Origin of the sequence: Mesorhizobium sp. M4B.F.Ca.ET.214.01.1.1 (assembly GCF_004791545.1) — a bacterium.
Taxonomy (GTDB): domain Bacteria; phylum Pseudomonadota; class Alphaproteobacteria; order Rhizobiales; family Rhizobiaceae; genus Mesorhizobium; species Mesorhizobium abyssinicae.
On the sequence record NZ_SRUX01000010.1, the window covers coordinates 55,282 to 167,117 of the forward strand.

Genomic DNA, 111,836 nt, shown 5'->3' on the forward strand with positions numbered 1-111,836 from the left:
CCGATCTCGGTACCGCCGCGGCCGAACTGCTTGCGCAGCCTGAGACCCTTGGCGGCGTTGTCGGCGACAATTTCAGGGCAGCGGAGGTCGATCTCGTCGGGCACTGTCTTCACTCCAGTCTGGCAGCCAGGCAGGACAAGCATGCAGGAGATCTGGGTCGGTGTGCAGGCTAATTCAACGCAACCCCGCCGCCGATGCCGCGTTGGAAATGCCGGAGGGACCGTTCCGGATCGGAGACATCAGATGAAAACCCTTCTGACCGCGACCGTCGCAGCCCTGCTGGCCGGCGCGCCGGCCGCTCTGGCGCAATCGACGAACCAGGTCGCGCCCATGCTTGCCGACAGCAAGGTCGACACGCCGACCTTCGTCACCACCGTGCCCAACGCCAACGAATTCGAGATCCAGTCGATCAGGCTGGCCGAGGAGAAGGCCGCCTCCGACGACATCAAGGCCTTCGCCAGAGAGATGATCGCCGACCACACCAGGGCGGGCGAGGATTTCAAGGCGGCGCTGAGCCAGGGCCAGACCACCGCCTCGATCAAGCCCGCCGGGCCCGCGCTGCAGCCCAAGGAGCAGCAGCTGCTGGACGAGCTCAAGCGCGTCAGCGGCGAGGCGTTCGACCAGGCATACATCAAGATGCAGACCGACGCGCACCGGCAAGCGGTCGCCCTGTTCAGCACCTATGCGAAGTCCGGCGACGACCCGGCGATGAAGGAATTCGCCAAGAAGACGCTGCCGACGCTCAAGATGCACGAGAAGCACGTGAAGGAACTGGCGGTGGCGCATCAGGGGTGAGGGCCGCCGTGGACCTCGCTGTTGTTCGCCGGACGGTTCACCGGGTTTCTGAAGAGCACCTGAAGAGCATCTGGCTGGCGCCGCCCCTCATTGCCCTGCCGGGCATTTCTCCCCGTATAGTGACGGGGAGAAAGACGCTTGCGCCGGTGGTTTCGCCAATCGCCGAAGTCGCAGGAAGTGCGCCGGCGTCGCGGCCAGCTCCTTCTCCCCGTTCACGGGGAGAAGAGAGCTAATCGCCTAAGCAAAATACTCCTGCAGCGGCGTCACCTCCAGGCTCCCGGCCCGCAGCGCCGCGATCGCCTCCGCCACCGCCGCAGCACCCGACAGCGTCGTGTAATACGGCACCTTTTGCATCAGCGTCGCACGCCGCAGCGACTTGGAGTCCGACACCGCCTTCTGGCCGTCGGTGGTGTTGAAGACGATCTGGACCTGGCGGTTGCGGATGGCGTCCTCGATGTGGGGGCGGCCTTCCAGCACCTTGTTGATCTTTTCGGCCACCACGCCGTTCTCGGCGAGGAAGCGCGCGGTTCCGGAGGTGGCGAGCACCTTGAAACCCTGGCCGGCGAGGCGCTTGACGGCGGGCAGGATGCCCTTCTTGTCCTCGTCGCGCACCGACACGAACAGCGTGCCGGAGCGCGGCAGGTCGACATTGGCGCCGAGCTGGCTCTTGGCGAAGGCGAGCGCGAAGTCGCGGTCGAGGCCCATGACCTCGCCGGTCGAGCGCATTTCCGGCCCGAGCAAAATGTCGACGCCGGGGAAGCGGGCGAAGGGGAAGACGGCTTCCTTGACCGCGATATGGCCGGGGTTGCGCGGATCCGGCATCGGGCCGTAGTGGGCGAAGGCATCCTCCAGCGTCTCGCCGGCCATGATGCGGGCGGCGATCTTGGCGATCGGACGCCCGATGGTCTTGGCGACGAAGGGCACGGTGCGCGAGGCGCGCGGGTTCACTTCCAGCACATAGACCGTGCCGTCCTTGATCGCGTATTGCACGTTCATCAGGCCACCGACATTGAGCGCGCGAGCCAAGGCAGCCGTCTGGCGCTCCAGCTCGTCGACCAGGTCCGAGGGCAGGGCGTGCACCGGCAGCGAGCAGGCCGAGTCGCCCGAGTGGATGCCGGCCTCCTCGATGTGCTCCAGAATGCCAGAGACAAAGGTCGCCTTGCCGTCGCAGAGGCAGTCGACGTCGACCTCGATGGCGCCCGACAGATAGGTGTCGAACAGCAGCGGGTTTTTTCCCAGCAGCGTGTTGATCTGGCCGGTCTTGTCGTTGGGGTATTTCTGCTTGATGTCCTCCGGCACCAGGCCGGGCACGGTGTCGAGCAGGTAGGTCTGCAGCATGCCCTCGTCATGGATGATCTGCATGGCGCGGCCGCCGAGCACGTAGGACGGGCGCACCACCAGCGGGAAGCCGAGCTCGCCGGCGACGAGGCGGGCCTGCTCGACCGAATAGGCGATGCCGTTCTTCGGCTGGGTCAGGCCGAGCTTGTGCAGCAGCTTCTGGAAGCGGTCGCGGTCCTCGGCGAGGTCGATCATGTCGGGCGAGGTGCCGAGGATCGGGATGCCGGCCTTCTCCAGCGCGTCGGCCAGCTTCAGCGGCGTCTGGCCGCCGAACTGGACGATGACGCCGACCAGTTCGCCGGACGCCTGCTCGGCGCGCAGAATCTCCAGCACGTCCTCCGCCGTCAGCGGGTCGAAATAGAGCCGGTCGGAGGTGTCGTAGTCGGTCGAGACGGTCTCCGGGTTGCAGTTGACCATGATCGCCTCGTAGCCGGCGTCGCGGAGCGCAAACGCCGCGTGGCAGCAGCAATAGTCGAACTCGATGCCCTGGCCGATGCGGTTCGGGCCGCCGCCGAGGATGACGACCTTCTTGCGCGACGAAACCTGCGCCTCGTTGGCGAGGCTGCCTGCGAACGGAACCTCATAGGTCGAGTACATATAGGCGGTGGGCGAGGCGAACTCGGCGGCGCAGGTGTCGATGCGCTTGTAGACCGGATGGACGTCGAGCTTTTCTCTGACCTTCTGAACCGCTTCGGCGTCGCTCTTCGTCAAGGATCCGAGGCGAGCGTCCGAAAAACCCATCGCCTTCAGCATGCGCAAATTCTCGGCATCCTGCGGCAGGCCGTGCTCGCGCACGCGCTCCTCCATGGCGATGATGCCGGCGATCTGCTCGAGGAACCACGGGTCGATCTTGCACATGGCATGCACGTCTTCCAGCGAGGTGCCCATGCGGATCGCCTGCGCCACCATGCGCAGCCGTTCCGGCGTCGGCGTGCCGAGTGCTGCGCGAATGGCGTTGCGGTCGTCGACATGGCTGGCGGGCGCGCTGCCGTGGCCGAGGCCGGGAATCTCGATCTCGTCCAGACCCGTCAAGCCGGTCTCAAGTCCGCGCAGCGCCTTCTGCAAGGATTCCTGGAAGGTGCGGCCGATGGCCATCACCTCGCCGACCGACTTCATGGCGGTGGTCAGCACCGGCTCGGCGCCGGGGAATTTCTCGAAGGCAAAGCGCGGGATCTTCGTCACCACGTAATCGATCGACGGCTCGAACGAGGCGGGCGTGGCGCCGCCGGTGATGTCGTTCTCCAGTTCGTCCAGTGTGTAGCCGACGGCGAGCTTGGCCGCGATCTTGGCGATCGGGAAGCCGGTCGCCTTGGAGGCCAGCGCCGACGAGCGCGAGACGCGCGGGTTCATCTCGATCACCACCAGGCGGCCGTCGGCCGGGTTGACGGCGAACTGCACGTTGGAGCCGCCGGTCTCGACGCCGATCTCGCGCAGCACCGCGATCGAGGCGTTGCGCATCATCTGGTATTCCTTGTCCGTCAAGGTCAGCGCCGGCGCGACGGTGATCGAGTCCCCCGTGTGCACGCCCATCGGATCGATGTTCTCGATCGAGCAGACGATGATGCAATTGTCCGCCCGGTCGCGGACGACCTCCATCTCGTATTCCTTCCAGCCGAGCACGCTCTCCTCGATCAGCACCTCGGTGGTCGGCGAGGCGTCTAGGCCGGACTGGACGATGTCGTAGAATTCGGCGCGGTTGTAGGCGATGCCGCCGCCGGTGCCGCCCATGGTGAAGGACGGGCGGATGATGGCCGGCAGGCCGACATGGTCGAGCGCCTGGGCGGCGATCGCCATGCCATGGCTGATGTAGCGCTGCTTGCGGTCGCCTTCGCCGAGGTTCCAGCGGGTTTCCAGCGCGTCGAGCGCGGCGTCGAGATTGTCGGGGTTCTCGGCCTTCAGCGCGGCGCGCTCGGCCTCATGCGTCTTGCGGTCGGCGTTCTTGACGTCGGTGGCGTTGGCAAGCATCGACTTCGGCGTTTCCAGGCCGATCTTGCTCATCGCCTCGCGGAACAGCGCGCGGTCCTCGGCCTTGTCGATGGCATGCGCGTCGGCGCCGATCATCTCGACATTGTAGCGGTCGAGCACGCCCATGCGGCGCAAAGACAAGGCGGTGTTGAGCGCGGTCTGGCCGCCCATGGTGGGCAGCAGCGCGTCCGGCCGTTCCTTGGCGATGATCTTGGCCACCACTTCCGGCGTGATCGGCTCGATGTAGGTGGCGTCGGCCAGCTCCGGGTCGGTCATGATCGTGGCCGGGTTGGAGTTGACCAGGATGACGCGGAAGCCCTCTTCCTTCAGCGCCTTGCAGGCCTGGGTGCCGGAATAGTCGAACTCGCAGGCCTGGCCGATGACGATGGGGCCGGCCCCGATGATCAGGATCGACTTGATGTCGGTGCGTCTTGGCATGGTCTACGGGTTCCGTTCGGCGAGCGGCTTGCACGAAAAACCGGGACGGGAGGACCCGGCCGGTTGTGCTTGCGATTCTGGTATCAGGCTAGGAGGGCCTTATAGGGAAGAGTTTTGGCGGATGTAACCCCGAAAATGAGGGATTAGGGAGTAGGGGAGTAGGGGAGTAGGCAGGGTTTCAGGCGCCCAGTGCCTATTCCCTACTGCCTACTGCCTAATACCTATTCCCCCAGCGCAAGCTGGTCCGTGATCTCGAATCGCTCCGAGGTGCCGATCCGGATCATGTTGAGCGTGCCCTCGCGGGTGAAGCGGAATTCGTCTGCCGAGTCCGAACTGGCCGGGAAGCCGCCGTGGAAGGTGATGATGCGCGTGCCGCCATCCGGCCAGGCTACCGTGACGGCACTCTCGCCGCCCGTGTGCACGACGGTTACCTCGCAGCGGGTCATCGGCTGGCCGATATGGCGCGCGCAGGGGATGCCGCCGGAGGCATCGGGGGCGGGGCCGTCGGAAAGTCCTGCCGCCGATGATGTGAAGGCAAGGCCATAGGCATCCTGCATGGCCGTCCTGCCGATATCGGCGGCGGAGCGCGGCGCCGCCGGGTCAGAGCCGCCGAGGCGCGCGGTGATGTCGGCGGCCGGTGCTTCGGGGAGTTGAGGCGCGCTGGCTTCGGTCGACGGCGCGGCGGCATCATCGGGCGCCGGCGCCGGATTGTTCGGGGTCAGGTAGCGCGCGGGCGCCCAGCCACCGACGCGAGGGTTCTCGGTGTCCTCGACCTTGCACCAGGGATTGCCGTTGACTTCGTTGCAGCCGAGATTCTTCACCGCCGCCCCGCCGGGCAGGCGCGCCTGGATCTTTCCGGTCGCCGATGCGGTGGCGCGGATGTTGAGCAGGTCGTCCGGCGCGAGGCCGCTGACGATGGAAATGATGGTGCCAGGCGCGTCCTCGGCCATGGCCGGCGAGGCGGCCAGCGGCAAAGCGACGGCAATCAGTGCCTGCAGCGTCGATCGGAGCGGAACTCTGCGCTTCATCCTTCGGCCATGGGCATGCACGTTCCAAAGCGCGACCGACTCAAGCGCGCCACCTCAAGCCGAGGCGGTTATAGGAGACGATATGGCGCGATGTCATCTGAAACTTGGCGGTGACGGGGCGTGCCGCCGCTCAGTCCGGCATGAAGCCGGTTCTGAGCGCATGCGCCCATTCCGGCCGTCCCGCCTGTTCGGCCTGCCTGGCCGCGGCCTCGTGGTCGTAATCGACGGCGATGGCCTCGAAGCGGTCGGGGCGGCCCTGCTCGCCGAGTTCGACGATGCCGTAGCGCGCATGCGGCGTGCCTTGCTCGGAAACATGCGCCGGCGGCGTGTCATCGTCATAGGCGGGGCAACCGATGCTGCCGGGGTTGAAGATGACCGGGCCGCCGGGGATGCGGATCAACTCGGCGCGATGGCTGTGTCCGCACAGCACGATGCGGCAGGCGGGGTTGAGCGATTTCAGCCGCCGCCGGATCGCGGCCAGCGGCGCGCGCACCAGCTGGCCGTCGGTGATCGCATCGGCGAGATATTTCTCGTCATGGTCGGGGCGGGCGTGGAAGGCGACCACGCCGGGCAGGACCTCCAGCGTCAGCGGCAAGGCCAGCAGCGCCTCGCGCTGCAACCCCGTGAGCCGTTCCTGGGCGTAGCGGTCGGACGGCCACATCGTCTCGTCGGCGGGGTCCTGCGCCACGCGGCGGTCATGGTTGCCGCGCACGGTGGGCAGCTTGAGCGCCTGCAGCCGTTCCATCGTCTCGCGCGGCCAGAGCGGGCCGGAGACGCAGTCGCCGAGATTGACGGTGATATCGGCGCCGCCGCGATGCTTGAGGTCGTCGAGCACGGCGTCCAGCGCCAGCAAATTGCCGTGGATGTCGGCGAGAACCGCAATGCGCATCAGGCGCCGATCTCGATCTCGGCGGCGCCGACCATGGGCAGCGCCTTGTCGTCACCGGCGGCGGCAATGACACTGTCGAGCAGGCCGGGGAAGCGGCGGTCGAGGTCGTCGCGGCGCAGCGTGATCATGCGGTTGGTGCCGACCGCTTCGGTGCGGGTGACGCCGGCCTCGCGCAGCTTGGCCAGGTGATAGCTGAGGTTGGTCTTGGAGCCGAGATCGAGGAACTTGCTGCAGTTCATCGGCACGCCTTCCTTGCTCGCCAGGAAGCGTACGATGGCAAGCCTGGTCGGGTCGCCGAGCACGGCGAGCACGATCGGCAGGCTGATCTGGTCAGCATTGGGGTGAGGCAAGGTCATCCCCGGGAATTAAGCACAATCCGGGCCGATTTCAACGCGTCTCCTTCTGCGGCGGGGGCAAACGATCCGTTGATCGCGGGCTCTGTCCTGACACAGGGCTGTCAGCAGGGTTCAGCTATTTTCCCTTGGCTTCATTGACACCATGCCCTGCCATGTCCAATTGTTCAATAACTTTTGAACTAAAGGACACTCCCCCATGGACAAGCGGATCTTCTGGCTTGCGCTCGGATCGTTCGCGATCTCGACCGAAGGCTTCGTCATCTCCAGCCTTCTGCCCGACATCGCAGCCGATGCCGGCATCTCGATTCCGCTCGCCGGGTCGCTGATCACCGCTTTCGCGCTCGCCTATGCGTTCGGCACGCCGATCCTGGCCACGCTGACCGGCGAATGGGACCGTCGCCGCGTCATCCTGTGGACGCTGGTGTTCTTCGTGCTCGGCAACATCGTTGCGGCGCTGAGCTCGTCCTTCGAACTGCTGCTGATCGCACGCATCATCATGGCGCTGTCGTCCGGCCTGTTCGCCGCGACCGCGCAAGGCACGGCCGTGGCGCTGGTCGACGACCATCACCGGGCACGCGCCATCGCCGTCGTCGTCGGAGGCACCACGGTGGCGGTTGCCGTCGGCGCGCCGCTCGGCGCGCTTGTCGCGGCCGTCGCCGGCTGGCGCGGCACCTTCTTCGCCATTGCCGGGCTCGGCGCGCTGGCCGGCGCGATCCTGTGGTGGCGGCTGCCGCGCGGCATCATCGGCACCAGGCTCCCGCTCAAGGCGCGGCTGGCGGCGGCGCTTCGGCCCGGCGTGATGCCGATCCTTTTGACCACCGCCCTGGCGCTGGTCGGCGCGTTTACCGTCTTCAGCTTCATCGCGCCGCTGGCCATCCAGAGCGGCGGCTTGAGCCCGCTGGCGCTGCCCGGCATGCTGCTCGCCTTCGGCGCCGGCGCCGTCATCGGCAACATCGCCGGCGGGCAGGCCGCCGACCGCTTCGGCGCGACTCGCACCGTCGCCTGGTCGCTGGCGCTGAGCGCTGCCATGCTGGTCACCTTCTCCCTGATCCCGACCTTGCTGCCGCAGCATATCGCCGGGCCGGCGCTGATGGCGATGATGGTGCCGTGGGGCATCGTCGGCTGGGCCTTCCCTCCGGCGCAGGCGAGCCGCATCATCAAGCTCGCCCCGGACGCCGCCCCGATCGTGCTCTCGCTCAACGCCTCGGCGCTCTATCTCGGCGTGGCGCTGGGCGCGGTTGTCGGGGGCGCGGTGCTGCGCTTCGGCGTGCCGGCCGATCTCGGGCTGGTCGCGGCGGTGTTTCCGATCGTGGGCCTGGGTATCGTGCTGGCCGGTCGGGCATTGGCCCGCCCGGTCGCAATGCCGGCCGAGTAGCCGCTGCAAAGCTGGAGCATGATCCCGGAAAGTGGGAACCGGTTTTCGGAAAAGATCATGGTCCAACAAAGAATTAGATCAGGACGACGATTCAACGAAACGTCATCCTGATCTGGATTGGCGGCCGCTTCTTCAGAGCGAAGGAGCGGCCGCCGGCATTTCCAGATCGAGATCAGCCACCGCGTCCAGAGCCGCGCGCAGCTTCGCCGCCTGCTCGGCGCCGACCTTGTCCTCGAACTGCTGCTGCGCAGCGCTCCACAGCTTGATCGCCTCGCCAAGCTTGACGTTGCCCTGCGGCGTCAGCCGCACGCGCTTGACGCGGCGGTCGTCCTTGTCGGCAAAGGTCTCGACATAGCCGTCGCGGATCAGCGGCTTCAGCGTGTGCCCGAGGGCCGAGAGGTCCATGATCAGCGCCTCGGCGATGGTGCCCATTGCCGGCTCGCTGCTGACATGGATCTGAAAGAGCAGGCCGAACTGCGTGCCCTTCAGGCCCGATGGTGCCAGCGCGTCATCATAGAAGCGGCCGAGGCTCCGCGCGGCGCGCCGCAGCGTGGCGTTGTTGCAGCGGCTGAATCCTGGCTTGTGGGATTCGGTCATGTTCGCTCCTTGGCGGCGAAAAGCTGCGCCGGCCTGCCGCAAAAATAGTTTTTGCCGCCGCCGTTGACAAGATAGTGGCATATACCTATTTCGGCAAAAGTGGCATATGCCACTAATTGAAATCGGAGGTTATCGGCGGGTGACATGGTCATCATCGCCGAACCCGAGCGAAGCGAACAAAGGAACGGGACAATGAGCACGAAGGACAACAAGGGCACGGCCGTCATCACCGGGGCTTCCTCGGGCATCGGCGCGGTCTATGCCGACCGGCTGGCCGGGCAGGGCTACGACCTGGTGCTGGTGGCGCGGCGCGCCGACCGGCTGCAGGAGGTGGCGGACAGGCTGGCTTATGCCTATGGCCGCAAGGTCAAGACGATTGTCGCCGATCTAGCCGACGACAGCGACCTGCGCCGGGTCGAGCAGGCGATCGCGACGGACGAGAGCGTGACGCTGCTGATCAACAATGCCGGCATGGGCGGCATCGAGACGGTCGCCGACGCCGATGCCGACGCGGCCGAGAGCATGATCAAGGTCAATGTCGTTGCCTTGACGCGCTTGACCCGCGCGGCGCTGCCGGGGCTGCTGGCGCGCAACCACGGCGCCATCGTCAACATCGCCTCGGTGGTCGCCTACGGCATCGCGGTCGGCGGCATCTACAGCGGCACCAAGGCCTATGTCGTCAACTTCACCGAAGCGCTGCAGAAGGAGGTCGCCGGCACCGCGGTGAGGGCGCAGGTCGTGCTGCCCGGACCGATCCGCACCGAGTTCTGGGACGCCTCCGGGATCAGCCTCGACAGGATCAACCAGGACTGGGTGATGAGCGCCGACGACCTGGTCGACGCCGCCCTTGCCGGCCTTGCCCAGGGCGAGACCGTCACCGCGCCCGGACTTGCCGATCCGGCCGGTCTGGACACCTATCTCGGCGCGCGGGACCAGTTCTACGGCAGCCTGTTCGCCGGCAAGCCGGCGGCGCGCTACGCGGTCTAAGTCCCAGTCGTCTGGCGGCCAGCCTGAGTGTCTGTTCTCCCCAATTCCGGACGGAAACCGCTGCGCAAGTTCCTGGAATTGCTTAGACTGGCCGCCACATCTGCAGGATCGAGGCGGCCAGCAGCAGGCCAAGCACGATGTTGAGGGCGCGCCATTGCCGCTCGGTCTTGAGCAGCCGGGCGAGCAGCGCGCCGGCCACGCACCACAGCGACAGCGAGAACGCCGCGGCAAGGCCGAACACCGCGCCGAGCAGCAGCGCGAGCCGCAAGGGTCCGTCGGCAAGCGCTGCGAAGGATGCCGCGGCGCCCAGCCCCATCGCCCAGCCCTTGGGGTTCATCCACTGAATGCCGGCGCCACCGAAAAAGCTGTTCGGCCTGGCCATGGACACGTCGAGATTGGGCGGGCCGCTGCGGCCGATCTTGACTGCCAGCCAGATCAGATAGAGCGAACCCGCGATCTTCATCGCCAGCTGCAAGGACGGCACGGCGGCGAGCAGCCCGGCAAGCCCGGCGGCACCAGCCGCCGCCACCGTGGCCAGGCCGGCGGCGCTGCCGGCCATCAGCGGCACGGAGCGGCGAAAGCCGAACTGCGCGCCGGAGGCCGTCGACAGGGTCGTGGCGATGCCGGGCGTCGAGGTGGAGATGAGCGCGAACAGCACGAGGGGAAGGAGGGTTTCGGGCATGCAGGCTCCTTGCGCGGGAACCGACATGCTAAGGTTTGCCAGATATCAGTAAATGCAATGTTTGATATGGTTTGCATTAGCATCTATAATGCAAAAATGATCCGCAATCTCGACACCGCCTTGATCCGAACCTTCGTCACCGTCGCCGACAGGGCCAGCATGACGGCGGCGGCCAATGCGCTCAATCTGACGCAAGGCGCCGTCAGTCAGCAAATCAAGCGGCTGGAGGACGTTCTTGGCTGCAGCCTGTTCGAGCGTGACCGGCGCGGCCTGCGGCTGACCCGCGCCGGCGAGCGGCTGTTCGGCAAGGGCAAGCGCCTGCTCGCGCTCAACGACGAGATCTGGACCGAGATGGCCGGCAGCGCGGTTGCGGGGAAGGTGCGCCTCGGCGTGCCTTACGACCTTGTCGGCACGTTGCTTGCGCCGGTGCTGAAAGCCTACGCCGAAGCCCATCCGCAGGTTGAGATTTCGCTGGTTTGCGCTTCCTCGCCGGAGCTTGCGGCGGCGCTTGCGGCCGGAACGATCGATCTCGCCATCATCGAGGAACGAGCCGGCCCCACCGCCGGCGAATGCCTGCTCGTCGACCGACTGGTCTGGGTCGGAGCGAGAGGCGGCTCGGCACGCCTGAAGCGCCCGCTGCCGGTGTCGATGGTGGCCGACACCTGCGCGTTTCGTCCGTCAGTGCTCGCTGCCCTCGGCGCGCATGGGCTCGACTGGCGCACTGTGTTCGAGAACGGCAACATCGATGCCACGACCGCTACGGTCCGTTCCGACCTTGCCGTCACCACCTGGCTGGCATCGACCGTGCCCGCCGATCTCGACATCCTGTCGTCCGGTCCGGACCTTCCGGCGTTGCCGAGTTTCGCCATCAACCTGCATCTGCCGAAGCATGGCATCGAGCCCGCTGCGCGAGAGTTTGCGCGACACATCCGCGATGGGCTCGTGCGGCGGCCGGTGGCCGCTTGAGCTCGAGCAGAACTTGGGTTCCTCTCCCCCGTCGATCGGGGGAGAGGTGTCGAGCGAAGCTCGACGGAGTGGGGGTCGACCTGGGCTCGGGCGTTGTTACTTCAAGCCGGCGCCTCGCCCTTATTGAGGCGCCGCCGCGAGTTGTCAGCGAGGGTGTATTTGAGGAGCGTCTTCCCCCACTCCGTCGCTGCTCCGCAGCGCCACCTCTCCCCCCTCCGGAGGGAGAGGAAAGGTGCCAATGCCCGCCCCGCTACTTCCAGTTCCTGCGCCGCTCGAGCTCGGCATCCGACGGCTTGTCCTGAGCAAAGGAGCCAGTGCGGATCTCGCCGCCGCGCTCATACGTCGCCATGATGACGCCGGTGGTGGTGGCCTGTGACTTGACGAGCTTGAAGGCGGCCGGCATCGCATTGTCACCGAACAGCCGCTTGCCCTTGCCCAGCAGCAGCGGGAAGGTCATCAGCTTGATCTCATCGATCAGCCCGTTGGCGAGCAGCGTCTGGATCAGGTTGCCCGATCCCTGGATGAGCAGGTCGGGTCCGTCTTCCTGCTTGAGCTGCCTGAGCCTTGCGACCACATCGGACCCAAGCGGCTCGGTGTTTTCCCAGGTCAGCGAATCCGGGCGGTGCGTCGCCACATATTTGGTCGCAGGGTTGAAGGCATCTGCGATCTGATCCTTCTGGTACGGCCAATAGGCGGCGAAGATGTCGTAGGTTCGGCGGCCGAGCAGCAGGGCGAAGGGTTTGGAAAACAGTTCCTCCATGGCCACGCCCGCCACCTCGTCGAAATAGTGGAACGTCCAGCCGCCGAACTTGAAGCCGCCAACCGGATCCTCTTCCGGACCGCCGGGCGCCTGCATGACGCCGTCGAGGCTGACGAATGTGGCAGCGATGATCTTCCTCATTGGAACTCTCCCTTTTCGTGATCCGCGCCATCGGGCCGGATCTTGGCCAAGAGCGGCTCGGCGTTTCATGGAATCGCTGATCTGCTCTAAGTATTTGTTTTGACGCAATTCCGGACGGAAAACCGCTGCGCACTTTTCCTGGAATTGCTCTAAGGACGCCTGGACGGGCGTCGGCCCGACAGCGGCCGCAAAAGATTCTGCCGCTCAGCGCGCTCATCCCCGCTGCCGTCGACGCCTCGCGACGAAAACCAGACGTCGCCGATGATGGCAGTGGCGGTGCGGTCCGGCGCCTTGTCGCTGATCAGCCAGATCGAGCGGCTGCGCGCCGCCTTTTCGCGATCGGGGATTTTCGCCAAGGGGTCCGTGGTCGATGCGCCGACGCAAGGGATGAACCACGAGCCCATGAACGGGCGGCAGGCAAAGCCGGATTCCGTGCTGGTCACCAGCACGGCCAGCGCGACGCGTTCGGCAGGGCGCCATGGGAAGACCATGCGGCCGCCCGGCTTCAGCGCCTTCAGCCAGGCGGCCGGAGGCGCTGCCACGCCGGCATTGACATAGACGATGTCGGACGGCGGCAGTGGGCTCGCTACGGCATTGCCGTGGATGACCGTCACGTTGCCAAAGGCGGCGAGGTTCTCCTCGGCCCGGGCGGCAAGTGCTGCGTCAAGCTCGAAGGCGATGACCGCGCCGGGCGCGACCAGCTTCGCCAGCAGCGCGGTGTAATAGCCGGTGCCGGCGCCGATATGGGTGACGACCTCCCCTGGCTTGGGCGCGACCTTGCCGATCCACATGGCGTGCAGGATGGGCTCGCCATTGTTGATGCCCTTGTCGGCATCGAGCGCCACCAGCACGTTCTGGTAGATGTGGGAGGGATCTGCGGTCGGCGTCTCGACCCTGCCGTCACCGGCGACGACGGTCCACGGCCCCGGCCCGAGAAAGGCCTCGCGCGGCACCGTGGCGAAGGCCTCCTCGAGGCGCGGATCGGCCGAGCCGGCATGGGCGGCCATCAGTCGGGCGTAGAATTGGCGGGCCTCGGCGGTTCCGGTCATGGTGGCTTGAGAAGATAGCGCGGCCCGCGGATTTGTCGCGGTGGCGCGGGTCCCCGGGCGTGCCGCGCCTGGAGGAATTCAGGCGGCACGCCTCAAGTCGCTTGCTTTCATGCATGTCGTCGTCCCAAACCGCAGCGCACTCTTGGGCGACGTGCATTGTTCTCAGCCGAAGCCGGCGATGGTGTCGTAGAGCAGCTTGAAATTGAGCACGAGGATGACGGCAGCGACGACCCAGGCGAGCATGGCGACCGCGCGCGGGATGGCGAAATTGCCCATCTTGTTCTTGTCGGAGACGAACTGCACCAGCGGAATGACCGCGAAGGGCAACTGCATCGACAGGATCACCTGGCTGAACACCAGCAGCTGGCCGGTGCCCCTCTCGCCGTAGAGCGCGGTGACTATCACCACCGGAACGATGGCAATGCCGCGCGTCAAGAGGCGGCGGGCCCATTGCGGGATGCGCAGGCGCAGGAAGCCTTCCATGACGATCTGGCCGGCAAGCGTCGCCGTGACCGTTGAGTTGAGGCCGGAGGCGAGCAACGCCACGGCGAAAAGGATCGAGGCGATGCCGAGGCCGAGCAGCGGCGACAAGAGCTCGAAGGCCTGGCCGATCTCGGCGACGTCCTGATGGCCGGTGCCATGGAAGGCCACCGCCGAAACGATCAGGATGGAGGCGTTGACGAACAGCGCCAGGACCAGTGCGATGGTCGAGTCGGTGGTCGCCCACTTGATCGCATCGCGCTTGCCCCGGTCGGTGCGTTCATAGGCGCGGGTCTGCACGATCGAGGAGTGCAGGTAGAGATTGTGCGGCATGACGGTGGCGCCGATGATGCCGATGGCAATGTAGAGCATCGCCGGATTGGTGACGATCTCGGGCGACGGCACGAACATCGAATGCAGGATCGAGCCGACCGGCGGTGCGGCGGCGAAGATCTGGATGGCGAAACAGCCGAAGATGATGATCAGAAGTGCGATGACGAAGGCTTCGAGATAGCGGAAGCCCTTGTTCATCAGGAGCAGTACCAGGAAGGCATCGAGCGCGGCAAGCATGGCGCCGCCGATCAGCGGGATGCCGAACAGCAGCTGCAGCGCGATCGCCGTGCCGATGACCTCGGCGAGATCGCAGGCGATGATGGCCAACTCGCAGGCGATCCACAGCAGGAAGTTGACGGAGCGCGGATAGTAGGCGCGGCAGGCCTGGGCGAGGTCGCGGCCGGTGGCGATACCGAGCCGGGCGGCAAGCGCCTGCAGCAGGATCGCCATCAGGTTCGACAGCATGATGATGAACAGCAGCGTATAGCCGAACTGGGCGCCGCCGGCGAGGTCGGTTGCCCAGTTGCCCGGGTCCATATAGCCGACCGAAACCATGTAGCCCGGGCCCATGAAGGCGAACAGGCGGCGGAACCAGATGCCGGTCTGCGGCACGGTGATGGAGGCGTTGACCTCACGCAGGCTGGGCTGTTCGTCCTCGTCAGGCCGGGCAAAACGCCACGCGGATCTGGATACGGCTTCTGCGTCGGACATCAGGGATTTCCGCTGGAAAGGGTCGAGGTTGGCCCTTATCTATGCCACGGCTCAACATTATGCAATAGGCTATATTTCATTGTTTATGCTTTTGCGACGATGCCAACGGGCGGAGCGACCAGGCTCCTGACCCCGTTGCGCCTGCCGCGGAATGCAAATAAACGGCCAGACCAGCCGGGCTCCGTGCTATGACTACGGGCCCGATTCAACGTTGTTTAGAGGAGCGCGCATTGGCGCTAAGGAACAGACCGGTTCGACGCGAAGAGCCGCTTCCGGACGCCGATGTCCATTCGGAGGGCTTCCGGCAGACGCGCGAAGCGCGCCGCGGCGCGCTCGTCGAGGACTATGTCGAGCTGATCGCCGACCTCATCGAGGATGGCAACGAGGCGCGGCAGGTCGACATCGCGGCCAGGCTCGGCGTCGCCCAGCCGACGGTGGCGAAGATGCTGACCAGGCTCTGCGCCGACGGACTGGTTTCCCGGAAACCCTATCGCGGCGTGTTCCTGACCGAGGCCGGCCGCAAGGTCGCGGAGGAAAGCCGCATCCGCCACCAGACCGTGGAAGCCTTCCTGCGCTCGCTCGGCGTCAGCGCCGAGACGGCGCGCATCGACGCCGAGGGCATCGAGCACCATGTCAGCGCCGAGACGCTCGAAGCCTTCCGCAAGGCGATGATCGCGCCGCGCTGAGCCTCGTCAGCCGCCGTGCTTGGCGGGCGAAACCCCGGAACCCCGATACGTCCAGAACGTTGCTCTTCGGCGCGATAGCCGCGCCAGGGAGGAAGAGATGGGCGTTGAACAGGCACCGACCGCAAAGGGCAAGCAGGCCGCAAAGGGACTGAGACAGGCGGCGGCGAAAGACGAGCGCAAGACCGAAGCCGAGACCGGCCGTCCGCTGGAAAAGGGCGCGGCGCGTTTCGAGGAGCGCTCGAAAAGTTCCGACGGCAAGAGCGCCGGCAGCAAGCAGAAGCCTTGAAGATTCCAGCCGGCGCGTTCACTCCTCGGTGTCCTGCACCCAGCTGCGTGGATGGCCGTCGACGCGGAACTGGAAGATGAAATAGGGCGGGATGCAGGTGCCCTTGCCGGGCTTGGCCTCGGCCAGGTCTTCATAGCCGGCGGTGCAGATATAGTCCTCGCGGCAGGGATGCGTCTTGTCGCAGGCGCGCAGGCCGGCGGTCTTGGTGAATTCCCTTGTGCAATATTTGTGGTCCTTGCCGGAGCCGATGCAGTCGTTGAAGCCGGTCTTGGCGAGCCGCCCGCAACTCGCCTCGTCGGGCAGCTTGTCGCAACTGGCCTTACGCAGCATGCCGCCCGGAAAACCGCCGGTCTTCTGCTCGGGGTTGTCGTAGCGCTGGCGCGCCGCGCCATAGCCGGCAAGCTTGATCGGCGGCTTCTTGTCCCTGGCCGGGTCGATGGCGCAGGCTTTCGCCGTCGCCGGCGAGAGGCGGCAATACTGGTCGCTGCCCCATTTCGACATCCTGATCTCGCCGAACTCGACGGTGTCGCCGACCGCGGTTCCGGCCTCGCTGACGCAGGTGCCGAAGCCCGGATGGATGGCGCTTTCGTGGACGCCGGCGCAGCGCAGGCCTTCGCCGCAGGTCCAGTCCTTGAAGCTTTCATCCGTGCCGCGATAGCAGATCGAGCCCCAGCCATTGTAGAGGTCGGTGCCTTTCAGGGCGTCGGCGAATTTCGCATCCGGACGGGCGGCGAAGCCCTTGCTGAAATCGGGATGCTCGCCGGCGGCGAACTGCTCGACGATGGCCAGGCGGCGCGGCAGGTCGGCGAAGAAGACCGCCGAGCCCGGCACGAACACGGCGTTGCGCCGCGGCTCGCTGGCCGGATCGGCGCCGGTGTAGTGGAAACCGGCGATGCCGTGGGTCTGGTGGCAGCCGGTGCAGCTCATCTCGTTGAGGCGCAGATTGAAGCCGGCCACCGACTTTATGGAGCGCAGCGCGTTGCCCCTGGCGACATAGTCCTTCAGCGCCTTGTCGACGGCGGCATCATCGAGCAGGCCATAGGCGATGTTGTTTTGCGAGCGCGCCATGCCGCCAGGCGCTACCGAGACGGCGCTGGTCGCCAGGAATTTATCGTCGACGATCAGCCGGCCGCGATCGAGATCGTAGATGTTGCGGTCGGTGAGCAGCCATTTGGCGAAGGCCTGCCGGTCCGCCAGCACCGTCTTGCGGTCGATCTGGTTCTCCATCCGCGATTCCTGGAAGGTGGCGGTGGCCGGATCCCATTTGAAGATCTTCAGCAGATATTCGGCGTGGCCGCCGAAATCGCGGCGGGTCGAGGCCGACAGGCGCAGCACCTGCATGTTGAGCTCGACCCGCATGATCTGCGAGGAATTGAGCATGGCGCCCGACAGCGGGCCTTCGTCGGAGCGCAGCCAGGCCGCAAGCTGCTCGGGCGCAAGGTCCTTCCCGCCGGCCGCCAGCCAGCGCCTGGCGACGTCGGCGCAGGACCCATCGGCGGCGCGCGGGCGATCCTTGGAGGCGCGCCCCGTCGCGGCAGTCGGCTTGGCGTTGAAGACCAGGCTCATCGTCAGCGGCAGCCGCGAGGAGACCCGCTCTCCGGGCTTTTCCTCGACCGAATAGTGGAAACGGTAGATCAGCCGGATCTCGCCGCATTCGGTGTGGCCGAGATAGCCGCGATCCATGCGGTTGACGACGCCGGTGAGGTCCAGCGTCGAGCCGTTGTCGTCGATGTATTTCGGATTGAACTTCTGGCTCGTGTCCTTGGACTTGGCCAGTCCCGCGACATAGGGATCGGGACTTGCCGCGGGCTCGTCGGCGATCTCCTGCTTGACCGCATTGCGCACCGGGGTCAGCGCGCGCACCGAAAACAGGCCGCGATTGTCGACGTCGCGCGTCAGGCCGATCGCCGGGCCGAGCAGTCGGCTGATCGACAGGCCGCCGCGCTCGAGCGCCTGCAAGGTCGCGGGGTCGGTGACGGCGACGCTGGAATCGAGCGTGGCGGCAGGCGCCGCCCCAGCGCCGAAACCGGCCAATACCAGCAGAAACAGGAAACGGCCGATCGTCCGCAAGCGCCCCTCGCATCCCCTTGTCCGGCGCCATGCTACAGGCCTTGCGCCGCCCATTCCAGCGCCGGTTTGCGAGCGAAAAATGCTGTGACTTGCTGCAACCATTGGGATAATTGTTTGTTGGGTCTGATTGGCACCAGGATGCCGGCCTGGCCGTTTGGAAATTCGCATCGCGAGGAGTTGCCATGCTCTGGAGAGGCCGCCGTCAGAGTGACAATGTCGAGGACGAGCGCAGCGACACGGGTGGCAGCGGCGGATTCGGCGGCGGCAGCCCGGGCCAGTTCCGCATCCCGATCGGGGGCCGCACCGGCGGCGGCTCAAGCATCTTCATCGTCATCCTGGTTGTGCTGGCCGGCTGGTATTTCGGCTTCGATCCGTCACAGATACTGGGCGGCGGCGACAGCAGCGGCCAGATCACCGACGACAGCGGCAGCGAAGGTGGCGGCGCGGGGGCCCCGGCTTCCGACGAGATGAAGCAGTTCGTCTCGACCGTGCTTGCCGAAACCGAAGACACCTGGAAAGGCATCTTCCAGGCCAATGGCCTGACTTACGAAGATCCGAAGCTGGTGCTGTTCAGCAGCCAGATACGCTCGGCCTGCGGCTTCGCCTCGGCTGCGGCCGGACCGTTCTATTGTCCGGGTGATCACAAGGTCTACCTCGACATGACGTTCTTCCAGCAGCTCGACCAGCAGTTCGGCGCTTCCGGAGAGTTTGCCCGGGCCTATGTGATCGCGCATGAGGTCGGCCACCATGTGCAGAACCTCACCGGCATCCTGCCCAAGTTCAACAACATGCGGCAGGGGATGAGCGAGGCCGACGCCAACCACATGTCGATGCAGGTCGAACTGCAGGCCGACTGCTTCGCCGGTGTCTGGGCGCATTACACCGCGCAGAAGGGCATTTTGGAACAGGGCGACATCGAGAGCGCTCTCAATGCCGCCAAGCAGATCGGCGACGATACGCTGCAGAAGAAGATGCAGGGCTACGTGGTGCCGGAAAGCTTCAACCACGGCACATCGCAGCAGCGTCAGACCTGGCTGGCTCGTGGCTACAAGAGCGGCAAGCTCTCGGACTGCGACACGTTCAACAATCCGATCTGAGGCGGCGCATCGGGGTTCCTGCTACGGCGATCGGCATCGGCCATCGCGGCAACTGATGTCAGGATGAGGCAGTTGCCGTCGTTCCCTCATTGTTCTTGGTGGCGGGCTCGCCTATAAGGTGCACCCGCCTTTGCTGCAAGGCGGCCGAGGAGCTTGACACCATCATGATCGACCCCAAGACCGCCAGGCGGGGCCTTGCGCTCGTTTTCACGACGCTGCTGCTCGACATTATCGGCTTCGGCATCATCATGCCGGTGCTGCCGGCCTATCTGCAGGAACTGACGGGGGTCGGCGTCAGCGAGGCGGCGATCGAGGGCGGCTGGCTGTTCTTCGCCTATGCGGCGATGCAGTTCGTGTTCGCTCCCGTCATCGGCGGGTTGAGCGACCGCTTCGGACGGCGGCCGGTGCTGCTTGCCTCCGTGCTCACCTTTTCGATCGACAATCTGATCTGCGCCATCGCCTGGACCTACCCGATGCTGTTCATCGGGCGCCTGCTGGCCGGCATCTCCGGCGCCAGCTATTCGACGACCTCCGCCTTCATCGCCGACATCTCGACCGATGAGAACCGGGCGAAGAATTTCGGCCTGCTCGGCATCGCCTTTGGCGTCGGCTTCGTCATCGGCCCGGTCCTGGGTGGGCTGCTCGGCACGTTCGGGCCGCGCGTGCCGTTCTATTTTGCCGCCGGGCTTGCGTTCGTGAATTTCCTGATCGCGCTGTTCCTGCTGCCGGAGACGCTCGACGACAAGCATCGCCGCCGCTTCGAGTGGAAACGCGCCAACCCGGTAGGCACGCTCATCCAGATGCGCAACTACCACGGCATCGGCTGGATCGGCCTAGTCTTCTTCCTGATGACGCTCGGACACATGATGTACCCGGCGGTGTGGTCGTTCGTGTCCAACTATCGCTATGGCTGGAGCGAGCAACAGATCGGCTTGTCGCTCGGCGCCTTCGGCCTGTGCGGGGCGATCGTCATGGCCACCGTCCTGCCGCGCGTTATCCCGAAGCTCGGCGAGTGGAGGACGGCGGCGATCGGCCTGACCTTCACCGCGCTCAGCGCCTTCGGCTATGCCTTCGCCTCACAGGGCTGGATGATCTATGCGGTGATCGTCGTCGGCTGCCTGGAGGCACTGGCCGATCCGCCGCTGAGAAGCCTTGCCGCGGCCAAGGTGCCGCCTTCGGCGCAGGGCGAACTGCAGGGGGCGATGACGTCGATCTTCTCGATCACATCGATCATCACACCGCTGCTCTACACGGGGATCTTCTCGTGGTTCACCGGTCCGAACGCCCCGGTCGTGTTCGGCGGCGCGCCCTATCTGCTGGGTGCGGTCTTCCTCACCCTGGCGGTGATCGTCTTCGTCACGAAAGTCGCCAAGCCGACGCCGAAGGAGGTCGAGCGCATGCACGCGCAGGAGGCCGTGACCGATCCGGCTTGAGAAGTTTGATCTGCTAGGCGCGTTCGGCCAGCGCCGGCTCGCCGCGCTTCTCGCGGATGAGGTTGACGAAGCGGCGGAACAGATAGTGCGAATCCTGCGGGCCGGGCGAGGCCTCGGGGTGATGCTGGACCGAGAACACCGGACGGCCGGTGAGCGCGATGCCGCAGTTCGAGCCGTCGAACAGCGAGACATGGGTCTCCTCGACGCCTTCCGGCAGCGAGTCGGCGTCGACCGCGAAACCATGGTTCATCGAGACGATCTCGACCTTGCCGGTGGTGTGGTCCTTGACCGGATGGTTGGCGCCGTGATGGCCCTGATGCATCTTGGCGGTCCTGCCGCCCAGCGCCAGCGCCAGCATCTGGTGGCCAAGGCAAATGCCGAACACCGGGATTTCGGTCTTGAGCAGGTCCTGGATCACAGGCACCGCGTAGTCGCCGGTCGCTTCCGGATCGCCGGGACCGTTGGAGAGGAAGATGCCGTCCGGCTGCATGGCGAGGATTTCCTCGGCGCCGGTCTTGGCCGGCACAACGGTGACCTTGGCACCGAGGCCGGCGAGCAGACGCAGGATGTTGCGCTTGACGCCATAGTCGATAGCAACGACGTGCAGCGACGGCTCGGCCTGCTCGCCAAAGCCTTCGTTCCAGACCCAGGGCGTCTCGCGCCAGACGGAGGATTGCCCCGAGGTGACCTCTTTGGCGAGGTCGAGGCCGATCAGGCCCGACCAGGCGGCGGCGCGCCGCTTCAGATCGTCGAGGTCGAAGACGCCGTCCGGCGCATGCGCGATGACGGCATTGGGCATGCCCTTTTCGCGGATCAGCGCGGTCAGCGCGCGCGTGTCTATGCCCGAAAGCGCGACGATGCCGCGCTTCTTCAGCCATTGGTCGAGATGGCCAGCGGCGCGGTAGTTGGACGGGTTGGTGACATCGGCCTTGAACACGGCGCCGACGGCGCCGGCGCGGGCGGCCGGGTTGAGGTCCTCGATGTCCTCGTCATTGGTGCCGATATTGCCGATATGCGGGAAGGTGAAGGTGACGATCTGGCCGGCATAGGATGGGTCCGTGAGGATTTCCTGGTAGCCGGTGAGCGCGGTGTTGAAGCAGACTTCGGCGACCGCCGATCCGGTGGCGCCGAGGCCGCGACCCTCGATGACGGTGCCGTCGGCAAGCACCAAAAGCGCGGTCGGCTTCTCGGTATTCCAAGGGGCAGTCGTCGTCGCCATGGCGGCACTCCTGTAAGGCTGCGTTACAGCGGGTCTGGGACCAACTGCGCAGCAAACGGCGCGGAGCAGCGATTTCTGCGGCTTCCGCGCGTCAGTTCTTCTCGCTCATGCCGTTTTCCCAAAACCGCTATGCACTTTTGGGCGGCATGAACTCATTGTCTCATGCAGGACCGAGTACATAGGCGAAGGCGCCAAAGCGGTCAATGCGGTGGCCGGAAACCAGTCCCGATTTTGTTTCTCCAGCAATATCAGTGGCTTGCCTGGATTTGCTTTGCGCGCGGGGCAAAGCTATTGTCCGCGCCGTTCGAAGGAGAGAGCACGATGCGCGAAAAAATCGCCGAATCCCTGAAGAGCGCGATGAAGGCGCAGGACAAGCACCGCTTGCCCACTCTGCGGCTGATCCAGGCCGCCATCCACGACCGCGACATCGCCAATCGCGGTGCCGGCAAGCCGGCCGCGAGCGAAGAAGAGATCCTGCAGATCCTGGCCAAGATGGTGAAGCAGCGCGAGGAATCGGCGAAGGCTTTCGAGGACGGCAAGCGGCCGGAACTGGCCGCGCAGGAGCGTGGCGAGATGGAGATCATCCGCGGCTTCCTGCCGACGCAGCTCGACGATGCCGCCGTTACGGCTGCGGCACGCGAGGCGATCGCGGCGACGGGCGCCGCCAGCCAGAAGGACATGGGCAAGGTGATCGGCGCGCTGAAGCAGAAATATGCCGGCCAGATGGATTTCGGCAAGGCGAGCAGCATCGTCAAAGGGCTGTTGCAGTAACCTGCGCTCGCCCGCTTCACGGGGGAGGCGGCCTCACGACCCCTTGCAGATCGGCAGCGGCTGCGGCGGCGGCGCCGGATGGTCCTTCTTGTACTGGGCAATGATCGGCTCGAGGGTCTTCCTCGGCCAGAATTTCGGCCTGCCGATATCCTTCAGGCAGGATGCGTTCCAGTAGGCGCCCGAAGCGGAACGGCCGCCCGCCACGGCGGCGATGTCTCCCGATTCCGGATAGATGTAGAGCGTCGTCGGGTTGCCCTTGACCATCGCGATGAGCTGCGCGGCATCGGTTGCCGACCAGCTGGTGCAGCCATTGCTGCGGCCGCCGGCATAGTCCACCAGCTTGCCGAACGGCACCATGCCGTCATGGTCGGCGTAAGAGCTGTTGGGGTTCTTGCGCAGGCACATGCCGCGCAGAACCTGGGCCGCGTGGCCGCCAATCACGCGCTGCCTGGCATTGGCGGCTTCGCCTTCGCCGTCGAACTGGATGAAGGTGCGCAGGAAAGCCGTGTCCCGTCTTGCGCCGGTGCGATAGAAGCCCTTGAACGAGGTTTTCGCCTCGCGGGTCATGTAGGCGCCGCCGGCGGTCAATTCCGAATCCATCGCATTGCCGAAGTTCCTGGCGCATCGCCTGCCGTTTGAGAAATCGACGGTGCCTTTCAGGTTGCGGCCGCCGCCGTGGCCCGACGAGATCGCGTGAAACGACTGGCTGGCTTCGCAGATGATGTAGTAGCGGCGCCCCAGCACGCCGTTGCCGAGATCGCCGGGGCGCGTCGCATCCATGGCGAAGTAGCAGGGGTTGCTGACGGCGCCGGCGGCCACTTTTTTCAGGTAAAGCGCGCGCGCCCGCTCCAGAACGACCTCTGCGATCTGGCCATCGCCCTCGCCAACATGGGCCTGCAGCCAGGCCGGAATGCCGGACGGTTGCAGGGCGGCGAAAGATCGAGGCGAAGCCGTCAAGGTGACGACAATGGCAAGGAGGCTGAGGATAGCCACACCCAGCGGAACAGATCTCAACCGCACCAACTCATCCCCGTCAACGCATTGTGTCTTGCGATGAATCACCTGGAGGCGATCATAAAAGGTCTCGCGCCAATCTGCGAAACACTTCTAGTTTAGCTGCCCACCCCAAAGCCGGAATGGCATCATGGTTGAAATCGTCAAGCCAGCACTCGAACACCTGCCGTCCTACAAGGCGGCGCTGGAGCGCGGCTGGTCGCCGGACAATGTGCGGCTTGAGGAAGCGACGCGAGAGCAGCTCGCCGCCATCGAACAGGACCCGTTTGCGTTCCTCGCCGGTCTCGACGATCCCGGAGGCAGGGGGCTGCCGATCACGCTGCCGGACGGCACGACGGTGCCACGGCTGCCCGGCTTCCGGCGCTGGATCTGGGACGGCGAGGCCGCCGGCTCGATCGGCTTCCGCTGGCAGCCCGGTACGGCGGCGCTTCCCTCGCATGTTCTCGGTCATATCGGCTACGCGGTGGTGCCGTGGAAGCGAGGGCGTGGCTATGCGACCGAGGCGCTGCGGCTGATGCTCGACGAGGCGAGGGCGGTCGGCCTGCCCTTTGTCGAGATCACCGCCAAGCCGCAAAATTCGGCCTCGCACAAGGTGATCCTGGCCAATGGCGGCAGGCACGTCGGCCGCTTCTTCGAGGACGCAGCCTATGGCGGCGCCGAGAGCCTGCGCTTCCGCATCGATCTATAGCGGACGATGGCAGCCTGACGATCTGATTCAGGAGGGCGCGACAACGCGTTGTTTTGCCGTGTCTTCTGGCGCCGTGGCCGAGGCGTCGCTACTCGGCTGCCGCGGGCAGCGGCGGCGCCACGCGGCTGCGCCCTTCCCAGACTTGCGAGGCCACCGCCACGGCGACCGCGACCAGCATGGCCAGCGCGCCGACCACCGGCAGGCTACGGTAGCCGTAGCCGGCATTGAGCATGGCCGCACCCAGCGAGGCGGCGAGCGCGATGCCGACATTGAAGCCGGAGGGGATGAGCGAGGAGGCGAGATTGGAGGCGTCCGCCGTCCAGGCCAGGATGCGGGTCTGGATCGGCGCGCCGATGGCGAAGTTGAGGCCGCCCCAGATGACGATCGCAACGACCATCGGCACGGGGTAGGGGCTGACGGCATAGATGACGCCAAGCACCAGCGCCTGCAGGAGCAGCATGGTGATCAGCGACGGCATCAGCTTCCAGTCGGCCAGCTTGCCGCCGAGGAAGACGCCGATGGTTGCGCCGACGCCATTGAGCAGCAGCACCCAGGGCACCAGGCTCTCATCGAGGCCGGTGACTTCGAGCAAGGTCGGGGTGATGTAGGTGAACAGGCCGAACTGGCCGATCATCAGCATCAGCATCAGGATGAGCGAGGTCCAGACCTGCTGACGTCCCAGAACGCGGACCTCGTGCGAAAGGCTGGCGGGGCTGTTCGACGAACCCGCCGTGCGGGGCAACAAAGCAAGCATGGCGGCAATTGCCGCCACGCCCAGCGCGCCCATCACCCAGAAAGTGGCGCGCCAGCCCCAGAGGTTGCCGATCGCGGTTCCGGCCGGCACGCCGATGACGTTGGAAACGGTGAGGCCGGACAGGATGACCGCCACCGCCATGCCGCGCTTGTCTTCCGGCACGAGGCCGACGGCCACCACCATGGCGACCCCGAAATAGGCGCCGTGCGCCACGGCGACTGCAATGCGCAGAAGCAGCATCGAGGTGAAGTCAGGCGCCAGCGCGCAAGCCGCCTGGCCGATGGTGAAGGCGATGGCGAGGCCTATGAGCAGGGTCTTGCGGGAGATCGTCTTGGTGGCGAGTGCCAGCAGCGGACCGCCAACGGCAATGCCGCAGGCGTAGCCGGAGACCAGGTAACCGGCAGTAGGAATGGAAACGCCGAGGCCGCCGGCGACCTGCGGCAGCACGCCGGCGATGACGAATTCCGTGGTGCCGAAGGCAAAGGCGGCGATGAACAGGGCAATGAGAGGAAGCATGGCGCGGCAAGCGATCCCAAATGAGATGGCCTCAAACCATGGATGGGCGCCGCCGGCAATGCAGAAAATGTCGATGCCGCTTTAGCTTTTCTTGACCGGCTCAATCCGGTCGGTCAGCTGCCGATGGGGCCAGGAAGGCCGTCTTCCTGCCGTAAGGGATTTTCAGCCATGCCCGTTCATGGAGATAGTAGAGCAATGACTTGGTGACGACCTCGGTGGCGCCGATGGCGGCGGCCAGCTTGACGCTGCCCGTTACCACCAGCGAGATGATCATCGTGTCGATGGTGCCGGTGGCGCGCCAGGAAAGCGCCTTGGCGAAGCTGCGTGAATGGGTGTCCATCGCCGATCATCCTCCCAGTAGACCTCACACGATCCTTAGCCGAGAGACGAGAGGATGAGCAAAGACAAATTCTGATGGGACTGAGGTGATGTCGCCGCACCCGGTATCGACCTAGCCCGCCTTCAGCCTTGAACCGCCGAGCAGGCCACGCTCTTCCAGCACCGGATAGGCCATGGAGGCGAGCAGCGAGTTGATCTGCTTCAAGTCACGGATGGTGTCGAGGTGGATCGAGCTGGTCTCGACGCTCTTGGCGGTGCCGTCGCGCAGCCGCACGAAATGGCTGGCGCTGGTTTCCTTCTCGCGGTCGCGCAGCCGGTCCTTTTCCAGCACCAGCTGGCGGGCGGCCTCGGGGTCGCGCGAGACCAGCACGTTGAAGGCAAGGCGCGCATTGGCGAGCACCGAGGCATGGAAGGCGCTGAGCTCGCGCCAGCCTTCGGGCGTGAACTCCAGCCCCCGCTCGAGCTTCTTCCTGACATGCACCAGCATGTTGCGCACGATGATGTCGCCGACCTGCTCCAGCTTGACGCAGGCGCCGATCAATTCCTGGCAGCGCAGCGCCTCGTCCTCGCTCATCGGGTTCTTGGTGACCTTGGCCAGATAGAGCTTAATCGCCGCGTGTTTCTTGTCGACGCGGTCGTCGAGCGCGGCGAGCGCCTTGATCTTGTCGGCGTCGGCGCTCTCGTAGAGCTCGATGATGCGCTTCAGCATGATCTCGACGGTCTCGCAGACCCTCACGACCTCGCGGGTAGCGTTGGCCAGCGCCTGGCTCGGCGTATCAAGCGCGCTTTCGTTGAGCGCCGACAGTTCGACGATGTCGAGCGCCGAAGCCTGCTCCGGCTTGGCGCCGAGCGCCACGATCTTCTCCGAGGCGCGGTAGACGAGGCTGGCGAGCGGCAGGCCGGCGAGCAGGACGATCACATTGAACAGGATGTGGGCGTTGACGATCTGGTCGGGGACGCTGGCGCCGAGGAAGCCGACCGGCGGCTTCAGCGTCATGAACAGGATCAGCATGACCAGCGAGCCCATGCCGCGCATCAGCAGGTTGCCGACCGGCACGACGCGCACGCCGGGCTCGGCGTTGCGGGTGAGCAGCGGCGCGATGATCGAAGAGCCGAGATTGACGCCAAGCACCAGCACGATGCCGAGCTCGGGCGGGATGAAGCCGCGGCCAGCCAGCGTCACCAGGAGCAGGACGGCCGCGATCGAGGAATGGAACAGCCAGGTGACCAGCGCGGCAAGCAGGTAGGCGGTGACGAAATCGCCGGAGAAATAGTTGACGATCATCGGCATCAGCGTGCTCTGGCGCAGCGGTTCCGAGGCCTGGCCGATCATCTCCAGCGACAGAAGCAATAGGCCGATGCCGACCAGGATGCGACCGGACTGGCGCCAGTCGCGCCGCTCGGTGGCCATGAACATGACGGTGCCGGCGACCAGGCATACCGGGACCAGCAGCGAGAGGTCGAAGGTGAGCAGCTTGACCACCAGCGCCGAGCCGATCTCGGCGCCGCGCACGGCCAACTGGCCGGACATGCCGGAGACGATGCCGGCGCCGGCGAAGGAGCCGACCAGCAAGGTCACGGCGGTGGAGCTCTGCAGCGCGATCGAGAGGCCGCAGCCGGCCAGAACCGCCATCAGCGGATTGCGCATGGTGGCGCGCAGCCTGTGGCGCAGCGCATCGCCATAGGCGCGCTCGACGCCTGTCTTGACCATGCGGGTGGCGAACAACATCAGCGCCACGGCGCCGGCAAGATGCAGAAGGACGACGGAACCGCTCATGCGCGATCTCGCGATCCGACGGGCGCGCGCTGCGCGCGAGCCGAACCGTCGACCAGGCAATAGAGGGTGCGAATCATAGACATTTCAGAACCGAGAATACGCCGATTTACTTTAGCCGGATAATAGATTTTGACCGTCGGGCGACGGTTGGCGCACGACAGGGCGTGTCGGAAATGGATGGACGGCGATTTGGTTGCATGGCCCGCCGGCCCGGTGGCGGCATGCCGCCCGGCGCTCCCGCGCCTATCAAACGCCCCATCTGACGACGATGTTGAATTTGGCATCCTAAATGCAAGAAATCATTACATAATTGTAATTCTACCATTCAGTTTCGGTTCATCCCCGGCACCCTATTGCTTGTGCATCGACAACCAAGGAGTACCCGTGATGAAACGTCTCGTTCTTTCCGCCGTCGCCGCCTCGATGCTGGCCGTCACGTCCGTCTCGGGCCAGGCCGCGCCGCTCAATGCGCCGGTCGCGCCGCAGTCGAACTATAGCCAGGTCGACTGGCAGCAGCCCGGCAAGCACGTCGACGTGAGGAAGCGCGTCATCAAGAAGAAGGTCGTGGTGAAGCGCAGTCATTGGCGCAACGGGCAGAAGTACTCCAGCTGGAAGCGGCACCAGCCGATCCGCAATTACGGCCGTTATGGCCTGCGCCGTCCGGGCCCTGGCCAGGAGTGGATCCGCGTCGGCAACGACTATGTGCTGGTCAGCATCTTCTCCGGCATCATCTTTGGTGCCATCGCCGCGCAGTAAGCCAGCCAGCACTGAGCTGCGTTTTGAAGAAGGCGGCCGGCGACGGCCGCTTTCCTTTTGCCCTGTGGAAACCGGGCATCGTCCGTATTTGGGGTCGTGCGGTCCGGCAAGCGTGCTTATATGGACGGGAAAAGAGTTTCCCGATGCGCTTTCCGCCCGCCTTCCTCGACGAGATCCGCGACCGTGTGCCGATTTCCTCGGTCATCGGCCAGCGCGTCGCGTGGGACAGGAAGAAGACCAATGCATCGCGCGGCGACTATTGGGCCTGCTGCCCGTTCCATGGCGAGAAGAGCCCGTCCTTTCATTGCGAGGACAAGAAGGGCCGCTACCATTGCTTCGGCTGCTCGGTGTCGGGGGACCACTTCAAGTTCCTGACCGAGCTCGACGGCATGAGCTTTCCCGAGGCGGTCGAGAAGATCGCCGACATGGCCGGCGTGCCGATGCCGGTTCGCGACGAACAGGAGGAACGGCGCGAGAAGGAACGCGCCAGTCTGACCGATGTCATGGAGATGGCGACCGCCTTCTTCCAGGAGCGGTTGCAGGGGCCGGAAGGCGCAAAGGCCCGCGCCTATCTGAGGGAGCGTGGTCTGACCTCGGCGACCCAGCAGTCGTTTCGGCTGGGTTATGCGCCGGACAGCCGCAATGCGCTGAAGGAGCATCTTGCCGCCAAGGGCGTGCCGAAGGCCGATATCGAGGCCTGCGGGCTGGTGCGGCATGGCGACGACATCCCGGTCTCCTACGACTGGTTCCGCGACCGCATCATGTTTCCGATCCCGGATTCGCGTGGCAAGATCATCGCCTTTGGCGGCCGGGCGCTGGCGCCCGACGCGCTCGCCAAATACATGAACTCGCCCGATACCGAGCTCTTCCACAAAGGCAATGTGCTCTACAATTTCGCCCGCGCCCGCAAGGCACTGGCCAAGGGCGGTACGGTGATCGCGGTCGAAGGCTATATGGACGTGATCGCGCTGGCGCAGGCCGGTTTCGAGAATGCCGTGGCGCCGCTCGGCACCGCGCTCACCGAGAACCAGCTGGAGCTTCTGTGGCGCATGGCGCCGGAGCCGGTGTTGTGCTTCGACGGCGACAAGGCCGGATTGAAGGCGGCATGGCGTGCCGCCGATCTTGCGCTGCCGTCGGTACAGGCCGGGCGCTCGGCGAGTTTCGCGCTGCTGCCGGAAGGCAAGGATCCCGACGATCTGGTCAAGGCCGAGGGGCCGGACGCGTTCCGCGCGGTGCTTGCCGATGCGCGGCCGCTGGTGGACCTGTTGTGGATGCGCGAGACGGCGGGCGGCGTTTTCGACACGCCGGAGCGGCGGGCGGAACTGGGAAAGACGCTGCGTGAACTGACCAGCCGCATCCGCGACGAAAGCACGCGCTATCACTACCAGCAGGAGATGCGCGAGCGCGAACAGAGCTTCTTCGGCTCGCAGCGCGGCCCGCGGCAGGGTCGTCATGATGGCGGCCGGCCGGGGGAGCGCGGCCAGGGCAAGGCGCCCGGCGGACAGTTCGCCAAGGGCGCAAGCGGCCGCATCGCCATCACCGAGAGCCTCGGACAGTCGGCGCTGGTCAAGCGCGGCGAGGGCATGTCGGTGCGGGAGGCGACGATCATCGTGGCGCTCGTCAACCACCCGCCGCTGATCGACGAGAATTTCGCCCATGTCGAATTCCTCGACCTTGCCAATGCCGACTTGAAGAAACTGCACGCCGCGATCCTCGACGCCATGGCGCATGATGCCGCCGACGAGCGCGGCGCGGTGATCGCCACGATTGAGCGGGCCGGGTGCGGCGGCATCTGGGGGCGGGCGGTGGAACTGATCAAGCGCGCGCGGCAGTGGCCGGCGCTCGAAACCGCCGCGCTCGAGGATGCCCGCGACGCCTTCAACCAGGCGCTGCACTTGCAGCGCAGCGCGCGCACCTTACATAGAGAGCTGAAACAGGCGCAGGCAGCGCTCGACGCGGATCCCTCGGACGAAAATTTCCGGCATCTGATCGAGATTCAGGCGCAATTCAACGATGTACAGGCAACGGAAGCGCTGATCGAAGGGTTTGGCGTATCCTCGGGCAGAGTCGGGCGCGTATAGGGTCCAAACTCCGTCCAAAGAGCGAAATGGAAATGTCCCCGCGTCGAATCGACGCCTCTAAGTCGGGTAATTGATTCGCTTTTTTCATGCGAATCATGCGAGAGGCGCTTGACCTTCTGGCAGAATGGCGGAATCAGGACGATTCGAAATATTAACCCGTGCCAGGCGTCGACGGGAAAATTGAGAGATGCCGGGTACTGGTCACTGGACGGGCAAAAGGCCTGCCACAGATATCAGGGTTAATCTGGACTTAACGAGAGATGCGGTTACTGGCCCGGTGAAGAGCGTTCTGGTGCGAGCGCATCCGATTTGACCGGCACTGCAGCTTACGCGGCTCCGCTTTAAGGCCGCTTGGAGACGACAAAGAATGGCGACAAAGGAAAAGGAAGAGGTCGAGACCGAACGCGAAGGCGCCACCGATGGCCCTCTGCTCGACCTTTCCGATGATGCTGTCAAGAAGATGATTAAGGCCGCCAAGAAGCGCGGCTACGTTACGATGGACGAGCTGAACTCGGTGCTGCCTTCGGAGGAAGTGACCTCCGAGCAGATCGAGGACACGATGGCGATGCTCTCCGACATGGGCATCAATGTCGTCGAGGACGACGAGCAGGGCGAGGAGTCTGAGGCCGCCGATACGAGCGCGGACGCCGAGGAAGACGCCAACGAACTCGCCGAGCAGACCGGCACCGCCGTCGCCACCACGACCACCAAGAAGGAGCCGACCGATCGCACCGACGATCCGGTCCGCATGTATCTGCGCGAGATGGGCTCGGTCGAGCTTCTGTCGCGCGAGGGCGAAATCGCCATTGCCAAGCGCATCGAGGCCGGCCGCGAGACGATGATCGCGGGGCTCTGCGAAAGCCCGCTGACCTTCCAGGCCATCATCATCTGGCGCGATGAGCTCAACGAATCGAAGATCCTGCTGCGTGAGATCATCGACCTCGAAGCCACCTATGCCGGACCCGAAGCCAAGCAGGCGCCAGTGGTCGAGCGAATCGAGGAAGCCCCCAAGGCGGACGAAAAGCCGCGTGGCCGCTCCGCCGCTCGCGACGAGGAAGACGACATCACCAATGTCGGCGGCGACACGCGCGGGCTGGAGGAAGACGAGGACGACGAGGACGAGGCGAGCCTGTCGCTGGCGGCGATGGAAGCGGAACTGCGCCCCCAGGTGATGGAGACGCTGGACGTCATCGCCGACACCTACAAGAAGCTGCGCAAGCTGCAGGACCAGCAGGTCGAGAACAGGCTGGCCGCGGCCGGTACGCTGTCGCCCAGCCAGGACCGCCGGCTGAAGGAGCTGAAGGATCAGCTGATCAAGGCGGTGAAGTCGCTGTCGCTCAACACGGCGCGCATCGAAGCGCTGGTCGAGCAGCTCTACGACATCAACAAGCGCCTGGTGCAGAACGAGGGCAAGCTCCTGCGGCTGGCCGAAAGTTACGGTGTGCGCCGCGAGGAATTCCTCAAGGAGTATCAGGGCTCGGAGCTCGATCCGAACTGGACGCGCTCGATCGCCAACCTGACCTCGCGCGGCTGGAAGGAATTCACCAAGAACGAGAAGGACGCGATCCGCGATCTGCGTTCCGAGATCCAGAACCTCGCCACCGAAACGGCGATCTCGATCCTGGAATTCCGCAAGATCGTCAACCAGGTGCAGAAGGGCGAGCGCGAAGCGGCGATCGCCAAGAAGGAAATGGTCGAGGCCAACCTGCGCCTCGTCATCTCCATCGCCAAGAAGTACACCAACCGCGGCCTGCAGTTCCTCGACCTGATCCAGGAAGGCAATATCGGCCTGATGAAGGCGGTCGACAAATTCGAATACCGCCGTGGCTACAAGTTCTCGACCTACGCGACGTGGTGGATCCGGCAGGCGATCACCCGCTCGATCGCCGACCAGGCGCGCACCATCCGCATTCCGGTGCACATGATCGAGACGATCAACAAGATCGTGCGCACCTCGCGCCAGATGCTGCACGAGATCGGCCGCGAGCCGACGCCGGAGGAACTGGCCGAGAAGCTGGCCATGCCGCTGGAGAAGGTGCGCAAGGTGCTGAAGATCGCCAAGGAGCCGATCTCGCTCGAAACGCCGGTCGGCGACGAGGAGGATTCGCATCTCGGCGACTTCATCGAGGACAAGATGGCGATCCTGCCGATCGACGCCGCGATCCAGGCCAATCTGCGCGAAACGACGACCCGCGTGCTCGCCTCGCTGACGCCGCGCGAGGAACGCGTCCTCAGAATGCGCTTCGGCATCGGCATGAATACCGACCACACGCTGGAAGAAGTCGGCCAGCAGTTCTCGGTGACGCGCGAGCGCATCCGCCAGATCGAAGCCAAGGCGCTGCGCAAGCTCAAGCACCCGAGCCGGTCGCGCAAGCTGAGAAGCTTCCTCGACAGCTGAGGCAGGCAAGCCATCGCAATCCAAAGGGCGCCATTGGCGCCCTTTTTCATTCTGGTCGATGGCTCTGCTGCTCTTGCCCGTGACAGCTGCCAGGAGGATACTTCGCGCGTCGGATGCGTTTTCCGGGCGACAAACCGGATGCCCGCCCCGGTGGAAGGTCGATGACCCGAGCCGTGCTCCGTGGCGCCGGAGGGAGGTATGCCATGACGACTTACATCTTGCTCCTCAACTGGACCGAGCAGGGCGCAAGGAATGTGCGCGAGTCACCGAAGCGGCTCGATGCCGCCAAGAAACAGCTGGGCGAGATGGGCGGATCGTTCAAGGCGTTCTATCTGACCATGGGCGACTGCGACATGGTGGCCGTGGTCGAGGCGCCGGACGACGCGGTGATCGCGCGCTTCGCGCTGATGCTGGCGGCAGGCGGCAGTGTCAGGACACGGACCCTGAAGGCATTTCCGGAATTCGCCTATCGCGAGATCATCACTTCGCTCGGGTAGCGCTCGGCGCGTCGCGGGTCTGCGTGGCGCTGCGTCATATTGCGGGGCCGTGCCGCCTCGCCGATAGTCGCGCCATGTCGAAGCCCCTGCTGACCGTCTGGTACAACACGCGCTGCCCGGTCTGCGACGCCGGCATCGGCAGGCAGAAGCGCCGGCTTGTCGAGGCGGTCAAGGCGGGCCGGATCGAATTCCGCGACATCAATCTCGAACCGGCGGCGCTCGCCGGATACGGCGCTGCGCTGGAGGATATCCGCCGCCGCCTGCACGCCACCGACGCCGAGGGCAGGCTGCTGGTCGGCGCCGACGTCGCGATCGCGGTGTGGCGGAGGACGCCGGGCGAAGGCTGGCTGGCGGCACTGTTCGGCAATCCGGTTGCGTTGCCGCTGACGCGCTTTGCCTATGATCGCTTCGCCGATCTTCTCTACGCCTGGAACCGGCGCAAGGGCCGCTGGTAGACGACGGGCTCGCCGATGAGGGTAGGCCCGGATCCGGGTCCGGGCCTTGCCGGCTACCTGGAGGCGGGTTCGCACAGCCAGCCGACGATGCGGCGCACCACCGGCAGAACCATGATCAGCGTCGGAAACGCCACCAGCCAGGAGAGGCCCCAGGCCGTCAGCCAGACGGCCGGCAGGCCGGGCTGAAGCCCAAGGCTCTTCAGCGTCGAGATGAACGAGACGATGAAGGTCATCAACAGCGACAGCACCAGCGGAGTGAGAACAGCGGCATAGCGCGCGGGCAGTCTGCCGCGCTTGCGGGTCGTGGGCATTTGGGATTTTCCCTGAAGTGTCCGGTCGAGCGCATAGGCATCCTTTGGCCGCTTGCGGCGCAATTGCCCGGAACGACCGGGGATGGATGCGTTGCTTGACGTCAGACGCTTACGGAGCGGTCGTCGACCCTCGCGCGCCTTCTAGCGGCGGGCGTTAGCGAAATCAATCCCGCTGGTGCTGTTTTCAGATACAACGTAAGATATATCTTGACTCGACGAGGCGGCGTGCCTAATTGAGATATATCGTAAGACATAACTCAAGGAGCAATCCATGCACAGACATCATCCTTTCGGCGAGCGCGCCGAGCGCGCTTTCCTGCATATGGCCGGCAAGTTCGGCGGTCGCGGCGGCGGTTTCGGTCCGTTCGGAGCGGGCATGCGGGGCGGCGGCCGCGGCGGCCCGGGCGACATGTTCCGCGCCGGGCGCATGCTGGCCGACGGCGATCTCAAGCTGATCACGCTGTCGCTGCTGGCCGAGGCGCCGCGCCACGGCTACGACATCATCAAGGCGCTGGAGGAGCGCACCAGCGGCATCTACAGCCCGAGCCCGGGCGTGGTCTATCCGACGCTGACCTTCCTGGAAGAGGCGGGCTATGCCATCTCCTCGGCGGAGGGCAACAAGAAGGTGTTCTCGATCACCGAGGCCGGACAGGCGCATCTCGACGAGAACCGCGAGATGATCGACCACGTGCTCGACCATCTCGAACGCTTCGGCCGCAAGATGGCCAAGGCGCGCGACTGGTTCGGCTGGAACGACGATAGCGAGGAGGGCGGCCGGCATCGCGGGCGCCACGAAAAGCGCGATGCGTTCCGTGCCGTGCGCCACCGGCTGCGCGCGGCGCTCAGCGAAATCGTCGACGCGCCGGAAGACAAGCAGGCGCAGGCGATGAGCATCCTGGAAGATGCCGCCGCGGCGCTTGAAGCGCTGTCGCGCCGCTGAAGCCGCCAGCACCCCACGCAAAAAAGCCCGGAAGATCCGGGCTTTTTTCGTTGCTGGAGCCGCACGTATCTGGGACGTGCCTGCCGGCGTCATTCCTTGCCGACATATTCGCTGATCAGCTTTTCGTTGCGCGCCTTTTCGATCTTGGCGGTCGTCTCGGCGGCGACGCGCTCGTCGGTGCGGTATTTGACGAGGTTGACCAGGCTGCCGGTGAGCAAGAGCACGCCCATGCCCCAATAGCCCTTGGTCGACAGGTCGACCGGGGCGAGCCACAGCGACAGGCCAAGCATGAAATAGGCAATGCCGACCGAGATGGTATTGAACATGATGTATGTCTGATTGGCGTTCATTGTCGTTGTCCCTTTGGTTGGTGAAGTAGGTTTCGTGGATCAGTGCGTGGATTTCAGGCGCTCGAGCACGTCCTGTGCCCGGACCTTGGTCGAAGGGCCGTGGCCTGCCTCCTCCAGCTTGCCACGGATGGCTTCCTGGCTGAGGCCGGCATCGATCTCGTCGAGGATGCTGGCTTCCTCGAACGGGTCGCTGCGCTCCCGGATGCGGGCGAGCAGCGCCTCTGCCTCGTTGAGGCTGGCTGTCCGGCCGATGGAACGGTTGAGGCGGCGCTGCGCCTTCTGCTCGGCGTCGATGGCACGCGCCGAGATCATGCCCTGGTTGAGGTCGACGATGCGTCGGTGCGCCTGTTCCAGCGACAGGCGCATGCGCAAGGTCTTCTCGGTCAGGCTGCGCACGGTGGTGCGGCGGACCTCGCGTTCATTCTCCAGTTCGGCGATGGCGGAAGCGCCATCGTGGGCGAGGGCCTCGGCACCCGCGGCAAGGGCGCTGCGGGTGCGCGTCTCCAGATCGGCAATGCGGCGGTCGAGTTGGTCGAGGCTGGCCTGTTCGGCGCGCTGACGCACGATCAGCGAGGCGAGCGTCTGCTTGGCGCAGGCGAGGCCGGCTTCGGCATCGCGGATGCGCTGGGCGAGAAGATCGACGGCGAACTGGTCCTTCAGCCGGTCCTCGGCCTTGGCGCCGGCGCCGTCCAGCAATGTCCTGAGAAGACTGAGCATTTGTTCGTTCTCCCTTTTATGAACATCGTTCACAAGGGCAATGTAGCAGAAAATGAACATTGTTCAAGATGCTTTTTGAACGCTGTTCATGCAGAATGGATTATGGTAAACCGGCATCCGTTGCCGCGCCCGAGAGGCGGCGGAGATGATGCGGAGACAAGGTTTGGCACTGGACAAGGAAGAGATGAGCGAGCGCGTCATCGCCATCGCGGAGAATCTGATCGAAGCCGGCGGGGCGGAGAACCTGAAGGCCAGGACCATCGCCACCGAGGCCGGCATCGCGGTCGGCTCCATATACAATCTGTTCCGGGATATCGACGACCTGCATCGCGCCGTGAACATGCGGCTGCTCGATCGGCTGGGCGAAGCCGGCGCCGCAGCGATGGCCGAACTCAAAAAGGCGGGGGTGACCGACACGCGGCAATGCTTGCTGGCGCTGGCGCGTGCCTATGCCGGCTTCGTGGAGGCGCATCCGGCGAGCTGGCCGGCCTTGCTCGCCTTCAACCGCCGCCAGCCGGCGCATGCGGAGCCGGACGCCTATGAGGCGCGGCTCAGCGATCTGCTGCAGATCATCGCCAGGGTGCTCGCCGACGGCCGCTTCGGCCTCGACGAAAACCGCCTGCGGATCGCCGCCCGCACCTTGTGGTCAAGCGTGCATGGCATCGTCACCAGCGGCTATGCCGCGAATTCCGCCGGGCGGCAGGCGGACGAGACTTGGGAGCAGATCGAGCTCCTGGTCGCCGTCTTCATCAAGGGGCTGGAACGGGGCGGGACATTGGATCATGCTGGCGCGGCACCGTCGTGACGCCTAAATGCGATAATGAGAACCGGCGCAGGCATTTTGCGCCGAGGTGAAAGTGGAGATTTGAACCATGTCTTTTCTGAAAAAGCTTTTCGGCGGTGGCGGCGATGCGGGCGAGCCCAAGAGCGCGGCGCCGGCAAAGCAGGTCGAGCACAAGGGTTTCCTGATCAGCGCCACGCCCTACAAGGCCGATGGCCAGTACCAGACCTGCGGCGTGGTCTCGAAGGAAATCGACGGCGTGACGAAGGAACACCGCTTCATCCGCGCCGACCGTTTCGCCGGCCTGGACGATGCCGTCGACATCTCGATCAAGAAGGGCATCCAACTGGTCGACGAGCAGGGCGAGCGAATCTTCGGCTAAGACATGCTGGCGTCCCGGCGCCGACGATCGGAAATGAAGAGGGGCCAGGCGCCGATTGTCGGCGTCTGGCCCTTTCAATTTAAGAACAGCGGATGTCTACGCCGCTGCCGCAACCTGCTTGCCGGCGGTTCCGGCCACCACCGCGTTGACCTTGGCAGTCGCCTTGGCGATCGCGGCATCAACGGCGTCCGGGCCCATGCCGACGCCTTCGATGCGGATGACGTCGACATCGGTCATGCCGAGGAAGCCGAGCACGCCACGCAGATAGGGGATGGCGTGATCCATCTGCACGGCCGCGCCCTCGGAATAGATGCCGCCGGAAGCGAGCACGATATAGACCTTCTTGCCGTTGACGAGACCCTTCGGCCCGCCTTCGCCGTAGGAGAAGGTCTTGCCCGAACGGGCGACGTGATCGACCCACGACTTCAGGGTCGAGGAGATGCCGAAGTTGATGAAGCCGGTGGCGAGGATGATGGTGTCGGCGGCGAAGAGCTCGTCGAGCACCGCGTCGGAGACGCCGACGACTTCGGCCTGGCGCTGGCTGCGCGCCTCGGCGGGCGTGTAGATGCCGGTCGAATAGTCGGGATCGATATGCGGCAGCGGATTGGCGACGAGATCGCGCACGACAAGCGTGTTCGACGGATCGGCGGCAAGCAGCTTGTTGGCAAGCTCGGTGGCGATGCGGGTCGAGTGCGAGGCGGCGCCGCGCGGGCTCGAGGTGACAAGAAGAATGGGCATTGCGGGGCTCTCCAGTGGGATTGAACTGTCCCGCTGAATATGGGTCGCTCGACTCATTCGAAAAACTGGTATATTTTCTATACGATCCATCCACAAAATAGATATAACGATGCAGCCCAATCCAACGCTCGACCAGTTGCAGATCCTGGTGGCGGTTGCCGATACCGGCAGTTTCTCGGCCGCCGGCCGCAAGCTGAACCGGGCGCAATCCGTCATCAGCTATGGTATCGCCAACCTGGAGGCGCAGCTTGGGCTGAAACTGTTCGAGCGCGAGGGGACGCGCGAACCGCAACTGACCGTAGTCGGACGGGCGATGCTCGAAGATGCGCGGCGCATGATCGGCGTGCTGCAGCGTATGCGCTCGCGTGTCGACGGCCATCATCAGGGACTGGAGGCCGAAGTCGCGCTGTCTGTCGATGCGGCGCTGCCCTCGCCGGTGCTGGTGCGAGTGCTGAAGGCGTTCGAGGCGCAGTTTCCGACCGTGATGCTGCGCCTGCATATCGGCACGCTTGGTGTCATTCCCGATCATGTGCTCAGCGGGCAGGCCGACCTCGGTATCGGCGGCATGCTGGGCGAGGTCGACGTCCACCTCGTGCGCATCGGCTTCATGTCGATCGTGCTGGCCGCCGCGCCCAGCCATCCCCTGGCGCTGCTGCCGAAGCCGGTGACGCTCGAGGATGCGCGCGAACATACGCAACTCGTCGTCACCGACCAGTCCGAACGCACCAAGGGACGCGACTTCGGCGTCTTCGCCTACCGCACCTGGCGGCTGACCGATATGCGCACCAAGCATATGCTGATGCGGGAGGGGCTTGGCTGGGGAGGCCTGCCGCGCTGGCTGATCGCCGACGATCTGGCAAGCGGCAGGCTGGTGGAGCTCGACCTCGAGGTCTTCAGGGAGGCGCGTTCGCCGCTTTTTGCCATGCATCGCAATGACAGCAGCCCGAAGCCGGCTGCGGCCTGGCTGATCGACCGGTTCAAACGAGGGCTCGGCTGCTTCAACGAGATGGAGCCGGGCGTGTGGACCGAGGAGGAGCCGGAGACAGACCGTCGATCAGCGCCATGAGCACGGCGCGGTAGTCGCCGCTCGATGCTCCCGCTTCGACGGCAAGCGCGGCGCGGTCGAAGGCAGCGGCGAGCAATGCGGTCAGCGGCTCGATCGGCAGTCTTGCCATGGACTGCTCGCGCATCGCCGCGACGAGGCCTTCGCGCAGCGAGCGGTTGCCATGGCGGTTGTCGATCTCATCCATGGCGGAGCGGCCGAGCACGGCGGGCCCGTCGAGAAGCAGCAGGCGGGTGCGGCCCGGCGCCCGCATCGCCGCGAGATAGGCGTCCGAGCCGGCGATCAGCGCGTCGCGGGCAGGGAGCGATGCGGGCGAGGCGCGCTCGATCTCTTCGGCCACCGCGCCAGCCTCCTGCTCGACCACGGCGGCAAACAGCGCCTGCTTGTCGGCGAAATGGTGATAGAGCGCGCCGCGGGTGACGCCGGCGGCGGCGACGATCTCCGGCGTGCCGGTCTCGGCATAGGACTTTTCGGTGAATAGTTTTCGTGCGGCGTCGATCAGATCGGCGCGCGTCGCCTCGGTGCGGTCGCGGTTGGAGCGGCGCGAGGATTCTCGTTGCATACATGCAGCCTGTATGTTATTGCATTTACATGCAGACTGTATGTTGTTTGACGGGAGAAGGAAAGATGAAGACGACGAGCTACTATCCGGTGCTGATGACAGGCGACGTCGCCGGTACGAAAGAATTTTATGTCGAGCATTTCGCCTTCAAGCCGCTGTTCGAGAGCGACTGGTATGTGCATCTGCAGTCGGCCGAGGACCGCCGGGTCAATCTCGGCATCGTCCAGGGCGACCACGAAACGATCCCGGAGGAAGGGCGGGGCCGCACGTCGGGCCTGCTGATCAATTTCGAGGTCCGCGACCCCGACGCGATCTATCAGCGGGTGCTGGCCGCCGGCCTGCCGATCCTCAGAACTCTCTGCGACGAACCTTTCGGCCAGCGCCATTTCATCACCAGGGATCCGAACGGCGTGCTGATCGACGTGATCAAGCCGATCCCGCCGAGCCCCGAATTTCAGGCGCAGTTCGTGCAGGGAGCGGCGGCGGGCTGAGCGGCGACCGTTGGCGGCAATTGTCGGCATGGCGATGCCGACGGGCGGCCGCCTGGCGGGCTCGCGTGCCTCGCGAAGCAAAGCGCATGCTGTCGTTAAAGTCGCCCGTGATTTTCAAGTCACGGATGATCCAGGCGGCGGTTTCACTTTCCTGACGGCAATAATCCTTGCGAAAAACCTTGTTTGCCTATTGTATTGTTCAGCAATAGCGGTGTCGGGGGATAGCTATGGCCAGTCGAGGAGAGGAATCAAATTCTGGCCCGTATACCGACAAATTCGAGAGGGTTCTGCGGGCGGAGTATGACGCCATCCTCGATCGCCGCCGCGCGCTCGGCGTCGATGCATCAAAAGATACTGGCGGCAAGCCCGATTCCGTTGCCAAGGGTGATCCGGCCTGGCTGTTTGGCGTGGCGCTTTCGGGTGGCGGGATAAGATCGGCTTCGCTCTGCCTCGGCGCGCTTCAGGCACTCGACCAGTACAAGCTCATACCTCGGATCGACTATCTGTCGACGGTATCGGGCGGCGGCTACATCGGATCGGCGATGATCGCCGACATGACGCGCCAGGAACTCGCGCCGGCGAAGAGTGGCAAGCGCAAGCGGCCCGATTTTCCCTTCGCCTCGGGCGACGACGTGCGCGACAACGCGCTGGTCGGCCACATCCGCGACAACAGCCGTTTCCTGGCGCCGCGCGGCTTCCAGGATATCACGCTGTCGATCGGCATTCTGATGCGCGGCTGGATGGTCAATGTCCTGCTGTTGCTGACGCTGATCCTGCCGCTGGCGACATTCGTCATCCTGACCAACCCGACCACCGATCATCTCGGGCACAGCATCGTGCTCGACGTCGCCAACTGGCTCTTCGGCGACGATTGGGGCAAGGCGGGATGGGCCGCCAGCCTGCGATCGCTGGTGGCCAACCCGTTCGTGCTCTCGCGGTCGATGATGGTGGTTCTCGCCGTCTGGCTGGTCGTCTGGGGCTTGCGACGGTCCTATACCGACAGCTATGCCTTTGCGCGCAAAGGCGAGCGCCTGGAACAGGACAGCAATTGGGCCAAGGGCGGTCGCACCCTGCTGCTGGTCACTGCCGGCCTGCTCCTGATTGAAATTCAGCCGAAGATCATCCTGTGGCTGATCGAGGTGACCTCTCCGAAGGCTGGTCATCGGCAGACGACAATGGAGACGCTCAAGGCGCTGATCACGGCGGCCGGGGCCATCGTCACAGCCACCGCCGCCTTCAGGGGCATTCTGATTTCCTGGCTGCAGAAGGCCCTGAATTCGCCGGGGATCGGACACCAGCTGCGCGGCTATCTGGCGCGCGCGGCATTTCTCGCACTCGGTCTTGCCCTGCCCCTGCTGATCTACGGCTTCTTTCTGTTGATCACGATCTGGGGCATCAAGATCTTTTCGCCGATCACGATCTGGGGCTTCGACGTGTCGTGGCTGTTTGGCCGCGACAGTGGCTATGCCTACGGTCCAGCCTGGCTGACGGCCGACAATCGCGTCCTGTTCACGATCCTTGTCATATCGATGGCGCTGTTTCTGGCGGCGCGAACCTTTGTGGTTCGCTATCTCGCCGACGATCTGGCCCCCGGTCGGCTCAGTGGCTTCTTTGGCGCGATGAGGCATGACTATAGCGGATCGGTGGTCATCAAGGTGCTGCTGCTCATTGCATGCTCAGCCATTTTCGCCGTGGCCGCCAGAATGGCGAAAGGGGTCTGGCAGCACGACGAATCCACCGTGCTGCTCAACTATCTGGCCATCAGCGCCATCGTCACAATGGTGGCCTTCAACTTCACCGAGAACGCCAATGGGTTGCACCGCCTTTACCGCGACCGGCTTCGGCAGGCATTTCGCCTCGGCGGCAGCGAAGACCAGGCCGACATCGCGCTGGATGCCCTCGGCGCGATGGCGCCCTATCTGTTGATAAACGGCACGTTGAATGTGCGCCGCGCCAGGGATGCCGGGCAAACAGCCGGTCCTCCGAAGAGGTCCGTTCTCGTCCGCGCGATCCGCTGGGTGGGCGCCAAGGTTGCCGCAGCCATAAGGTTGAGGGCCTGGTGGGGCGGGCCGGATATCATTCTGCCGGGCCACCATCGGCCAATCGCGCCCCCACCTGCCGTGCAAGTCCACAGCCTTCCCGAGGCCGACCCGAGCAAGAGAGGGCGCAACGCCGAATTCTTCCTGTTTTCAAAACATTTCGTCGGCAGCACCTCGACCGGATATGCGTCCTCGACAGCAATGGCCAAGGCAGAGGGGCAGTTGGACCTCGCGGCAGCAGCGGCGATCTCGGGGGCCGCCATCTCCTCCAGCATGGGTCGCACCAGCCTCGGCCTGCTTGGGCCGACGCTTGCCCTGCTCAACCTGCGACTGGGGTTCTGGCTTCCCAACCCGAGCGGGATTGCGCTTGGAAAGCGGCCCCCGCGGCGCAGTTGGGAAGATATCCTGCGGCTGTATCTGCTCGCGGAGGCGACGGGGCAGCTGAGGTCCGACAGTTCGCGGGTCTACATCACCGATGGCGGCCACATCGACAATATCGGCCTCTACCAACTGCTCAAGCGCAGGTGCAAGCTGATCATCGTGGTCGACGCCGAGGCCGATGCCGGCATGAATTTCGGCGCCTTCACCGACGTCCAACGCTTCGCGCGGATCGATCTCGGCGTGCGCATCTCGCTCGACTGGCGACCGGTCAGGGAAGCGGCGCTGGCGCGCGACGCCAACCGCACCAAGATCGTCCCGCCGGAATCGGATTTGCATCTGCGGCATTTCGCGGTCGGCAAGATCCTCTACGAGAATGATCCGGTCGAAGGCATCCTTGTCTACGTCAAGGCGTCGGTTACCGGCGATGAGCCCGACTATGTCCTCGATTACGAGCGTCGCTACCCGCTTTTCCCGCATGAATCGACCAGCGATCAGTTCTTCTCGGAAGAGCAGATGGAGGCCTATCGCGCACTTGGCTTCCACGCCATGCGGGTGGCGCTGCGCGAACGGCCGCATACGGCTGAGATCAAGGCCGAGGACAGCGCGCAGGCAAGTCTGGTTGCCTTGCTGAAGATGCGTCTGGGCAATCAGGGGCAAGAGATCAGATAGCGCATCGGGGACGCCCCGACGATTACCGGGGCGTTGGGAGCAGGTCGCTCAGTTCGGCCTTGCCACCGGCGTCACCGCGACCTGGCTGACGCCGGTCCGCCGCACCACGGTGCAAAGCGTCTCGCGGCCGATGCGCTCGGCGTCGAGCATGCGCACGAGGTCGTCGACGCCGGTGACCGGACGGCCATCTATCGCGGCGATGATGTCGCCTTCCTTCAGCCCGGCCCTTGCCGCCGGGCTGTTCTTTTCGACGCTGCGCAGGCGCACGGCGGTGCTGCTCGAGACCTGCGACAGAAGGGCGGCGCGGCGCGGCAAATTGGTGGTGTCGGCGGACACGCCGATGAAGGCGCGGCGCACGCGGCCGAAGCGGATGATCTCCGAAATGACGAAATTGGCGGTGTTGGAGGCGACGGCGAAGGCAATGCCTTGCGCGCCATGGATCATGGCGGTGTTGACACCGATCACCTCGCCCGCCGACGACACCAGCGGCCCGCCGGAATTGCCGGGGTTGAGCGCCGCGTCGGTCTGGATGACGTCGTCGATCAGCCGTCCGGTCGAGGCGCGCATCGAGCGGCCGAGCGCGGAGACGACGCCGGCGGTGACGGTCCATTCGAAACCGAGCGGATTGCCGATGGCGATCGCGATCTGGCCGCGCCTCAGCCGCTTGGAATCGCCGAGCGGCGCGACATCGGTGAAGCTGCCGTCGGCGCGCACCAGGGCGATGTCGGTGTCGGGATCGCGGCCGAGCACGCGGCCTTCGCGCGACGCGCCGTCCGGCATCGAGACGCGCACGGCGCGCGCGTCGCCGACGACATGGAAGTTGGTGACGACCAGGCCATCCGGCGTGATGACGAAACCGGAGCCATGGCCGCCGGCGCCGCCGACACGCTCGATGCGGCAGACGGCGGGACCGATGCGGTCGACCGCGTCGGCGACGGTCGCCGAATAGGCGTCGAGCAAGGCTTCGTCGGATTGGAGTTTGGCGGCGGCGAGGGCCATGGGAAGGGCTCCGTGGTATCAGGCGCAAGGATGATTATATGTGCGGAGCGGCCCGTTCGGCCGCGACCTGACCAGATGGCCAGTCGCGCGGCCGACTGGCCATGAGGCGAGTACCGGCCGGCGTCCTGTCGAGCGATATCTGGGTAATCGCAAACCCAGGAGAACAATGATGAGCGACTTCAATTTGAGCGCATTTTCCGACGCAATCGCCGATCTCGCGGCAGCGGCCGCGCCGGCGACGGCGAGCCTTGCAACCCATCATCATCGGACAGCGAGCGCCTTCCACTGGCGCGACGGCTATTTCGTCACCGCCGAGGAAGTCGTGGAGGCGGGCGAGGAGATCGAACTGACGCTGGCTTCGGGCGAGACGGTCAAGGCCGAGCTTGTCGGCCGCGATCCCTCGACCGGCGTTGCCCTGCTGAAGCCCGCCGGCGCGGCAGGCACGGCCTCACTCGCCAAGGCGGATGCGGTGCGGCCTGGTAATGTCGCCGTCGCCATCGGCAACAGCGACGGCGCAGCACTTGCCGTGTTCGGTTCGGTCGGCGAGGTCGGTCCGGCCTGGCGCTCGATGCGCGGCGGGACGATCGACCGGCGCATCAATCTCGCCGTCAACGCCGGCTCACGCTTCGAGGGTGGACCCGTGCTCGATGCCAGGGGCGGGCTGATCGGCATGCTCCTGTTCGGGCCGCGCCGGCGGGCACTGGTCATGCCTTACGAGACGATCGAGCGGGCGGTGGCGACGCTGCGCGAGAAGGGGCACGTCGCACGCGGTTATCTCGGCGCCGGCCTGCATCCGGTCCACAACAGCGACACCCACGGCGCGATGGTGATGAGCCTCGACGACAACGGTCCGGCCAAGGCCGCCGGCCTGCATCTCGGCGACATAATCGTGGCATGGAACGGCGAAGCGGTGCAGGGTCCGCGTGACCTGATCCGCAAGCTCGGACCGGACAGCGCCGGGGCGTCGGTGACGCTCGGCGTCGTGCGCGGCGGCGAGGCGCGCGATGTTGCCGTGACCATCGGCGAGAAGCCGCTGAGCTGAGGGCATGATGGCGGTCGCGGCGATAGCAAACCACAGGAAGGCGGATCAGGCCGCCGCGGAGCGGCGGCTGACCGTGCTGATCGCGCTCGGCAACGCCGCGCGGGCCGAGCAACTGTCCGAGGCGCTCGCCGCAACCGGCGATCTGCTGCCGGTCATGGCCGGGAACCGATCAGGACAGGCCGTGGATGTCGCCATCATCGACGAGGATGGCCTGGAGGGCAGGGCGATCGATGCTGCGCTGCCCAGGGTGCTGCTGTCGCGGCGTCCCGGCCATGAACAGCCCGCCGACAGCGTGCTTGCCGTGCTGCCCGCTTCGTCCGACGAATTGCTGATCGCCGCTGCCGCGCGGCTTGCAGCCGCCGGCTACCGCATTTCGGGCTCTGACCGGCCGCTGACCGGTCGGCACGACGACCTCTCCTTCCATGACGGCGACCCGTTCGAAGAGGAGCCGGGAGACACGAACGCTGCCCGGCCAACGCTTTCGCCGCGCGAGGCGGAAGTGCTGGCGCTGCTTGCCGAAGGCGCGCCCAACAAGGTGATCGCCCGGCGCCTCGGCATTTCCGTGCACACGGCGAAGTTCCATGTCGCGGCGATCCTGATCAAGCTCGGCGCCGCCAATCGCACCGATGCGATCGCCATTGCCATGCGGCAGGGACTGGTTCTGGTCTGAGGGCCTATTGATATTCCGGTGAGGCCGGCCTGCGAATGGTGGCGTCCTGCGCTTCCGGTGCTCACGCCTGGCCTCGTTTCTGGACCCGACGCAGCGTAACCCGCTCGCGGCGGGTCGGGCCTTGCGCTCTGGTCGCCTGCCGCGCAAAGGTTCGCGCCTGCGATGTAGTCAAGGAAGCGGAGGAAAGATGTCGCTCAAGGGAAAGACGCTGTTCATCTCCGGCGGGTCGCGTGGCATCGGGCTGGCGATCGCGCTGCGCGCGGCGCGCGACGGCGCCAATGTGACGATCGCCGCCAAGACCGCCGAGCCGCATCCGAAGCTGCCGGGCACGATCTACACCGCTGCCGAGGAGATCGAGCAGGCCGGCGGCAAGGCGCTGCCGGTGCTCTGCGACATACGCGAGGAGGCGCAGGTCGCCGAGGCAGTCGTGAGAACCGTCGAGCGGTTCGGCGGCATCGACATCTGCGTCAACAACGCCAGCGCCGTCCAGCTCACCGGCACGCTGGAGACCGACATGAAGCGCTACGATCTGATGCACCAGATCAACACGCGCGGCACTTTCCTGGTTTCCAAAATGTGCATTCCGCACCTGAAGTTGGCAAAGAACCCTCACATCCTGAATCTGGCGCCGCCGCTCGACATGAAGGCCAAATGGTTCAAGAACCATGTCGCCTACACAATGGCCAAGTTCGGCATGTCGATGTGCACGCTGGGCATGAGCGCGGAGTTCGCCAGGGACGGCATCGCCGTCAACTCGCTGTGGCCGATCTCGACCATCGACACAGCCGCGGTACGCAACCTGCTCGGCGGCGCGGCAGTGGCGGCGATGAGCCGTTCGCCCGACATCATGGCCGACGCCGCGCATGCGATCTTCCTGCGCCCGTCGCGCGAGGCGACCGGCAATTTCTACATCGACGAGGAGGTGCTGCGCGCCGAGGGCGTCAGCGATTTTTCCGTCTACGCGCCCGGCGCGACAGGGCCTCTCGCCGGCGACTTCTTCGTGCCGGACGAGGTGTTTGCCCGCACGGAAAGCAAGATCAAAACCATCTACTGAGGGGCAGCGGGCGAGGCCTCAGTCCTCAACCTTCTTGCCTTTGGCCAAACCCATCAGCCGGTCGATATAGGCCAGCATCAGCGCCGAGAGGACGAAGGCGAGGTGGATGATGGTCAGCCACATCAGCTGGTCTGTCGTGTAGGAGACGGAATTCAGGAAGACCTGCAGCAGGTGGATCGACGAGATGGCGACGATGGTCGAGGCCACCTTGACCTTGAGCGAGCCGACATCGATCGTTCCCAGCCAGTGCACCTTGCCGTCATTCTCGTCGAAGCGGCTGACGAAATTCTCGTAGCCGGAGATGATCACCATCACCACCAGCGAGGCGACCAGGGCGGCGTCAATCAGGCCGAGCATCTTCAGGATCGTATCGGTGTCGCCGAGCGTCAGGGCGTTGAAAGCGAACTCGTAGAGCTTCTTGCCGAACGACACCGCGTAGATGGCGAGCGCAAGGCCGAGCCCGATATAGAAGACGACCAGCAGCCAGCGCGTGGCGAGAATGATCGATTCGATGGCGAGTTCGAGGCGTTTCATGCGCTGTTCCGCTCCTGCTTTCAGTGGCGTTTTTTCAGGCAACCCGCAGTTGTTTGCAAGGCCAAAACAAAACCCCGCCGGAAGGGACCGGCGGGGCTCATGTGTCCCGCTGGAGTCGGGACAGGGCAGGGAACGCCCTGTCGAGAATCTGGGTACATCAATCCGACAATTCAATGAAGCCGGCCGAATCGGGGCTCAATTCTCCTTGAGCGTCAAACCCGTGGCGCGTTGCCCATCCCGGCCAAACCGGGATGGGCTCCTGTTGTCACCCTGATTCCAGAAGCCGTCTTATGCTTCTGGAACAGCTCGTTAATTCTCGCTGCTGGCCACCGGCGCCACCAGCGAGGTGATGCGGCGGATGGCGACGCGGCGGTTCTCACGGTTCGGCCCTGAGGTGTCGACCTTGAGATACTCCTCGCCATAGCCCTGCGTGGTCAGGTTCTCGGGCGGGATGCCGAAGGCGTTGGTAAGCGCCTCGGCGACCGCTTCGGCGCGCCGATCCGACAGAGCGAGGTTCGCTTCCGGCGTGCCGACGGCGTCGGTGTGGCCTTCGATCAGGAAGGTCTCGGCCGGGTTCTTCTTCAGCAGCTTCTCCATGGCGTTGGCGACGCCGTCGAGCTTCTGCACCTCCTCATCGGAGATCGAGGCCGAACCGAACTCGAAGTTCAGCGTGTCAAGGTCGACGCGGCGGGCGATGTCGCGCACACGGGCCGAGCGCTTGACCTCGTCGATCGAGTAGAGGCGCTGGACCTTCTCCACCGGCGGCTGCTCGAGGAAGGTGTAGTAGTCGCCTTCATCCTCGACATCCTCCGAATCCAGGATGTAGTCCCGGCGCGGGATGTTGAGCCGCATCGGCGGCAGGTCGTCGCCGGGATCGCGCCAGTCGCCATCGTCCTCATAGTTCCGTTCGTCGACATAGCTCAGGATATATTCGCGCCCTTCCGGCGTGATGCGCGAGCGCTGGATGACGTCGCCGTAACGATTGCGGATGGTGACGATCTGAATGCCGTTGTCGCGTTCGACGATTTCGCGCCTGCGACCGCCCGAGAGGTCCTCGTAGTAGACATTCCTAGCGCCGCGGTGCATGCGTGGGGCGTCGTTGCTTTCGACGATCGTCTGGTTGTTGAACTGCAGGATGACACGATCGCCGAGTTCCCTGAGGACGTTGACGCCTTGCGGGCGCTGGCGGTCGCGGACGTTCTCATCGGGCGCTACCTCGACGCGTTTGCCCTTTTCCTCCGTCACCGGAACGATCTTCTCGGGCTTGATCTCTTGCTGGGCCGACTTGTCGTCGGTGGGCGGGGGTCCCTGGTCGACCGGAGCCGGCTTCGGTGCCTGCGCCTGCTCGCCATTCTGCTGGGCGGGCTGGTTGCTCAGCTCACCATTCGCATTCTCGCCTCCCTGTTGGCCGTTTTGGTTCTTGCCCTTGCGTTTGCGCAGGACATCCTTCTGGCTGTCGAGGATGGGGGCCGCGTTCTTGTCAGCCTGGGCTTCGCCCTCGGCCGCCGGATTTTCGCCCTGTGCCGGCTGTTCGCCAGTCACGGTCTGCCCGCCATTGGCTGGTTGTTCGGCCGTCGATGGCTGCTGTTCTCCAGTGGCCGGCTGCTCGCCCGTCACCGGCTGTTCGCCAATGGTCTTCTTGCCGCGCTTTTTCTTGTCCAGAGGCTGATCGCCCTGGGCGGGAGCCGCCTGCTGCTCTGTGGGCTGAGGAAGCGGTTCGGCCTGCGGGACAGGTTCGCCGGCGGGTGCCGCCTGTTTGGCCGGCGCCTGCTCGGCGGGCGCAGCCTCTATCTGCTGATCCTGCTTGCGCTTCTTCTTGCGCAGGTTGTCCTGGCGGTTGTTGTCGTTTGCCGGGGCGACCTGTTCGGCCGGCTGCTCGGCGGGTGCTGCCTCGATCTGCTGCTGGTCGCGCTTTTTCCTGCGCGGCTTGATCGGCTGCTCGTCATTTGCCGGAGCTGCCTGCTCGGCGGGCTGTTCGGCAGGCGCGGCCTCGATCTGCTGTTGCAGTTCGCGCTTCTTCTTGCGCGGCATGACCGGCTGCTCGTCGTTTGCCGGAGCTGCCTGCTCAGCTGGCTGCTCGGCCGGTGCCGCTTCGATCTGCTGTTGCTGGTTGCGCTTCTTCCTGCGCGGCTGCTGCTCTTCGACGGCAGGTGCTGCCTGTTCGGCCGGCGCCTGTTCCGTTTGCTGCTGTTGCTGTTCGGCCTTGCGCTTGCGCGGCTTCTGTTCCTGCTCGGGAGCGGCCTGCTCGGCCGGCGCGGATTCGGTTTGCTGCTGCTGCTCGCGCTTCTTTTTCTTGGGCTGTTCCGGTTCAGCCTGCTGGTTCTGCGCGCAGGCCTCGGCCGATTCGCCCTCGGCGCAGCTCGCTTGCGCCAGAATCAATGGCGCTGCGGCATGCTGCGCGGGGCCGAAAACGGCACCACCCTGCAGCGGGTACGCGCCCAACGGCGCGGATGCCATCAACAGGCCGATCGCCGTGCCTGCCAGAATCCGTGGTTGGCGTTTCATCTCAAATTCTCCTTATGGGGTCCCATCCCTGCCCAAACTTGCATCATCCGGATTGGTTCCGGCGCATGGGCATTAGCGGCAACGAAGGACGATTGACCGGCGTTTTGAAGGCAACTTCGTGTTTTTCATATGATGCATGTCTCATTTATGCCACTGCCGCGCTTGACCTCGGCGCCGGCCGGGGCCACATCCGCGCAATGGGTGCGCCATTCTGGAAAACCAAGACGCTCGAGGCGATGACGCCGGCCGAGTGGGAATCGCTTTGCGACGGCTGCGGCAAATGCTGTCTGTCGAAGCTGGAGGACGAGGATACCGGCGAAATCTACTGGACGAGCGTCGGTTGCCGGCTGTTCGACGCCGAAAGCTGCCGCTGTGCCGACTATGCCAACAGGCTGGCGCGGGTTCCGGACTGTGTCGGGCTGACGCCGCAGAATGTGCGCACCATCCGCTGGCTGCCCAGGACCTGCGCCTATAGGTTGATCGCGGAGGGGCATGACCTCTACTGGTGGCACAGGCTGGTTTCGGGAAGCGCCGAAACCGTGCACGAGGCCGGCATCTCGATCCGCGGACGGGTCAAGGCCAGCGAGACCGACCTTGCCGGGCCGGACGACTATTTCGACTATATGCTCGACGACGAACCCTGACGGGTTCGCTGACGAACCCTGATGGTTCGCATCTTGATGACGAACCCGGATGGTTTGCATCTTGACCGGCCTTGAACCGATTTTCGCCGCAAACCGGTAGGAAATACCACGCGCCGGAGCGGCCTCGGCCGGAACCGGCGGGGCCGTGGGGCGTTTGGGGTCCGGCCGCCCGCAACCGATGACTTGCCAGATGAACCGAAGATGAATGGACGGTTCGCAGACAGTTCAGACAGGCAGGCGCATTCTCGCACCATCGGTTCACCAGACGGGCGAGAGCCCTCAACAAGGAGAGAAGACAATGCTCAACACCATCAAGACGGCAGCCCTTTCGGCGCTTGTCGGCCTCGGCGCGCTTACCGCCATCCCCGCCGCCCATGCTGACAGCCTCTACCTCGGCTTCGGCAACAACCAGGATCCGCGCTTCGGCGTCTATAGCGGTGACGACGACGATGGCTATCGCCGTGATCGCGAGTGGCGCCGCCGCGGCTGTTCGCCGGACCGCGCGCTGGACAAGGCCGAGCGCATGGGCCTGCACCGCGTCCGCATCGTCGACATCGACCGCCGCACGGTCAAGGTCGCTGGCCGCCAGTACGGCGATCGCGTGGTGGTGGTATTCGCCAATGTGCGCGGCTGCCCGATCATCTATCGCTGAGGAACACAAGCCGGCCCCGGCTTGAACGCCTAGCAGAGCCCCTTTCCGCCAGGGCGGAAGGGTGCGGCTCAAGAAGAACCCCGGAGGACTGGTCCTCCGGGGTTTTTCATGCGCGGCAGGCGCCGGTCGCAACCGGCCGGATCCTGCGTCCGGCCCCGCCGGCGCAGGCCGGCCGGACCACGCTCACTTCAGTTCGAAGGTGACGGTGACCTGCACGGCGTAAGAATTCTCGCCCGCCTGCACCGGGACCGACGCGCCCGCGGCATCGAAGGCCTTGGCGTTGATCGGCATCGGCGGCGGCGCGATGTTCTGGTCGGTGATCTCCAGGACCCGCCCCAGGTTGACCCTGGCGGCGTCGGCAAGCGTCTTGGCTTTGGCCATGGCATCGGCGACCGCCTTCTTGCGAGCCTCGGTGACGGCGGCGGACGGGTCTTCGTTGGAGAAGGTGATGCCACCGCCCTGGTTGACACCGAGCGACACCGCCTTGTCGAGGATGTCGCCGGTCTTGTCGATGTCACGGATGCGCACCGAAAGCGTGTTGGTCACCTGGTAGGCGACCAGTTCGGCCTCCTGGCTGCCGTCCGGCTTGTTGGTGTAGTTGTAGCGCGGATTGATCTGGATGCCCGCCGTCTGCAGGTCGCGGTCCTTGATGCCGGACGACTTCATCGCCGCGATTACCGCCGCCATGGCGTCGTTGTTGGCGTCGAGCGCGGCGCGCGCGGTCTTGGCCTCGCGCATGACGCTGAGCGTCAACAGCGCGAGATCGGGGGCGACGGTCGCCTGGCCTTCGCCCGACACGACGATGCGGGGCGTGGCTTGCGAATCGGCGGCGCCAGCCACCGCCGGGAAGGCGATGGCGGCAGCAAGCGCCAGCGGCATGAGGGGCAAAAGATGTCTGGTCATGAAAATCTCCTCGGTCTGCGAACCAGTCGCATCTGGCAACTAGAGCGCGAATATGGGCTGATTTGGGCGATCGCTGCCAGCCCGCCCGGAAAGCCTTGTGCCGATGAGGGAAAAACACTAAGCCAGCCGCGTGGGGCCTGTAGCTCAATGGTTAGAGCCGGCGGCTCATAACCGCTTGGTTGGGGGTTCGAGTCCCTCCGGGCCCACCATAACCATTGTTTTTATTCACAAAAAGTGCCCTCGGCCCAAAACGTTTTGGGCCCATTATGGGCCCAAAGCAGGACCGTGGTCCCGGTTTGTTCCGACTCGATTTGATTATCTGACGATGCGGAGGTTTGCCCGCCGCTTCATGGCGTCGCGTTTGGCCTCGCGCTCGTTGATGGCACGAGCAATATCAACCGCGATCCGCTTCTTATTGGCCTCACGCACATACTCATCTGTTACCGTCATGGAGGAATGACCCATCGCCTCCATGATGGCGCGCGCCTGGATGTTGCATTCAGCGAGGTAGGTGCCGAAGGTGCGGCGCAGGCCATGAAGCGTGTAGCCGCTTGGAATTCCCGCCTGCCGCGTCCAGTGCTGCATCATGCCGGTCAGGCTCTTTTCCGAGAATGACCTGCCATAGGCGTTCTTTAAGACCGTGCCGCCTCTCGAGCGATCGAGCAGGTCCAAGGCCGTTGCTAGTTTGTCTACGACTGGAATGAACATCTCCCGCCCGCCATGGCGGTTGCGGTTCTTCTTCTGGCGGAAATCAAAGGCCTCGATTAGCACCAGCGAGCCGTCGAACAGTTCGATCTCTTCGGTTAAAAGATCGTCCCACTCAAGAGCAGCGATATCGCCGCGCCGATTTCCAAGCCAGAACCCCAGTGCATAGCAGGTGCGCGCGGCTGTACCGATGGGGTGTCGCTCCTCGAACTTTTCGCGCATCGCAATTGGCCAAGCTGGGTTCTTGGTCGATTTGGGCACCCGCACGCGGATAGATAGCGACGGATCATCCTGCGGCTTGATCCATTTTTCGACATCGGTCGCGACCCATAGAAGCTTCTTGATGGCGACCAACGTGTGTTTGGCGACTGTGCGGTTCGTCCTGAAGATGCCTTCAATGATGGCGCGAAGCCGATCCGCGTCGAGATGTTCAACAGGAGTATTGCGCCAGGTGAGTGGGTAGTTGGGATCGACCGGCAGGTTGAGAAAACGCTCAATCAGTCGCGCATTCTTCTGCTGCGTGGCTTCATCAAAGCCCAACCACTCCATTGTCGTTTCAAGCCGGCGCGCGGCATGACCAAAGGTTTTTGGCAGTGCCCGACCGGGCAAATCGACGATAACTGCCTTCTTGCCTTGACCCTGCGTGGCCTTCTCGTAAGCCGCCTCGAACTCGGGATCGCCGGGCTTACCGGGAAGGCGGATTTCAGGCATGCCCTTTGCGCGGTAGCGATAGATTAGCTTGCCGTTCTTGAGGCGCGAAGATACCCCAGGGTAACGGGCATCCTTAAATGGCCGAGCCATCAAATGCTCCTTTCAGTCCGGGGGACCCTTTCAGACTCGCCCGTAGCGAAAGGGTTTTGCTTTTGATGGCAACGCGCAGGAGCACCGGGTAACGAAACCCTCTTCCTTGCTCTATGCCTTCAAAGGTGCGCCTCGGTATTCCCAGTACCTTGGCCGCGGCTTCGGCAGTAAACCCTTCCTTTGCCCGCCATGCTTTCACGTCTTGCGCAAGTTTCTCATTCTCGTTCACATCATGCCTTCCGCACGGGCTATCATCGTACTACGCCTGCAGCGTATACGCAACGAGCGTAGTTGCTATCTTTTTTCCACGCCCCGTTTGCTTCGTTCCAACAGCTCTTGAAGGCCGCTGTCTTTGTCCGGCAACGAGGTGAAAGCGATATCCAAGGCTACACGATCCCAGACAGCGCGGCTATTGATGCGCTTGGGCTTTGGCATACGCCCATCGGCAACCATCTCGTCAAAAAGCGTCGATCCGACACCGATGTAACGAGCTGCTTCCTCACGAGATAGCCCTCGTGGGGGATACGAGATTGCGTCACTCTTCATGGACGCTGCCTCGGTCCTGATACTCCGGGCGGGTTGGTGTCGAAGCACAAAGCCGCATCCTAGTTGCCATTTCGCTGCGAGCAGATCGTGTTGGGCTAAAATAAGAAGAGCCTCGTTAAGCGGAAGCGGCCTGACTAGCTCGTGCGGCGTAAACTGGTAGCAACGTGTGGACTGTGGATCACGGGAGGAGAGCGTTTCTAAGCGGACTCGTGGGGCAAGTCGGTGGACGGCTACATTGCATTGTGCACGACCGGGGCTAACCACCTGCGACATCCCGCTGGCCCTCTTGCGCACCCTCCCTCAGTGTCGAAATCGGAGCCGTTATCCCGAGGACCGTCGAAAAACCGCCGTCGCAGAGTTGCCACTCTTTGGTGCTGAAACCGATATTTCTAATCATATCGGTTTTAACTCATCGCTCAAACTTTAGATGGAGCAAGGCAATTTCGGCTCGTCGATCGAAGTCGACGAGGGCGCCGCACAACGATTGGCAGCTTTGCGCCAGGAGTGGCGATCAGCGAGCCACTACTCAGACGTCCCGTTTGGGCCGACAGTAGGCGGTCGGGTCTTGGCGAATGAAGATACGAAAGCAGCCGGTCACCGACGTGCTTCGCATGGCGTCCGGCTTCTCTGTTAGGATGTGTTTGAAAGACGATCGCTGCATGGTCCAAGTTTCGCCCTCGACACCAGCTCTCGATCTGGACATTAAGAAAAGTCCGCAGTGTTCGGAAGAATTCCGAACTCTACGGCCGCATCGTCAACGACATTGCGCCTGATCTGATGAGAGACAGGTACACTTTCAAGGACTTGTCGGATTTCGAATACAGGGCTCGCGACGAATCGATCGGGCGGGCGTACATGGGGCACATCTATTGGACGGAGATGCTGTACCGGGCGCATATGGCTTCGGTCGCATCGGTGTTCCGTACGTCCAGGTGGATCAAGGTGGCGGTCCGCGAACATGAGGCGGGAAGTCTATATGGCTGCGCGTCGGCGTGTAGAAGCCTGATCGAATCCGCAGGCGATATAAACCACAGCCTGGGACCAGTGGCCCGGACGCTCGCCTACAACAAGGATGCGATACGAGCCGAGATTTCGGGTCAGGCTGGGGAGCCCATGCTGTCCGCTAAGGAGTTGGAAGACACGCTGATACACTTCACGCGTGCCCGGAAGGTGCTGAAGACCGAAAAGACACCGGCAGTCGCAAGGCGATGCAGACCTTCCAGTACGTCGACCACGTGGATGGAATGAAGATTCCCGGCATAAAGCCGTTCCTACGCGAAACTTTGCGAGATCGGTCACCCGGCTGCCGACTCCGTGTCGGTGACCTTCGTTGCCAATGCCGGAGCCTGGATCGTAGACCCCGGCAACGAGATCGTCGTTCTCAAGGCGTTGCTCGCTGAACGGCAAGATACTCTCTCGGGCGTGCTAATGGCGTCGTTCAATGCCCCGCTCTTAATCCTAAGAACCCTTCACGCGTTCGATCTTTTCACGAGGCTGCGTAAGTACCATTTCGATGAAATTCCTGAGTGGAAGAAGATCCAAACCGCGCTGCGATCGTAGGCCATGAGCGGATCGAAAGACGTTCCGCCTTTCGACACGCATGGCGTGGATATTCGGTCTGCTAATCCTTCGAACACTTGCGTTCGGGCCCTCACGTCTCGCATAACTGCCATCACGAGGGGGAGGATTCGATGGTCGAGCAGGTCATTCAGGTCGCGGTGCACGACCTGAAGAGGAATTCCGAGAGTTTTGAAACGGTGTCGGGTAACGCGCACCTCAAGGTCTCGGAAACGGTGGAGCGCGTGGTCGGCGAGCTGCACGCCATGTATGCGAGCCGCGCCTCGAAGTCTCACGGGCGCTTCGCGGCAAGCTCCGACAACTATCCGGCACAGACCTATCTTGACGAGTTCCGGAAGGGCGACTTCAAGGACTTCGCCACGCTCACGGCCAAGCTGATGACGACACTGACCGTTCAGGCGCGCCGAAAGCCCGGGGCGACGGGCGGTCACGTCCTTTTCGCGCATCTCGAGAAGGACGAGCAACGGTTTCTGCTAGTGGCGATCATCAACGACAAGCTCGGTGCGGCGCTCACCAAAAGCTTTGACATCGCGTCAGTCGAACACCTCGACCTCGACGGCTTCCGCTTCGCCGGCCGGATCAACATGACGGCATGGACTAACTCGGCGGACCGTTACATCGGCTTCCTAAAGGGCAAGGGGAACGTCGCCGAGTACTTCAAGGAGTTCCTCGGTTGCGACAGCACCGTTCAGGACCTCGAGGATACCAGGACACTGGTGCGCGTGCTGAACGGTTTCGCCGAGCCGGCGAAGGGCTTCGTGAAGGACAAGCAAGCTTTCCTGCAGAAGGCGTACGACATCTGCCAGCGATACATCCGGGACAACGAGCCTTTGGATCTCGAGACATTCTCCAACGAGCTCTTTCCAGAGAACCCGAAAGAACTCGCCAAATCGCTCGGAGATCCGGATGTCGGACTTGGCGACGGCTTCGTTCCGAAGAAGCGAGCGCTGTCGCCGATGGTGAAGTTCTCCGCGAAGACGCGGCTCTGGTCGGTCGAATTCAATCGGCAAGCCCTTACCGACGGCAAGATCGTCTATAACGACGACAAGAAGACCCTGACCTTCACGGAACTCCCTCCCGACCTGATCGAAAGACTGGAACACGATCAGGAGTAGCGTAGCCTCATGATCACGTTCGACCAGCTGATAGCACTCTACCGCAACACGGAGTTCTCGAAAGATGGCTCCGCGGGAAAGTTGACGGTCCGCGATTACAGCATTGTGGAAACGCTGAAGCAGATTGAAAGCGATGAGAAGGCTTTCGACGACGCGGCATTCACGGTCGACTCAGCGTCGGCGGTCGTCATAGGCGCGACAGTTAGCGTCGAAATCGGCGCTCCACGCACAGGACTTGGCTTCCTCGCGCTCACCCTCGACCGGCTGCTCGAGAACCGTCGCAACCGCATAGCCGAGCCGGAGCGCTATTACCTGATCGAGGAGAGGTTCGCCTACAACGATACCGTCGTTCCCGACGCCGTCGCGCGCTACCGGAACGCATTGCGCCTGGTCCGCACCTTAAAAGAGGCGGCTGCGTTTCTCGACCCGTACCAGGCGGAGATGCTGTTCCTCGGCTCGATCCGGCTGATGGTCCGTGTAGACTTCAGGTCATCGGACCTTGTCTCCGTAAACTCCATACTGGTCGACGAGTTCGAGAACTTCGTCATGCAGAAGGTGCACAAGGACCAGAAGGCTGCGATCGTTGCTACCACGCTCATCGAGACGTGTCGCACCCATCCCGAAGGCGAGCGCTTCAGGTACCTTCTTCGACACTTTCGGGACTTCGTCACAAAGTGCGAGGACAGCTATAGGCTGTTCGCGTCGGAGTTCTCGTACGACAAGATCCGGGGGAAGGCGGAAGAGGCCATCGCGGACTACACCGGTAAGATCCATAAGACATTCCATGACATCCAGAACCAGATAATGGGCATTCCCGTCGCGAGTGTGATCATCGCCACGCAGCTCAAGCCCGCAACTCAATGCGACGTGAATTTCTGGGCAAACCTCGCCATCTCGCTCGGTGCAACGCTGTTCGTTGCCCTCCTGGCGTTTGCCATCGTCAACCAGCTGCTGACGCTGTCGACGATAGACGACGATCTGACCCGACAGAAGACCAAGCTGAAGGGCGATTACTCGGTCGTCGCCGCGGAGTTCCTCCCTCTTTATCGCAAGCTGGAAAACCGGATTACACTTCACCGATTCGTCCTTGGCATCATCCTTGTCGTCTGCGGGCTCGGGGCGCTACTCACCTGGCGCATTTATTTCCAGCTGACAACTCTGATGCCGTGGGCGTGCTGAGAGCGCCGTTCGGGTCACGCCATAGAAGCGAGATTCGTTCGATTGGGGCACTATGGGCCATGTGGTTCACTCGAACGGACTGCCCGCTTTCGGTGAAGGCAAACTCTGCCTGAACGGCCGATTAGAGGCGCGGTGCTGCCGGACAACTTGGCGTGGCCGCGACACGCAAGGTGAGGTTTTTGGGGCGCCTCCCTCATGCGCGCGCTTGGAAGGCTTCGTCTTGAAATACAGCCAGTTGAGAAACGCGTCGGCGTCCGTGAAATCAGCGCCACCGATGCGCCTCCGCAGCGCGTCGATGGTAGCGCACAATTGCGTGTATCGTTCGGCCGACAGCGTTGCGACAGTTGGACTTCGAGGCGCGCCAATGCCGATCGCCGCTAGGGCGCCGGAGGTATTGCCGTTGAAGACAGCGTACCGCTTCGGGGCGAAGGTGCAGAGAATCGCCGTGATCATATTCACGCCCACGCCAGGAATACCGAGCGCTAGCTGACGCATCTGCTCGTAACCCCGTTCTGGCGCGAGTTTGGCTGCCTTCCTGCCCGCGGCGAACAGTGTGATCGTCTTCTTGGGATGATCGAGTGCCGCCGACCCTCGTCGATGAATGTCGCCGGAATGCCAGAGATGTTGATAAGGCTCTCTTGAAGAAATCAGATTGCTTAGATTCTCTGCGAAGACGCTCCTCATTTCCTTCGAAATCCTCGGCGCGTTGCCGAGATCCGCGATCAATTGCTGAACCTTCAATGCCTTGTCCCGATCGGTCCGGCGCTTCGCCAGCGCGGAACGTTCGGTCTTGTCTGCGCGGTACTGGCGGAGGAAGCCATTCAAGCGCCGCAGATCGAACTGTGCGGCGAAGTTGTCTTCGAGCTCTTTCTCAAGTTTGCGTCGCAATCGCTCGGCGTCTTTGTGTCGCGAGGCATATTGCCCAAGCACCAGGTCATCGAGTTCTTGGAAGCTGCCGCTCTCACGAAAATCGGCAAAGGTGACTTTCAGATCCGACGACAGTTGTTCGTCCGAGTTCACGGTCGCCAGGATTGAAATTTCATCGTTTGTTGTCAGGGCGCCGGTCGTGAGGTTCGCTGACGGCCGTGCCCCGCGCGCCCCTAAATATCGGCGGTTCACGACCGGGGATGTGGTCAGCGGCGCATCGTCTTGTGTGTCGTCTTCGGCGCCGAAGGTTCCCCACGCGCGGCGGTGCTCCGCACACTCTCCGGCGTGTCGCCATTGTAGAGGCAGTAGCGCAGCGCTCCGCCGAAGGGGGCGAACCACTTTGACAGCCGCTCCTCCTGGCTGGCGATAAGTGCGTTGAGCGGATAGAGCATCAGCGCGCGCACTCCTTCGAGCGGTTTTGCACCGCTATCGGAGGATCGAACCAGCCCATCCAAAATCGGTGTCAAAAAGCATTCTGTCTTCCCTGAGCCTGTGCCGCTCGACACGATCACCGAAGCGGCGCGTTCGCCGCAAAGCTGCTTCCAAGCGTCCACCTGGTGGGTGTAGGGCGGGTATGCGACTTCACGCAGAACTTCGAGCGTTCTTGGGTGCAAAAGGCCAGCCGGCAATCCGCCCCAACCGCCCTCTAACGGCAACCAGGGATAAGCGCCTTCGACAAACGGTTCGGAGAGGGCCGAGTTAGGCTGACCAGCGCGCGCACCCAAGCCCTCACGCAGATGCCGATTGAGATCGACTGAACGGAGTCGAGCCATACCGACAATCGCATCTGCAGCATCGCGTGGCAGCCGCGCCAGAAGCCTCTCGATTTCCATCACAGGTCCATTCGTTGGGTGGTGCCGGGGTCTATAGTCTCGCGTCCAAGGGCGACGGCGAGAGCGCTCTCGAAGAGCTGACGGTCGTGGAGCCAAGCGGCCCGACATCGTCCGACAACCTGCGGGTTTTGATGGAGTTTGCCGGCCGCCATTCGCGCCGCCACTAGGGGAGCAGCGATCAAATCCGCGAAGGCTGGGTCGTACCGCTCCCAAAGCTCGCGTCGCTCTGGCAGGAGCCCCGCGAGATGCAATCCGGTCGGTGGCTCGCGATGCTCACTCTGACGAGTCACGAACGCTTCGGCGAGTTCCCGAAGCGTTTCCTTCGGACGCCGGCATAGCCTTCCGATGAGGCCGGGTTCCAAATCTGCTCGTGGCGCGACCAATAGGAAGGTGATCCACGCATGAGTCGCTAGCCCGGGCTCCAGATCAGCGATTTGGCCGAGGGCGGCCGCCACATTGCGCCCTGCGTCGGCAGTCGGTAGTTCCAACCGTTCCAGGCGGCGCTCCAACTCGTCAATTCTCGTTCGAAACGCAGACACCCAGTGCTCGACTTCCGTTGCGCACCAGAGGAAGGGTAACTCACTTTGTAGCCGGATCACGGCGTCGCGCTCCTCAAGAGTGTCGCAGGTCGACAGGATCCACGGAGCCGCCTGGGGGGCACGGCAAAGTGACCGCAGGGCATCGATCGCCGGCACGGGCACGTTGCGATCCCGCGCGGCCACGCTCAGATCGACCAAGAGGCGGAGATCAGCGCGGTTCAAGGCTTCCGGGTGCTTTAACACTGTAGCAAATGCATCGTCCCGGGCGTCACGTCGTGCGATCCTGAAGGCCAGACGAAGCGCACTTCCACGATCGTCGTCGCCCGGTGGTTGGGCGACCACCTTCGGTCTGAGCGAGGTCCCGTCATTGGTTCGCCCGAAGATCAGCCAGGGGCCCGGACCGAGCTCTTGCAGGAGTCGCGTCTGCAATTCCTGCAAGGAAAGGCGTGGAAGGTTGTTGGAGAGTTTCGCGGTAGGCTGCGTCAGCGCTAGCGCATCCAGATTCCAACCAAGGATACTCGAAAGGCCCGAGAACGGCGAAATGCCTTTCTCGGCCACCAGCGGCTGGTCTTCGTCGTACCAGGCGATCTCGGCGAAGTGGTCACCTCGACCGGCCCAGCTCAGGCGCACCTCCGCATCGAGGTCCGGAAAGCTACCAAGGAGATCCCGCAATTCGTCTTGAAAGGCCGATAGCGGGACGAGACCGTCGATACGACGCGTGGCCTGCACGGGCTGTCCTGCGCCCTGCCGAACCACCAGCCATAGGTCGCGACCGCCAGGCGCCAACAGGCGGAACCCATGCAGTCGATCGATCGAAATCTGGGCCCGGCTTACGGCGGGCCGCATGTCCGGGGTCAACAGGAGCGGCTCGGCAATCGGATCAGCGAGCGTTAGGTCGAGTTGGGTGTCCCATCGCAGCGCCACGTGTAGCATCGCGCCTGGGGTGTGGAGTCGAAGATCGACGCGCGCGTCATCACCATTCCTGGAGATCGGAAGGATCTGACCGCCCTTCGCCGCAACGCTGGCCCCGAGCAGATTCTCGATTTTCAACGAGTGGGTTCGCGGTTCTCCCGATAGCACCAATTCACGCGGCGCAACGTCGGCGCAGGTCCAAGCGACCAGTTCACCGCCCCGCCTCATTGCGATCTCGACCCTGCCCAGGGGCGCGTGTTTGTTCGAAGAACGCCACGAGCCTCTCCCCAACGACCGCCAAATTAGGTCTTCCGACGAAACCAGCGTGTGATGCTGACCATCCGAAAGCCAAGCCTTTGGCGTCCCTAGGAACACCGTCTCGCGCACCCGCCGTAGAGTCTCTCCTGTGAGGATCAGTCGCTTCGTATCCTCGCGCTCGGCCGCGCTACGCCACGTGAGACGCCCATCACCAAGGTCGAGCGAAGCTTGCCCGACGAAGGCCAGAAGACAGCGTCCATCGAGGATGCAGTCTCCCAAGTCAGAAGGAGGCTGTTCGAACTTCAGTGCTGAACGAGCCTCCTGCGTTACAGCCATAGCCAGCCATGGCCGAGTGCTTCGAAAGGGCGAACTGCCAATGAATCTTAGTTCAAGCGCGTTCTCAAAATCGACGCCAGGATCTGGCTGGAAGAGGAGGACAGGCGCGTCTACCGGCTCGCCGGCAAACGCGGTGAACTCTTCGACTAAGGTCTCCCCTGCAACTGCCGCCAACCTAATTGCCTGGTTCAGGCGAGCGGGAACTTCGAACGCCTTGACCAGCGGACGGGACTCCCACGCTGTCGCCTCGTCTGATTCCACCTGTTCCAGCACGGCGATGGGCCGGTTCAAACCCGGCAGATCACCCCGCGGAAAGATGCGCAGCCGAGTGGCACCTTCCATCGCTGCCTGCAATTGGGGAGATGTTCGGACCACGTCGAGTTCACCTGACAAGGTGAGTTCGGCCCGCGGCGCCCACCCTTCGGCGGTGCGCCGCAGCAATCGGCTTGCCGCCAGGGCTCCCCCTTCGACGCGCCGGGTCCGGACCAAGTCTTCCACCAGAGATCGAAAATCGCCTTCCTCCAAGTCAAAAGGCAGATCGTTGCGCCAAGCAGGCACCACAGAATCCAGGTGGAGCACGGGATCTCGGTCATTTCGTTCGTGGAGGGGCGGCAATTGTTGACGGAAACGAACGATTACCGTGGACAGCGCCACGGCTGGCTCCACCAGCGCCTGAACAAGCGTTTCGCCCGCCCGCCATGCCTCACTTGCGACGGCCTCGGCAGGTGTGAAGCCCATTTCGATCGCCAAGATGCTGCGCTTCAGCCATAACCCCAAGGTTCCCTCTTTGATGGCAGCAGCTGGAAAACCCGCCTCGCGCACTACGCCGAAGAGGAGCGGCACGTCGGTCGGCTGAGGGCGTCGCCACCGTTTCAAGCCAGCTTCGGCGGCTTCCCGCACCACCGCGTAGCGCACGTCGGCGGCCGAATCATTCGCGTGATATCGAATTCCAAGGACAGCTAAGGGTCTGATCCAGTCCCAAGCCCCCCCGGCGCGTTCCCGGCGATACCACTCGGCTGTGAAAGCAACGAACAAAGCCTGACCATGGGAGTCGTTCAGCGCGGTCGGTCCATGGCGTTTTAGGACCTCCCGAACGCCCTCGAACTCTTGTCGGCTGAATCGGTAGCGATAAAGTGGGCGCCCATCAGGGAGCGATAATCCGCGCGATCGGAATAAGGCCTCGTAAGCGCCGCGTAGACCTAGACGCGGCTCGTCCATATTTCCCCCCAGGCTCCCTATTCAGATTGTGACACACTGTGCATTAGTTGTGAAGTTTTCCTCTGCGAGCAGGCCGCCTAGAGGGCGAGAGCGGACTTTTCGACAATAGGAACGATTTCGAAGACAATTTCGACGGCCTCGGCAGGCCGCTTGCACGGTCGTCGTTCAGCTTCCCCGAACTATCTTCGCGGAACGATTCCCAATGGCAGCTATTAGCGCGACTACGACCTGGAGCATGGTCATCGGCAACGACTACTTCCTGGGAGGAGACAATTTGCGTCTATGGCCGACGTGGGCGCATTGCGGACCAACAGCGTTGGGCCGGATGCGACCGGAAGCTTCAGGAGAAAAAGACCTCCTAGGCGGATAGTTCCACGTCGCCGTGTCCGGCTTATAGCGGACATTCGGCAATTTGGCAGCGAATGACCACATTGTGACAATCTTGCCGAAGACGAACGTCTAACCTAAACCCCCATCCAGGACATCAACCAAATTGGAGCCACTGTTTGGGACCGGGCGTAGTTGCGACGTTTGCCCTATCCGGACGTGTGAGCAAATGCCGTGGGCAACCGTGATGCGTGCATTTTTTCGTTCGGTTGCTGCGATGATCGTGATGTCCAGCCTGGCAGGTTGCACCAGCATTTCTTACTACGCACAATCCTTGAAGGGTCACGTGGAGATCATGGCGGCGCGCCAGGATGTCGAAGAGCTGATCGACGATCCTTCGATCCCTGGGACATTACGCGCTCGAATGGAATCGGCGAGCGCCATCCGACAGTTTGCGATAGATGAACTAGCGCTTCCAGACAACAATAGCTACCGCAGCCATGTCAACGTTGGTCGGGACGCCGTGACATGGGCCGTCTTCGCAGCGTCGGAATTCTCGCTGACGCCACGAACATGGTGCTTTCCGGTGTTCGGATGCGTTCCGTACCGAGGATACTTCTCCAAAAGGTCTGCGATTGAAACCGCTGTCGCACTTCAGAGGCAGGGCCTGGACGTCTATCTGACGGGCATCACTGCATTTTGCACGCTTGGCTGGTCAAGTGACCCGCTGCTAAGCACCATGCTCAGCCAAGATGAAACGTATCTTGCAGGGCTCGTGTTCCATGAATTGGCCCACCTCACGTCACGCCGCGCTGCCGAAAATAAGCCTGCATCACCTTGCGGCTCGAACGGTTGTTCTGCGCCAGCCTGGTCGGATCGAGCACCGCCTGTTCTATCCCCTCTCGCGTCAGCGCCGCTTTGAGCGCCGCGATATTTGCATCGATGTCGGCATTGTTCGCCCGGAGCGATGCATAGATGCTGTCGGTCGCCTCGGCCACGGTCGGCTCGCTCACGGGTGTACTCCTTCGGCTGTTCGGGCGGCGGCTTAACACAGATCAGCGGCTTCGCCATACCGATAAGACGGCTGATGGGCGGCAACAGTATCCCCTGGGACTTAAAAGGGATACCGATGACGCGCGCCAACGGCTCGCTGCTTTCGGGAAATGGTGTCGCCCGTGGTGAACGGCCGATATGGCGGCCCGTTACTGTCGCCTACCTGGGCCGGAACCAGACTCGCGGACTGTTTACGCCCATTGACTCCCGGAGGTCAGGCGCGCGACCCGGATCAGGATTCGGGCCAGTGCGGTCGTAGTGGGCAGGAGCAGCGAAAGAATCTTTTTTCGCTGAATCAGCGCAGAAGTCCGTCACTCTCGAATTCGTCCCAGCCCTTCAGTTTCTGACGTGACACCTCGTCCCGAGTGCTGTCAGGCGCAGACGCGGCCCTGCGGCCGCTCTTTTGCGCACGCTTCAGGGCGGCCTTTCCGGCGGCCCGCCGCCTATTCTCTGCAGCAGCTATCGCGTCGTCCTCGCGCCAGACCGTAACCAAGTCGCGATCGAGCACGTCCTCGATGTGACGTGGGTCAAACACGTGAAAAGTTACCTTCCTTGCGCGACCACGAAGTTTCACCGTACGTGTGCCTGTGCTTTGCAAGCGGCCGTCCTTGAGCCACCGGTGCCGCTCTGCCGAAGAGATCGTCAGGATGTCTTCGACTTCACGGGGAATTACGGGCAGGCCTTCGATGCCTTCCAGCGTTTTGGACACAATCGCCGACGCAGTCCGGAAATCGCCATAGGCGCCTTCCGGCATGCGCAAGGCCCCGACCTCGATACCGAGCAGCTTTTTCGCCGCCAAAGGCAGGTGGGCTCGCACTTCGCGAACGATCCCTCTGGCTCGGACCGATGACCCAAGCGTGGCCGCAGACGGGAGCGTCCACCCTTCGATCAAATTCGCAGCTGCATCCATTTTCTGGCGTGTGGACATGGGCCTTAGATAGGTCTCCCATCATGTCGGCTTCAACAAGTGTGGAATCAGCTAGCGCGGCGCTCCGGCACTGGCCTTGAACCATGCCTTGTTCCAGCCCTCGCTAGATCGCAGCGCTCTCGGCCTTCGTCGGATCACCCATTCCGCCTTCAGGCCGCCAGGTTCCCCAGGGATGTCCGCTTCGGGAGAGCGGCAACGCAGGCCTCAACGGCCGCTATGCAGCGTAAACCGGACGTTCGCGATACGTGCCGGACAGCTGGCTGCCCGCATCTGATTGAGTTTACCCGCGCGTTCCGGCGTTCTCAATTTTTTCCAGATAATCTGCCCACCACTGCATCATCTTGACGCGCTCTTCCCAGTGCTCCGCCCGGGCATAGGCGCGCCGAACGTCGTTATTTTCAATATGAGCCAGCTGTCGCTCTACGGCGTCTGGATGCCACTTGCCGCATTCGTTCAACAGAGTTGATGCCGTTGCTCGGAAGCCATGGGCCGTTGCTTCATTCTTGCTGTAACCCATGCGACGCAGGGCGGCGTTGAGTGTATTGTCGGAAATCGGACGAGAAGGCGATCGCACGCTTGGAAACAGCAGCGTCCCAGCGCCGGAGATTTTTTTAAGCTCGGCCAGGATATCCAAAGCCTGCGTTGAAAGAGGAACGCGGTGCGGTCGTCGCATTTTCATTCGCGCTTCCGGGATAGTCCATACCGAACTTTCGAAGTCGAACTCCCCCCATTCGGCAGCGCGAAGCTCACCGGGGCGGGGAAACAGCAGCGCCATCAACCTCAGAGCCGCTCGGGTTGCGGGCTGTCCGTCGAATGTCTCGATCGCACGCAGCAAGCCGCCGAATGCCTTCGGATCGGTAATGGCGGCACGCGGCGTGACCGTTGGCCTGATGAGAGCGCCCCTCAGCGCGGACGTGGGGTCAGTGTCGGCGCGTGCAGTGGCGATGGCGTATCGAAAGACGCTGCCAATGGTCGAGCGCAGCCGCCTGGCCGACTCGTATCGACCGCGCACCTCCACGCTACGAAGGGCAGCAAGGATAGTGGCCGCATCAATGTCCCGAATGCACTTGTGCCCACAGGTGAGATAGGCGAAGTCGAGTAGCCATTTGACCTTGGTGATAGTCCGGTCGGCACGTCCCTCTTTCTTCAGCTTGTCCACATATTCCTCGGCGATTGATCGAAAGCTGTCCTTTGCCGAACCGACCTTTCGCAACTTGCGTTCCTGCGCGGGATCGATGCCAGTGAGGAGGAGACGTTTGGCGTCATCGCGCGCCTTGCGTGCTTCGGCGAGCGAAATAAGGGGATAGCTGCCCAACGCCAGAAGCTTCTGCTTGCCGTCAAATCGATAGGCGAGGCGCCATAGGCGGGATCCGGTGGGCTGCACCCAGAGCTGGAGCCCGCCACCATCAGACAATTTCAATAGCTTGGAAGCAGGACGGGCATTTCGGCATTTCACGTCGGAAAGGGCCATTTGTGGGACACCTCCCTTTGGCTGTTTCGATACCATCAGGATGTCCAGTACCAACGGAAATACCAGCCCTCCGCCTCGTTAGACCAAATACGCCGAAATTCCATGAAACGCGCTCAATCGCGCCATCCTTCCCAAAAAGATGAACGATTTCAGTTGTTTGTGCAAACAGAAGCGTAGAAGATTCGGCGAAAGGGAGTGTCGGGAGAGGAGGGGATGGTGCCCAGAGGCGGATTCGAACCACCGACACGCGGATTTTCAGTCCGCTGCTCTACCAACTGAGCTATCTGGGCCTCGCCGGCAAGCGAGATTTCGCAGGCCGGATTTCTCGAAGGCGCCGCCGGCGCCCCTTGAAAGCGCGTGGGTTATAGCACGGGAATTCAGCCTGTCCAGCGCCTAAGCGCGGATTTCAGCCGGGAAAAGAAAACCACTGAAAGACGGCGGCAAAACAGCTGATATCGTGCGCTTACGGCTCGTCCTTGGGCGACTGGCCCTGCTCCGGCGCTTCGCCTTCTTCTTCCTCTGCGTCGCGGCCAGGGATGACATAGGCGCCCTTCAGCCAGCGATTGAGGTCGATGTCCTTGCAGCGCGCCGAGCAGAACGGATAGTGCTCGCGCACCGATGCCTTGCCGCATTCGGGGCAGGGGCGCCGGGGGCGCAGCGGCGTGACCTTGTCGTCCAGGCTCATGGGCGCGCGGTGAGCCAGCTCGCATGCACCTTGAAGCCCTCGCCGGCAAGCAGGGCCGTCGTCTCGTAGAGCGGCAGGCCGACGACGTTGGTGTAGGAGCCGACCAGCTTGACGACGAAGGACCCGGCGAGGCCTTGCACGGCATAGCCTCCGGCCTTGCCGCGCCATTCGCCGGAGGCGACATAGGCGTCGATCTCCTCGCGCGGCAGCCGCTTGAAGCGTACGCGGGTCTCGACCAGCTTCTGGCGCAACTTGCCGCCCGGCGTGATCAGGCAGATGCCGGAATAGACCCGGTGCGAACGGCCGGAGAGCAGGCCGAGGCAGTTCGCGGCGTCGTCGATCGTCTCGGCCTTGGGCAGGATGCGGCGGCCGACCGCCACCACCGTGTCGGCGGCGAGCACGAAGCCGGGCGCATAGTCGTCCTCGCTCTTCAGCGAGGCGAACGCCTTCTCGGCCTTGTCCTTGGAAAGCCGCTTGGCCAGCGAGCGCGGATGCTCGGCGCGCAGCGGCGTCTCGTCGACATCGGCCGGCAGCACGCGGTCCGGCTCGATGCCGGCCTGCTGCAGCAGCTCGATGCGGCGCGGCGAACCCGAGGCAAGCACGAGCTTCTGCAGGATGCTCATCTGGGGTCGCGCCGGGCTGTTACTTGAAACGATAGGTGATACGGCCCTTGGTCAGGTCATAGGGGGTCATCTCGACCAGGACCTTATCTCCGGTCAGCACGCGGATGCGGTTCTTGCGCATGCGGCCGGCCGTGTGGGCGATGATCTCGTGTTCGTTTTCGAGCTTCACCCGGAACATCGCGTTGGGCAGCAGTTCCGTGACCACACCCGGAAACTCGAGGACTTCTTCCTTCGGCATTCGATACCTTTGCTTGGATTTCGGTTCCGGCGCTAGAGCATGATGCCGAAAAGTGTCAAGCGGTTTTCGGACGACATCATGCTCTACTGTTTTGATCCGGAGTCGGATGATTTCCGGCCAAACCGACTGGAAATCATCCGACTCCGGCCGGAATTTCGGCGGAACCTATATGATAATCGTCCGCTTGTGAACACGCTTAATCCAAGGCGCCTTTTGCCTCGGATGCGGGAAAACGTCTGGCGATGCGCGCTTTCAGCCGCTCGCGCACATCGCGATAGGCGGCCATGATATGTTCGCGCGTGCCGCCGGCATCCGTCGGGTCCGGCATCGGCCAGTATTCGACCTCGACGGCGAGCGAGCGGGTGAGCTCGAGCGCCGCGTGGTGCGCTTCCGGCGCCAGCGTGACGATCAGGTCGAAATAGTCGTCCTCCAGCTCGTCCATGGTCCTTGGCTGGCGCTCGCCCAGCGAAAGTTCGTCCTCGGCCAGAACGGCGTCGACGAACGGGTCGCGCTCGCCGCTGCGCACACCGGCCGATGCGACGAAAATGGCCGAAGGCAGCATGCGCCGCGCCAGCGCCTCGGCCATCGGCGAGCGCACGGCGTTCATTCCGCACATGAACAGGATCGAATGCGGCAGCGAGGCCAGGGCCTAGCCTCGCCAGTGCAGCACGCAGACCAGCGTGAACAGCCGGCGCGCCGTGTCGAAATCGATGTCGATCTTGCCGGCCAGCCGGTCCATCAGCGTCTGCGAGCCTTCATTGTGCAGGCCGCGACGGCCCATGTCGATCGCCTCGATATGGCTCGGCGTCGAGGAGCGGATGGCGTCGTAATAGCTCTCGCAGATGAGATAATAGTCCTTGACGATGCGCCTGAGCGGCGTCAGCGACAGGATGTGGGTGACGACGGCGGCGCCATCCTCGCGCGCAACAGCGAACACCAGGCGGGAATCGGCCAACGACAGCTTGAGGCGGTAGGGACCGGCGCCGTCGTCATTGACCGGCTGGAAACTGTTCTCCTCGATCAGGTCGAAGATCGCCACCGCCCGCTCGTGCTCGACATCGGGCGTCGAACGGCCGATCGATTCGTCGAGCTCGACATCGATCAGCCTGGCGCGGGTTCGGTCGTAGTCGGACATCGCTACATGTTCAACCTGATCGCGACGGAACGGCCATGCGCGTCCAGCCCCTCCGCCCTGGCGAGCGCGATCGCCGCCGGCGCCAGCGCGCGCAGCTGCTCCGGCCCGAGCTTGAGGATCGAGGTGCGCTTGACGAAATCGAGCACCGAAAGCCCCGACGAGAAGCGCGCCGAGCGCGCCGTCGGCAGCACGTGGTTGGAGCCGCCGACATAGTCGCCGATGACCTCGGGCGTGTGGCGGCCGAGGAAGACCGCACCGGCATTGCGCAGCCTCGCAAGGAAGGCCTCGGCGTCATCGATGGCGAGCTCGACATGCTCGGCGGCGATGCGGTCGACCAGCGGCAGCGAGGCCTCGATGGTCGGCACCAGGATGACGGCGCCGAAATCGCGCCAGCTTGCGGCGGCGGTCTCGGCGCGCGGCAGGCTCTGCAACTGGCGTTCGACCGCGTCCTCCACCGCCTTGCCGAAGGCCGGGTCGTCGGTGATCAGGATCGACTGCGCCGACACGTCATGCTCTGCCTGGGCCAACAGGTCGGCGGCGATCCAGTCGGGGTTGTTGCTGCCGTCGGCCACGACCAGCACTTCGGAAGGTCCGGCGATCATGTCGATTCCGACGGTGCCGAACACCTGACGCTTGGCCGCCGCGACATAGGCATTGCCGGGCCCGACGATCTTGGCGACCGGCTTGATCGTCTCCGTGCCATAGGCGAGGGCGGCGATCGCCTGCGCGCCGCCGACGCGGTAGACCTCGGAGACGCCGGCGATATCGGCCGCCACCAGCACCAGCGGGTTGATGACGCCGCCTGGCGCCGGCACCACGATGACGATGCGCTCGACGCCGGCCACCTTGGCAGGCACCGCGTTCATCAGCACCGAGCTCGGATAGCTCGCCGTGCCGCCCGGCACGTAGAGCCCGACCGCCTCGATCGCCGTCCAGCGCGAGCCGAGCTCGACGCCGGCGGCGTCCGTATAGCGGTCGTCCTTCGGCTTCTGCCGCTCGTGATGCGAGCGGATGCGGTCGCGGGCGAATATGAGCGCCTCGACCGTTTGCGGATCGGCCTCGGCATAGGCCTTGGCGATGTCATCCTTGGAGACGGCGATGCCAAGCCTGGTGAGGTCGGCCTTGTCGAACTTCAACGTATAGTCGATGAGCGCCTTGTCGCCCTCGGCGCGCACGCGCTGGACGATCTCGCGCACCGCCGCGTCGACATCGGCCGACACCTCCCGCTTGGTCGTCAGGAAGGCGGCGAAACGCTGCTCGAAATCGGCGTCGGACTGGCTGAGTGTGATGGCCATCTGCTGCGCTCAAGCCCTATGTACGGGACGCGAGGAGGCTTCCCAGGCGCCGCCTATGTCGGCAAGCCGCGCCTCGATGCACTCGACGTCCAGCATGATCGTGCCGCCGCCCGAAAACACCAGCTCGACGATGCCGGCCGGCTTGCTGATGCCGACGAAGCTGATCGCCAGCAGCGACAGCACCTCGGCCGGCTTGTCGCGGGCAATGCCGCTGGTCTTGGCGCCGAGCACGCGGTCGAAATGCAGCACCGCCTGCCGCCGCTCATTGTGCTGGCGGAACAGGCCGGATTTCGCCTCCCAGACGAAACGGTTCATGGTCAGCACGAAGCGCTTGGCCGCCGGCAGGAATTCGAGATCCGACACCTTCATCACGGCGTCCTGGACATGGGCCGAGACGATGCTCAGGTCCTGGTCGTCGAGCGCGATGAGCTTGAGAGCCATGCGGAATTTGTACCTAAGGTTGGTTTCAGCTTCCTGTTAGGCGGTCTTTCCAGTCCGTGCAACCTCGACACGGAACTGCCCAAGGCAATTAGCTGAGGTTTGCGCTGCCCCTCATCGCCCTGCCGGGCACTTCTCCCCGTATGGTGACGGGGAGAAGCACGCCTTCGCCGAAAGTTTCGCCAATCACCAGCGTTGCGGGAAGAGCGCCAAGGCCGCCCCAGCCCTCTTCTCCCCGTCACTATACGGGGAGAAGTGCCGGCAGGCGGATGAGGGGCGGCGGCGATGTCGACAATTGGTCCGTCCAACACGCGTCGGTTGGAGACTGCGCTTGCCTGGCTGCGTCAGCCTGAAATCCGCTCGATCACCGCGCCGCAGCCGGAAAGCTTCTCCTCCAGCCGCTCGAAGCCGCGGTCGAGGTGATAGACGCGGTTGACGGTGGTCTCGCCTTCGGCGGCAAGGCCGGCGATGACCAGCGAGACGGAAGCGCGCAGGTCGGTCGCCATGACCGGCGCGCCCTTCAGCTTGGCGACGCCGTCGACGATCGCCGTCTGGCCGGAGAGCGTGATGTGGGCGCCGAGCCGGGCGAGCTCCTGCACGTGCATGAAGCGGTTCTCGAAGATCGTCTCGGTGATGCGCGACTTGCCCTTGGCCATCGTCATCAGGCCCATGAACTGCGCCTGCAGGTCGGTCGGGAAGGCCGGGAAGGGCGCCGTCGTCACGTCGACCGGCGCAATGCCGGCGCCGTTGCGCCGGACGCGGATGCCCGAATTGGTCGGCGTGATCTCGGCGCCGGTCTGTGAGATCACATCGAGCGCGGTCTGCAGCAGCTCGGGGCGGGCGCCCTCGAGCACCACGTCGCCGCCGGTCATCGCCACAGCCATGGCATAGGTGCCGGTCTCGATGCGGTCGGGGATGACGCGCACGCGGGCGCCGGACAGCGCCTCGACGCCGTCGATGGTGATGGTCGGCGTGCCGGCGCCGGAAATCCTGGCGCCCATGGCGTTGAGGCATTCGGCCAGGTTGACGATCTCGGGCTCGCAAGCGGCGTTTTCCAGCACGGTTTCGCCCTTCGCCAGCGAAGCCGCCATCATCAGCACATGGGTGGCGCCGACCGACACTTTCGGGAACACATAGCGGTTGCCGACGAGACGGCCGTTCTTGGTCCTGGCGATGACATAGCCGGTGTCGACGTCGAGATCGGCGCCAAGCGCCTGCAGGCCTTCGAGGAACAGGTCGACCGGGCGCGTGCCGATGGCGCAGCCGCCGGGCAGCGACACCTTGGCCTCGCCCATGCGGGCCAGCAGCGGCCCGATCACCCAGAACGAGGCGCGCATCTTCGACACCAGTTCGTAGGGAGCGGTGGTGTCGACGATGTTGCGGGCGGAGAAATTGATGGTGCGCGAATAGCCTTCCTGCTGCTTCTCGCGGCGGCCGTTGACGGAATAGTCGACGCCGTGATTGCCGAGGATGCGGATCAATTGCTCGACATCGGCCAGATGCGGCACGTTCTCCAGCGTCAGCGTGTCGTCGGTCAAGAGCGAGGCGATCATCAGCGGCAATGCCGCGTTCTTCGCGCCGGAGATCGGAATGCTTCCGGCGAGCTTGTTGCCGCCGACAATTCTGATGCGATCCATGTGAGAATGTCCCCTCGGCCGAAACGGCCGGTTTCAATCGTTTGAGTATCGGCCCGTCTAGACCATTGGCCGGCTTGGTTCAAGAAATAGGATTTATGGTCCCTTGGTCCAAGTATGGCGGGGCAGTGTGGCCGGTTTGGGTTAGTCCTTGTGCATTTTTCCAGCAGCCGGCAATCCCTCCGGCCGATTGTCGGCGTCGCCGGTGCGGCGCGAGCGCGACTGCGCCTTGCGCTTCCCGAGATTGGCGCGCAAGGCTTCGGCGAGCCGGTCCTTGCGGTCGCTGCCGCCCTTTTTCGGTGGATTTGCCTTATCGCTCATCGTCCCGTCCCGGCTGGCCGACCGGCCAACCCCTGTTGAGGGATAGCCAACATTGTGGCGCGGCCATGTCCGGGAAAGCAGCTTCCACAGCCTCGGCATTGCCATCCATACTGGCCTGAAACCGCGCGGCGGTTTTGCGACAATGAAACGCGACACTTTAGGTTTTTCTTGGCCTTGCGCTCGCCGGTTCGTTATGGCAGAAGCCCCGCCATCGGCTGCGGTAGCTCAGTGGTAGAGCACTCCCTTGGTAAGGGAGAGGTCGAGAGTTCAATCCTCTCTCGCAGCACCAGTCCATCCGCTTGAAATCGCTGAAGTCCTTGGCGAAGAACGGTTTTTTGCCCGTTCTTGCGCATCAAACGGACAGCCACGAACGACCCGGCGCGCTTGAAATCGCCAGGTGCAGACGAGGGCGTTTTGATCTGGCCGAAGATTATTCGGCCTTGTCGTCCGGATGACCGAGTTCGCAGAACCAGCCGCCGAGATATTTCACCGACGGCCTTTTCGGATCGGGAACGGGTGTTTTCGCCTCGACGGCGGCGCGGAACGGTTCGGCGCTGTCCTGCGGGATGAAGCCCAGGTGGTTGGCGCCGCTGTTGTCGACCGTCTTCACCTTGTTGTCCGAAATACCGAACGAGATCGTGTGGCCGACGCGCGGCGCCGTCAGCGAGGCCTCGACCAGCCGCACGCAGTCGGCGAAGGAGAGGTAGGACCACAGCATGCGCCGGTCGGCGGGCTCGGGAAAGGACGAAAAGATGCGCAGGCACACCGTCTCGATGCCGAACTTGTCCCAGTAGAGCCGGCTCAGGCTCTCGACGAAATTTTTCGACAGGCCATAGAGGCTGTCCGGCCGCACCGGCGCGTCGACGCCGATATGCGCCTCGACCTCGTGATAGCCGATCGCATGCACCGAGGAGGCGTAGATGACGCGCTTCACCCCGTGTTTCCGGGCGCCTTCATAGATGTGGTAGGAGCCGCGGATGCTGGAATCGAGGATGGTCTGCCACTCGCATTCGAGCGGCGCGCCGCCAAAGTGGACGATCGCGTCGCAATCCTTGGTCGCCGCGATCGTCGCCTCCATGTCGGCGAGGTCGAAGACCGCTTCTTCCTCGTGCGGGGCAAGGTCGCCGAACGGCACACGCCCGGCCAGGCGGATGGTTTTCGCCAGCGGCACCAGCCCCTTGCGCAGCTCCGAGCCGAGGCGGCCGGCGGCGCCGGTGATCAGGATTCGTTCGTAATGCGGCATCATTTACTCCACTTGCGCGACGACGGCGTTGATCCGCGAGATCGCCTCGGTCAGCACCTCTTCGCTGGTCGCGGTCGAGATGCGGAAATAGGGTGACAGTCCATAGGCGACGCCGGGCACCGACGCCACCCGGCCTTCGTTGAGGAGATAGTTTGCCACGGCCGCATCGTCCTCGAGCACGACGCCCTTGGGTGTCTTGCGGCCGATCAGGCTGGCGCAGCCGATATAGGCGTAGAAGGCGCCGTCCGGCGGCGACAGCGTCAGCCCGTTGATCTTGCGGATGCCGTCCACGACCAGGTCGCGGCGCGCCTCGAAGGCTTGCCTGAAGCGACCCACCTCGTCCTGCGGGCCGTTGAGCGCGGCGACGGTCGCGGCCTGCGCGATCGAGCAGACGGAGGTGCAGGACTGGCTCTGGATGGTCGACATCGCCTTGACGAGCGGCGCCGGGCCGGCCGCATAGCCGACACGCCAGCCGGTCATCGCATAGGACTTAGACACGCCGTTGACGATCAGCGTGCGGTCCCTGAGCTCGGGGCAGGCCCTGCCGAAGGACACGAATTCGCGCCCGTCGAAAAGGATATGCTCGTAGATCTCGTCGGAAAGCACGAGCACCTGCGGATGCTTCGCCAACACGGCCCCCAGCGCCTTCAGCTCGGCTTCCGAATAGACGGCGCCGGACGGGTTGCCCGGCATGTTGAGGAACAGCCACTTCGTCCTTGGCGTGATCGCCTCTTCCAGCAGCGCCGGCGTCAGCCGGAAACCCGTGGTCTCCGGGCATTCGACGACGACAGGCGTGCCGCCGAGCAGCTTCACCATTTCGGGATAGGAGACGAAATAGGGCGCCGGCAGGATCGCCTCGTCGCCGCTCTCCAGCGTCCCCAGCAGCGCGTTGAAGATGATCTGCTTGGCGCCGTTGGCGACGACGATGTCGTCGGCAGTGTAGTCGAGACCGTTCTCGCGCCGGAACTTGCCGGCAATGGCTTCGCGCACCTCAGGCGTGCCGGCGGCGCCCGTATAGAGCGTCTGGCCGGCCTTCGCCGCGAAATGGGCGGCATCGATGATGTGCATCGGCGTCGGGAAATCCGGTTCGCCGAGCCCGAGGTCGATCACGTCGACGCCCTTGGCGCGCAGCGCCTTGGCGGCTTGCGAGGCCGCCATCGAAGCCGAAGGCTTCACCACTGACAGGCGCGAGGAAACATAGCTCATCAGTCGTTCTCCGAAATGTAACCCTTGGACCGGTCGTTTGCCCGCGCAGCGGCGCTGCGCTTGGCGGGATCGCCATAGCCGCCGCCGCCCGGCAATTCCAGGATCAGCCGGCGGCCGGCCGGAACGTGCTGCCAGCCCTTCGGCCGCATCTTGGTGCCGTCGTCCAGCTTGACCACGCCGGCGACTCCCGGCTTGCCGCCACTGCGCCCTTGCGCAGGATGGTTGACGCGGTCGAACATGGCCGAGAAGTCGAATTCATGGCCTTCGGTCGCCTCGATCTCGATGACCTGCCCTAGGCCGCCGCGGAATTCGCCGTCGCCGCCGGAGTCCGGGCGCAGCTCCTTGCGCCAGATGACGATCGGCCCGGTATGCTCCGTCGCCTCGATCGGCATCGTGTGCACGCCCGACGGGAAAGCCGTCGCCGACAGGCCGTCGAGCTCGGGGCGGGCGCCCATGCCGCCGGAGTTGAACATCAGCACCTCCGCCCGACGGCCCGAGCCGCCGGCGACCGGCCGGGCCGAGATGTGGATGTTCCACAGCGCGCCGGCGCCTTCGGAGAGGATCTTGCCGGGCAGCGCCTGCGAGATCGCGCCCAGCACGAGATCGGGAACCATGTGGCCGAAGATGTGCCTGAGCGCCACCGGCGCCGGCCGAACGGCATTCAGGATGTTGACCGGCGACGACACGGTGAAGAAGGCGAGTGAGGCGGCATTGTTCGGAATGTCCGGCGCCACCACGCATTTCAGCGCGTAGCAGGCATAGGCCTTGCTGTAGATGATCGGGCAGTTGATGCCCCAGCGGCTCATCGGATCCGTGCCGGTGAAGTCGACCTCGACATGATCGTCGCGGATCGAAACCGTGGCCGCGAGCTTCACCGGCTCGTCATAGCCGTCGGTCACCAGCTCGTTCGACCAGCTTCCCTTGGGCAGCGCCTTGATGCGTTCGAGCATGGCGTCGCGGGTGCGCGAGAAGATGAAGTCGCCGAGCCCGTCCAGCGAGGCCAGGCCAATCTCCTTCATCATGTCGACGAGGCGCCGGTGGCCGACCTCGTTGCAGGCGGCGAGCGAATAGAAGTCGCCGACCACCTGGTTGGGCTCGCGGACATTGGCGCGCAGCAGCCGGACGAGGTCGAGATTGACCTTGCCCTTTTCCGCGAACTTCATGATCGGGATCTGGATGCCTTCCTCGTAGACCGACTTGGCGTCGGCGCCGAAGCCGCGGCCGCCGACATCGACGACATGCGCCGTGCAGGCAAAGAACGCCACCAGCTCGCCATTGAGGAATGACGGCGACACCATGGTGATGTCGTGCAGATGGCCCGTGCCCTGCCAGGGATCGTTGGTGACATAGGTGTCGCCCTCGAACATCTCCTCGCGCGGGATCTCGTTCATGAAGTGCAGCACGGCCTCGGCCATGGTGTTGACATGGCCTGGCGTGCCGGTGACCGCCTGCGCCAGCATCTCGCCGCGCGGGTCGAACACGCCGGCCGACAGGTCGCCGGATTCACGCACCGAGGTCGAAAACGCGGTGCGCAGGAGCGTGAGTGCCTGCTCCTCGACGACCGAGATCAACCGGTTCCACATCACCTGCATGCGGATTTCGCCAATGTCGCTCATGCCTGGCTGCCTTTGCGGATGAGAAGGATCGCGCCGTCGCTCTGGATGACGGCGTCAAAGCTGGTGGTGATGACGGTGGACGTCTCGCGCTCGACGATGACGGCCGGCCCTGCCACGCGGTCCCCGGCGCAGAGCGTCTCGCGTTCGATGATGCCGTAGGTTTGTGGTGCGCCGCTGGCCGGATCGAAGACCGAGCGGGTCGTGACCGCCTCATTGTTGCGCTTACCGGTCGTGAGCTCGTGCCTGGCGACTTCTGGCCGAACGTCCGTCGCCTTGACCGACCAGGTGACGATCTCGATCTCCAGCCCGTCGAGGCCTTCGATGGCGCGGCCGAAGAAGCGCTGGTAGTTCGCCTCGAACAGGTCCTTGAGCTTCGTCACGGCATCGTCGCCGAACGGCTCGTCCGCCACGGGCACGGGGATTTCCCAGCCCTGGCCGGCATAGCGCATAAAGGCGGTGATCTCGCAGACGATCCTGCCGGCAGCACCCGTCCGCACGAAACCCTCGGCGGAGGCCTTGAGGTCGGCGAGCAGCGTGTTGACCTCGGCCGGCTTGAACCGCGACAGCCGCGTCAGCTTCGAGGCCAGCGCCTCGTAGCCGAACGGAGCCTTGAGGAAGCCGATCGCCGATCCGACGCCCGCGCCCTTGGGCACGATGCACTGGTCGATGCCGAGCTTCTCGCACAGCCTTGCGGCGTGGAGGGGGGCGGCGCCGCCGAAAGCTATCATCAGATTGTCGGAAATGTTCTTGCCGTTTTCGACGGCGTGGACGCGGGCGGCGTTGGCCATGTTCTCGTCCACCACCTCGCAGATGCCGAAGGCGGTCGACATCGCGTTGAGCGACAGCCGCTCGCCGACATCGCGCAGGATAGCCTGCTCGGAGGCGGACGTGTCGAGCTTGATCGCGCCGCCGGCGAAGTTGTCGGGGTCGAGCTTGCCCAGCACAAGGTCGGCGTCGGTGATCGCCGGACGCTTGCCGCCGCGGCTGTAGCAAGCCGGTCCCGGCTCCGAGCCGGCGCTTTCGGGCCCGGTCTGGATGCGGCCCATGGCGTCGACCCAGGCGATCGAGCCGCCGCCGGCGCCGATCTCGATCATCTCGATCACCGGAATGGAGATCGGCATGCCCGATCCCTTGCAGAAGCGATAGGTGCGCGCCACCTCGAAGGTTCTCGCCGTGCGCGGCGCATAGTCCTCGATCAGGCAGATCTTGGCGGTGGTGCCGCCCATGTCATAGGAGACGACCTTCTCCAGGCCGAAGCGCCTGGCGATGTCGGCGGCGAAGATCGCACCACCGGCCGGGCCGGATTCGACCAGCCGCACCGGGAATTCCGAAGCGGTCTCCACCGAGATCAGGCCGCCGCCCGAGTGGATCATGAACACCGGGCACTCGGCGCCCATCTCCTTCAGGCGGATCTGCAGGCGGGCGAGGTAGTCGGCCATTTGAGGCCGCACATAGGCGTTGGCGCAGACCGTGTTGAAGCGCTCGAACTCGCGCATCTGCGGCGAGACTTCGGCGCTGATCGAAATCGGGATGCTGAGCTTGCGGGCGAGGATCTCGCGGGCACGACGCTCGTGGTCGGCGTTGGCGTAGGCATGGATGAAGCCGATCGCCACCGAGCCGAAACCGCCGGCGACGATCCGGTCGGCGATCTCTTCGAGAGCGGCTTCGTCGAGCGGCTGCAGTTCCTGGCCCTCGGCGCCGATGCGGCCCTTGACCGTGAAGCGGTCCTCGCGCGGGATCAGCGGCGTCGGCAGTTGCAGGTTGAGATCGTACTGCTCGAAGCGGTTTTCCGTGCGCATCTCGATCACGTCGCGGAAGCCCTCGGTCGTGACCAGCGCGGTCCTGGCGCCGCGGCGCTCGATCAGCGCGTTGGTCGCCAGCGTTGTGCCATGGATGATGATGCCGATCTCGGAAGGCGAGATGCCGGCATCGCGGGTGACGACAGCAATGCCGTCGAGGATAGCCTGCTCGGGCGCCGCATAATTGGTCAGCACCTTGGTCGAGAACAGCGTCCCCCTGATGTCGAGGGCGATGTCGGTGAAGGTGCCGCCAATGTCCGCGCCGAGACGGATGTCGTCAGTTCTGGAGGTCATGCCTTGGCCTTCTGGGAAGAGAGTGCTGCGTCGCGCATCTGGGAAAGGGTCTGCCGGGGCGTGAGCGCCTCGGGCGAGATGGCGATATCGAGGACGGCGCCCGTCGCGGAGCCGAGCGCCCGGCCAAACGCGGCGGCGAAATCCGCGGTGGATTCGACGCGCTCGGCGTGGAAGCCATAGGCCTTTGCCAGCGTCACGAAGTCGGGGTTCTCGAGCGACGTCCCGGAAACGCGAGCCGGATAGTGGCGCTCCTGATGCGCGCGGATGGTGCCGTAGATGCCGTTGTTGAGGATCAGCACGATCGGCTGCGCGCCGGCCTGCATGGCGGTGCCGAGTTCCTGGCAGTTCATCTGGAAGTCGCCGTCGCCGGCAAAGCAGACGACCGTTCGTTGCGGAAACGCGACCTTTGCCGCGATCGCCGCCGGCAGCCCGTAGCCCATCGCGCCCGACTGCGGGGCGAGCAGCCGCGCGTCCGGCCCGAACTTGAAGAACTTGTTCGGCCACACCGTGAAATTGCCGGCGCCGTTGGTGAGGATGACGTCGGCGGGCAAGGTCTCGCGCAGCCATGCGCTGACGGCGACCATATCCACGGGTCCGGGCTGGACGGGCGCTGCGAATGTCCCTTCATAGGCCTTGCGCGCCGCCGCCCGCCATTCGGCCCAGGTGCCTTTCACCGGGGTCAGCGCTTTGGCGAAGGCGTTCGGACCGGCATGGATGCCGATCGTCGGCACATAGATCTTGCCGATCTCGCGGTCGGAGCCATGCACATGGATCAGCTTCTGCCGCGGCACCGGTACCGACAGCAGTGTGTAACCGTCCGTTGTCATCTCGCCGAAGCGGACATTGATGGCCAGGATCACATCGGCCTCGCGGATCAGGTTCCTGACATGCGCCACCATGCCGACGCCGGCCTCGCCGACGAAGACCGGCGCGTGGTTGTCGAACTGGTCCTGATAGCGGAAGGCCGCTACGACCGGGATGTCGGAGGCCTCGGCGAAAGACTGCAGCGCCGCGCGTCCCTCCGTCGTCCAGTTGGCGCCGCCCATGAGCAGCACCGGCCGCTCGGCTCCGGCCAGCAGCTTGAGCCCCGAATGGAGCGCGTCCGCGGCTGGTGCTGCCTCGAAGATCGCCGCCGGCCCGCTGAGCGGCGGGGCCTCGGTCAGAGTGGTGAGCATGTCCTCAGGCAGCGCGATCACGACCGGGCCGGGCCGTCCGGTCACCGCGGTGGTCCAGGCCCGCGCGACGATCTCCGGCAGGCGCGAGACATCATCGATCTCGACCGCCCATTTGGCGACAGTCCCGAACACCGCCCGGTAGTCGATCTCCTGAAAAGCCTCGCGCCCCTTCATGTCGGTTCCAACCTGGCCGACGAAAAGGATCATCGGCGAACTGTCCTGCATGGCGGTATGGACGCCGATGCTGGCATTGGTCACGCCCGGGCCGCGCGTCACGAAGCAGATGCCCGGCGTGCCCGTCAGCTTGCCGTAGGCCGAGGCCATGAAGGCCGCGCCGCCCTCGTTGCGGCAAAGCACGTAGTCGAGCTTGCCATGGGTGTCGTGCAGCGCGTCGAGGACGGCGAGATAGCTTTCGCCGGGAACGCCGAAGCTCTTGGTCGCGCCAAGCGCAATCAGGCACTCGACAAGAAGGCGACCGCCATTGCGGACCATGCTTCGACATCCTCACGATTGGCGGCAAGCGGACCGAGCCTGCCTTTTCGGATTCATACCTGCACGCTGGCAGGCCTAGACGAAATCAAGAAATGCGGTCCATTCGAAAGTTTTTCTTTACAGTGGCGAATGCACCAGAACGCCGGGGTTCATCGTGCCCTGTGGATCGAGCGCGCCCTTCAGCCGCGCCATCAGCTCCCGCTCCACCGCGCCGCGATTGCGATCGGCCATGGTGATCTTGGCGCGGCCAAGCCCGTGCTCGGCCGCGAAGCTGCCGCCTGTTTCCGTGGCGAGCGCCGACAGCGCCTCGGCGAACCGCCCGGCCTTGCCGTCGAAATCAGCGCGGCCTTCCGGCGGTGACAGATTGTAGTGGATGTTGCCGTCGCCGAGATGCCCGAACGGGTTGATCCGCACGCCGGGCAGGATGTCCCGGCAGACTCTGGCACCGGCCTCAATGAAACGGGCGATCGCGCCTGGAGGGACGGAAATGTCGTGCTTGAGCTGCTCGCCCTCCAGCCGCTGCCCCTCCGGCTGCTCCTCGCGCAGTCGCCAAAACTGGGCCCGATGCGCGCCCGATGTCGCCAGCGCGCCGTCCAGCACAAGGCCCTGCTCCATGCCCCATTCCAGTGCTGAAGCCAGAATGTCGTCGAGGGGAACGCGCGCCGAGCCCGAAGCCAGCTCGACGAGCAGATAGACATCGCCCCTGGTCTCCAGCTGATAGGCGAGATCGGGCACATGCTTGAGAGCGAGTTCAAGGCCGAGGTCGCAGAAGAATTCAAGACCGGTCAGGAATTCCCCCGCCTCGCCGCGCAGGAATGCGCCGAAGGAGACGGCGGCGGCAAAGTCGGGCATGACCAGCAGCGCGCCCGCCTGCTGTCGTGGCGTCGGATAGAGCCGAAGCACCGCGCGCGTCACGATGCCGAGCGTGCCTTCCGCGCCGCAGTAGAGCTTGCGCAGCTGGTAGCCGGCATTGTCCTTCTGCACCGCGCGCAGCCCGTCCCAAATCGCGCCGTCAGCAGTCACGACTTCGAGGCCGAGCACGAGGTCCTGCATCATGCCGTATCGGAAGGCGTGGCTGCCGCCGGCATTGGTGCCGATCAGGCCGCCGATCCTGGCGCTGCCTTCCGCGCCGAGATGCATCGGGAACATCAGCCCGTGCGGCTCCAGCGCCTCGTGCAGCGCCGCGAGCACGACGCCCGCCTCGACGACGATCGAGCCGCTGTCGAGATCCGGTTTGCCGATCGCTGCCATGCGCGACAGCGAGACGATCACCGCGTTCGGCTGCTCCGTGACGGCGCCGCCGCAAAGTCCGGTGTTGCCGCCTTGCGGCACCACCGCCAGACCAGCCTCCCGGCACAGCTTGACGACCGCAGCCACTTCCGCGGTGTTGGCCGGCCTGGCGACGCCCAGGGGGGCAACGCCATACCGATTGAGCCAGTCGCGCTGGTATGGCTCGGCGTCGATGCCTGAAAGCCAGCCTTTCGGTCCGAGAATCGCGCGCAATTCGAGAGCGGGATCAGTCATTGAAATATCCGGAAGATAGCTGTGCGGCGTGCTGCTCGGGAACGTGGCATCTTCCAGAATGTCGTTCAATGACCCAGCACCTGCGACAGGAACTGCCGCGTGCGCTCGTTGCGGGAGGCGGTGAAGAACTCCTCCGGCGGTGCCTCTTCGACGATCTCGCCGCCGTCCATGAAGATCACCCGGTTGGCGACGCGACGCGCGAAGCCCATCTCGTGGGTGACGCAGATCATCGTCATGCCTTCCGAGGCGAGCGTGACCATGACGTCCAGCACCTCGGAAATCATTTCCGGATCGAGCGCCGAGGTCGGCTCGTCGAACAGCATGATCTGCGGCTGCATGCAAAGGGCGCGCGCGATCGCCACCCGCTGCTGCTGGCCGCCGGAGAGCTGGCCGGGAAACTTCATCGCCTGCTCGGGGATGCGAACCTTCTCCAGATAGCGCCTAGCGGTTGCCTCTACTTCCGCGCGCGGCTGCTTGCGCACGATCATCGGCGCAAGCATGCAGTTCTCCAGCACCGTCATGTGCGGAAACAGGTTGAAGTGCTGGAACACCATGCCGACCTCGCGCCTGATCTCGTCGATGTTGCCGACATCGTCGTTGAGTTCGGTGCCGAGCACGGTGATGCGGCCGCCATTGTGCTGCTCGAGCCGGTTGATACAACGGATCATGGTGGATTTGCCGGAACCGGAGGGACCACAGACGACGATCCTCTCGCCTCGTTCGACGGACAGGTTGACGTTCCGCAGCGCGTGAAAGGCGCCATAGTATTTGTCGAGGCTTTCGATGCGGACCGCGGGTCCGCCGGCCTCGCCCGAACTGCCAATCGTCATGCGGACCTCCTTAGCGTTCGCCGACCGACATGCGGCGCTCGAGAAACGCGCCGTAGCGGGACAGGCTGAAAACGAAGACGAAGTAGATGAAGGCGATGAAGGCGTAGACTTCGACATAGGCGAAGCGCCATTCGCCGGTTCCGTAGGCGGCGTTGCCGGAGGCCAGGATCTCGAAGAAGCCGACGATGACCACCAGCGAGGTCTCCTTGAACGCGACCACGAACTGGTTGATCGTTGCCGGCAGCGCGTTGCGCATGGCCTGCGGCAAGAGGATGCGGCCGATGCGCTGCCAATAGCTCATGCCGAGCGCCATGGCGGCTTCCTCCTGCCCTTTTGGAACGCCCTGCATGCCGCCTCTGACGATCTCCGCCTGGTAGGCGGAGAAGAACAGGGCGGAGCCGATGATCACCCGGTACAGCTTGTCGCCTGCCAGCCACTGCGGCAGCGCGAACGGCAGGACGATGGCGAAGGTGAACAGGATCGAGATCAGCGGCAGCGAGCGGACCGAGTCGATGATGAGGCCAGTGGTCCGCGATATCCACGGCAGCTCAGACCGCCGCAGCAGGGCCAGGCAGATCGCCAGCGGAAAGCCGATCAGGCAGGTGGTCACGAAGATGAACAGGGTGAGCGCCAGGCCGCCCCAGGCTTCCTCGCCGACATAGGGCAGGCCGAGCACGCCGCCTTTCATCAGCACGTAATAGAGCGCCGTCCCGGCTCCCCAGACCAGCGCGATCCGGCGTCCGGTCCAGAAGGCCGGAATGCAGCTCAACACCGTCATCACCACCACGGTGACGCAGGCCAGCGCCGAACGCCATTGCTCCTCGAAGGGATAGAGGCCGAACAGGATGATGCGCCACCTGGCCGCGATCACCGACCAGCAGGCTCCTGCCGCTGCCTGGCAGGCCTCAGGCCCGCCGCTCGTCGTGAAGACGGCCGAGAAGATCGCCCAGTTGAGCAACTTCCAGGCAAGGTAGACCATGACTGTCAGGGAGATCAGCGACAACAGGGCCTGAAGCGGCGTCGCGAAAAAGCGCCGCCTCAGATCCTCGAGCGTCCCTGGGGCAGGCGGAGCGAGAACGACCATTTCCATCTCTCATCCCCTCAGTTGATTGCCCTTGAGGGCAATAGCCTTGTTGATGCGGTTGAACACGGCGGCGAGGCTAAGGTTGATGGTCAGGAAGCCTGCCATCAGGATCCCGATCGATTCCAGGGTCTGGCCGGAGTGGTTGATGGTCAGCGACACGATCATGAAGAAATCGGTGAAGCCGATTGCGATGCCCATCGTCGTCGCCTTGATCAGCCAGACATACTGGTTGGCGAGAATCGGCAGCATGGCGCGCAGCGCCAGCGGCAGCTTGACCAGCGTGAACACCCGCCAGGGACTGAGGCCCAGCGAAAGGGCTGCCTCCACCTGGCCCTTGCCGACGGCCTTGAAGCCGCCGCGCACGATCTCGGCGATGTAGGAGCCGCCATAGATGGCAATGGCGACCGCGAGTGCGGAAAACTCCGGCGGAATGCGCAGGCCGCCCTTCAGGTTGAGGCCTTGCAGGGCGGGGAAATCGAGCAGCGGCGCATCGGGCAGACGGTCGATCATCAGGATGACAACGACGCAGGACAGCGCCGCGGCGGCGCCGCCAAGCTGGACGGCGGAACGCTCGCCGACCGGCTGGCTCAGCCGTGACGTTCGGCCCAGCCAGACAGGCAGCGCGATTGCGCCGATCACGGCCAGTGTGGCCAGCGCCATTGCCAGACCGCCGACATTCGGGATCGGCATATAGAGGCCGCGGCTGGTGAGCAGAAAGCCCCACGCCTCATGCGCGGCGCGCGGTGTCGGCAGATGGGTGATCAGCGCGTACCAGAAGAAGACCTGGAGGATCAGCGGGATGTTTCGGAAGATGTCGACATAGGTGCGTCCAAGCAGCCGCGCCAGTTCGTTCGAGGAAGTTCGCGCCAGACCCACGATCGTTCCGACAATCGTCGCCAGAACCAGCCCGACGCTGCCCAGGAACAGGGTGTTGACGATGCCGATAAGGAAGAACCACCAATAGGGATCGTTGGCGGTGGCGGGCAGGAGCGAGAAGTTCACGTCCCAGCCCGTCGACTTGTACAGGAAGTCGAAGCCGGAGGTGATGCCTTGCTCTGCCAGGTTGCGCCTGGCGATCATCGCGCAGGAAAGCACAAGTGCTGCAAGCGACCCGACATAGAGAACCTGCAGCAATGCGTTGCGGACCTTCTGATTCCTCAGCAGGCTGACCATATGCCAATCTCCCGGATTGCCGCCGGCCCCGCCCGGCAAGGCCGGGCGGAACTCACAGCGGGACGCGTAAGGAAAGGTCAGTCGATCACCAAGGGGATCAATCGATCACCAGCGGGAACAGGACGCCGCCATTGTTCCACAGGTTGGTCAGGTCACGATCCATCTTGTAGGGCGAATCCTTGCCGAGATCGCGATCGAAGATCTCCGCGTAGTTTCCGACCTTCTTGATCACGTTGTAGGCCCAGTCGTCGGGAAGCCCGAGACCCTTGCCCATGCCTGGCGCCGCGCCGAGGAACTTGGCGACCGCCGGTGACGTGGGCTTGGCTTTGATCTCATCGACATTCTTCGAGGTGATGCCCTCCTGCTCGGCGAAGAGCAGGGCGGTGAGCGTCCAGTTGGCGACGTCGACCCAGTTGTCGTCGCCCTGCCGCACGATCATGACCTCCGGCTCGACCGCGATCACGTCGGGCAGGATCACATGGTCGTCGACCTTGCCCTTGGCGACACGCGCGATTGCAAGCACCGGGCCCCATTGGGCGTACATGTCGCAGCGGCCCGAGAAGTATGCCTGCTCGAGCTCTTCCGTCTTTTCGATGACGACCGGCTCGAGCTTGATGCCGATCTTCTGGCTGTAGGCAGCAACCTGTTGTTCGATGGTCGTGCCGGCGGGGATGCAGATCGTGCCGCCCTGTGCATCCTTGAGCGACTTCAGGTTGAGCTCCTTGTGCGCCATCACCTTGGTCGTGCCGAGATAGTATGACATCGAGAACTGAAGCCCCAGTTCGGTATCGCGGCTCAGCGTGCCGCCCGAAGCCTTGACGACGATATCGACGTCGCCCGACTGAAGGGAGGGCCAGCGCTGGGCCCAGCTGATCGGCACGATCTTCAGCTTCGCCGGATCACCGAACACTGCCGTGGCCACCGCCCTGCAGAGGTCGATGTCCATGCCCTTCCAGTTGCCCTTGTCGTCCACCTCGGCAAAGCCGAGATAGGAGCCGTCATGGCCGGTGCAGTTCAGCACGCCGCGCGCCTTGACGGTTTCGAGCGTCTTGCCGCCCGCGGCCTCGGCCGGCGCGGCGAAATGAACCAGGCCAACGGCCAGGGCCGCAGCCCCCCATTGCATCATTTTCATGTTGTTGTCTCCACTGTTGAGGTTGTTCCGTTTCTTGTTTTTGTTGGAGCCCGAAACAGCGTTCGGAACTCGGTCGCGAAGCCGCCTCCTAGTCGGAAAGCGGGGTCGGTTTCGGCAAGGAAATCTTGAGGTCGCTTCGCCAATCCTGCTGCGCCAGCCATCGGTGCAGCGCGGCCACCGCCTTCACACGCAGATGCCCGCGGGGGACGACAAGGTAGAAGCCGGGCACCTCCTCTGGCTTCATATCGGCAATGGCGTCGCGGCCGATCGGTGCGACCAGCGCGCCAGACCGGAAATCCTCCTCGGCGTCGATGACGGAAACCAGGCCCACGCCGATGCCTTGCAGGGTCGCCCGGCGCATGGTTGCCGCGTCGTCGAAGCTGATGCTGCGGTCGCCATCCGTCAGCTCCACTCCGAGGTGGCGCAATATATCCGGCCACAGGCGCTTTGACTTGACGGTGTCGAGCAGCGTGAACTTCGTCAGGTCGTGCGCCGACTTGATCTTCTCGCCGATCGCCGGCGTGCAGCAGATGATCTTCGGATCAGGCACCAGCAGCGTCGTGTCGTAGTCGGGCCAGCTGCCGTAACCCCACTGCACCGTCATATCGATGTCGTCGCGCCCGAAATCCGGCAGGTCGACCATCGTCGTCAGGCGCAGGTCGGCGCCGGGCAGGATCTCGCGGAACAGCGAAAGCCTGGGCAGCAGATAGTGCGTGGCGAAATACGGGCTCGCATTGAGGTTGATGCGGTCGCGGTAGGTCGACTTGGTGACGCGGCGGACGCCTTCTGAGAACTCGTCGAAGCCGGCCTTGACATAGTGCGAGAGAAGGATCGCCGACTCGGTCAATTCGATCGACCGGCCCTTGCGCTCGAACAGCGTTACCTGGAGCGTGTCTTCAAGCAGCTTGATCTGCTGGCCGACCGCCTGCGGCGTCACCAGCAGTTCGTCGGCCGCTTGCCTGAAGCTCTTGTGCTGCGCGACGGCATGGAAGACCCTGAGCGCATTGAGCGAGGGAAGGCGAAGCTTGCCGGTCATCGTAATTCCGCCTCCTCTTGCTTGAGACTCCGTCGATCATGCACTGCTGTATTTCCGCTGCCGCCGGCTGCGGAATGTCACCTCATGCGTAGATATAACCGCCTGAAACGATTACGTTTTCGCCGGTCATGTAGGTATTCTTGGGGCCGCCCGTCATCAGCACCCACTCGGCGATCTCGGTGGGCTCGGCGCCGCGGCCGAGCGGGCTTGCCTTGGCCAGTTCCTCGAGGAAGCCGAGCGCTTTCGCCTTCTCCGTCGCCATGCCGGCCGGCGCCACCGAATTCACCAGGATCCCGTCCTTGGCGACGTGATGGGCGAAGGACCGCGTCAGGCTGACGACGGCAGCCTTCGTCGCCGCGTAATGGGCGTTCTGCGGATGCGCCTTGAAGGCGTCGACCGAGGTCAGGTTCACGATCCGCCCGCGTACCTGGGCTTTCGGTTCCTGCGACTGCATGTGGCGCACAGCCGCCACCATCATGTGGTAGGTGCCCTTGATGTTGATGCCGTTGGAGGCATCCCACTCGGCGTCGGTGATCTCGAGGAGCGGGCGGCGCGGATAGATCGCGGCGCAGTTGATCAGCGAGTCGACGCGCCCGAGCTTCGAGACGATGGCATCGAACGCCGCGTGGGACTGAGGCCCGACCTGGATGTCGCCAGTCGCCGCCGCGGTCGGCAGGCCCTTGGCCTTTGCCGGCTCCAGCGCGGCCTCAGCCGCCTCCTGGTTGATGTCGATGATGCCGATCTTTGCCGCCCCGGCTTCCACGGCCATCCGTGCCAAAAGCGCGCCGAGGCCGGCGCCGCCGCCAACGATGAGAACGGAAAGGTCTTTCATCCTATTTTCCTTGCTTGCTGCCGCTTGGGCTGGTCGGCCGGGTCGGCATGATGTCGAAGCGGGTTACGTCGGCCCAAGCGGGCAGGCCGAGCAGGGTGACGACCATGCTCGCCACGTCGTCCGGCTGAACGGCGACGTTGCCGGCGTACATGGCGGCCCGGGCCTCGGCGTCGAGTATGTCCTTGTAGAGCTGCGTCTCGACGCGACCGGGCACGATCTCTGTCACGCGGATGCCGTACTGGGAGAGGTCGGCGCGCAACGCGGCGGCGAAGCCGGCGATCGCTGCCTTGGTGGCCGAATAGACGGCGACGTTGGGAAAAGCCGCATGGCCGGCGGAAGACCCGGTGAACAGAATGTGCCCCGATTGCCGCTCGCGCATCTGCGGCACGATGAGGCGGGTGAGCAGGATTGCCGCGCTGACATTCACCTCGAGCGCGGTGTCGATGTCGGCGATCTTCATGTCGGCGAAATTGCCGAGCGGCGGCATGATCCCGGCATTGTTGATCAGCACGTCGATGGTGAGGTCGGCCACGACCGATTCCAGCGCCTCGCGGTCGGTGACGTCGACGGCGACCGGCACGATGCCGGGCCGTTCGGCCTGCAGCTCCTTGAGCGCGGCCTGGCTGCGCCCGACGGCATAGACGTCGTAACCGGCGTCGCTTAACGCGACCGCGATGGCCCGCCCTATGCCGCTCGTCGCACCTGTGATGAAGGCTGTCGTCACGTGGGCTTTCCCCGATTGCCTGGCTTTCAGTGTGTGGCTTCGACCGCTGCCGCGAAACCAAGAAAACCAGCAAAAAGGAAAGATAAACTTTCGAAGGCCTTTTTGGCGGCTGGAATATTCCAATGCGCTTGCGCGGCCGCGAAACCTGCAAACCCAAGCAAAGTAAAGCTTTCAGCGCGTGAAGCTGGGCTTTCGGTCGCCAATCGAGCAAAAACATGGCTTTCGCGAACGCCCGGCCGGCCGTGCTCGGCGAATGCGCGGCGCGTCGACGGCGGGGGCCTATCCGGCCGTCGGCATGGGCTTGTTCATTTCGGTGAACAGCGAGGCCGCGGCCGCCTTCTGCTCGGCGTCCGTCGCCTCGACGCCCGAGGCCCGGGCGAGCGCGCGCACCCGGCCGAGACTGTTGTGCAGGTGCTTGCGCATGGCCTGGCGGGCTGCGCGGCCGTCCTGTCGTTCGATGGCATCGACGATAGCCTTGTGCTCATTGTGGATGCGCGCGTAGTAGCTGTCCTTGAGTTCGGGCTCGACCACGTAGCCGAGCTGGAAGCGCGGCACGATCATCGGCCGGAGATAGGCAAGGAAGCCGTGGATGAATTCATTGCGCGCGGCCTTGGCGATCGCCAGGTGGAAATCATAGTCGTAGTGGATCTGGACGACGGCCGGATCCGCCTGCTGGGCGTCGACCTGTTCCATCACGGCCCGGATCGCGCCCGCCTCGGCGTCGCTCCGCCGTTCGGCGCAGAGCCCGGCGGACTCCACCTCGACGCTCAGCCTGAGTTCGAGCAGGGCGATGGTTTCCGGCAAGGTCCTCAACGCCTCGTCGGGGATCGAGAAATTGCGCGGCGCCGGCGTTTCGCTGACGAACATGCCGCGTCCCTGCTGCGGCACCACCATGCCTTCGGAGCGCAGCCGAGCCACCGCCTCCCGCACCACGGTGCGGCTGACGTCGTATTCGGCGCACAGCTCCGCCTCGGTCGGCAGTTGCGCGCCAGGCAGCAGCCGTCCGGAACGGATCTTTTCAGACAGGCTCTCCGCCACCACGGTGGAAAGCGGCTTGCGCTTCGTCATCAATATCCCTCCCGCCAGATTCGGGATGATGCCCGAACCGGCAAGACCATTCAAACCGCCGCGGTCACGATCAGCTCGACCAGCATGCCGGGCCTGGCCATCCGTCCCTCGCCGGAAGAGCGCGCCGGCGCATGCTCCTTCGGCACCCAGGCGTCCCAGACCGTGTTGACCTCGTCGAAGTCGCGGACGTCGTCGAGCCACATCTGGACGTGAAGGATGCGGCTCTTGTCGGTGCCGGCCTTGGCAAGCAGCGCATCGATCTTGCCGAGCACCTCGTGCATCTGGTCGGCCGCGGACTGGCCGGGTTGGGCGACCTGGCCGGTGAGATAGAGCGTGCCGTTGTGGATGACACCGTGGTGGATGCGGGTGTCGAAGTCGAAGCGCTGGATATCGCCCACTGGATTGTCCTTGTCAGATTGCCGGGGTCTGCCGGATGGGGTTGCCTTGCAAATATTGCGCATAGGGCGCCTGGACGAGCCAGCCAGCGTCGACGGGCAGGGTGACGCCGGTGATCGACGCGGCGCGGTCGGAGCAGAGGAACAGCGCGGCCTCGGCGACGTCGCGCGGCTCGACGAAGCGGCGCAGCGCGGTGGTGGCCTGGATGGCTTCAGGGTTGCGCTCGCCCTTGGCGATTTTCGCCTTCAGCCCGTCCGACAGCGTGTAGCCCGGGGCCACGGCGTTCACCCGAACTCCATGCGGCCCAAGCTCGGCCGCGAGGATCTGCGTCAATGCCATCACCGCGTGCTTTCCTGGCGTGTAGGCCGGCAGCGACAATGGCGCGAAGGAGGCGAGCGAGCCGACATTGAGGATGGCGCCGCGCCCGGCAGCCGACATCGACCGGCCGAACACCTGGCAACCGAGCAGCGTGCCGCGGTAGTTGATCCGCCACATCTTCTCGTCTTCGTCGAGGTCCTGGTCGAGGACATGCTTGCCGCTCTGCAGGATGCCGGCGCAGTTGACCACGGCATGCGGCGTGCCGAAAGTTTTCACGACGGCTTGCGCCAGCGCCTCGACGGAGGCGGGATCGGCGACGTCGGTTTGGACGAACAGGGCGCGCGGCGCGCCCCCGCTCTCGCAGGCGCCAGCCGTTTCCTTGCCCCGTTCGACATCCCTGCCGGCGACGACCACCTGATAGCCCTCCTCGGCGAAGCGCAGCGCGATGGCGCGTCCGATGCCGGAGGTGCCGCCGATCACGACGGCCGTCGGTGTCTCAACCATGGCCGCGGTCCTTGCGCTCGATGTCGAAGAATTCGGCCATGGCTTCGACCTGGAAATCCATCATCGGGCGCCCGGGCTGGATGCGGCAGCCGATCTCTTTCGCCGCCTTGAGCAGCGCCGTCTCGGCCGGCTCCATGATGATGTCGACCACCGTCATTTCCGGCGTCAGCTTGCTCACATCCATAGGCAGCGGGTCGCTTGCCTTGAGCCCGGACGGCGTCGCGTTGATCGCCATGTCCATGCCGGACGGATCGGGCTGGCCGATCTCGATGCGGCACTTCGGAAACGCCTTGCCGACCAACGCTGCAAGTTTCCCGGCCCGATCCTTGTCGATGTCGGTTAGCCGGATTTCCGCCGCGCCTTCTTCGGCCAGGCAGTAGGTGAGCGATGCGCCGGCGCCACCGGCGCCGACCTGGAGGATGCGCCGGCCGGCGATCTGGTGCCCACCCGCCTTCAGCCCATCGATGAAGCCGACGCCGTCGAAATTGTCGGCGTACCAGGTGCCGTCCGCTTGCCTGCGCACGGAATTGGCGCTCTGCACCCGCGCCGCGCGGTCGTGGGCGGCCGCGCATTTATGGTAGACCGGGACCTTGTACGGCACAGAGATGATCACGCCGCGGATGTTCTCGGCCGCCGTTATGCCGGCCCAGAAGGTGTCGAAATCTTCCGGACGGCAGCTCAGCGGCACCATCAGGCTGTCGAGCCCCTTCTGCTCGAAGATCTCGTTGAACATGCCGGGGCTCTTCGCATGGCCCACGGGATGTGCCAGCATCACGAAAACATCGGCCTTGCCAGTACCGCGCATCGGTTCATTCCTTTCCGTTTGACAGTTCATGGGCGCTGAGGATCTCGAGCGCCTGGACGAGGGATGAGTGGTCGGCCTCCGCGCCGCCTGCTCGGGCCGAACAGGCGTTCATCAGTTGCTGCGCGGCCGCCGTGTTCGGCAGGACCACGCCAAGCGCGCGGGCGCTTTCCAGCGCCAGATTGAGGTCCTTCTGGTGCAGCCGGATGCGGAAGCCCGGCGCGAAGGTCCGGGCGATCATGCGCTCGCCATGCACTTCGAGCACGCGCGACGAGGCGAATCCGCCCATCAGCGCGCTGCGCACCTTGGCGGGGTCGCACCCGGCCTTGCTGGCAAAGACCAGCGCTTCGGCGACCGCCTCGATGTTGAGCGCGACGATGATCTGGTTGGCGATCTTGCAGGTCTGGCCGGCGCCGTTCTGCTCGCCGATCAGGGTGATGTTCTTGCCAAGCTTCTCAAGGATCGGCAGCGCCCTCTCGAACTCGGCGGCCGGCCCGCCGACCATGATGGTGAGGCTCGCCGCCTTGGCGCCGACCTCACCGCCCGAGACCGGCGCATCGAGATAGCCTGCACCTGCCTGCCGTATCTTCGCCGCGAAGTCCGCCGTGGCGATCGGGCTGATCGAGCTCATGTCGATCACGAGCTTGCCGGCCGCGAGTCCGTCCAGCACGCCGTCCCGCCCAAGCAGCACGCGTTCCACGTCGGGCGTGTCGGGCAGCATGGTCACGATGATCTCGGACATCCGCGCGACTTCGGCCGCGGAGGCCACGACCGATGCGTTGAGGTCCTTCGGCAGAGGCGAGCGGTTGAGCACGGTGGCGATCTCATGCCCGGCGTCGGCGAGATGGCGCGCCATTGGCGCTCCCATGACGCCAAGTCCAATGAAACCGATCTTCATTTTCAACTCCCTTGCGAACCCGCGCGAACTGGCCTTGCAGCCAAAGTTAGCCATATGATATAGGACATCATACAAATTTCAATGCACCTTCTTTCCTGGAGACGATCGCAAAATGCAAGAGCGCGTCAATTCGCTGAAGGCAGCCGTAACGGCCGCCCGGGCTCACATCGGCATCTGGTGCTCGCTGGCCTCGGCCCTCACCACCGAGATCGTCGCCGGCTCCGGAACCGGCTGGGTCCTGATCGACGGCGAGCACAGCCCAAACGATCTGCGCAGCATCATGGCGCAGCTTCAGGTGATAGGCGGCTTCGACAGCGAGGCGGTGGTGCGGCTGCCCTCCGACGACGCCAACCTGATCAAGCAGGCAATGGACATCGGCGCTCGCAGCCTGATGATCCCCAACGTGCGGACGGCCGCGCAGGCGCGCGCCATCGTTGCCGCGATGACCTATGCGCCGGGCGGCATCCGCGGCTTTTCCGTCGGTCACCGCGCCAATGCTTTCGGCCGCATCGCCGGCTATCATGCAAATGCGCGCGCCCAGCAGCTTCTTGCCGTGCAGATCGAGGATGAATCCGGCGTCGCCAATGCCGCCGCGATTGCTGCGGTCGACGGCGTCGACGTCCTCTTCGTCGGTCCCGGCGACCTCTCGACCAATATGGGCGCGATGGGCAATCCCAACGCCCCCCATGTGCAGGAAGCGATCGCCTCGGTGCGCAAGGCGGCAGCGTCGGCAGGCAAGGCCAGCGGCATTCTGGCGCCTGCCAAGGCCGATGCCGACCGCTATCTTGCCGACGGCTTCACCATGGTGGCTGTCGGGTCGGACCTTGGCTTGCTTGCGCGGGGCTCCGATGCCCTGATCGCTTCCTTCAGGCAGTAGGGAAGAATCATGGCGATCCCTCCCTACAAGGCCCCCTCGCGCACGGCCTACGACATCGTCATCGTCGGCGGCGCGGTTATCGGTTCGTCGACGGCCTACTGGCTGACCCAGGCGCTGGGCAGCGGCGCCTCGATCCTCGTGGTCGAGCGCGACTCGAGCTACGAGTTCTCCTCGACCGCGCTTTCCACCAGCGCCATCCGCCAGCAATATTCCAATCCGATCAACGTCAAGATCAGCCAGTTCGGCATCGAGATCATCCGCGGCTTCCAGGAGCGCATGGCGCCCTTCTACAAGGACGAGCCGGCGCCCGACCTCGGCTTTCGCGAGCACGGCTATCTCTACTGCTGCTCGCCCGAGGGCGTGGACGCGGCGCGCGAGCGGGTCGAGCTGCAGCGCAGCCTTGGCGCCCACACCGTCTTCCTCGAGCCGGGTCCGCTGAAGGAGCGTTTCCCCTGGCTCAATGTAGAGGATCTCGGCGGCGGATCCTGGGGCTCGCGGGAAGAGGGCTGGTTCGATTCCATGGGCATGATGAACGGCTTCCGCCGCGCCGCTCGCGCCAGCGGCGTCGAATACATCGACAACGCCGCGACCGGACTGGATCTCGCCGATGGGCGGGTTGTTTCAGTCCGCCTCGCGACCGGCCAGACGGTCGCCTGTGGAACCCTGGTCAACGCCGCCGGCCCGCGCGCGCAGCAGGTCGCGGCGATGGCCGGCCTGTCGATCCCGGTGGCGCCCTACAAACGCTACAGCTTCGTCTTCGCCAGCGCCAATCCGATCCCCGGCCGAATGCCCAACGTCATTGACCTCTCGGGCACTTTCGTGCGTCCGGAAGGCGAACTCTTCCTCACCGGCAACACGCCGCAGGGCGACGGACCGGCCGACTACGACGACTTCGAAATGCACTTCGAGGAGTTCGACGACCATATCTGGCCGGCGCTGTGGCACCGCATTCCGGCTTTCGACGCGCTGAAGGTCCAGACCAACTGGACCGGTCACTACGAATACAACATGCTCGACCACAACGGCATCGTCGGCTTCCACCCGGAGGTGAGGAACTTCATGTTCGCCAACGGCTTCTCTGGGCACGGCCTGCAGCAGTCGCCGGCCGTCGGCCGGGCGGTGTCGGAGCTCATCGTCCACGGCGCCTTCCAGACGCTCGACCTGTCGCCCTTCTGCTACGAGCGCATTCCGCGCAACGAACCTTTCCTGGAAGAAGCGGTGATCTGAGCCCGGCTGCGCCGAACGGGCTCCGCGATGAAGGTCCGCACGAATGGCCGACGGGGTATGGTCCGAGGACCAGCCTGTCAGGCAGCGGATTTGAGCGCCTCGATCTTGCTCAGGACTGCGTCACGCGCGCGTTCGTAGCGTTGCAGGGCGGGCGTCAGGTCGGCGCCATCGATGCAGCACGTCTCAATGTCGCGGCACAGATCGGACAGTGTTTCGAAGCCGAGCATGCCCGATGACGAGACCAGCGAATGGGCATCTCTCTGGACGACGTCCCGCTCGATGGCGTCAGGCGCGATCGACACGAGCCGGGTTCTGAGCACGTCGGCCAGCTTGTCGAGCAGCTGGTTCACCCTGTTCTTGCCGAGCACTTTTGCCAGGTTTCCGAAGACGTCGGCATTGAAGACGCCGTCCCGATCGGCGGTCGCACCCGGTTCGTCGGCGCCTCGGTTAGGTCTGCCGCCGGTGTTGCGGACGATCGCCGCCAGCAATTCGGGCTGCTTGAAAGGCTTTCCGACGTGATCGGTCATGCCGGCGGCCCACAACTCGGAGAGCTGGAACGGCAGCACATTGGCGGTCAACGCGACAATCGGGATGTCCCGGACCGGGGAATTCAGCTCCCGGATATGCCGGGTTGCGGTCAGCCCATCCATGACTGGCATCTGAACGTCCATCAGCACGACATCGTAGCTCCGGTTCTGCACGGCTGCGACTGCTTCCGTGCCGTCAACCGCGACATCGACCTCATGGCCGTGAGCCCGAAGCACCGCACAAGCTATGTCGCGGTTGATCTCCATGTCCTCGACCAGCAGTATCCGGGCCGGTGCCGTCGTCTCGTTCATCGCCTGGGCAAACCGTGAAGGTTCGGCGTCCGCGGCGGCCTCGGGAAGTGCGACTTCGAACCAGAACAGTGAACCCTCCCCGGCGGTGCTCTCAACGCCTATCCGTCCCCCCATCAGTTCGACAAGGCGCTTCGAGATCGCCAGTCCGAGACCGCTGCCGCCAAATTCACGACGGACCGATCCGTCAACCTGCGAGAAGCGCTGGAACAGACGGTCCTGCTGTTCGGCCGGAATGCCGATGCCGGTGTCGCGGACGGCAAAGCGCAGCCCGATAGAGCCGGCGCCGGCATCGCCGATGCGGTCGACGGCCAGGGTCACGCTTCCCGTGGCGGTGAATTTCACGGCATTGTTCAGAAGGTTGAGCAGCACCTGCCTCAGCCGGTCCTGATCACCGACCAGGTTCGGCGGCAAGGTCGGGTCGATCCGCCGCACCATTGCCAGGCCCTTGCGTGCCGCGATGCCGTTGACGATCGAGAGCGTATTGTCGATCAAGGCACCGAGCGTGAACGGATGAGCGTCGATTTCGATCTGACCGGCTTCGATTCTGGAGAAGTCGAGAATATCGTTGACGACGGTAAGCAGCGCCGCGGCCGACGTCCCGATGCGCTCGGCGTAGCGTCTGTTCTGCTCGGACAGTTCCTTCGAGGAAAGCAGAAGATCGCCATAGCCGATCACGCCGTTGAGCGGGGTGCGGATTTCATGGCTCATCGTGGCGAGGAAGGCCGTCTTGGCTTCGCTCGCCTGCTCGGCATTCGTCTTGGCGATCTCTGCTTCCGCCTTGGCAAGCTTGAGCTCTTCGGCTCTTTCCTGCTGAAGCGTGACATCGCGCTCTGTAACGACCAGCTCGGTGGGAGTTCCCGCTTTGTCGCGCACCAGCTGCAGGGTGATCTCCGCCTGCACCCAGTCATCGTCCTTGCGGTGCAGCGTGAACACGCCTTTCGATTCGCCTATTTCGCCTCGTGCCAGCTTTGCGTACTCGGCCTGGAGGCGGGACCGCTGCTTCGGGTGAACGTCGGAAAATGCGTTCGAGTTCTGAAGCTCCTCCGGCGTGTAGCCGAGAAGCCGCATGCAGGCAGGCGAGGTGTAGAGCCGTGTCCCGTCGAAGGCGACGCGGCTGATCATGTCCGAGCTGTTTTCCGCCAGGAGCCGGTAGAGCGCTTCACGCTCGGCCAGTTCGCTTGTCTTGCGATCAACCAGTACTTTGACGGTTTCGGCACGGCGTGCGAACAGGAACAGCAACGCGCCAAACAGCGCAGTGAAGACGATGCCGCTGCAAAGCACGAGCAGCGGCTCCTGGCTGGCGACGCTGTGCTCGAACGCGGGCGTGCTGTGCCAAGACAGCGTCCAGCGCTGCTGCATCACGTCGACCTGCTTTCGTATCGAAAACACAGGCGCGGACGCAGTCTCGTCGGGTTCGCTGCTGTGGTAGATCAATGCTTCGGCGTCCTCGCTGTCGCCGTCATAGACGTGCAATGCCAGCGAGCGGTCTTCGCTTGTGGTCAGCCCGCTCATGAATTTCTGCGCGACGAACGGGGCATAGATCCAACCGGTCAGGGCGGCGCGACGCTCGTCGACCGTATTGAGCGGCACGTTCTTGCGATACATGGGATGGAGCAGGATGAAGCCGTTGCTCTTCGTCTGGTCCTGCACCAGCACGATGCGTTTGGTGATGGCCGGCTGGCCGGTGTCGCGCGATAGCGTTGCCCCCTCCAGACGATTGCTTTCGAACGCGATGTTCAGTCCGAGGGCCGGGCGGTTCGGTGCCAGCGGCTCGATATAGGTGATGACAAAGCGAGGTCCGCCGGGAACATCGGGATGGATGGTGAACGGGGGCTGCGTCATTTGAGCCCGCAGAAGGAAGTCCGCTACCTTTTCCACCGGAACGTTTTCGATGTAGCCGATGCCGTTGACGCCGGGCATGCTGCGCTTGAGGTCGAGGACCTCGACATAGGAGCGCCATTCCTCGGCGCTGACGTAGCTCGACCCTTCGAAGAAGCCGACGCCCCCAACCAGGGCCTGGTCGTAGGACGCCAGGCGGTGCATCAGCGCCTGCTCGTTCTCGATCGCCATCGAGGCGAAGATCGCGCTGTTGCGGTCATAGATGAACTGGTTGCTTGCCTTCCAGCCGTAGAACGTCAGCCCGAGGGGCAAAAGCAGCAGCAGTATCGCAGCAACCGGCAGTGCGCCGAGCGGCGCGCCACGCCAGGTAAGCCGGCGCTTGGCGCCGGGGGCAACGAGCACGATCGGCAAGAAGATGACGATACCGAGGACGTCGCCGCTCCACCATGTCAGCCAGTTGTGTACCACGCCAGCGTACGGAACGACTCCGGCGACATACAGCGAAGCCACACCGACCGAGGGGGCGACGATACAGCTGATCGGAGCGGCTGCGAGGAACAGCGCGATGATATCGCGGATGCCTCTGAGATCGATCGGTAGCCCGACCGCCCGGCTGACCAGCCAGCGGGCGACCAGCGCCTGCACGGTCGAGCCGCCGGCAATCGCGGCCGCTACAGCCAGTTTGTCGAGCGCCCACCCGGTTTCAGCCGAATAGCCGCCGCCGATCACGGCGTTGAGCACCAGCGAGCCGATGAATATCCCCGGCCAAAGTGAGCGCCCATAGGCAAGCAATGCCCCGACCGCGATGCCGGATGCCGGCCAGATGATCGTCGCGTAGCCGGGCGGCACGGCCAGAAGCAGCCCCAGTTGTCCAGTCAGGTAATACAGGGCCGCAACGGCGACGATCCTGGCCAGCGCATGCGACAGCAGCCGTTGCATGGGGTGAAGAACCATCACCAGGCGCGACATGGTTCGCTCACGAACAAGAAGATCGCCCCGACATCCGGCGGTGCGTTACGAAATGATCCGCTCATTCCTGCGACAGCACGCACATTCGTAAGCCAACCCGACGGGATCAGAATTCGGCAGATCGCTGCATCGATCCCGCAGAGATTGCGCCGAACCCGTCAACGTCCGATTAATGCTGCGGTCTTCAGCTGCTCAGATGCGACAGTTCCAGCCCGGTCTGTGAGGCCGACAGGCGTTCTTCCGCCGACCGGAACATATCCTCGAAGGCCAGCTCGTGCTCGAACACGACGCCGCCGACCTGCACGGCGAGCACGTCCTCGGTTCCCTTGGGCGCGAAATAGACGTCGCGCACCCGAGCCTTGATGCGTTCGCCGATCTCCTTGGCGTCCTTTTCGGTCGCGCCAGGCAAAAAGACGCCGAACATCGAGGTGCCGATGCGGCCGACGAGATCCTCCTTGCGAACCGACGACTGGATCGTCGAGGCGATGAGCCGCAGCGCCTCGTCGCCCCATTCCAGGCCGAAGCGCAGGTTGAGGGACTTGAGATGCTCGGGATGGATGACCAGGAAGGCGCCAGAGCGCGGCCCGGCCTCCGAGGTCTTCGCGGCCCGTCTGTCCACCATCGAGGTGAAAACCGGTCCGTTCAAGCAGCCGGTCAGCCTGTCATAGGTCGCCGACCGGTTGAGCTCCTGCCGGTAGCGGCGGATCTCGGCCTGTTTCGATCCGAGCAGCAGGAACAGCGGCAGGCCGATGGCCAGCGGCAGCAGCGTTGCCGTGATCACGCTGCGCGCGAACGGCGTCAGCGCCTCGCTGAACAAAAGCAGATAGTTGAGGCCGAGCGAAAGGATGAGGCAGCCGGCCGTCCCCAGCACCGTCAGCCACGCAACATCTTTCCAGCTTTGGGTAGAGGGGGTCGCTGTCGGTTTGGTCACTGGCCAATCTCCTGTCCGATGCGCTGGCATAAGGCCGGTGTGTTGCAATTTCGGTTTCGACGACCGCTACAATTTGATGCATGCGGGCGGAATGGCCATCAAATCGGCCCGTGCCGGCAAAGGCTGCACCGCAAGGGTTAACAAAACAGATATCGAAGGTGGCAGTCGGCGCGGGCCTGACGGCCAGCCTGGAGCGAGCCGATCGGCAGCGGTCCCGCGCCTATCGAGGCGGCCCGAACATGCCCATCTCGGCGCTCCTGGCCGTTGCCTCGGCCTTGCCGTAGATGCCGCCGGGCAGCGCCGTGGCCCAGCCGTTGGAGACCAGCCAGGCGCCGACGTCCTGTTTGCCGAGCTTGCAGGGCGCGGCGATGGCGAAGCGGTCGACATCCGGCGGCACGAAGCATTTCAGCGCCCGCCCGCGCAGCCAGGCGTTGAAGGCCGCCCGCGCGCGCTGGCCGCACGGCCAGGCGACCTCGCGAAAGGAACAGCTCCTGTCGGGGTCGATGGCGAGCGTGCCGCTGATCGCCACCGTCCGGCCCATCGCCTCGAAGATCGCCGACGAGGTGGCGATCGGCCTATAGAGCAGCATCTCGCGCCAGTCGCCCGGCATCGGCGTCTTCGGCCAGTATGCAAGACCGAGTTCGCCAAGCGGCGGGCGGGCCTGGATCCGTTCGATCCGGGTCGCATCGAGTTCGGGCGGCGCGATGAGATCCTGCGCGATCTTGCGCGCCGGCTGCCGCGGTCCGGCATCGAACATGGGTGGCGCCGTCGTCGCTGGCTGGCTTCCGGAGTCCAATGCCGACGTCTGCCGGTCAACCCCAATCAAGGCGCCGGCCTGCAGGATCAGCAAGACCCCGGCCAGGAGTTCGACACCTCCCAACGCGATCGCCAGGCGAGACCTTGCCGCGGACACTATGCCGCTCATCGGCGGCGTCCCGGCCATCGCCGTCGAACAAAAGGCCGACCTGGCAACCAGCTTGAGCGCACCCCTTCAACCCCCGATGAAACGGCTCCGGCCATCCGACCCGCCGCATTGGCGTCCGGCAGAGCAGCATAGCACGCGCGCGAAGGATGCCGAAGCAGGCGCCCCGTTAAGCTTCGTTAATCCTTGCGAAATCTCTGTTGCCTATTGTGGCCCCGGAATTTGTCGAGGACGACATGAAGCGCAAACCGATACTGCTCTTTGCTTTCCCGGCTCTCATGCTGCTCATCCTGGCGGGCGAGCGGGCGGCGACGTTCCTGCTCGGCACCTATCCCGCCAGCCCGACGATGTGGCGGATCTGGCTGGAGCTGCGGCCCCTGGCGACCATGTTCTGGCAGCAGGTCGATCTCTATGCGGGCGCTTCGATCGCGCTGGACGCAGCCATGCTGGCCACCGCCGCGATTGTCTGCTGGATGGCATGCCGGGCGAGGGGATCGGCCGCCTTCTTCCTGGCCAACCATGCCACTCTTCTGTTTGCCGGGCTGATGATTGCCGCCGGCAGCCATTCGGAAACGGCGAGCACGATTGCCGCCTTCACCGCGCCCAGCGGCATTCCATTCTCGCTGGCGATCGACTTCACCCTGAAGAACAGTCTGGTGCTGTGCCTGGGTTTGGCGGCATGTGCCTATTGCCACGTCGCCTTCCTCAACGAAGCCAGGCAGCGCGGCGAAGCCCGGGCTATTCGAATTCTCGCGCTGCGGCGGGATTTCTAGGCCTTCGGCCTCGATCGCCCGGAACGCTCGGCAATATCAGTTGATCTTGCGGTAGTAGACCTTGCCGTCCGCCTGCTGGATGCGCTGGTAGGCAGGGTTCGGGGCAGGCGGCGGTGCCCGCTTCCTCAGCGGGGGCATTTCGACGGATCCTGGGTCCGCCGTGTTTTCAGCAAAGGCCGACGGCTCCGTCTCCGTGCTGGCCGGGGCGAACGCGGGCTCGGGCGCGCTCGCCATCGGTTCGTCGCCGACTGGCCGGCTCTGGCCCAGCCGGGCGATACCGCCATTGACCTCGTTGAACTTCGCCTGCAGCTGGTCGTCGAGTTTTTCGAACCGGCTCTGGAACCCGTTGTTGACGGTATCGAGGCGAGCACTGATGCGCTGCTCGAACTGGCCGAGCTGCTCCAGCCGCGCTTCCACGGTGCGCAGGTCGTTGATGCCGCGATAGAGGTAGACGGCGGCCGTCAGGTTCACCGCCGTGACCACAGCGGCGCCAGCCACGACAAGGCCGATGGTGCCTTTGCGGCTTGGCTTGCCGACGGCCACTTCTTCCCGCGGGCCGAGTTCGATCGCCGGCATCTCCGGGTCGCTGATCATAGTCATTCCACCACCACCTTTGCGCCCACCGCGACGCGCTTGAAGAGGTCGATCACATCGGTATTGGTCAGGCGAAAGCAGCCTGACGTGCCGTCGAAGCCGACACCCTTGGGATCGTTGGTGCCGTGTATGCGGTACAGCGTATCGCGCCCGTCCCGCAAGAGATAGAGTGCGCGCGCGCCGAGCGGATTGTAGGGGCCGGCGGGCACCATGTCCGGCAATCCCGGCTGGCGGGCGCGCATTTCCTTGGGCGGCCGCCATTCGGGCCATTCGGTCTTCGCCCCGACCTTGACCGTTCCGGTCCAGCCGAAGCCGTCCCGGCCGACGCTGATCTGGTAGCGCAGCGCCTGGCCTTGCCGCGTCACCAGGTAGAGCGCCTTCTCATCCTTGCGGATGATGATCGTGCCGGGCTGCTCAGGAGTCTGGAAGGCGACCGTCTTCTTCAGGCTGGGTCCCATGGCCGGCAGCGGCGGCCGGTCTGCGAGGGCGGAGCGCGCCTCGGCGAGCGGCAGGCCGGACACAAGCGCCGTCACGGCGATGCAGGCGCCGACGAAGGCACGGATGATGTGCGGCCTAGCGGCCGGCATCGCTGAGCCGTTCCTTGAACATCAGCTTCAAATCCTTGTTGAAGCGCGCCCGCCCGTCCACTTCGGAAGGCAGGATGGCGCGATTCAGCGCGTCGGTCAAAAGCGCATTGTCGAGCGCGACGGATTTGATGTGCGGCGCCTTGAAGATCTTCTCCAGCTCGCTGCGCGAGAAGTGGTTTCCGAACCATTTGCGCTTGTGCTTGTTGGCGACCAGCGTGATGCTGACCTGGTTGCCGCGCAGCTCGCGGATCTTCTTGTAGAGCCGCTTGCCTTGCCTGAGCGAGGCGACGTTGAGCTCGAAGACGATGAAGATCTCGTCGCTCGTCGAAAGCACCGAGCTGTGCCAGGGCGTTTCGATGTTCGGCAGGTCGATGACGATGTCGTCGAAGCGGTAAGCGACGAGATCGAGAAGACGCAGCACGAAATCGGCGCCTCGCGGCTCGAACGGCAGCTCCGGCCGCTCGAAGGAGTAGAGCGTGAGACCCGACGGGCGCGAAAGCTTGATGACGTCCATCAATTCGACATCGAGCCTCTCCGGCTGGCCGATGATGCCCGAGAGGTCGAACTGGTTGAACTGGTTGAGATAGGCGCCGCAATTGGCGCTCTGGAAATCGAGATCGACCAGGCAGGTCGAGGCGGCGCGCTCGGACGACTTCGAGGCCAGGTATTCCGCCGCCGACAGCGCAAGCGTGGTGGCGCCGGCGCCGCCGCTGGCGGCGATGAAGGTGATGATCCGGCTCTTGGTGCCCTGGTTGCCGGTGTCGTGGAAGGTGACGGCGTTGAGCAGCTCCTTGGCGTCGAGCGGCTTGTGCAGCCAGTCCGAGGCGTTCATGCGCACCAGCACGCGCGTCTGCTCCGACGTCAGCTCGTCGGAAATCGCGATCAGCGGCACCGAGGCCCATTTGGAGCGCGCCTCGACGATGCCCGGCTGGCCGAGCAGCTCGCCATTGGCAAGATCGAGGATGACAATGCCGGGACGTGTATCGGCAGGCGGCCCCTTGAGGAATTCGGCTGTCTCCGAGACTTGGACATCATAGATCGCCAGCGCGTCGAGCCGTGTCGCCACATCGCGCTTAAACTGCGGATCCGACGAGAACAGGGCGACCTGCTTTCGTCTGGTAGGAAGGACCTTGGTGTTGATAGCGTTCATGGTGACGTGCTCTTCAAATCTTCGCCCGTAACCGTGCTGAGCATGGAGGGCATGGCCTTGTCGGCATACAACCAGCTCAGGAAGAAGAACTGGAAGGTGATGTTACGAAGGTTGACGGTGATTGTCGGCACCGGTCCGCCGAGCCGTGTCTGGTAGCCGAGACCGCTTGCTGCATAGGTGATGACAACATCGCTACGCCGCAGGCCGGGGAAGAAGTGGCACATGCCGGGCCGCATGGTGAGTCGCTGCGCCGCGGTGATTGTCGGACACTCGTCATCGTTGGTGTTCGCCGTGTCGCCGCGAAAGATGCGGCTGAAATTGGCGGCGCTGAAGCTGCCGCTGTTGCTGCAGGTGCCGGTCCCGGCGGTGTAGCCGCAGACGAACGGTCCATAGGCGCCAGCGACCACCGGCGCGCCCGGACTGGAGATTGGGCCCGCCGTCGTAAGCGCCGTTGCGACCGGGTCGGAAATCGATGCCAGCCGCGCGCCTATCTGCACGGCCTTGGTCGCGGCATTCCATTGGTAGAGCGCGTAGCCGAAATCGACGAAGCCGAGGACCAGCGTGAAAAGCAACACGGAGACGATGGACATTTCCACCATTGTCGCGCCGTCTTCTGATTTTGCGAAACGCCTGATCATCATCAGAACCGGGTGAACCGCTCCTCGTGGAAATCGGTCAGTGTCATCGGACTGATGCCAAGCAGAGACAGCATGCCGATGCCGGCATAGGCATAGGTGCCGGCAGCCCTGACGATGCAGACCTGGGAAGTGGTGGACCGATACCGCGTAACGCCAGCAACCACTGCGTCATGGCAGGAGCCGCTGGCGGCAATGGTTATGGTCACGTTTGCCTTTGCCCACCCCGCGACACGTGGGTTGCCGGTTCCCGCCGCGTTGCCGAAGACGGCGATGTTGGCGGCGACATCGGCGCAGTCGATGGCAAGTCCGGCACTGGTGTAGAGCGCGCTGTTGCAGCGTGCGGCAAAACGCGCCCCGTCGTCCAGGCCCGCTTCCATCAACAGCTTCTTGTGGATGAGATTGCCGAACTCGTACACGCCCGCCGACAGCAGCAGCATCAGCGGCGCGATCACGGCCATCTCGACAAACGCCGTGCCGCGCTGGCAGCGGCGGAAGCGGCTGACGATGCGGGATAGCCTGCTCGACATCGCCGTCACCGATAGAGCTGGGGTTCGTCGCGCAGGAAATTGTCGAGCGTTCCCTGCCCACCGCGACCTGTAATATCGACGAGCTCGACAAAAACCGAGCCGCCCTGCGATGCACCCGGAACAGGCTCCGACAGGAAGAAACTGGCAAAAGCTTCGACCGGAAGGTTGGTGCTGTTGCCGTTGAGGTTGTTCCCCGCCGCCTGCAGTGCCTGGCAGTTGAGGATCGCACCGTAGATCAGCCGGCGATCGATTGTTGTCACCGGCGCTAGGCAGGCGCTCGGCGGTGTTCCTACCTCGCCGCCTGCCGAAGCCTGGCCGACCAGATTGTTGGCGATCTCGTATTTATAGACCTCGTAGCGGGTCGGCTTGGTCGTATTCCAGGACGATGGGTAGCTGGTGGAGCCGAAATTGGTGCTCCAGTAGGTGGAGAAGTTCCAGTCTCCGTCGCCCATCCGGCCGCCCATATAGGGCGTGGTGGCATCCCGGGGCAGGCCCATGTTGCCTGTCTCGTTGAACGTCAACTGGTTGTAGGAGGGACACTGATTTCCGCCCCCGTTTCCATTGCCATTGCCATTGCCGCCCGTCGATGCTCCCTTCCGGACATTCGCGGCAGGCCCGTATTCCGCGCTGTTGAAGGCGTTGCCATTCGCATTGATTCCGAAGCGGACATTGAAGGCATCCTGAACCGGCCCGTTGTTCTGGCCGGTCTTGGTGCTGACGCCCCCCGCGGAATAACAGCCAAGGGGGGTTGACGTAGCAATCGTCTGCGCAAGCCCCTGTGCGCCATTGCCGACGCTGTCCGGGGGTGCAAGGAAGCCGAAATTGCCTGGCCCGTAGGCGGCATTGTTGCCCACCAGCCGCAGTTCGATCAGCCGGCGACGGACCGCCTCACTGGCGACGGCCTGTTCGAGCGTGACCCCACCGGCGGAATTGGTGCCGTTCACCATCTCGTATGGATTGCACATGAAGACGGGCGTGTAATTGCAGACGCCGGAGTTGAAGCCGGCCACGGCGACGGCGCCGACGTTGAAGCCGTCGCTGGCGCCCGCTGTTATGAAGGACGCCGGGAAGATCGCGGCAAAGCCGGTGGGGGTGACAGTTACCTGGATGAAACGCGTTTGCGGCTCTCCGACAGAGGGGGTGCTGTCGGCCAGATATGTATTTTGATTGGTCGGCGTTATTATGGTTCCGTCATTGGCGGGAATGGCTTTGAGAAAGCACCAGGAGATGCTTCCGGCGCTGTTGCAGCGTTGCGTGCCTCCCTGCTGGACAGCCGTCAGTGGCCCCCTGCCGGCCGTTGAGAAATTGCTTTCGTTTCTGACCAGCGTCTCCATGGCGCGCTCGGCGCGCGCCCATGAACCGGTCCTTCCGTCCAATTCCGCCGCGGCGGCGAGCGCGAAGGCATCGGCGCCCTTCTGCAAATCATTGTGCAGATTGTTGACCCGGCTCATATCGATCGCCAGCAACGAGAAGCCGATGATCGCCGGTAGCATGACGCTGACGAGGATCAGCGCTAACCCTCTCTGATCGTGCCAGAACGCGCGAATACTTCGCAACATGGCCCTACCCCTTACCCCTTCACGCCAAGCCCCTCGAATGCCCGGCGCACCGCATCCTTCTGCTCAATTCGCTCCGTTGGTCACACCCGAAGTGCCGACATTGACAGTCATGTTCGTCGTTGGCGCCGGTGGCGGCGGAACTCTGTAGCTTCTGATCACGCCGACGCCGCGCTCGCCGTCGCCTTCGATTTTCGTGTTGTTCGAAGCCGGATTGTATGGGTCGACCGTCTGCAGCAGCGAATTGAATTTCTGCGTATCGCCGGCCGCCAGCGTCACCGAATCGTAGTTGTTCAGATAGTCTGCGGCGCAGCCTGTCAGCAGGCCGGTGCACAGAACGACGAGCAAGAGCTTATTTCTTGACATAGAGCATCTTGTCCTTCGATTTCACGTCGAGCATGTGGCCATAAGGGCCGGTGACGCCTTCGCCGTGTTCATACTGGCGGATCATGTCCTTGTTCACCTCGAGCTGGCCGAGGATGAAGAACTCCGGATCATTGGCCGGCCGCGTCTTGTCGAACGGCGTCGCCAATTGCTCGCTGGGCTTTGTCGGCCGCACGAGATGCGGGGTGACGACAACGACCAGCTCTGTCTCTTCCTTCTGATTGCTCGAATTGCGGAACAGCGCGCCGATGACCGGCACCTGGCCGAGCCACGGCACCTGGTTCTGCAGCTTGGTGGTCTTGCTCGACAGAAGTCCGCCGACGGCGAAACTCTGGCCGTCACGCAGCTCGACGACCGTCGACAGTTTGCGGTTGGTGAAGATCGGATCGCCGGCTGAGGTGAAGCCGGTGAGGTCGCTCACTTCCGGCGCCAGCTTGATATGGATCTTGCTGTCGTCCATCACGACAGGCGTGAACAACAGATTGACGCCGAATTGCTTGAATTCGATCTGGATATTGCCATCAGTGCCGATGCTGCGGATCGGGACTTCGCCGCCGGCGTTGAAGCTGGCCGACTCACCGGACAAGGTGGTGAGATTGGGTTCAGCCAGCGTGCGCACCACACCCTTGGCCTCGAGCGCTTCGATGATCAGGTCGACCTTGATGTTGCTGTCGATGACGCGGGTGATCAGTGCCGCGAAGGGATTGGTGTTCGAGAGCAGGCCGCTGAGCAGGTCCCCGGGTCCCAGCACCACACCGTCTTCGTCGACGGCCGCAATGCCCGTCCCGGTGCGGCTCGTGCCGCTGCCATTTGTGCTCCTGATCGATACGCCGAGGTCGCGGCCGGCGTTGCGCTTGGCCTCCAGCACGCGCACTTCCAGATTGACCTGCTGGCTGTCGTCGATGGTCACGGAGTTGATAATGGCGTCGGGGCCATACTGCTGGGCGACGTCCATGATGGAGGCCAGCGTCGCGGCATCCTTGACATGACCGGCCAGCCTGATCTTGCCGTTGATCGAGCCGATTTCGATGCGCGCGCGAGGCGCCACCTGGCGGATTGCCGCGGCCATGTCGCTGACATCTTGACCGACCTCGACCTGGAGCGTGCCCAGCGAGCGCTTGTCTTCGGAGAAAAGGTTGACGGTTGTGGTGCCAACACCCTTGCCGATGACATAGAGCGTCTTGTCGGTCATCGGCTGGGCGTCGGCGATCTTCTCGTCGCCCACGACAATGTCGCCAAGGGTGGAGTTCACCTGGATCGTCACCGACTGCGACACCGGCACGAAGATGCGATGGATAGTCGGGTTCGACACATCGATGCTGCGGTCGGCGGCATGGGCCACGGGACTGAGCGGCAGCAATGCGCAGGACAATGCGAAAGCGGCAGCCGCCAGTGGTCTCCGGTACACACGCATCTACGCTAACCCCCCTGCCGGCTGATTCGGAGTGTCGATCCTAATGCGCCGGCGTCATTTTTGTCGCGGCACATCGTATGTTTCGAGTTTTATACCTCGAAATACGCCGATTGTCGCCCGCGCCGGCGGTTCCGGCTGCACGTATTTGACCTCTTCCTTGACAATTTCCTTCACTTGCGGCGCAGATGCCACAGCTGGCGCCGGCTTGACCTTGCTCAAATCGTCGATTTTGCTGTCCACCCGTTCGACGGCCTTGGCGAGCCCGGCGAGCTTGTCGTCGGCGCGTTTGCGATCGGCCGCGGCCGCGGCGTCAGCCGCTGCCTGCTTGGCGAGTTCAGCCTGCCTGGTGGCGACGTCGTTCGGCGTGTCGCCGGTCAGGTCAGAAAGCGTGACACGCTCGGTCGTCTCGCCTTTGTTGGCCGCCGCCTGGCGCAGCGCCAGCGACAACTGCCCAGCACCTGCGGCGAGCGTCAGCTTCTGCGCGTCCTTGGTGCTGACTTCGACGGTCACGGCCTTGGCCACCGTCGGGCTCTCCTTGCTCTCGTCAGCAACCTGGTCGATAGCGAGCACCTTTATGCTCTGCAGCAGCACATCGACAAAACTCTTGTCCGCCCCGCCATCGGCACGCACCGTGCGGGTCAACAATATATCGACACGGTCGCCCGGAAACACAAAGCCGGCGACGCCGAGCACGTCGTTGACACGAATGGAAACAGCTTTCATGCCCTCGCCGAGCACCGCCGAAAGCGTGGCGCGCTGACCGGGGCCGGTGATCTTGGTGGCGAGAACGGGCTCGTTGGCGCCGATCGCCTGCAATGCCTGCTTCGAACCTTCGCCGGCCAGGATCTCTTTCGTAGTCTTGAAGGCGCCGGCCGGAACCGCGCCCGCGGGCCATGCGATTTCGCGCAATTTGTCGGCCGACAGCGTGTCGCCGAATTTCAACGGCACTGCCGCTACCACCACAGTGTCGCGTTGTATGCCATTCGCCTCGGCCAGCGCATTGCGCTGACTGGCCAGCCAGATGTTGACAAGCACTACCGCCAGGACGCCGAACACGCCGGCGAGGACGATCATGATCAAAGTGTTGGCGCGCATTTACCCCAAGCCCCAATTCGCCCGCTGCGATGAGACTCAGGCCCGGATCGATCGATCCGGGCCTGAGTAGTATAAGTAATCAGGTGCCGACGCCCGTTCCGCCGTTGCAGGAACCGATCGGCGAGTTGTCCAGCGCGGTGCAGAGACCGGTGAAACGACCGGTAACCCAGCCGCCGATCGCAAGAATTGCCATGATCGCCAAAGCGGCGATGATGCCGACCAGGATGGAATATTCGACCATAGCAGCGCCGTTATCGTCGTCGCGGAACTGCCGGGCCATCGTCATGAGCTTTTTCATGCCAATTTCTCCCTTTGGAGGTTGAACCCGACGAGACGAGCTAAGGATGAACCCCATACCCAAGCATCCCCCGTCGACTTCGATCTAAGTCCCGGCAAAAAGCAGAGTCAAACGGGATTAACAGTTCCTTAACCTTCGAATACCTGAACGGAAGCCAGTTTAATTTTAGCAAGGGCTTGATTCGATTAATTTTTCGAGCGCCCTTAACCATTCGTTCACAATCTCGCGCCCCCCATCTCGGTAGCCTCATCATATTAGAGTATGTGCATAGTCCTTTATATGTAACGGTTTACCGGGGGTCCACAGCGAGGGAATCGCACGTTGCAGGGCGAAACGTTTCGTGAGGCGGGAATAGAGGTGTGCTCCAGGATGCACAGTCTTAAAATAAAACGATTTTTTTGGGGACTCGTCTTAACTATGTTGCAAGTATTCGATCCTCGCGGCCCCGCTCGGCGCTTGTGCCCCTGGTGGTTAACGCTTAGTTTCCAACCTGAGGGAAGTTTGCTGGGGGCTTGGGTCATATGCTGGGGCGCTTCATCAAGGGACCGAGTGAGCAGCGGGCGTCGCAGCCTGTGGCCGTCGTGGCGACATCGAATGGAGCGGCAGTCGCTCCGGCGCCGGATGCCGAAATGCAGGGCGACGATTTTCTCGATCTCAAGGTCGAACTGCATCGCCATCTCATCGACCGGTTCAATCTAACCGCCCTCGAAAACGCCTCCAAGGACGAAATCCTGGACGAGATCCGGCCAATCGTGCGCGAGTTCGTTCGCCACCGAAACGTTCCGCTGAACGCCCGCGAGCTCGATCAGTTGACCAGCGACACGGCCGACGAGATGCTTGGCCTGGGGCCGATCGAACCGCTGCTGAAAGACGATTCGATCGCGGACATCCTGATCAACACCCACAATCGCGTCTTCATCGAGCGTCGCGGCGTGCTCGAGGAAACCAAGATCCGTTTCCGCGACGAGGCGCATCTGCTGCGCGTCATCAACAAGATCGTCTCGGCTATCGGCCGTCGCGTCGATGAATCGGCGCCGATGGTCGATGCGCGCCTGGACGACGGCTCGCGCGTCAACATCGCGGTGCGGCCGATCTCCGTGGATGGCCCGCTGGTGTCGATCCGCAAATTCTCCAAGCATCCTTATTCACTGGAGCGGCTGATCGCGTTCAATTCCATCCGGCCGCCGATGGTCGACATGCTGCGGATCGCAGTGCAGGCGCGCAAGTCGATCCTGGTTTCCGGCGGCACCGGCAGCGGCAAGACGACCTTGCTCAACGCGCTATCGAGCTACATTCCGAGCAAGGAGCGCCTGGTCACCATCGAGGATGCGGCGGAACTGCAACTGCAGCAGCCGCATGTCGGCCGGCTGGAGACGCGCCCGCCCAATGTCGAGGGCAAGGGCGAGGTCCGCCAGCGCGAGCTGGTCAAGAATGCGCTTCGCATGCGGCCCGACCGCATCATCGTCGGCGAGGTTCGTGGCGAGGAAGCCTTCGACATGCTGCAGGCCATGAACACCGGTCACGAAGGCTCGATGACCACCATCCATGCCAACACGCCGCGTGATGCGCTGTCTCGCCTGGAACAGATGGTCGGCATGGCCGGCATGCCGATGACCCACGAATCCATTCGCGCGCAGATCGCTTCGGCCATTGACATCATCGTGCAGACGCAACGGCTTTCCGACGGCGGCAGGCGGGTCATTTCCATATCGGAACTGACCGGCATGGAGGGCAATGTCGTCCAGCTCCAGGAGATCTATCATTTCGTCCGCCGGGAGGTCACTTCGGACGGACAGATTGTCGGTGAGTTTCGCGCCACCG

Annotated in this window: 108 protein-coding genes, 3 tRNA genes and 1 pseudogene (2 of these 112 only partly in view); 37 read left to right on the forward strand and 75 right to left on the reverse strand. The window is 64.2% G+C overall.

Annotated features, from left to right (window positions below; genetic code table 11):
- Positions 1 to 104: the start of a hypothetical protein gene (locus tag EN857_RS20195; protein WP_245511338.1), read on the reverse strand. 229 nt of this gene lie to the left of the window's left edge; only the first 104 of its 333 coding nucleotides appear in the window; its start codon is at positions 102 to 104; its stop codon lies beyond the left edge, outside the window.
- A gap of 139 nt (positions 105 to 243) precedes the next feature.
- Here EN857_RS20195 and EN857_RS20200 point away from each other — a divergent pair, with 139 nt between their 5' ends.
- A complete protein-coding gene (locus EN857_RS20200) occupies positions 244 to 795 on the forward strand; it encodes a DUF4142 domain-containing protein (RefSeq protein ID WP_135859034.1) in 552 nt (183 codons plus the stop codon).
- Between the two features lie 237 nt (positions 796 to 1,032).
- Here EN857_RS20200 and carB read toward each other — a convergent pair whose 3' ends face one another.
- From carB to EN857_RS20220, 4 genes are all read right to left on the reverse strand, one after another.
- Positions 1,033 to 4,536, reverse strand: a complete 3,504-nt coding sequence (gene carB / locus EN857_RS20205; RefSeq protein ID WP_127393512.1) for a carbamoyl-phosphate synthase large subunit — start codon at positions 4,534 to 4,536, stop codon at positions 1,033 to 1,035.
- A 221-nt stretch (positions 4,537 to 4,757) separates the two neighbouring features.
- Positions 4,758 to 5,564: an SH3 domain-containing protein gene (locus EN857_RS20210; RefSeq protein WP_127393511.1), complete on the reverse strand. Its 807-nt coding sequence runs from the start codon at positions 5,562 to 5,564 to the stop codon at positions 4,758 to 4,760.
- A 130-nt stretch (positions 5,565 to 5,694) separates the two neighbouring features.
- The gene (locus tag EN857_RS20215; protein ID WP_128346615.1) at positions 5,695 to 6,453 is read right to left on the reverse strand and encodes a metallophosphoesterase family protein; all 759 of its coding nucleotides are present in this window, start codon (positions 6,451 to 6,453) and stop codon (positions 5,695 to 5,697) included.
- On the reverse strand, positions 6,453 to 6,809 hold the full coding sequence (locus EN857_RS20220) for a helix-turn-helix transcriptional regulator (protein ID WP_127393976.1): 357 nt from the start codon (positions 6,807 to 6,809) through the stop codon (positions 6,453 to 6,455). Before EN857_RS20220 ends, EN857_RS20215 begins: the two co-directional genes overlap by 1 nt.
- A gap of 196 nt (positions 6,810 to 7,005) precedes the next feature.
- On the opposite strand from EN857_RS20220, the gene EN857_RS20225 reads away from it, so the two are divergent.
- Positions 7,006 to 8,184, forward strand: a complete 1,179-nt coding sequence (locus tag EN857_RS20225; protein ID WP_127309547.1) for an MFS transporter — start codon at positions 7,006 to 7,008, stop codon at positions 8,182 to 8,184.
- A 132-nt stretch (positions 8,185 to 8,316) separates the two neighbouring features.
- Here EN857_RS20225 and EN857_RS20230 read toward each other — a convergent pair whose 3' ends face one another.
- Entirely contained in the window at positions 8,317 to 8,781 is a 465-nt protein-coding gene (locus EN857_RS20230) for a MarR family winged helix-turn-helix transcriptional regulator (RefSeq protein WP_127393977.1), read from the reverse strand.
- A 192-nt stretch (positions 8,782 to 8,973) separates the two neighbouring features.
- Between EN857_RS20230 and EN857_RS20235 the strand changes: the two genes are divergently transcribed.
- Positions 8,974 to 9,768: an SDR family oxidoreductase gene (locus EN857_RS20235; RefSeq protein WP_128346613.1), complete on the forward strand. Its 795-nt coding sequence runs from the start codon at positions 8,974 to 8,976 to the stop codon at positions 9,766 to 9,768.
- 82 nt (positions 9,769 to 9,850) lie between these two features.
- Here EN857_RS20235 and EN857_RS20240 read toward each other — a convergent pair whose 3' ends face one another.
- The gene (locus EN857_RS20240; protein WP_127309544.1) at positions 9,851 to 10,450 is read right to left on the reverse strand and encodes a LysE family translocator; all 600 of its coding nucleotides are present in this window, start codon (positions 10,448 to 10,450) and stop codon (positions 9,851 to 9,853) included.
- Between the two features lie 96 nt (positions 10,451 to 10,546).
- On the opposite strand from EN857_RS20240, the gene EN857_RS20245 reads away from it, so the two are divergent.
- Positions 10,547 to 11,416 carry a LysR substrate-binding domain-containing protein gene (locus tag EN857_RS20245; protein WP_127393896.1) on the forward strand — a complete coding sequence of 290 codons (870 nt, stop codon included), beginning with the start codon at positions 10,547 to 10,549 and terminating at the stop codon, positions 11,414 to 11,416.
- Between the two features lie 250 nt (positions 11,417 to 11,666).
- Here EN857_RS20245 and EN857_RS20250 read toward each other — a convergent pair whose 3' ends face one another.
- From EN857_RS20250 to EN857_RS20260, 3 genes are all read right to left on the reverse strand, one after another.
- A complete protein-coding gene (locus EN857_RS20250; RefSeq protein WP_127393895.1) occupies positions 11,667 to 12,317 on the reverse strand; it encodes a dihydrofolate reductase family protein in 651 nt (216 codons plus the stop codon).
- A gap of 149 nt (positions 12,318 to 12,466) precedes the next feature.
- The gene (locus EN857_RS20255) at positions 12,467 to 13,366 is read right to left on the reverse strand and encodes a protein-L-isoaspartate O-methyltransferase (protein WP_127393894.1); all 900 of its coding nucleotides are present in this window, start codon (positions 13,364 to 13,366) and stop codon (positions 12,467 to 12,469) included.
- A 162-nt stretch (positions 13,367 to 13,528) separates the two neighbouring features.
- Positions 13,529 to 14,890 carry an Nramp family divalent metal transporter gene (locus EN857_RS20260; protein WP_128346340.1) on the reverse strand — a complete coding sequence of 454 codons (1,362 nt, stop codon included), beginning with the start codon at positions 14,888 to 14,890 and terminating at the stop codon, positions 13,529 to 13,531.
- 230 nt (positions 14,891 to 15,120) lie between these two features.
- On the opposite strand from EN857_RS20260, the gene mntR reads away from it, so the two are divergent.
- Positions 15,121 to 15,576, forward strand: coding sequence for a manganese-binding transcriptional regulator MntR (gene mntR / locus EN857_RS20265; RefSeq protein ID WP_187331431.1), 456 nt, complete (start codon positions 15,121 to 15,123; stop codon positions 15,574 to 15,576).
- Between the two features lie 97 nt (positions 15,577 to 15,673).
- Positions 15,674 to 15,862 carry a hypothetical protein gene (locus EN857_RS20270; protein ID WP_127393220.1) on the forward strand — a complete coding sequence of 63 codons (189 nt, stop codon included), beginning with the start codon at positions 15,674 to 15,676 and terminating at the stop codon, positions 15,860 to 15,862.
- A gap of 18 nt (positions 15,863 to 15,880) precedes the next feature.
- Here the strand turns inward: EN857_RS20270 and EN857_RS20275 are convergent, their stop codons facing one another.
- Positions 15,881 to 17,932 carry a hypothetical protein gene (locus EN857_RS20275; protein WP_245493360.1) on the reverse strand — a complete coding sequence of 684 codons (2,052 nt, stop codon included), beginning with the start codon at positions 17,930 to 17,932 and terminating at the stop codon, positions 15,881 to 15,883.
- A gap of 182 nt (positions 17,933 to 18,114) precedes the next feature.
- On the opposite strand from EN857_RS20275, the gene EN857_RS20280 reads away from it, so the two are divergent.
- Complete coding sequence (locus EN857_RS20280; protein WP_127393219.1) at positions 18,115 to 19,029, forward strand: neutral zinc metallopeptidase; 915 nt, start codon at positions 18,115 to 18,117, stop codon at positions 19,027 to 19,029.
- 164 nt (positions 19,030 to 19,193) lie between these two features.
- The gene (locus EN857_RS20285) at positions 19,194 to 20,462 is read left to right on the forward strand and encodes a TCR/Tet family MFS transporter (RefSeq protein ID WP_127393218.1); all 1,269 of its coding nucleotides are present in this window, start codon (positions 19,194 to 19,196) and stop codon (positions 20,460 to 20,462) included.
- 13 nt (positions 20,463 to 20,475) lie between these two features.
- On the opposite strand, the gene carA is transcribed toward EN857_RS20285, so the two are convergent.
- Positions 20,476 to 21,681 (reverse strand): glutamine-hydrolyzing carbamoyl-phosphate synthase small subunit, encoded by a 1,206-nt coding sequence (gene carA / locus EN857_RS20290; protein ID WP_128346341.1) that lies wholly within the window; start codon positions 21,679 to 21,681, stop codon positions 20,476 to 20,478.
- A gap of 321 nt (positions 21,682 to 22,002) precedes the next feature.
- On the opposite strand from carA, the gene EN857_RS20295 reads away from it, so the two are divergent.
- Positions 22,003 to 22,452, forward strand: a complete 450-nt coding sequence (locus tag EN857_RS20295) for a GatB/YqeY domain-containing protein (RefSeq protein ID WP_127284896.1) — start codon at positions 22,003 to 22,005, stop codon at positions 22,450 to 22,452.
- A 33-nt stretch (positions 22,453 to 22,485) separates the two neighbouring features.
- On the opposite strand, the gene EN857_RS20300 is transcribed toward EN857_RS20295, so the two are convergent.
- Positions 22,486 to 23,472, reverse strand: a complete 987-nt coding sequence (locus EN857_RS20300) for a hypothetical protein (RefSeq protein WP_135859039.1) — start codon at positions 23,470 to 23,472, stop codon at positions 22,486 to 22,488.
- Positions 23,473 to 23,596: 124 nt separating this feature from the next.
- Here EN857_RS20300 and EN857_RS20305 point away from each other — a divergent pair, with 124 nt between their 5' ends.
- Positions 23,597 to 24,154: a GNAT family N-acetyltransferase gene (locus EN857_RS20305; RefSeq protein ID WP_127393204.1), complete on the forward strand. Its 558-nt coding sequence runs from the start codon at positions 23,597 to 23,599 to the stop codon at positions 24,152 to 24,154.
- Between the two features lie 88 nt (positions 24,155 to 24,242).
- Here EN857_RS20305 and EN857_RS20310 read toward each other — a convergent pair whose 3' ends face one another.
- From EN857_RS20310 to EN857_RS20320, 3 genes are all read right to left on the reverse strand, one after another.
- Positions 24,243 to 25,424 carry an MFS transporter gene (locus tag EN857_RS20310; RefSeq protein ID WP_127393205.1) on the reverse strand — a complete coding sequence of 394 codons (1,182 nt, stop codon included), beginning with the start codon at positions 25,422 to 25,424 and terminating at the stop codon, positions 24,243 to 24,245.
- Positions 25,425 to 25,524: 100 nt separating this feature from the next.
- Positions 25,525 to 25,764, reverse strand: a complete 240-nt coding sequence (locus tag EN857_RS20315) for a DUF2061 domain-containing protein (RefSeq protein WP_127393206.1) — start codon at positions 25,762 to 25,764, stop codon at positions 25,525 to 25,527.
- Positions 25,765 to 25,875: 111 nt separating this feature from the next.
- The gene (locus EN857_RS20320) at positions 25,876 to 27,540 is read right to left on the reverse strand and encodes a Na/Pi cotransporter family protein (RefSeq protein ID WP_127393207.1); all 1,665 of its coding nucleotides are present in this window, start codon (positions 27,538 to 27,540) and stop codon (positions 25,876 to 25,878) included.
- Positions 27,541 to 27,927: 387 nt separating this feature from the next.
- Between EN857_RS20320 and EN857_RS20325 the strand changes: the two genes are divergently transcribed.
- The 5 genes from EN857_RS20325 to EN857_RS20345 all read left to right on the forward strand — a co-directional run bounded on the left by EN857_RS20325 (position 27,928) and on the right by EN857_RS20345 (position 33,727).
- Positions 27,928 to 28,296, forward strand: coding sequence for an RcnB family protein (locus EN857_RS20325; RefSeq protein ID WP_135859041.1), 369 nt, complete (start codon positions 27,928 to 27,930; stop codon positions 28,294 to 28,296).
- A gap of 143 nt (positions 28,297 to 28,439) precedes the next feature.
- Positions 28,440 to 30,377, forward strand: a complete 1,938-nt coding sequence (gene dnaG, locus EN857_RS20330) for a DNA primase (protein WP_135859043.1) — start codon at positions 28,440 to 28,442, stop codon at positions 30,375 to 30,377.
- 367 nt (positions 30,378 to 30,744) lie between these two features.
- Positions 30,745 to 32,775 (forward strand): RNA polymerase sigma factor RpoD, encoded by a 2,031-nt coding sequence (rpoD, locus tag EN857_RS20335; protein WP_127391802.1) that lies wholly within the window; start codon positions 30,745 to 30,747, stop codon positions 32,773 to 32,775.
- 203 nt (positions 32,776 to 32,978) lie between these two features.
- Positions 32,979 to 33,272, forward strand: coding sequence for a GYD domain-containing protein (locus tag EN857_RS20340; protein ID WP_127284282.1), 294 nt, complete (start codon positions 32,979 to 32,981; stop codon positions 33,270 to 33,272).
- 74 nt (positions 33,273 to 33,346) lie between these two features.
- Entirely contained in the window at positions 33,347 to 33,727 is a 381-nt protein-coding gene (locus tag EN857_RS20345; protein ID WP_187331430.1) for a DCC1-like thiol-disulfide oxidoreductase family protein, read from the forward strand.
- A 53-nt stretch (positions 33,728 to 33,780) separates the two neighbouring features.
- Here EN857_RS20345 and EN857_RS20350 read toward each other — a convergent pair whose 3' ends face one another.
- Complete coding sequence (locus EN857_RS20350) at positions 33,781 to 34,038, reverse strand: DUF2798 domain-containing protein (protein ID WP_127391801.1); 258 nt, start codon at positions 34,036 to 34,038, stop codon at positions 33,781 to 33,783.
- Positions 34,039 to 34,309: 271 nt separating this feature from the next.
- Here EN857_RS20350 and EN857_RS20355 point away from each other — a divergent pair, with 271 nt between their 5' ends.
- Positions 34,310 to 34,978: a PadR family transcriptional regulator gene (locus tag EN857_RS20355; protein ID WP_127308809.1), complete on the forward strand. Its 669-nt coding sequence runs from the start codon at positions 34,310 to 34,312 to the stop codon at positions 34,976 to 34,978.
- Positions 34,979 to 35,067: 89 nt separating this feature from the next.
- Here EN857_RS20355 and EN857_RS20360 read toward each other — a convergent pair whose 3' ends face one another.
- Both EN857_RS20360 and EN857_RS20365 read right to left on the reverse strand, forming a co-directional pair.
- Positions 35,068 to 35,328, reverse strand: coding sequence for a YiaA/YiaB family inner membrane protein (locus EN857_RS20360; RefSeq protein ID WP_126058794.1), 261 nt, complete (start codon positions 35,326 to 35,328; stop codon positions 35,068 to 35,070).
- A 39-nt stretch (positions 35,329 to 35,367) separates the two neighbouring features.
- The gene (locus EN857_RS20365) at positions 35,368 to 36,045 is read right to left on the reverse strand and encodes a PspA/IM30 family protein (RefSeq protein WP_127391800.1); all 678 of its coding nucleotides are present in this window, start codon (positions 36,043 to 36,045) and stop codon (positions 35,368 to 35,370) included.
- 163 nt (positions 36,046 to 36,208) lie between these two features.
- Between EN857_RS20365 and EN857_RS20370 the strand changes: the two genes are divergently transcribed.
- Entirely contained in the window at positions 36,209 to 36,850 is a 642-nt protein-coding gene (locus EN857_RS20370) for a TetR/AcrR family transcriptional regulator (RefSeq protein ID WP_127391799.1), read from the forward strand.
- A gap of 67 nt (positions 36,851 to 36,917) precedes the next feature.
- Positions 36,918 to 37,208, forward strand: a complete 291-nt coding sequence (locus EN857_RS20375; RefSeq protein ID WP_127284277.1) for an HlyU family transcriptional regulator — start codon at positions 36,918 to 36,920, stop codon at positions 37,206 to 37,208.
- A gap of 96 nt (positions 37,209 to 37,304) precedes the next feature.
- Here the strand turns inward: EN857_RS20375 and EN857_RS20380 are convergent, their stop codons facing one another.
- Positions 37,305 to 37,946: an FMN-dependent NADH-azoreductase gene (locus EN857_RS20380; protein WP_127391798.1), complete on the reverse strand. Its 642-nt coding sequence runs from the start codon at positions 37,944 to 37,946 to the stop codon at positions 37,305 to 37,307.
- A 109-nt stretch (positions 37,947 to 38,055) separates the two neighbouring features.
- Between EN857_RS20380 and EN857_RS20385 the strand changes: the two genes are divergently transcribed.
- Positions 38,056 to 39,012, forward strand: a complete 957-nt coding sequence (locus EN857_RS20385; RefSeq protein ID WP_127391797.1) for a LysR family transcriptional regulator — start codon at positions 38,056 to 38,058, stop codon at positions 39,010 to 39,012.
- On the opposite strand, the gene EN857_RS20390 is transcribed toward EN857_RS20385, so the two are convergent.
- Positions 38,945 to 39,571, reverse strand: coding sequence for a TetR/AcrR family transcriptional regulator (locus EN857_RS20390; protein ID WP_127391796.1), 627 nt, complete (start codon positions 39,569 to 39,571; stop codon positions 38,945 to 38,947). The two genes, EN857_RS20385 and EN857_RS20390, sit on opposite strands and share 68 nt — an antisense overlap.
- 65 nt (positions 39,572 to 39,636) lie before the next feature.
- On the opposite strand from EN857_RS20390, the gene EN857_RS20395 reads away from it, so the two are divergent.
- A complete protein-coding gene (locus EN857_RS20395) occupies positions 39,637 to 40,062 on the forward strand; it encodes a VOC family protein (RefSeq protein ID WP_127308814.1) in 426 nt (141 codons plus the stop codon).
- A gap of 227 nt (positions 40,063 to 40,289) precedes the next feature.
- The gene (locus EN857_RS20400; RefSeq protein ID WP_135859046.1) at positions 40,290 to 43,151 is read left to right on the forward strand and encodes a patatin-like phospholipase family protein; all 2,862 of its coding nucleotides are present in this window, start codon (positions 40,290 to 40,292) and stop codon (positions 43,149 to 43,151) included.
- A gap of 48 nt (positions 43,152 to 43,199) precedes the next feature.
- Here the strand turns inward: EN857_RS20400 and EN857_RS20405 are convergent, their stop codons facing one another.
- The gene (locus tag EN857_RS20405) at positions 43,200 to 44,150 is read right to left on the reverse strand and encodes a trypsin-like peptidase domain-containing protein (RefSeq protein ID WP_127308816.1); all 951 of its coding nucleotides are present in this window, start codon (positions 44,148 to 44,150) and stop codon (positions 43,200 to 43,202) included.
- Positions 44,151 to 44,319: 169 nt separating this feature from the next.
- Here EN857_RS20405 and EN857_RS20410 point away from each other — a divergent pair, with 169 nt between their 5' ends.
- The 3 genes from EN857_RS20410 (at position 44,320) to EN857_RS20420 (ending at position 46,916) form a co-directional block, all read left to right on the forward strand.
- Positions 44,320 to 45,192: a S1C family serine protease gene (locus tag EN857_RS20410; protein ID WP_127283577.1), complete on the forward strand. Its 873-nt coding sequence runs from the start codon at positions 44,320 to 44,322 to the stop codon at positions 45,190 to 45,192.
- Positions 45,193 to 45,199: 7 nt separating this feature from the next.
- Complete coding sequence (locus EN857_RS20415; RefSeq protein WP_127283578.1) at positions 45,200 to 45,862, forward strand: helix-turn-helix transcriptional regulator; 663 nt, start codon at positions 45,200 to 45,202, stop codon at positions 45,860 to 45,862.
- A gap of 187 nt (positions 45,863 to 46,049) precedes the next feature.
- Positions 46,050 to 46,916, forward strand: a complete 867-nt coding sequence (locus EN857_RS20420; RefSeq protein ID WP_128274129.1) for an NAD(P)-dependent oxidoreductase — start codon at positions 46,050 to 46,052, stop codon at positions 46,914 to 46,916.
- 18 nt (positions 46,917 to 46,934) lie between these two features.
- Here the strand turns inward: EN857_RS20420 and EN857_RS20425 are convergent, their stop codons facing one another.
- Together EN857_RS20425 and EN857_RS35820 are read right to left on the reverse strand one after the other, a co-directional pair.
- Complete coding sequence (locus EN857_RS20425) at positions 46,935 to 47,450, reverse strand: TIGR00645 family protein (RefSeq protein WP_127283575.1); 516 nt, start codon at positions 47,448 to 47,450, stop codon at positions 46,935 to 46,937.
- A gap of 309 nt (positions 47,451 to 47,759) precedes the next feature.
- A complete protein-coding gene (locus EN857_RS35820; RefSeq protein WP_245493377.1) occupies positions 47,760 to 48,695 on the reverse strand; it encodes an OmpA family protein in 936 nt (311 codons plus the stop codon).
- On the opposite strand from EN857_RS35820, the gene EN857_RS35825 reads away from it, so the two are divergent.
- From EN857_RS35825 to EN857_RS20440, 3 genes are all read left to right on the forward strand, one after another.
- Complete coding sequence (locus tag EN857_RS35825; protein ID WP_245493376.1) at positions 48,624 to 50,051, forward strand: hypothetical protein; 1,428 nt, start codon at positions 48,624 to 48,626, stop codon at positions 50,049 to 50,051. The genes EN857_RS35820 and EN857_RS35825 overlap by 72 nt on opposite strands.
- 101 nt (positions 50,052 to 50,152) lie before the next feature.
- Entirely contained in the window at positions 50,153 to 50,599 is a 447-nt protein-coding gene (locus EN857_RS20435; protein WP_127283573.1) for a YcgN family cysteine cluster protein, read from the forward strand.
- 298 nt (positions 50,600 to 50,897) lie between these two features.
- The gene (locus EN857_RS20440; RefSeq protein ID WP_127283572.1) at positions 50,898 to 51,251 is read left to right on the forward strand and encodes a hypothetical protein; all 354 of its coding nucleotides are present in this window, start codon (positions 50,898 to 50,900) and stop codon (positions 51,249 to 51,251) included.
- Positions 51,252 to 51,434: 183 nt separating this feature from the next.
- Here the strand turns inward: EN857_RS20440 and EN857_RS20445 are convergent, their stop codons facing one another.
- On the reverse strand, positions 51,435 to 52,154 hold the full coding sequence (locus EN857_RS20445) for an SIMPL domain-containing protein (protein WP_128346387.1): 720 nt from the start codon (positions 52,152 to 52,154) through the stop codon (positions 51,435 to 51,437).
- 133 nt (positions 52,155 to 52,287) lie between these two features.
- Between EN857_RS20445 and EN857_RS20450 the strand changes: the two genes are divergently transcribed.
- Positions 52,288 to 52,363: transfer RNA gene (locus EN857_RS20450), tRNA-Ile, on the forward strand.
- A gap of 106 nt (positions 52,364 to 52,469) precedes the next feature.
- Here the strand turns inward: EN857_RS20450 and EN857_RS20455 are convergent.
- From EN857_RS20455 to EN857_RS20465, 3 genes are all read right to left on the reverse strand, one after another.
- Positions 52,470 to 53,660: a site-specific integrase gene (locus EN857_RS20455; RefSeq protein WP_091595079.1), complete on the reverse strand. Its 1,191-nt coding sequence runs from the start codon at positions 53,658 to 53,660 to the stop codon at positions 52,470 to 52,472.
- Positions 53,644 to 53,889, reverse strand: a complete 246-nt coding sequence (locus tag EN857_RS20460; protein WP_236387255.1) for a helix-turn-helix domain-containing protein — start codon at positions 53,887 to 53,889, stop codon at positions 53,644 to 53,646. Before EN857_RS20460 ends, EN857_RS20455 begins: the two co-directional genes overlap by 17 nt.
- 65 nt (positions 53,890 to 53,954) lie before the next feature.
- Positions 53,955 to 54,206 carry a hypothetical protein gene (locus EN857_RS20465; protein WP_091595315.1) on the reverse strand — a complete coding sequence of 84 codons (252 nt, stop codon included), beginning with the start codon at positions 54,204 to 54,206 and terminating at the stop codon, positions 53,955 to 53,957.
- 1,314 nt (positions 54,207 to 55,520) lie between these two features.
- Here EN857_RS20465 and EN857_RS20470 point away from each other — a divergent pair.
- The 3 genes from EN857_RS20470 to EN857_RS20480 all read left to right on the forward strand — a co-directional run bounded on the left by EN857_RS20470 (position 55,521) and on the right by EN857_RS20480 (position 58,078).
- Positions 55,521 to 55,766: a hypothetical protein gene (locus tag EN857_RS20470; protein WP_126034262.1), complete on the forward strand. Its 246-nt coding sequence runs from the start codon at positions 55,521 to 55,523 to the stop codon at positions 55,764 to 55,766.
- 131 nt (positions 55,767 to 55,897) lie between these two features.
- On the forward strand, positions 55,898 to 56,899 hold the full coding sequence (locus EN857_RS20475; protein WP_091595086.1) for a nucleoid-associated protein: 1,002 nt from the start codon (positions 55,898 to 55,900) through the stop codon (positions 56,897 to 56,899).
- Positions 56,900 to 56,908: 9 nt separating this feature from the next.
- Positions 56,909 to 58,078 carry a hypothetical protein gene (locus EN857_RS20480; RefSeq protein WP_091595088.1) on the forward strand — a complete coding sequence of 390 codons (1,170 nt, stop codon included), beginning with the start codon at positions 56,909 to 56,911 and terminating at the stop codon, positions 58,076 to 58,078.
- Between the two features lie 66 nt (positions 58,079 to 58,144).
- Here the strand turns inward: EN857_RS20480 and EN857_RS20485 are convergent, their stop codons facing one another.
- The 3 genes from EN857_RS20485 to EN857_RS20495 form a co-directional block, all read right to left on the reverse strand.
- Positions 58,145 to 59,098 carry a hypothetical protein gene (locus tag EN857_RS20485; protein WP_135859050.1) on the reverse strand — a complete coding sequence of 318 codons (954 nt, stop codon included), beginning with the start codon at positions 59,096 to 59,098 and terminating at the stop codon, positions 58,145 to 58,147.
- A gap of 113 nt (positions 59,099 to 59,211) precedes the next feature.
- Positions 59,212 to 59,838 carry a DEAD/DEAH box helicase gene (locus EN857_RS20490; RefSeq protein ID WP_135859054.1) on the reverse strand — a complete coding sequence of 209 codons (627 nt, stop codon included), beginning with the start codon at positions 59,836 to 59,838 and terminating at the stop codon, positions 59,212 to 59,214.
- Positions 59,838 to 63,101: an STY4851/ECs_5259 family protein gene (locus tag EN857_RS20495; RefSeq protein ID WP_206517015.1), complete on the reverse strand. Its 3,264-nt coding sequence runs from the start codon at positions 63,099 to 63,101 to the stop codon at positions 59,838 to 59,840. Before EN857_RS20495 ends, EN857_RS20490 begins: the two co-directional genes overlap by 1 nt.
- A gap of 613 nt (positions 63,102 to 63,714) precedes the next feature.
- Between EN857_RS20495 and EN857_RS20500 the strand changes: the two are divergent.
- Positions 63,715 to 64,215, forward strand: a pseudogene (locus EN857_RS20500) (aminopeptidase); the annotation flags it as partial.
- Positions 64,216 to 64,225: 10 nt separating this feature from the next.
- On the opposite strand, the gene EN857_RS20505 reads toward EN857_RS20500, so the two are convergent.
- The 13 genes from EN857_RS20505 to EN857_RS34835 form a co-directional block, all read right to left on the reverse strand.
- Positions 64,226 to 64,441 (reverse strand): hypothetical protein, encoded by a 216-nt coding sequence (locus EN857_RS20505; RefSeq protein WP_091595108.1) that lies wholly within the window; start codon positions 64,439 to 64,441, stop codon positions 64,226 to 64,228.
- Between the two features lie 335 nt (positions 64,442 to 64,776).
- Positions 64,777 to 65,409, reverse strand: a complete 633-nt coding sequence (locus EN857_RS20510; protein WP_091595110.1) for a hypothetical protein — start codon at positions 65,407 to 65,409, stop codon at positions 64,777 to 64,779.
- Positions 65,410 to 65,689: 280 nt separating this feature from the next.
- Positions 65,690 to 66,880, reverse strand: coding sequence for an integrase arm-type DNA-binding domain-containing protein (locus EN857_RS20515; protein WP_091595317.1), 1,191 nt, complete (start codon positions 66,878 to 66,880; stop codon positions 65,690 to 65,692).
- 214 nt (positions 66,881 to 67,094) lie between these two features.
- A tRNA-Phe gene (locus EN857_RS20520) sits at positions 67,095 to 67,170 on the reverse strand.
- 173 nt (positions 67,171 to 67,343) lie between these two features.
- Complete coding sequence (yacG, locus tag EN857_RS20525) at positions 67,344 to 67,565, reverse strand: DNA gyrase inhibitor YacG (protein WP_127282867.1); 222 nt, start codon at positions 67,563 to 67,565, stop codon at positions 67,344 to 67,346.
- Positions 67,562 to 68,188 (reverse strand): Maf-like protein, encoded by a 627-nt coding sequence (locus EN857_RS20530; protein WP_126056548.1) that lies wholly within the window; start codon positions 68,186 to 68,188, stop codon positions 67,562 to 67,564. Before EN857_RS20530 ends, yacG begins: the two co-directional genes overlap by 4 nt.
- A gap of 19 nt (positions 68,189 to 68,207) precedes the next feature.
- Entirely contained in the window at positions 68,208 to 68,426 is a 219-nt protein-coding gene (gene infA, locus EN857_RS20535) for a translation initiation factor IF-1 (RefSeq protein WP_006200926.1), read from the reverse strand.
- 196 nt (positions 68,427 to 68,622) lie between these two features.
- Positions 68,623 to 69,033, reverse strand: a complete 411-nt coding sequence (locus EN857_RS20545) for a low molecular weight phosphatase family protein (protein ID WP_245478267.1) — start codon at positions 69,031 to 69,033, stop codon at positions 68,623 to 68,625.
- Positions 69,034 to 69,075: 42 nt separating this feature from the next.
- Positions 69,076 to 69,561 carry a UPF0262 family protein gene (locus tag EN857_RS20550; RefSeq protein WP_127282869.1) on the reverse strand — a complete coding sequence of 162 codons (486 nt, stop codon included), beginning with the start codon at positions 69,559 to 69,561 and terminating at the stop codon, positions 69,076 to 69,078.
- A 2-nt stretch (positions 69,562 to 69,563) separates the two neighbouring features.
- Positions 69,564 to 70,856, reverse strand: a complete 1,293-nt coding sequence (gene hisD / locus EN857_RS20555) for a histidinol dehydrogenase (protein WP_135859061.1) — start codon at positions 70,854 to 70,856, stop codon at positions 69,564 to 69,566.
- 9 nt (positions 70,857 to 70,865) lie between these two features.
- The gene (locus EN857_RS20560; RefSeq protein ID WP_127282871.1) at positions 70,866 to 71,297 is read right to left on the reverse strand and encodes a DUF2948 family protein; all 432 of its coding nucleotides are present in this window, start codon (positions 71,295 to 71,297) and stop codon (positions 70,866 to 70,868) included.
- Between the two features lie 341 nt (positions 71,298 to 71,638).
- Complete coding sequence (gene murA, locus EN857_RS20565) at positions 71,639 to 72,931, reverse strand: UDP-N-acetylglucosamine 1-carboxyvinyltransferase (protein ID WP_135859064.1); 1,293 nt, start codon at positions 72,929 to 72,931, stop codon at positions 71,639 to 71,641.
- 141 nt (positions 72,932 to 73,072) lie between these two features.
- Positions 73,073 to 73,249 carry a hypothetical protein gene (locus EN857_RS34835; RefSeq protein ID WP_187331362.1) on the reverse strand — a complete coding sequence of 59 codons (177 nt, stop codon included), beginning with the start codon at positions 73,247 to 73,249 and terminating at the stop codon, positions 73,073 to 73,075.
- Positions 73,250 to 73,463: 214 nt separating this feature from the next.
- Between EN857_RS34835 and EN857_RS20570 the strand changes: the two genes are divergently transcribed.
- Positions 73,464 to 73,538, forward strand: a tRNA-Thr gene (locus tag EN857_RS20570).
- 141 nt (positions 73,539 to 73,679) lie between these two features.
- Here the strand turns inward: EN857_RS20570 and EN857_RS20575 are convergent.
- From EN857_RS20575 to EN857_RS20660, 18 genes are all read right to left on the reverse strand, one after another.
- Entirely contained in the window at positions 73,680 to 74,492 is an 813-nt protein-coding gene (locus tag EN857_RS20575) for an NAD(P)-dependent oxidoreductase (protein WP_135859247.1), read from the reverse strand.
- A 3-nt stretch (positions 74,493 to 74,495) separates the two neighbouring features.
- A complete protein-coding gene (locus EN857_RS20580) occupies positions 74,496 to 75,698 on the reverse strand; it encodes a pyridoxal phosphate-dependent aminotransferase (protein WP_135859068.1) in 1,203 nt (400 codons plus the stop codon).
- On the reverse strand, positions 75,698 to 77,314 hold the full coding sequence (locus EN857_RS20585) for a hydantoinase B/oxoprolinase family protein (protein ID WP_135859072.1): 1,617 nt from the start codon (positions 77,312 to 77,314) through the stop codon (positions 75,698 to 75,700). Before EN857_RS20585 ends, EN857_RS20580 begins: the two co-directional genes overlap by 1 nt.
- The gene (locus EN857_RS20590; protein WP_135859075.1) at positions 77,311 to 79,407 is read right to left on the reverse strand and encodes a hydantoinase/oxoprolinase family protein; all 2,097 of its coding nucleotides are present in this window, start codon (positions 79,405 to 79,407) and stop codon (positions 77,311 to 77,313) included. Before EN857_RS20590 ends, EN857_RS20585 begins: the two co-directional genes overlap by 4 nt.
- Positions 79,404 to 81,074, reverse strand: coding sequence for a thiamine pyrophosphate-binding protein (locus EN857_RS20595; RefSeq protein ID WP_135859079.1), 1,671 nt, complete (start codon positions 81,072 to 81,074; stop codon positions 79,404 to 79,406). Before EN857_RS20595 ends, EN857_RS20590 begins: the two co-directional genes overlap by 4 nt.
- A gap of 117 nt (positions 81,075 to 81,191) precedes the next feature.
- A complete protein-coding gene (locus EN857_RS20600) occupies positions 81,192 to 82,598 on the reverse strand; it encodes an FAD-binding oxidoreductase (RefSeq protein ID WP_135859081.1) in 1,407 nt (468 codons plus the stop codon).
- A 65-nt stretch (positions 82,599 to 82,663) separates the two neighbouring features.
- Positions 82,664 to 83,428: an amino acid ABC transporter ATP-binding protein gene (locus tag EN857_RS20605; RefSeq protein WP_128276019.1), complete on the reverse strand. Its 765-nt coding sequence runs from the start codon at positions 83,426 to 83,428 to the stop codon at positions 82,664 to 82,666.
- A gap of 10 nt (positions 83,429 to 83,438) precedes the next feature.
- Positions 83,439 to 84,518 carry an amino acid ABC transporter permease gene (locus EN857_RS20610; protein WP_135859083.1) on the reverse strand — a complete coding sequence of 360 codons (1,080 nt, stop codon included), beginning with the start codon at positions 84,516 to 84,518 and terminating at the stop codon, positions 83,439 to 83,441.
- Positions 84,519 to 84,521: 3 nt separating this feature from the next.
- Positions 84,522 to 85,685 (reverse strand): ABC transporter permease subunit, encoded by a 1,164-nt coding sequence (locus EN857_RS20615; RefSeq protein ID WP_135859085.1) that lies wholly within the window; start codon positions 85,683 to 85,685, stop codon positions 84,522 to 84,524.
- Positions 85,686 to 85,782: 97 nt separating this feature from the next.
- Entirely contained in the window at positions 85,783 to 86,817 is a 1,035-nt protein-coding gene (locus EN857_RS20620; protein ID WP_135859088.1) for an amino acid ABC transporter substrate-binding protein, read from the reverse strand.
- Between the two features lie 88 nt (positions 86,818 to 86,905).
- Complete coding sequence (locus EN857_RS20625; RefSeq protein WP_135859091.1) at positions 86,906 to 87,853, reverse strand: LysR substrate-binding domain-containing protein; 948 nt, start codon at positions 87,851 to 87,853, stop codon at positions 86,906 to 86,908.
- Positions 87,854 to 87,935: 82 nt separating this feature from the next.
- Entirely contained in the window at positions 87,936 to 88,685 is a 750-nt protein-coding gene (locus tag EN857_RS20630) for an SDR family oxidoreductase (protein WP_135859093.1), read from the reverse strand.
- 1 nt (position 88,686) lies between these two features.
- A complete protein-coding gene (locus tag EN857_RS20635) occupies positions 88,687 to 89,409 on the reverse strand; it encodes an SDR family oxidoreductase (RefSeq protein ID WP_135859095.1) in 723 nt (240 codons plus the stop codon).
- Between the two features lie 279 nt (positions 89,410 to 89,688).
- Complete coding sequence (locus tag EN857_RS20640) at positions 89,689 to 90,477, reverse strand: FadR/GntR family transcriptional regulator (protein ID WP_187331365.1); 789 nt, start codon at positions 90,475 to 90,477, stop codon at positions 89,689 to 89,691.
- 50 nt (positions 90,478 to 90,527) lie between these two features.
- Positions 90,528 to 90,875, reverse strand: coding sequence for a RidA family protein (locus tag EN857_RS20645; RefSeq protein ID WP_135859097.1), 348 nt, complete (start codon positions 90,873 to 90,875; stop codon positions 90,528 to 90,530).
- Between the two features lie 13 nt (positions 90,876 to 90,888).
- Complete coding sequence (locus tag EN857_RS20650; protein WP_135859099.1) at positions 90,889 to 91,695, reverse strand: SDR family oxidoreductase; 807 nt, start codon at positions 91,693 to 91,695, stop codon at positions 90,889 to 90,891.
- Positions 91,688 to 92,500, reverse strand: coding sequence for a shikimate dehydrogenase (locus EN857_RS20655; RefSeq protein ID WP_135859101.1), 813 nt, complete (start codon positions 92,498 to 92,500; stop codon positions 91,688 to 91,690). The genes EN857_RS20650 and EN857_RS20655 overlap by 8 nt, the downstream gene beginning before the upstream one ends.
- A gap of 4 nt (positions 92,501 to 92,504) precedes the next feature.
- Complete coding sequence (locus tag EN857_RS20660; RefSeq protein WP_135859103.1) at positions 92,505 to 93,395, reverse strand: 2-hydroxy-3-oxopropionate reductase; 891 nt, start codon at positions 93,393 to 93,395, stop codon at positions 92,505 to 92,507.
- 112 nt (positions 93,396 to 93,507) lie between these two features.
- Here EN857_RS20660 and EN857_RS20665 point away from each other — a divergent pair, with 112 nt between their 5' ends.
- Together EN857_RS20665 and EN857_RS20670 are read left to right on the forward strand one after the other, a co-directional pair.
- Positions 93,508 to 94,272 carry an aldolase/citrate lyase family protein gene (locus tag EN857_RS20665; RefSeq protein ID WP_135859105.1) on the forward strand — a complete coding sequence of 255 codons (765 nt, stop codon included), beginning with the start codon at positions 93,508 to 93,510 and terminating at the stop codon, positions 94,270 to 94,272.
- Positions 94,273 to 94,281: 9 nt separating this feature from the next.
- Positions 94,282 to 95,499, forward strand: coding sequence for an FAD-dependent oxidoreductase (locus EN857_RS20670; protein WP_135859107.1), 1,218 nt, complete (start codon positions 94,282 to 94,284; stop codon positions 95,497 to 95,499).
- 77 nt (positions 95,500 to 95,576) lie between these two features.
- Here the strand turns inward: EN857_RS20670 and EN857_RS20675 are convergent, their stop codons facing one another.
- The 3 genes from EN857_RS20675 to EN857_RS20685 form a co-directional block, all read right to left on the reverse strand.
- Entirely contained in the window at positions 95,577 to 99,146 is a 3,570-nt protein-coding gene (locus EN857_RS20675) for a CHASE domain-containing protein (RefSeq protein WP_135859109.1), read from the reverse strand.
- A 184-nt stretch (positions 99,147 to 99,330) separates the two neighbouring features.
- The gene (locus EN857_RS20680) at positions 99,331 to 100,077 is read right to left on the reverse strand and encodes a GGDEF domain-containing protein (RefSeq protein ID WP_245494766.1); all 747 of its coding nucleotides are present in this window, start codon (positions 100,075 to 100,077) and stop codon (positions 99,331 to 99,333) included.
- Positions 100,078 to 100,297: 220 nt separating this feature from the next.
- Entirely contained in the window at positions 100,298 to 101,002 is a 705-nt protein-coding gene (locus tag EN857_RS20685; protein WP_135859111.1) for a thermonuclease family protein, read from the reverse strand.
- Positions 101,003 to 101,235: 233 nt separating this feature from the next.
- On the opposite strand from EN857_RS20685, the gene EN857_RS20690 reads away from it, so the two are divergent.
- Entirely contained in the window at positions 101,236 to 101,772 is a 537-nt protein-coding gene (locus EN857_RS20690) for a hypothetical protein (RefSeq protein ID WP_135859113.1), read from the forward strand.
- Positions 101,773 to 101,808: 36 nt separating this feature from the next.
- On the opposite strand, the gene EN857_RS20695 is transcribed toward EN857_RS20690, so the two are convergent.
- From EN857_RS20695 to EN857_RS20740, 10 genes are all read right to left on the reverse strand, one after another.
- Positions 101,809 to 102,366 (reverse strand): hypothetical protein, encoded by a 558-nt coding sequence (locus tag EN857_RS20695; protein WP_245511339.1) that lies wholly within the window; start codon positions 102,364 to 102,366, stop codon positions 101,809 to 101,811.
- 2 nt (positions 102,367 to 102,368) lie between these two features.
- Entirely contained in the window at positions 102,369 to 102,953 is a 585-nt protein-coding gene (locus EN857_RS20700) for a L,D-transpeptidase (protein WP_135859117.1), read from the reverse strand.
- On the reverse strand, positions 102,940 to 104,103 hold the full coding sequence (locus EN857_RS20705; RefSeq protein WP_135859119.1) for an AAA family ATPase: 1,164 nt from the start codon (positions 104,101 to 104,103) through the stop codon (positions 102,940 to 102,942). Before EN857_RS20705 ends, EN857_RS20700 begins: the two co-directional genes overlap by 14 nt.
- Positions 104,100 to 104,741: a TadE/TadG family type IV pilus assembly protein gene (locus EN857_RS20710; RefSeq protein ID WP_135859248.1), complete on the reverse strand. Its 642-nt coding sequence runs from the start codon at positions 104,739 to 104,741 to the stop codon at positions 104,100 to 104,102. The genes EN857_RS20705 and EN857_RS20710 overlap by 4 nt, the downstream gene beginning before the upstream one ends.
- A 2-nt stretch (positions 104,742 to 104,743) precedes the next feature.
- Complete coding sequence (locus EN857_RS20715; RefSeq protein ID WP_135859121.1) at positions 104,744 to 105,268, reverse strand: TadE/TadG family type IV pilus assembly protein; 525 nt, start codon at positions 105,266 to 105,268, stop codon at positions 104,744 to 104,746.
- A gap of 5 nt (positions 105,269 to 105,273) precedes the next feature.
- The gene (locus EN857_RS20720) at positions 105,274 to 106,827 is read right to left on the reverse strand and encodes a pilus assembly protein TadG-related protein (RefSeq protein WP_135859123.1); all 1,554 of its coding nucleotides are present in this window, start codon (positions 106,825 to 106,827) and stop codon (positions 105,274 to 105,276) included.
- Between the two features lie 63 nt (positions 106,828 to 106,890).
- Positions 106,891 to 107,190, reverse strand: coding sequence for a hypothetical protein (locus tag EN857_RS20725; protein WP_135859125.1), 300 nt, complete (start codon positions 107,188 to 107,190; stop codon positions 106,891 to 106,893).
- Positions 107,177 to 108,622 carry a type II and III secretion system protein family protein gene (locus tag EN857_RS20730; RefSeq protein ID WP_135859127.1) on the reverse strand — a complete coding sequence of 482 codons (1,446 nt, stop codon included), beginning with the start codon at positions 108,620 to 108,622 and terminating at the stop codon, positions 107,177 to 107,179. Before EN857_RS20730 ends, EN857_RS20725 begins: the two co-directional genes overlap by 14 nt.
- A 54-nt stretch (positions 108,623 to 108,676) precedes the next feature.
- Entirely contained in the window at positions 108,677 to 109,717 is a 1,041-nt protein-coding gene (gene cpaB / locus EN857_RS20735) for a Flp pilus assembly protein CpaB (RefSeq protein ID WP_135859129.1), read from the reverse strand.
- Positions 109,718 to 109,796: 79 nt separating this feature from the next.
- Positions 109,797 to 110,015: a Flp family type IVb pilin gene (locus EN857_RS20740; protein WP_135859131.1), complete on the reverse strand. Its 219-nt coding sequence runs from the start codon at positions 110,013 to 110,015 to the stop codon at positions 109,797 to 109,799.
- Between the two features lie 521 nt (positions 110,016 to 110,536).
- Here EN857_RS20740 and EN857_RS20745 point away from each other — a divergent pair.
- Positions 110,537 to 111,836 carry the 5' portion of a CpaF family protein gene (locus EN857_RS20745; RefSeq protein WP_135859133.1) on the forward strand. The gene runs 86 nt beyond the window's last position, so 1,300 of the gene's 1,386 nt are visible here — the first part of the coding sequence; the start codon lies at positions 110,537 to 110,539; its stop codon lies off the right edge, out of view.

Coding starts and splice junctions, on each gene's coding strand:
- EN857_RS20670 (WP_135859107.1), top strand. CDS start 94,282: ATGGCGATCCCTCCCTACAAGGCCCCCTCGCGCACGGCCTACGACATC.
- EN857_RS20650 (WP_135859099.1), bottom strand. CDS start 91,695: ATGGTTGAGACACCGACGGCCGTCGTGATCGGCGGCACCTCCGGCATC.
- EN857_RS20515 (WP_091595317.1), bottom strand. CDS start 66,880: ATGGCCCTTTCCGACGTGAAATGCCGAAATGCCCGTCCTGCTTCCAAG.
- EN857_RS20220 (WP_127393976.1), bottom strand. CDS start 6,809: ATGACCTTGCCTCACCCCAATGCTGACCAGATCAGCCTGCCGATCGTG.
- EN857_RS20580 (WP_135859068.1), bottom strand. CDS start 75,698: ATGAGCTATGTTTCCTCGCGCCTGTCAGTGGTGAAGCCTTCGGCTTCG.
- EN857_RS20720 (WP_135859123.1), bottom strand. CDS start 106,827: ATGTTGCGAAGTATTCGCGCGTTCTGGCACGATCAGAGAGGGTTAGCG.
- EN857_RS20655 (WP_135859101.1), bottom strand. CDS start 92,500: ATGCGCGGTACTGGCAAGGCCGATGTTTTCGTGATGCTGGCACATCCC.
- EN857_RS20665 (WP_135859105.1), top strand. CDS start 93,508: ATGCAAGAGCGCGTCAATTCGCTGAAGGCAGCCGTAACGGCCGCCCGG.
- EN857_RS20230 (WP_127393977.1), bottom strand. CDS start 8,781: ATGACCGAATCCCACAAGCCAGGATTCAGCCGCTGCAACAACGCCACG.
- EN857_RS20435 (WP_127283573.1), top strand. CDS start 50,153: ATGGGTGCGCCATTCTGGAAAACCAAGACGCTCGAGGCGATGACGCCG.
- EN857_RS20340 (WP_127284282.1), top strand. CDS start 32,979: ATGACGACTTACATCTTGCTCCTCAACTGGACCGAGCAGGGCGCAAGG.
- EN857_RS20240 (WP_127309544.1), bottom strand. CDS start 10,450: ATGCCCGAAACCCTCCTTCCCCTCGTGCTGTTCGCGCTCATCTCCACC.
- EN857_RS20600 (WP_135859081.1), bottom strand. CDS start 82,598: ATGACTGATCCCGCTCTCGAATTGCGCGCGATTCTCGGACCGAAAGGC.
- EN857_RS20280 (WP_127393219.1), top strand. CDS start 18,115: ATGCTCTGGAGAGGCCGCCGTCAGAGTGACAATGTCGAGGACGAGCGC.
- EN857_RS20235 (WP_128346613.1), top strand. CDS start 8,974: ATGAGCACGAAGGACAACAAGGGCACGGCCGTCATCACCGGGGCTTCC.
- EN857_RS20685 (WP_135859111.1), bottom strand. CDS start 101,002: ATGAGCGGCATAGTGTCCGCGGCAAGGTCTCGCCTGGCGATCGCGTTG.
- EN857_RS20590 (WP_135859075.1), bottom strand. CDS start 79,407: ATGACCTCCAGAACTGACGACATCCGTCTCGGCGCGGACATTGGCGGC.
- EN857_RS20715 (WP_135859121.1), bottom strand. CDS start 105,268: ATGTCGAGCAGGCTATCCCGCATCGTCAGCCGCTTCCGCCGCTGCCAG.
- EN857_RS20400 (WP_135859046.1), top strand. CDS start 40,290: ATGGCCAGTCGAGGAGAGGAATCAAATTCTGGCCCGTATACCGACAAA.
- EN857_RS20325 (WP_135859041.1), top strand. CDS start 27,928: ATGAAACGTCTCGTTCTTTCCGCCGTCGCCGCCTCGATGCTGGCCGTC.
- EN857_RS20385 (WP_127391797.1), top strand. CDS start 38,056: ATGCAGCCCAATCCAACGCTCGACCAGTTGCAGATCCTGGTGGCGGTT.
- EN857_RS20660 (WP_135859103.1), bottom strand. CDS start 93,395: ATGAAGATCGGTTTCATTGGACTTGGCGTCATGGGAGCGCCAATGGCG.
- EN857_RS20605 (WP_128276019.1), bottom strand. CDS start 83,428: ATGACGATTGGCAGTTCGGGCGAGGCCGGCGGACCCGCGGTCCGCATC.
- carB (WP_127393512.1), bottom strand. CDS start 4,536: ATGCCAAGACGCACCGACATCAAGTCGATCCTGATCATCGGGGCCGGC.
- EN857_RS20595 (WP_135859079.1), bottom strand. CDS start 81,074: ATGGTCCGCAATGGCGGTCGCCTTCTTGTCGAGTGCCTGATTGCGCTT.
- EN857_RS20705 (WP_135859119.1), bottom strand. CDS start 104,103: ATGAACGCTATCAACACCAAGGTCCTTCCTACCAGACGAAAGCAGGTC.
- EN857_RS20295 (WP_127284896.1), top strand. CDS start 22,003: ATGCGCGAAAAAATCGCCGAATCCCTGAAGAGCGCGATGAAGGCGCAG.
- EN857_RS20405 (WP_127308816.1), bottom strand. CDS start 44,150: ATGGCCCTCGCCGCCGCCAAACTCCAATCCGACGAAGCCTTGCTCGAC.
- EN857_RS20495 (WP_206517015.1), bottom strand. CDS start 63,101: ATGGACGAGCCGCGTCTAGGTCTACGCGGCGCTTACGAGGCCTTATTC.
- EN857_RS20215 (WP_128346615.1), bottom strand. CDS start 6,453: ATGCGCATTGCGGTTCTCGCCGACATCCACGGCAATTTGCTGGCGCTG.
- hisD (WP_135859061.1), bottom strand. CDS start 70,856: ATGGCCATCACACTCAGCCAGTCCGACGCCGATTTCGAGCAGCGTTTC.
- EN857_RS20210 (WP_127393511.1), bottom strand. CDS start 5,564: ATGAAGCGCAGAGTTCCGCTCCGATCGACGCTGCAGGCACTGATTGCC.
- EN857_RS20285 (WP_127393218.1), top strand. CDS start 19,194: ATGATCGACCCCAAGACCGCCAGGCGGGGCCTTGCGCTCGTTTTCACG.
- EN857_RS20255 (WP_127393894.1), bottom strand. CDS start 13,366: ATGACCGGAACCGCCGAGGCCCGCCAATTCTACGCCCGACTGATGGCC.
- EN857_RS20550 (WP_127282869.1), bottom strand. CDS start 69,561: ATGTCCGACTACGACCGAACCCGCGCCAGGCTGATCGATGTCGAGCTC.
- EN857_RS20315 (WP_127393206.1), bottom strand. CDS start 25,764: ATGGACACCCATTCACGCAGCTTCGCCAAGGCGCTTTCCTGGCGCGCC.
- EN857_RS20700 (WP_135859117.1), bottom strand. CDS start 102,953: ATGCCGGCCGCTAGGCCGCACATCATCCGTGCCTTCGTCGGCGCCTGC.
- EN857_RS20350 (WP_127391801.1), bottom strand. CDS start 34,038: ATGCCCACGACCCGCAAGCGCGGCAGACTGCCCGCGCGCTATGCCGCT.
- EN857_RS20260 (WP_128346340.1), bottom strand. CDS start 14,890: ATGTCCGACGCAGAAGCCGTATCCAGATCCGCGTGGCGTTTTGCCCGG.
- EN857_RS20630 (WP_135859093.1), bottom strand. CDS start 88,685: ATGAAAGACCTTTCCGTTCTCATCGTTGGCGGCGGCGCCGGCCTCGGC.
- EN857_RS20270 (WP_127393220.1), top strand. CDS start 15,674: ATGGGCGTTGAACAGGCACCGACCGCAAAGGGCAAGCAGGCCGCAAAG.
- dnaG (WP_135859043.1), top strand. CDS start 28,440: ATGCGCTTTCCGCCCGCCTTCCTCGACGAGATCCGCGACCGTGTGCCG.
- EN857_RS20615 (WP_135859085.1), bottom strand. CDS start 85,685: ATGGTCAGCCTGCTGAGGAATCAGAAGGTCCGCAACGCATTGCTGCAG.
- EN857_RS20440 (WP_127283572.1), top strand. CDS start 50,898: ATGCTCAACACCATCAAGACGGCAGCCCTTTCGGCGCTTGTCGGCCTC.
- EN857_RS20245 (WP_127393896.1), top strand. CDS start 10,547: ATGATCCGCAATCTCGACACCGCCTTGATCCGAACCTTCGTCACCGTC.
- EN857_RS20360 (WP_126058794.1), bottom strand. CDS start 35,328: ATGAACGCCAATCAGACATACATCATGTTCAATACCATCTCGGTCGGC.
- EN857_RS20445 (WP_128346387.1), bottom strand. CDS start 52,154: ATGACCAGACATCTTTTGCCCCTCATGCCGCTGGCGCTTGCTGCCGCC.
- EN857_RS20380 (WP_127391798.1), bottom strand. CDS start 37,946: ATGCCCATTCTTCTTGTCACCTCGAGCCCGCGCGGCGCCGCCTCGCAC.
- EN857_RS20575 (WP_135859247.1), bottom strand. CDS start 74,492: ATGCCGCATTACGAACGAATCCTGATCACCGGCGCCGCCGGCCGCCTC.
- EN857_RS20640 (WP_187331365.1), bottom strand. CDS start 90,477: ATGACGAAGCGCAAGCCGCTTTCCACCGTGGTGGCGGAGAGCCTGTCT.
- EN857_RS20545 (WP_245478267.1), bottom strand. CDS start 69,033: ATGAACGCCGTGCGCTCGCCGATGGCCGAGGCGCTGGCGCGGCGCATG.
- EN857_RS20410 (WP_127283577.1), top strand. CDS start 44,320: ATGAGCGACTTCAATTTGAGCGCATTTTCCGACGCAATCGCCGATCTC.
- EN857_RS34835 (WP_187331362.1), bottom strand. CDS start 73,249: ATGAGCGATAAGGCAAATCCACCGAAAAAGGGCGGCAGCGACCGCAAG.
- EN857_RS20200 (WP_135859034.1), top strand. CDS start 244: ATGAAAACCCTTCTGACCGCGACCGTCGCAGCCCTGCTGGCCGGCGCG.
- cpaB (WP_135859129.1), bottom strand. CDS start 109,717: ATGCGCGCCAACACTTTGATCATGATCGTCCTCGCCGGCGTGTTCGGC.
- EN857_RS20455 (WP_091595079.1), bottom strand. CDS start 53,660: ATGGCTCGGCCATTTAAGGATGCCCGTTACCCTGGGGTATCTTCGCGC.
- EN857_RS20530 (WP_126056548.1), bottom strand. CDS start 68,188: ATGAGCATCCTGCAGAAGCTCGTGCTTGCCTCGGGTTCGCCGCGCCGC.
- EN857_RS20345 (WP_187331430.1), top strand. CDS start 33,347: ATGTCGAAGCCCCTGCTGACCGTCTGGTACAACACGCGCTGCCCGGTC.
- EN857_RS20695 (WP_245511339.1), bottom strand. CDS start 102,366: ATGATCAGCGACCCGGAGATGCCGGCGATCGAACTCGGCCCGCGGGAA.
- EN857_RS20425 (WP_127283575.1), bottom strand. CDS start 47,450: ATGAAACGCCTCGAACTCGCCATCGAATCGATCATTCTCGCCACGCGC.
- EN857_RS20740 (WP_135859131.1), bottom strand. CDS start 110,015: ATGAAAAAGCTCATGACGATGGCCCGGCAGTTCCGCGACGACGATAAC.
- EN857_RS20395 (WP_127308814.1), top strand. CDS start 39,637: ATGAAGACGACGAGCTACTATCCGGTGCTGATGACAGGCGACGTCGCC.
- infA (WP_006200926.1), bottom strand. CDS start 68,426: ATGCCGAAGGAAGAAGTCCTCGAGTTTCCGGGTGTGGTCACGGAACTG.
- EN857_RS20490 (WP_135859054.1), bottom strand. CDS start 59,838: ATGGAAATCGAGAGGCTTCTGGCGCGGCTGCCACGCGATGCTGCAGAT.
- EN857_RS20250 (WP_127393895.1), bottom strand. CDS start 12,317: ATGAGGAAGATCATCGCTGCCACATTCGTCAGCCTCGACGGCGTCATG.
- EN857_RS20730 (WP_135859127.1), bottom strand. CDS start 108,622: ATGCGTGTGTACCGGAGACCACTGGCGGCTGCCGCTTTCGCATTGTCC.
- EN857_RS20585 (WP_135859072.1), bottom strand. CDS start 77,314: ATGAGCGACATTGGCGAAATCCGCATGCAGGTGATGTGGAACCGGTTG.
- carA (WP_128346341.1), bottom strand. CDS start 21,681: ATGGCGACGACGACTGCCCCTTGGAATACCGAGAAGCCGACCGCGCTT.
- EN857_RS20710 (WP_135859248.1), bottom strand. CDS start 104,741: ATGATCAGGCGTTTCGCAAAATCAGAAGACGGCGCGACAATGGTGGAA.
- EN857_RS20510 (WP_091595110.1), bottom strand. CDS start 65,409: ATGTCCACACGCCAGAAAATGGATGCAGCTGCGAATTTGATCGAAGGG.
- EN857_RS20465 (WP_091595315.1), bottom strand. CDS start 54,206: ATGAAGAGTGACGCAATCTCGTATCCCCCACGAGGGCTATCTCGTGAG.
- EN857_RS20610 (WP_135859083.1), bottom strand. CDS start 84,518: ATGGAAATGGTCGTTCTCGCTCCGCCTGCCCCAGGGACGCTCGAGGAT.
- EN857_RS20310 (WP_127393205.1), bottom strand. CDS start 25,424: ATGCTTCCTCTCATTGCCCTGTTCATCGCCGCCTTTGCCTTCGGCACC.
- EN857_RS20560 (WP_127282871.1), bottom strand. CDS start 71,297: ATGGCTCTCAAGCTCATCGCGCTCGACGACCAGGACCTGAGCATCGTC.
- EN857_RS20725 (WP_135859125.1), bottom strand. CDS start 107,190: ATGTCAAGAAATAAGCTCTTGCTCGTCGTTCTGTGCACCGGCCTGCTG.
- rpoD (WP_127391802.1), top strand. CDS start 30,745: ATGGCGACAAAGGAAAAGGAAGAGGTCGAGACCGAACGCGAAGGCGCC.
- EN857_RS20675 (WP_135859109.1), bottom strand. CDS start 99,146: ATGTCGCGCCTGGTGATGGTTCTTCACCCCATGCAACGGCTGCTGTCG.
- EN857_RS20390 (WP_127391796.1), bottom strand. CDS start 39,571: ATGCAACGAGAATCCTCGCGCCGCTCCAACCGCGACCGCACCGAGGCG.
- EN857_RS20690 (WP_135859113.1), top strand. CDS start 101,236: ATGAAGCGCAAACCGATACTGCTCTTTGCTTTCCCGGCTCTCATGCTG.
- EN857_RS20475 (WP_091595086.1), top strand. CDS start 55,898: ATGGTCGAGCAGGTCATTCAGGTCGCGGTGCACGACCTGAAGAGGAAT.
- EN857_RS20225 (WP_127309547.1), top strand. CDS start 7,006: ATGGACAAGCGGATCTTCTGGCTTGCGCTCGGATCGTTCGCGATCTCG.
- EN857_RS20305 (WP_127393204.1), top strand. CDS start 23,597: ATGGTTGAAATCGTCAAGCCAGCACTCGAACACCTGCCGTCCTACAAG.
- EN857_RS20620 (WP_135859088.1), bottom strand. CDS start 86,817: ATGAAAATGATGCAATGGGGGGCTGCGGCCCTGGCCGTTGGCCTGGTT.
- EN857_RS20320 (WP_127393207.1), bottom strand. CDS start 27,540: ATGAGCGGTTCCGTCGTCCTTCTGCATCTTGCCGGCGCCGTGGCGCTG.
- EN857_RS20375 (WP_127284277.1), top strand. CDS start 36,918: ATGTCTTTTCTGAAAAAGCTTTTCGGCGGTGGCGGCGATGCGGGCGAG.
- EN857_RS20355 (WP_127308809.1), top strand. CDS start 34,310: ATGCACAGACATCATCCTTTCGGCGAGCGCGCCGAGCGCGCTTTCCTG.
- EN857_RS20625 (WP_135859091.1), bottom strand. CDS start 87,853: ATGACCGGCAAGCTTCGCCTTCCCTCGCTCAATGCGCTCAGGGTCTTC.
- murA (WP_135859064.1), bottom strand. CDS start 72,931: ATGGATCGCATCAGAATTGTCGGCGGCAACAAGCTCGCCGGAAGCATT.
- EN857_RS20420 (WP_128274129.1), top strand. CDS start 46,050: ATGTCGCTCAAGGGAAAGACGCTGTTCATCTCCGGCGGGTCGCGTGGC.
- yacG (WP_127282867.1), bottom strand. CDS start 67,565: ATGAGCCTGGACGACAAGGTCACGCCGCTGCGCCCCCGGCGCCCCTGC.
- EN857_RS20480 (WP_091595088.1), top strand. CDS start 56,909: ATGATCACGTTCGACCAGCTGATAGCACTCTACCGCAACACGGAGTTC.
- EN857_RS20365 (WP_127391800.1), bottom strand. CDS start 36,045: ATGCTCAGTCTTCTCAGGACATTGCTGGACGGCGCCGGCGCCAAGGCC.
- EN857_RS20415 (WP_127283578.1), top strand. CDS start 45,200: ATGGCGGTCGCGGCGATAGCAAACCACAGGAAGGCGGATCAGGCCGCC.